The sequence below is a fragment of the Bordetella genomosp. 10 genome, from assembly GCF_002261225.1.
Lineage (GTDB): Bacteria > Pseudomonadota > Gammaproteobacteria > Burkholderiales > Burkholderiaceae_B > Bordetella_C.
Window position 1 is genome coordinate 740,213 of sequence record NZ_NEVM01000005.1, and the last position, 114,242, is coordinate 854,454.

The window sequence follows — 114,242 nt, forward strand, 5'->3', positions numbered from 1 at the left end:
AGGGGTACTCCCACTTGTCCGGCATGGAGATCACGTCGCCGTTGGCCAGGTGCCGCCAGTCCGCGTTGCGCCCGCGCTTGCGGCGCGCGGGCGGCGCGGGCTGCGCCGGATCGCCGTCCAGCCAGCGGCTGACGTCGAACTCGTAGTACTGCTTGGACCACAGCAGGCCGGCGAGGGCCTGTCGCTGCACCAGGCGCGCGTCGGGATCGGGCAAGGCCTGCTGCAGGCAGGCGTAGAAGGCGTCCGCCTCCGCGCGGCGCCCGGCGAACAAGGCGTCGACGTCGTAAGGCGGCGGGGCGTGCGGAAGGCCATGGGCGGCGGACGCGCCGTCCAGGGACGCGGCCGCCAGCGGCCGCCAGCGCAACGTCATCACCTTGCAGCCGCCCGGGTCCAGGCTCAGCTTGACGTGGGCCGCCGCGCGCGTGCCCGCATCGCGCCGCACGGCGTGCGCGTCGCCGTGCACCAGGTAGTCGTTGAAGCCGTCCTTGAACGGCCCCGCGCCTTCGCTGCCGAACAGGCGGCGCACGTTGGTCTCGTTCTCGCAGAACAGCCACTGGAGCGGCGAGGCCGGGTCGGCTTGCGCGGTGATCAGCAGCGGCTCGTGCGCCCCGTGGCGCGCCACCACTTCGTCGCCCGCCGCGCCGGCGCGGCGGCGCAGCGACGGCTTGTTGGTCTCGCCGTCCCAGGACCAGGTATTGCGCGCCCAGAACTGCGGCAGCAGATGCAGTTCGGCCGCCTCGTCCGCGCGATTGTGCACCGTGACGCGCATGGTGATGTCGTCGTACGCATGCTTGGCGTACTCCACGAAGACGTCGAAATAGCGCTGGTCGTCGAACACGCCGGTGTCGAGGATTTCGTATTCCACCTGGTCGGGGCCGCGCCGCGCGTTCTCCGCCACCAGGTCGGCGTAGGGGAATGCGGCCTGGGGATAGCGGTACATCATCCGCATGTAGGAATGCGTGGGCGTGGCGTCCAGGTGGAAGTACAGCTCCTTGACGTCCTCGCCGTGATTGCCTTCCTCGTTGTTCAGGCCGAACAGGCGTTCCTTGATGATGGGATCGCGGCCGTTCCACAAGGCCAGTCCCACGCACCAGCGCAGCTTCTCGTCGCCGAAGCCGGCGATGCCGTCCTCGCCCCAGCGATAGGCGCGGCTGCGCGCGTGATCGTGCGGGAAGTAGTCCCAGGCGGTGCCGTACTCGCTGTAGTCTTCACGCACCGTGCCCCATTGCCGGTCGCTCAGATACGGGCCCCAGCGGCGCCAGGGTATCTTGTCGGCGGCGTGCAGACGCTTGCCTTCGACGGTATCCAACAGACCGGGGGGCAGCTTGAACGGCATGGGGCGTTTCCAGTCGGCGATGCATGGGGTAACGTCGAATGTACCGCGTCAGCCTGACGTTGGCCCGACTGCCGCCTCGGCTGTTCCCCACCGCTCCCCCACATCGCCTCCGACGGCTCACCCTCTGCCCGCCCGACTGCTCACCCGGCTGTCCGCCCGATCGACTGGGCGGCGGAGGCCCCGCCCGTCGACCCGGCGGCGGGCGTCTCCAGCCACGCCATGATGCGCAGCAACTCGCCCAGCGACCAGGCCTGGAACGGCGCGCCGCCCCAGGCGTGCGGCGCGTCGCCGTCCACGACCTCGGCGACGTGGTCCAGGCCGCCCTCGTCCAGTTGGCGCAGCAGCGGGTCGAGAAAACGCCGGCGCGCGTCGTCGCGCGTGGCCGGGACGTCGCCGTGCACGCGCACCCATGCCTGCGCGAAAGGCCCCATCAGCCAGGGCCAGGCCGTGCCCTGGTGGTACGCGCCGTCGCGCTGCGCGGGGCCGCCCGCATAACGGCCGGCGTAGCCGGGCTCGCCCGGCGCCAGCGTGCGCAGGCCCAGCGGCGTCCACAGGTGCAGTTGGACGGTTTCCAGGACGTGGCGGGCGGCCATGCCCTCCAGCACGGGATAAGGCAGGCCGCCCACGGCGAATATCTGGTTCGGCCGGATGGAGGCGTCGACGCGGCCGGCCACGTGATCGGCGTCGATCACGTCGTACAGGCCGCCGCGCGGGCTGGGGAAACGCGCCTCGAACGCGCGCTGCGCGCGGTCCAGCCGCGGCGGCAGGCCGTCGTCCCACGCCGAGGCGATGCGCAGCGCGTTGATCCACAGGGCCTGCACCTCCACCGGCTTGCCGATGCGTGGCGTGACTTCGCGGCCGTCCACGCGCGCGTCCATCCAGGTGAGTTGCTGGCCCGCCTCGCCGGCGCGCAACAGCCCGTCGTCGTCGACGGCGATGCCGTAGCGGGCGCCCTGTATGTGGCCGCGCAGGATGGCGTCCACCGCCTCGCGCAGGCGCCGGCGGCGATCCGGGCCGGCCTGCCCGGCGGCCAGGTAATCGTGCACCGCGACGACGAACCACAACGAGGCGTCGACCGTGTTGTACTCGGGCGCGCCGCCGTCGTCGGGAAAGCGGTTGGGCAGCATGCCGTCGGAGACATAGCCGGTCCAGGCTTCGAGCAGATCGCCGGCCTCGGCGACGCGGCCGGTGGCCAGCAGCAGGCCGCGCAGCGCGATGAAGGTGTCGCGGCCCCAGTCCGTGAACCAGGGATAGCCCGCCAGCAGCGTCGGACCGTTCTCCCGCCGCACGAGGTAGGCGTCGGCCGAGCGGCGGATGCGGTCGGGAAAGACGGCGCGGCGCGCCCTTTCGGCGGCCATGATGGACTCGGCCTCGGCGACGGCGACGGCGATGGCTTCGGTGGTTGCCGGCGCGGGTGAGGCCCCGGACGCGGAGGGGGCGCCGGGTCCGTCCATCGCGCTGGCCTCCCCGCCAGACGCGGAACGCGGGGCGTCATCGCGGCCGCCGTCCGCCCGCTCATCGAGCAGCGCGGCCAATATCATCACGGCCGGGCCGGCGGCCAGGTCGAAGGTGAATATGCCCGGCGTGGCGAGATCCTCGCCGTCGTCCAGTCCCCGCTCGCGCTCGCGCGCGTAGCTGAAGCGGCGATACCAGTCCGGCTCGTGCCGGTAGGCGCCGTTGCCGCGCGCCTCGATCGCCGGCAACCCCGCATAGGGCCGCCAGCGCACGCGGCCGGGCTCGCAGGCCGCCGTGAAATCGAACGCGGGATTTTCATGATGCAGCGCGTGATAGTCGCGCCCCGAAAGCAGCGGCCTGACGCAAAGCCGCCAGGCTGTCGCGCCGGCGCCCGGTTCGCCGCTGGCCGCGGCCGCCGCGCCCAACCCGCCGCCGGCCGGCACAGCCGCGGCAGCACGCCGCGTCACGCCGTCGTCGGCGCGCCCGGGCTCATCGCCCTCGCCCGGCGCCCGCGCGCCGTCCCCGTCGTCCGTCCCGGCCATGACCAGCCGCCAGCGCAGCACCGTCCGGCCGCGGGCGCGCTCGACCAGGCACTCGGCCAGCAGGTCGCAGCGGTCGTCCACGCGCAGCCGCCAGGCCGGCCAGGGCTGCGTGCCGAAGCCGACGCAAGGCGCGGTGGCGGCCGGCGCCTCCACGTCCGGCAGGTAGCGCTGGCTGGTCAGCGGGACGCGGCGGCCATCGCCCTCCAGCCACGCCTCCACGCCGTTGACCAGGACGACGCGGCCGGCGGGCGGACGCGTCGCGCACAGCAGCAAGGCGTGATAGCGGCGGGTGCGCGGGCCCAGCACCGTCCCGCTGGCGTAGCCGCCGCGTCCGTCCGGCTCCAACCACTCATCGTCCCGCCGCGATACCGTATCCATCATTCCTCTCGTCCGCCTTCCGCGCCATTATGATGCACCGCACCATAAGGTCGCATTTCCTGGCGCATAAGGCGCCTTGGTTTACCTTTTTCGTCGGACTTGCTGCGCATTTGCAACCTGCATGAGCAAAGAACCCGATGGATGTTGCGACGCATCAAAATCCGGGTTTATGATGACCACGTCGTCCCCGTCCGTCGAAGCACCGGGAATCGCCGGCGATCGTCGCGCCGCGCTCCTTACCAGGACTTGAATCATGTCGTTCCATCGCATCGTCCTTACCGCCCTGCTGCGCGTCGATGCCGCCGTATGGCGCGGCGCCCGCCGCGCCGCCTGCTTTCTCGACCGCAACGTCGCCACCCCCGCCGCCTACTTCCTGTACGACTCGGTCGACGACGTGATCAATTTCACCGCCGACCTGATGGATTCCGCGCGCGAGGTCAACCGCGCCATGGATCGGGCCCGCGCCCGGCGGCCGTCCCTGCCGGCGCACCGGTTCTGAAGCGCGCACCGCTTCTGAAACGCACGCGGCGGTCCGGGTCTTCCTCCGGCCTCTGACGAGCGCCGGACGCCCGACGTCACGCTGGCACCATCCCGCTTGCGGGACGGCATCCCGCGCCGAAGCCGAAGCCGAAGAAGCCGAGGCAATCAATCAATCCGGCGTGCCCGACTCCTGCAGGTCGTGCAGGAAGCGATCGCGCCAATGCGAAAGGTTGTTGTCCTTCAGGCGCTGCAGCATGCTCTCGTAGCGCTCCCGGCGCTCCGGCAGCGACATGGTCAGCGCCCGGTGCAGCGTCTCCGCCATGCCGTCGGCGTCGTAGGGGTTGACCAGCAAGGCGCCGTCCTCCAGTTCCTCGGCGGCGCCGGCGAACTCCGACAGCACCAGCACGCCCGGATCGTCGGGCGGCTGCGCCGCCACGTACTCCTTGGCCACCAGGTTCATGCCGTCGCGCAGCGGCGTCACGTAGCCCACCTGCGAGGCGCGGAACAGCGACATCAGCAGCGAACGATCGTAGGACTTGTTGATGTACCGCAGCGGCGTCCAGGACAGATCCGAGAAGCGGCCGTTGATGCGGCCCGCCGCGCTTTCCAGTTGGCGCCGGATCTGCCGGTACTGCTCGACATCCGAACGCGACGGCGGCGCGATCTGGATGAAGCTCACCTGCCCGCGATGCTCCGACTTCGTCTCCAGCAGGCGCTCGAAGGCGGTGAAACGCTCGACCAGGCCCTTGCTGTAGTCCAGGCGGTCGACGCTCACCATCAGGCGCCGCTGCACCAGGCCCTGCTTGAGATTGGTGATCTGCCGCGAGCGGCTGTGCTTGAGCGACAGGCTCTGGATCTCGTCCGGATAGATGCCGATGGGGTACGCCCCCACCCCGATGCGCTTGCCGTCCAGCTCGATCGCCCGGTCCACCACCCGCGAGCCGCCCAGGCGGCGGCGCACGTAGTCGGTGAAGGCGCGGCGGTCGCCGTCGGTCTGGAAACCGAGCTGGTCGTACTCGCACATGGCCTCCACCAGGTCCTGGTGCGGCGGCACGGTGGCCATGACCTGTTCGGCCGGAAACGGGATGTGCAGGAAAAAACCGATGCGGTTGCGCAGCCCGGCGCGGCGGCAGGCCCGCGCGAAGGGCAGCAGGTGGTAATCGTGCACCCACAGGCGGTCTTCCGGCTTGATCAAGGGCTTGAGCCGCGCCGCCAGCCATTCGTTCACGCGCAGATAGCCGGCATATTCGCGCCGGTCGTAGCTGCTGAGATCGGGACGATAGTGGAAGACCGGCCACAGCGTGCCGTTGGAAAAGCCCCGGTAGTAAAGGTCGTAATCGCTGCGCGAGAGGGCCACGGTGGCGTAGGTGATGTTGTCGCGCGACTCCAGCCGCACGTCGTCCGGCGGCGTGGCGCCCTCGGCGATCTCGCCGTTCCAGCCGAACCAGATGCCGCCGGCCTGCTTGAGCGCGTCGAACACGCCCACCGCGAGGCCGCCCGCGGTGGGCTTGCCTTCGGCGATGGGGGCGACCCGATTCGATATGACGATCAATCTGCTCACGGCTGAACTCCTTGTATTCATTCCCGGACCTTGCGTGGCCCATCCGCCGGCCCATCGCACGGCGCATGCCTCGCGCAGCCGTCGCAAGGCGCTTTCCCGCACCGCGTGGCCGCCCGGTCGCCGGCCATCGCGTCCTGGCGCGGCGGCCGCCGGCGGCCCGTCAACACAGCAAGTCGAGCCAGGCCGCCAGGGCGGCCGGCGTCGGCATGCGCCACTGCGCGCGCGTCTCGCCGTCGCCGATCTTGATCGATACGCCGTCCATGCGGTGGATGGCTTCGAAGCCGGCCTCGTCGGTCAGGTCGTCGCCCGCGAACAGCGGCCGGCGGCCGGCGAAAGGCGGCATGTCCATCAACCTCGTGATGGCGCCGGCCTTGCTGGCGTGGCGCGGCTTGATCTCCAGCACCATCTTGCCTGGCTGGAGCACGAAACCATGGGTATGCGGAAGCAGGGCCGCGTTGACGGCCTCGCTGACCAGGCCTTGTAGATCCGGCGCGTTGCGGTAGTGCAGCGCCAAGGATAACCCCTTGTCTTCCAGTTGCAGGCCGGGGTGGGCCTGCGCCAGCGGCAGCAGCGCGCGCACCATGGCGGCGACCGCCTCGCTGTCGACGCCGAGCTGCGTCTGCCGCCCGTCCGGGCCGCGCAGTTGCGCGCCATGCAGGCCGCCCGCGCAATAGACCTCGGGGGCCAGCAGATGATCGATCTCGCTGATGGGCCGGCCGGAGACGATGGCCAGGGCGCCGCCACAGGCCTCGCGCAGTTTCTCCAGCGTCTCGCGCGTGGCGGCGGGCACGGCCGCCTGTTCCGGCGAAGCAGCGATGGGCGCCAGCGTCCCATCCATATCGAACAGAAAGGCGTAGCCGGTGATATTGTTCTTCGTGACCGGAAGGGGTTTGCTCTGCAAAATAATTCCCACCGGCGAGGGTGGGCAGGATTTTTCTGGATAATTTGTTATACCGCACGCGTTTGAGAGGATTACGATTCTGGAAGTTACAAAACGAGAGAAAACGCCGCGCGGTGGAGAGACCTGTCCATGCGTGTACTGCTAGTCGAAGACGACAAGATGATCGGCGAAAGCGTCCGCGACGGACTGCGCGCCGAGGCCTATGCGGTGGATTGGGAAAAGCATGCCCGCGGCGCCGACCTGGCCTTGCGGACTACGCCGTATGACGCCGTCCTGCTCGACCTGGGCCTGCCGGACGGCAACGGCCTGGCCCTGCTGCGCGACCTGCGCGCCCGCAACAACCGCGTTCCCGTCCTCATCGCCACCGCGCGCGACGCCGTCGCCGACCGCATCGCCGGACTGGATGCCGGCGCCGACGACTACGTGGTCAAGCCCTACGACCTGGACGAACTGCTGGCGCGCCTGCGCGCGCTCCTGCGCCGCAGCGCGGGCCGCGCCGAACCCGTCTTCGAGCACGAAGGCGTCACCATCGATCCGCGCACCCACACCGCCACCGTCAACGGCGAACCGGTCATGCTGACGGCGCGCGAGTGGGCGGTGCTGCAGCCGCTGATCGCGCGGCCCGGCATGATCTATTCGCGCGCCCAGTTGGAGGAAAAACTCTATAGCTGGCAGGACGAGATCAGCAGCAACGCGGTCGAGGTCTACATACACGGCTTGCGCAAGAAACTCGGCCAGCGCTTCATCCAGAACGTGCGCGGCGTCGGCTACGTCATCCCCAAATCATGAAACTTCCCCTGGGAAACTCCCTGCGCGCCCGCCTGCTGTTCTTCCTGCTGGCGGCCGTCCTGGTCGCGGCATTGGTGCAGGGCGTAATCGCCTATCGCAGCACGCTGCAGCAGACCGACCAGATCTTCGACGCCCAGTTGGTCAGCACCGCCACCTCGCTGACGGCCGGCGACGGCTTGCTCAGCGCCACGCCCATGCCCGCCATCGACGCCGCGCCGGCCGACGACCTGATCATCCAGATATGGACCGCCAGCGGCGCGCGCCTGTTCAAGTCGCGCACCGGCAAGCTGCTGCCGGATCCCGTCGTCCTCGGTTTCTCCGACGTGCGCGTGGACGCGTCGACCTACCGCGTGTACGCCGTGGCCACGCCGTTCCAGGTGACGCAGGTGGCGCAGGACATGAAGGTGCGCCGGGACACCGCGCGCGCCCTCGCGCTGCGCACCGTGGGCCCGATCGCCGCCGCGGCGCCCCTGCTGATGCTGGTGGTGTGGCTGGTCGTGGGCGCCTCGCTGCGGCCCTTGCGCCGCACCCGCGCGGAACTGGCGGCGCGCCAGCCCGAGGCGCTGGATCCGGTCGGCGAAAGCGGCCTGCCCGACGAAATCCTGCCGCTGGTGCGCGAACTGAACCTGCTGCTGGACCGCACGCGCCGCGCCTTCGACCTGCAAAAGCGTTTCGTCGGCGACGCCGCGCATGAACTGCGCTCGCCGCTGGCCGCGCTGCGCTTGCAGATGCAGGCCCTGCAACGGCCCGGCGACACCGAGGCGCACCGGGTCGCCCTGCAACGGCTGGGCAGCGGCATCGAACGCGCCAGCCGCCTGATCGAACAACTGCTTTCCATGGCGCGCCACGACGCCGCGGCCGACGCGCTGCCGGCGCAGCGGCTGGACCTGGGCGACGTGGCCCGCCAGGCCATCGCCGACGTCCTGCCCGAGGCCAACGCGCGCGGCATGGACATCGGCATGGACGGCGCCCCCCAGGCATGGGTGCGCGGCAACGGCGACGCCCTGGCGCTGCTGCTGCGCAACCTGCTGGATAACGCCATCAAGTACACGCCGCCGGGCGGCCGCATCGACGTGGTCCTGGCGTCCACGCCCGGCGGCGCGCGGCTGCTGGTCGACGACAGCGGGCCCGGCGTGCCGGAAGCGGAGCGCGAGCGGGTGTTCGACCGCTTCTACCGCCTGGCCAACCACGACGAGGTGGGCAGCGGCCTGGGCCTGTCCATCGTCCGCGCCATTGCCGAACGCCATGGCGCCACCGTGCGGCTGGACCAGGCTCCCGAACTGGGCGGCCTGCGCGTGGAGGTGGATTTCCCGGCGTTGTCCTGATTTTCGTTGCCCTGATTTTCGCTGTCCTCGGCCGTCGCCGCCCTGAAGTCCGCCCGCTCTAAGGCTTCCCGCCTGATGGCGCACGGCCGCGGGTCTCCCCGCCGCATCATCTTCGCTTTCCTCTCTTTCTTAAGTTTGGCCTAAGACTGCGGCCGCACCATGGCGCCGTGTTCCCAACCAGCCTGGAGGCAGCGACATGAAAACCAGCAATTTCCACCCCACCCGCCTGGCGCTGGCCCTGCTGGCCGCGGGCGCCATCGGCGGCGCCGGCATCAGCGCGGCGGTCGAGTCAGCGCATGCGCAAAGCGCGCCGCCGGCGATCCAGCAGCAGGCGCAGCCCGCGGTCGGCACCGTCACGCCGCCGAACTTCGCGCAGATCACCCGTGAATACGGCCCCGCGGTGGTCAACATCAGTGTCAGCGGCCTGCGCAAGGTCTCGGCCGACGACGATGACGACAATCCCCTGGCGCAGTTCTTCGGCGGCCAGTTCCCCGGCATGATGCCCTACGGCCCCAACGTCACGCGCGAAGTCCCCATCCGCGGCGAAGGATCGGGCTTCATCATCAGCCCCGACGGCGTCATCCTGACCAATGCCCATGTGGTCAAGGACGCCAAGGAAGTGGTCGTCAAGCTGACCGACCGCCGCGAATACCACGCCAAGGTGCTGGGCGCCGACCCGCAGACCGACGTGGCGGTGATCAAGATCGACGCCAAGAACCTGCCGGTAGTGCAGATCGGCGACGTCGGCGCGCTGTCGGTCGGCGACTGGGTGCTGGCCATCGGCTCGCCCTACGGCCTGGAAAACACCGCCACCGCCGGCATCGTCAGCGCCAAGGGCCGTTCGCTGCCGGACGACACCTCCGTGCCCTTCATCCAGACCGACGTCGCCGTCAACCCCGGCAACTCGGGCGGCCCGCTGTTCAACGACCGGGGCCAGGTGGTCGGCATCAATTCGCAGATCTACACCCGCACCGGCGGCTTCCAGGGCCTGTCCTTCTCCATCCCCATCGACGTCGCGTACAAGATCAAGGACCAGATCCTGGCGCACGGCAAGGTCGAACACGCCAAGCTGGGCGTGATGGCGCAGGAGGTCAACCAGGACCTGGCCGATTCCTTCAAGCTGGATACGCCCACCGGCGCGCTGATCGCCAACGTCGAAAAAGGCAGCGCCGCCGACAAGGCCGGCCTGAAGCCGGGCGACATCATCCGCGACATCGACGGCCGCGCCATCATCTCCTCCGGCGACCTGGCCTCGGTCATCAACCTGGCGTCGCCCGGACAGAAGGTGAAGCTGGACGTCTGGCGCGACGGCAAGCACGAGACGCTGACCGCCACCCTCGGCACCCTGGACAAGTCGGAGTCGGTGGCCAGCAACGGCGACCAGAGCGCCTCGCACGGCAAGCTGGGGCTGGCGCTGCGCCCCTTGACGCCGGACGAGCGCGAGCAGGCGGACACCGACGGCTTGCTGGTGCAGCAGGCCAGCGGACCGGCCGCCAAGGCCGGCATCCAGCGCGGCGACGTCATCCTCGCCGTCAACGGCGTGCCCGCGCACAGCGTGCAACAGGTGCGCGATGCGCTGAAGAAGGCCGGCAAGACGGTGGCCCTGCTGGTCCAGCGCGGCGACGACAAGATCTTCGTCCCCGTGCAGGTCGGCTGAGGCCCATCGGCGCAGCGGCCCCGCGGGCCGGCGGTCTACGCCGTCGGTCCGCGCCGGCGCGGCAGGCCGCTTCGCGCAGGCGTCGGCATTTCTTGGTACCCTTCGGACTCCCGGGGGCTTGCTGTCCCCGGTCCCAGCGATCCCAGGAATCCGACGCCTTCCAGTGCCTGTTTTCTCCGTATTCGACTTTCGCCTTCCCGCTTCGCGCGCCCCGCAACGCCCGTGGGCCGCGCGCCTGTCCGGCCTCGCCCTGGTGCTGCTGCTGGCCGCCTGCGCCTCGCAGGGCCCCGTCGGCCCCGGCTACTACCGCGTGCAGCCGGGCGACACGCTGACCCGCATCGCCCGCAGCCATGGCCGCAGCGTCAGCGAGCTGATGCGCTGGAACAACCTTTCCAGCGCCAATCGCATCGACAAGGGCCAGGTCCTGCGCGTCGATCCGCCCGGCGGCTCGGCCGCCAGCGGTTCGGGCGGCGCGTCCGTCAAGCGCGGGAGCGGCGGCGGCGGTGGCGGGAGCGGCGGCGAAACGGCGCCGCCCAAGCTGCCGCCCGGCGCACCCATCACCGACATCAAGCTGATCTGGCCCGCCCCCGGCACCGTCGCGCGCGGCTACGACGGCGGCCAGTCGCGCGGCCTGTCCATCGTCAACAAGGCCGGCACACCGGTCGTCGCGGCCGCCGCCGGCACCGTGGCCTACGCCAGCAACGGGCTGCGCGGCTACGGCAACCTGGTCATCGTGCGCCACGGGTCCACCTACCTGACCATCTACGCGCACAACCGCAAGCTGCTGGTCAAGCAGGGCCAGTCGGTCAAGCAGGGCCAGGCCATCGCCGAGATGGGCGACAGCGACAGCAAGCGCGTCGAGCTCTACTTCGAATTGCGCCGCGGCGGCAACGCCGTGGATCCCACCCGCGCCCTGCCGCCGCGATGACGCCCGCGCGTCCCGCCGTTCAACATGTGATATGTTGAACGGTTTTCCGCGCTCGCCTGCTTTCCGATGGCCCTGGTTCTGGCTCGTTTCGTTTTTGGTTTTTCGCTTTCCTGGATCGTGGCCGGCGTGCTGCTGCTGGCCACGCTGCTATGCATCCGGCTGGTGGGCATCGCCGTCGTCGCCTTCGACGACGAACGGCGCGGCAACGTGGCCGGGGCGATCGCCGTGGCCCTGCTGGTGGTCGGCGCGCTGGCGCTGATCTATTTCCTGGGCGACCGCCTGCACATGGCCCTGGGCGCCTCCATGCTGACCGACGGCGCCCCCAACTGGGTGGCCGGCGGCAATCATCTTTCCGCCGCCGCGGTGTTCGGCGCCATGAGCGGGGTGGCCGCGCTGGCCGCCATCCCGGCCTGGCTGAACCGGCCGCGCCTGTCGCCGGAGGAAAAGGCCGCGCGCGCCGAGGCCGTCCGCGCCCTGAAGGAAAAACAGCGGATGGAACGCGCCAAGGCCAGGGAGAAGGCGGAAAAGGAACAGGCCAAGGCGCAGAAGGCCGAAGCCAGGGCGGAAGCCGCCGCGGCCAGGGAGGCCAGGGCCGCCGCCAAGGAAAGCAAGGGCGCGGCGGCCGGCAAGCGCGCCAAGGCCCAGGCGCCGGCCCCGCGCGGCGCGCGCCGGGCCGGGCTGGGCTGGACCGCCCTGTTCCTGTCGCTGCTGGGCGCGGTCATGCTGGCCTTCGCCTTCAGCGTGGCGCCCCTGTGGGCGCCGCAGAATGCCAGCGCCGCCACGGTGACCTATTACCATAACCTCGCCGAGCGGGCCCGCCCCGTCTACGTGGCGGGCGGCGGGCTGCTGGGCTTGGGACTGCTGCTGTTGGTCGCGTGGCAGGTCTGGCGCCGGCCCGAGGAATAGGCCAGACTTAGTTGCCGGACCGGCGCACGATGCGCGGCCGCGCTTCGCTCAGCCAGCGCGTCCACGCGCCGGAGCGGCGTCCACAGGGCACGCGGTCCCCCGGCTCGATGCCGTCGCTTTCGACCCCCAGGCATCCGGGGCTCCACATGCTGGAGGCAGGCGGTTCGGCCGCATCGTCGCCGAACGCCATGCTGATTTCCCGCGCGGCCCGCTTCACCAACTGGATGATCTCCGGCAGCGCGATTTCATAGCCGTTCTTGTTGTCGTCGGGCCGGTAGCCGGCTTCCATCAAGAGGATGTGCGCCAGTTGTTCGGCGGCGAAACCGCGCGCGACGGGCTCGCAATGCGCGATCGTGTATTCGGGCGGAGGCACTTCCTCCTGCCCGCCCTCCCTTTCCAGGGGAGACCGCACGGAGCGAAGCAGCCACGCCTTTCCGGGCGTTTCGGGGCTGGTCACGACGTACAGGTATTGAGACATGAGCGGCTCCTGCGCGGCATACGGCTCGCCAACTGATAACGATTCTTAATATAATCAGCCGCGACTGATATCAAAGGAATCGGATCGGCATGGCTGCTTCACACAATTTCTGGTTTGTCTGGCGGATTCCCACCCTGCTGGGCCTGCTGACCGTCTTCGGATTGCTGGCGGCCCTGCTCGGCACCGGCCCCTGGCATTGGGCATCCTGGGTCGCCATGGCCTTGCCGCTGGTGGTGATCGCACTATGCCTCATCCGCCCGGCCAAACGCCAGCATACGTAAGATCTACATACGAAGGATTACTCAAGCCTACTTGCCTTGCAGTGGATTCGAGAGATCTGCCTCGGCGCCGCCAAAACCGCGGATTAATGGGCCTGTGAGTCCGCGGGGCGGGCGCATTCCCGCCCCCTTCCAGCAATAAACTGTTACTCGTTATGGAAGGGCCTCCGCCCGGAGCCAGCGCCGCCAGCCCGTCCCCTCCTCGACGGCAGCCTTCCCTTCCAGCGCCCAACAAACCCGGGCACATCGCATGCGCGCGTATGGGGCGCCATGCTCTTGAAACACGCCCCGGCGTCGCCATCTACCCCCCATACCAGAGAGGCATGCCATCATGAGATCCCGTGACTTGTCATCCTGGATGTGGGGTGACGCCCTGTCGATGCTGGAGCAGGCCGACCGCCTGCACCGGCAATTCTTCAAGGCGTGCGCCGCCGACCCGCAACGGTGGGAACCTCCCATCGACGTCATCGAGACCGCTGAAGCGATCATCGTGCACGTCGCCCTTCCGGGCGTTCCGGCCTCGGCGGTGACCGTCGGCTACGAACCCGGCGGCATCACGGTTGCCGGCGCGCGACGCCTGCCGGCAACGCAAGCCGCCCACATCCATCGCGTCGAAATCCCCTATGGCCGCTTCGAGCGGCGCATCGCCCTGCCTTTGCACGCGCTCGAGCCACAACCGCCCGTCATGACGGACGGCTGCCTCGTTCTCACCCTCGTCAAGAGAAAGGAAACGCCATGAAGTTCTGGCCCACGATGCAAGTGCGGTCCGGCGACGATGCGCCGCGGACCAGTGGCGGCGCCGCACCCGCCGACACGCAGGCGAACGCGAACAGCACGCTCAAGCGCCTGCCCCAGGATGCGATCATCCTCGTGCCCCTGCGCGAGGCCGTGCTGTTTCCCGGCGTCCTGTCGCCGGTGACCCTGCGCCGCCCGGCCACCGTGGCGGCGGTGCAGGAAGCCGTCAAGAGCGAACTGCCGGTCGGTTTCCTGCTGCAACGCGATCCGAAGAAGGACGACGTCGGTCCCGACGATCTCTATTGGGTCGGCACGCAAGGCCCGATCGTGCGCTACATCACCGGCCAGGACGACACCCACCACGTCGTGGTACAGGGCGAGTCGCGCTTTCGCGTGCTCGAATTCCTGGAAGGCTGGCCCTTCATGGTGGCGCGCGTCGCCACCATCGAGCAGCAGGAAGCCAAGACCGAAGGCATCGAAGCGCGCGCCCTGCAACTGAAGGAGCAGGCGGTCGAGGCCATCAAGCTGCTGCCGCACGTGCCGGACGAACTGGCCGCGGTGGTGCAAGGCATCGAATCGCCCGCCGTGCTGGCCGACATGGTCGCCAACCTGGTGGACGTGAAGGCCGACGAGAAGCAGGACATCCTAGAAACCTTCGATCTGTCGCGCCGCCTGGACAAGGTCATCGACCTGCTGGCCGCGCGCGTGCAGGTGCTCAAGCTGTCCCGCGAAATCGGCGAAAAGACCAAGGCGCAGTTCGACGAGCGCCAGCGCGAACACGTCCTGCGCGAACAATTGCGCCAGATCCAGAAGGAACTGGGCGAAGGCGACGACACGGCCGCCGAGGTCGAGGAACTGAAGGCCGCGATCGACAAGGCCGGCATGCCGGAGGACGTGCTCAAGCACGCGACCAAGGAGTTCAAGCGCCTGCAGCGCATGAGCGAGGGCGGCGGCGAATACGCCATGCTGCGCACCTACCTGGAATGGCTGACCGAACTGCCGTGGCAGCAGGCGCCGCAACCGCCGATCGACATCGCCGAGGCGCGCCGCGTGCTGGATGACGACCACTTCGGCCTGGACAAGGTCAAGCGCCGCATCCTGGAATACCTGGCCGTGCGCAAGCTCAATCCCACCGGCAAAAGCCCGGTGCTGTGCTTCGCCGGTCCGCCCGGGGTGGGCAAGACCTCGCTGGGGCAGTCCATCGCGCGCGCCACGGGACGCGAGTTCCAGCGCGTGGCCCTGGGCGGCGTCCATGACGAGGCGGAGATCCGCGGCCATCGGCGCACCTACCTGGGCGCGCTGCCGGGCAACATCATCCAGGCGATGCGCCGCGCCGGCACGACCAACGTGGTGCTGATGCTCGACGAGATCGACAAGCTGGGCGCCGGCGGTTTCCATGGCGATCCGGGCAGCGCGCTGCTGGAAGTGCTCGATCCCGAGCAGAACCACAAGTTCCGCGACAACTACCTGGGCGTGGACTTCGACCTGTCGCGGGTGATGTTCATCTGCACGGCCAACGTGCTGGACACCATCCCGGGGCCGCTGCGCGACCGCATGGAGATCATCCAGCTCCCGGGCTATACGGAGGAAGAGAAGATCCAGATCGCGCGCCGCTACCTGGTGCGCCGCCAACTGGAGGCCAACGGCCTGCAGGAAGGCCAGGCCATCCTCACCGATGCGGCCCTGGCCGCCATCGTGGGCGACTACACCCGCGAGGCCGGCGTGCGCGGCCTGGAACGCGAGATCGGATCGGTGATGCGCCACGTCGCGATGCAGATCGCGGAAGGCGCCGCGCCGCCGATCACGGTGGACGTCGCCGACCTGGCGGCCACGCTGGGCCCGCGCCGCTTCGAGAACGAAGTGAAGCTGCGCACCAGCGTGCCGGGCGTGGCCACCGGCCTGGCCTGGACGCCGGTGGGCGGCGACATTCTCTTCATCGAGGCCAGCAAGGTGCCGGGTTCGGGACGCCTGATCCTCACCGGGCAACTGGGTGACGTGATGAAGGAATCGGCGCAGGCCGCGCTGACGCTGGCCAAGACGTGGAGCGGCGACGCGATGGACAAGATCGACATCCACGTCCACGTGCCGGCCGGCGCCACGCCCAAGGACGGCCCCAGCGCGGGCGTGGCGATGTTCGTCGCCCTGGCCTCCCTGCTCAAGGGCCGGCCGGTGCGTTCGGACGTGGCCATGACCGGCGAGGTCAGCCTGCGCGGCCTGGTGCTGCCCATCGGCGGCGTGAAGGAAAAAACGCTGGCCGCCCTGCGCGCCGGCATCACCACCGTCATGCTGCCGCGGCGCAACGAAAAGGATCTGGAAGACGTGCCCAGGGAAGCGCGCGAGAAGCTGAAGTTCGTGCTGCTGGACAACGTCGAAGACGCCTTGAAATGCGCCCTGGAAGAAAACCCCGCCGCGCCCGGCATCGAGCCCGCGCTGGGCGAAGCGGCGGTGGCCTGACCGACGGATCCGGCGGCCCGGCGGGCAGCCCGGTCGCCTGAGCGGGCAATCCCGATCACACCCCAAGCGTGAAAACGCTTGGGGTGTTTTTTTGCCGTTGGCAAACCGGTTCGGCCGGCAATTGAGCGACATGCGCAGGGGCGGCGGCCGATGCCACCACGCCCGGCGGCCCGGCCGGGCGAAGGCCGTACAATGGCGGGCCGGCACGCCGCCATTCCCCATTTTCCCGATTCCGCCCTTGCGCCTTTCCCGCGCGAGGCGCGGCGCATTTGCCTTCATGACTGCTTCCTCTCCCGCCAGCGCCTGCGGCGTCGACTTCGGCACTTCCAATTCCACCGTCGGCTGGCTGCGTCCCGGCCAGCATTCGCTGCTGCTGCTGGAAGACGATCGCCCCACCCTGCCTTCGGCCATTTTCTTCCATGACGAGGACGAGACCGTCAGCTACGGCCGCGGCGCCCTGGCCGACTATCTCGCCGGCTACGAAGGCCGGCTGATGCGCGCCATGAAGAACCTGCTGGGCAGTCCGCTGATCGACGGCCACACGGAAATCCGCGGCCGCGGCGTGCCGTTCCGCGTGCTGCTCACGCGCTTCATCCAGCAACTGCGCGAGCGCGCGCAGCAGGCCGCCGGCCGCGAATTCACGTCGGTGGTCATGGGCCGCCCCGCCTTCTTCGTCGACGACGACGCGGACGCCGACAAGCTGGCCCAGGACACCCTGGGGGAAATCGCCGCGGCGGTCGGCTTCAAGCACGTCGAATTCCAGTTCGAGCCGCTGGCGGCGGCATTCGACTATGAATCGCAACTGGACCGCGAGGAACTGGTGCTGGTGGTCGACATCGGCGGCGGCACCTCGGACTTCTCGCTCATCCGCCTGGGGCCGGAACGCGCCCGGGCGCAGGACCGCCGCGCCGACATCCTGGCGCACGGCGGGGTGCACATCGGCGGCGGCGATTTCGACCGGCAGTTGAACCTGAAGACCGCCATGCCCCTGCTGGGCCTGGGCAGCCAGTTGCGCAGCGGCAAGGACGTGCCTTCCACCGTCTACGGCAACCTGGCCTCCTGGCACACCATCAATTTCGTCTATGCGCCCAAGGCGCGCGAGCAACTGGCCTACATCCGCGCCAATGCCGCCGAACGGGACAAGATCGATCTCCTGTTCCGCCTGATCGAGCAGCGCGAGGGCCATTGGCTGGCCTTGCAGATCGAAGAGGCCAAGATCGCGCTGTCGGACGCGCCGGAAACGCGGCTGGTGCTGGACCGCATCCAGGCCGGCCTGGACCTGGCCGTCGACCGCGCCGTGCTGGACGGCGCCACGGCGCCCCTGATCGCCCGCATCGAAACCACCGTCGCCGGTCTGCTGCGCGACGCCGGCGCGGCCGCCGGCAAGGTCGACACCGTGTTCTTCACCGGCGGTTCCAGCCGCCTGCCCCTGCTGCGCGAACGCGTCGCCGCCCTGCTGCCCGACGCGCGCGCCGTGGAGGGAGACCTGTTCGGCAGCATCGGCGCCGGCCTGGCCCTGGACGCCGCGCGACGCTTCGGCTGATTTCCTGGCTGATGGCGGGACGGACAATTGCGGCGTCCGGCGCCGCGGCGGCCGGGCGAAACAGCCGCGAATGTGAAAAGACCAAGGACTTTCGCGCCGCCGGCCCCGCGAAACAGGCGCAATTCAGGCACTGGCCGATACATTCCGGCACCCCCACGTCCGCCGGGCCAGACGCATGCCAGCCACCGCCGATTCCATCATTCCCCCCGCCGCGCAGTTCACCGGCGAGGAATGGCTGGTCCTGGGGCGCGCGCTGCAACGGGCCGGCCGCCATGCCGACGCGGTATCCGCCTTGCAGCAGGCGGCCTCCCGGCTGCCGCTGAACGCGGACGTCTACCTGGCGCTGGTCGTGTCGCTGGACGCCACCGGCCAGAAGGCCGACGCCGCCTCCGCCCGCATCGGCGCGGACGCCATCGGCCGGCGCCGCGCGATCGACATTTTCGAGATCGGCCGGGTCTACGCCAAGCACCGGCACTGGGAAGCGGCCGCCCACTGGCTGGAAAAAGCCCTGCTGGTCGATCCCCGGCTGGGCGCCGCCCACATCTGCCTGGCCTGGTCGCTGCGCCAGTTGGGGCGGCAGCAGCCGGACCCGCCCGCCTCGCCGGCCCCGCAACCCGGCGCGCCCGACCACGAAGAACGAACCGCGCCGTCTGGCCAGCCGGCTCCGCCTGCCCAAGCCGACGCGCGCCGCCGCAACCTGTACCTGACCTACCGCCGCCAGCCCGCCTTCCTCGCCGCCAAGGCCATGCGCCGCCGCACCGTGCTGGTCCTGTGCTCCAGCGAGCGCGCCAACCTGCCCTTCCGCCACCTCCTGCCGCCCGGCCTGAACCGCATGGTGCGCTGGGTCATGGACCTGGGCACGGTCGGCATCGCCTGGGGCCGGTCGCGCCGGCTGCCACGCTACGACGTCGTTTTCAACGTCATCGCCGACGCCGACCGCGCCGCCTCCTGCCGCGAGGAACAGGCGCGCTTCATGGCGACGGACCACGGTCCCGTCCTGAATCCGCCGGACCGCATCGAGCACACCCGCCGCGAGCGCACGGGCGCCCTGCTCGACGGCGTCGAGGACATCCTGGTGCCGGCCACCATGCGCTGGGACCGCCAATCCAATCCGGCGCCCGCCATCCACGCCGCGCTGGCGGTGGCCGGCATCGGCTACCCGGCCATCGTGCGCCCGGCGGGCGAGCATGGCGGCGAAGGCGTGGTGCTGCTGTCCTCCCCGGCCGACGCCACCGATCCGCCGGCGCTGGGCGAGATGTACCTGACCCGCTATCACGAGTACCGTTCACCGGACGGCCATTACCGGAAGTACCGCGTGATCTTCATCGACCGCGAGCCCTACCCTTACCACCTGGCGATCGGCAGCCAATGGCTGCTGCATTATTTCTCGGCCGACATGCTGTCGGCGCCATGGAAGCTGGAAGAGGAACGGCGCTTCCTGGACGATCCCGGGCAGGCGCTGGGCGCCCGGGCCTGGGCCGCCCTGCGCGCCATCGGCCGGCGCATGGACCTCGATTACTGCGGCATCGATTTCTCGCTGCTGTCCGACGGCCGCGTGCTGGTGTTCGAGACCAACGCGACCATGCTCGTGCACCCGGAGGCAGAGGAAGACGGCCTGCGCTTCAAGAACGTGTACATCGACCGGATCTTCGACGCCTTCGACGCGCTGCTGACGCGCCGAGCCGCGGAAGCGAACGCCTGGATGCCCGAACGCCCGAACGCCTGAACGCCTGAGCGCCCGATACCGCATCCGAGGGAATCGCGCGCATCAAATCGCGTCCCTCCGGGACACGGCGCTAACGCAGGGCCATCGTCGCCGCGATCATGCGGAACGTCGGCATGAGCTGGCGCCAGGCTTCCTTGCCCAGGCCGTCCGGCCGCAGGATGGCATCGGCGCGCAGCCGTCCGCCCAGGTCGGCGGCGCTGGCGTAGACGATGCTATTGGCCAGGTCCTCGTCGGCCACTTCGAGCAGCCCCGACGGAAACAGCGCCATGAGATCGTGCAGGCAGGGCGCGTAGTCCGGCGCCTGCCGATGCAGATTGGCGACCAGGATGCCCCGGTGCCGCAGGCAGCGGCGGCAGCCCTCGAAGAACTCGCGGCCGCGCAGGCGCGCGGGCAGCCCGTTGTCGTCGTAGCCATCGAGCAGCAGCACGTCGGCCGTCTGCGCATGCGCCCGGACGAAGTCGGCGCCATCGCCCTGGACCACGCGCAGGCGCGCATCGTCCGGCGGTATGCGGAAGGCGTCGCGCAAGGCGATGACGCGGGGATCGATTTCCACCACGGTGATGCGGGCGCGCGGCAGGTAGCGGTGGCAGAACTTGGCCAGCGATCCGCCGCCCAGGCCGATCTGCACGATGTGCGCGGGCTCCGGCTCGAACAGCAGGAAGCCCATCATCAGCCGCGTGTATTCCAGGTCCAGCGCATCGGGCTGGCGCAGGGACATGCGGCTCTGCACCGCCCCGCCCGGCCGCAGGCGCAGCGTCAGCCCCTCCGCGTCGCGCGCCAGGACCGGCGGCGTCGTCCCCGCCGCGGCGCCGGCCGCGTCCGCGCGCGACGCCCCCGCGGCATCGTCCACGCCGCCGGTCCGGCCGGCTTCGCCGGCATCGTCGCGCGGGTCTTCGTTCATGCCTTGCGCTCTTGGTTCATGCCTTCAACCGATACCCGGTCTTGAAGATCCAGCGCACCGCGATCATGCACAGGACCAGGAAGACCAGCGTCATGCCCACGCTGATGCCCACCGTCACGTCCGACACGCCATAGAAGCTCCAGCGAAAGCCGCTGACCAGGTAGACCACCGGGTTGAACAGGGTGACGGTGCGCCAGAACGGCGGCAGCATGTTGATCGAATAGAAGCTGCCGCCCAGGAAGGTCAGCGGCGTGACGATCATCAGCGGAATCACCTGCAGTTTCTCGAAACCGTCGGCCCAGATGCCGATGATGAAACCGAACAGGCTGAAGGTCACGCAGGTCAGCAGCAGGAATCCCACCATCCACACGGGATGCGCGACCTCGTACGGCACGAAGATGCGCGCCGTCAGCAGCATGATGGAGCCCAGGATGACCGACTTGGTCGCCGCCGCCCCCACGTACCCCAGCAGGATTTCCACATAGGAAATCGGCGCCGAATGGATCTCGTAGATGGTCCCCGTGAAACGCGGCATATAGATGCCGAAGGAGGCGTTGGAGATGCTCTGCGTCAGCAAGGCCAGCATCACCATGCCCGGCACGATGAAGGCCCCGTAGCTGACGCCGTCGATATCGACCATGTGCGAACCGATGGCCGACCCGAACACGACGAAATACAGGGAGGTGGAGATGACCGGCGAGGCGACGCTCTGCATGAGCGTGCGCCACATGCGGGCCATTTCGAACAGGTAGATGGCGCGGACGGCGTAGATATTCATGATTCATGCACCAGGCTGACGAAAATATCTTCCAGGGAGCTTTCCGACGTGCGGATGTCGGAGAACTCCACTCCCGCCTCGGCCAGTTGCCGCAGCAAGGTGGCGATATCGGCCCCGCCCTCCTGGTTGTTGTAGGTGTAGACGATCTGGTGGCCGTCGCCGTCCAGCGCCACGTCGTGGCCCGCCAGGACGCCCAGCGCGGGCAGCGCGGCCAGGGGCTGCTTCAGCGTCAGGATCAACTGGCGCTTGCCCAGCTTGCGCAGCAGGTCCGCGGTCTGCTCGACCAGGATGATGCGCCCCTTGCGGATCACGCCGATGCGATCGGCCATCTCCTGCGCTTCCTCGATGTAGTGCGTGGTCAGGATGATGGTGACGCCCCGCTCGCGCAGGCGCCGCACCATGTCCCACATGCCGCGGCGCAGCTCCACGTCGACGCCCGCGGTGGGTTCGTCCAGGAACAGGATGTCCGGTTCGTGCGACAGCGCCTTGGCGATCATCACGCGCCGCTTCATGCCGCCCGACAGGGCCATGATGCGGGAATCGCGCTTGTCCCACAGCGACAGGTCGCGCAACACCTGTTCGACGTAGGCGGGGTTGGCCGGCTTGCCGAAAAGGCCGCGGCTGAAGGTCACCGTGTTCCACACGCTTTCGAAGGCGTCGGTGTTCAGCTCCTGCGGCACCAGGCCGATCTTGCCGCGCGCCGCCCGGAAATCGGTGCGGATATCGTGGCCGTCGGCCAGCACCGTCCCGGCGCTGGCGTTGACGATGCCGCAGATGATGCTGATCAGGGTGGTCTTGCCGGCGCCATTGGGGCCGAGCAGGGCGAAGATTTCACCGCGCCGGATTTCCAGGTCGATACCTTGCAGCGCCTGGAAACCCGACGCATAGGTCTTGGATAAACCTTGGATCGAGATGACGCTATCCACACAAGCCTCTTATAGGTAGGAATCCGCCGATTCTACCGAAGGCCCGTGCGGCCGCCCCGCCGGGCGGCCCCAGTTACTGTTTCCGGCTGTGCCGAACAATCCCCGGTTTATACCGGCGGCAGCGCCGCGCGCTTGTCGTGGCGGGCCAGGCGCGTCAGCAGATGCTCGACCTCGGCGCGCGCGGTCGCCGACATCGGGCTGGCCGGGCGGCGCTGCGCGGCGGAGGTCAGGATGCCCCGGCGCATCATCACGTACTTGCGCACGGCCAGGCCGGCGCCCGGCTGCTGCTCGTAGCGCAGCAGCGGCAGGTGCGCGTCGAACAGGTCGTGCGCGGCCTCGCGCTCGCCCGCGGCATTCAGGCGCACCACGTCGCACAGCATGTCCGGGAAGCAGTAACCGGTATTGGCGCCGTCGGCGCCGCGCTCCACTTCGTAGTCCAGGAACAGGCCGTTGTTGCCGCACAGGATGGAGATGTGCCGCATGGAGCCGTCCTTCTCGAAGCCGCGCAGGGTGGAGATCTTCTCCAGGCCCGGCCAGTCCTCATGCTTGAGCATCACGCAAGACGGCAGTTCCTGCACGATGCGGCGGATCACGGCGGGCGTCATCTGCACCGAGAAGGTCAGCGGGTAGTCCTGCAGCACGAAGGGCACGTCCGCGCCGATCGCCTCCACCGCCTGGCGGTAGTAATTGACGATCTGGTCGTCGGTGCGCAGGGTATTGGGCGGGGCGATCATCACGCCGGCCGCGCCCTGCGCCATGACTTCATGCGTCAACGCGCGCATGGCGGCGAAACCCGGCGCCGACACGCCCACCACGACCGGCAGGCTGGCGGCGCGGCGGATGACCTGGCCGGCCACCGCCACGGATTCGGCGTGCTCCAGCTTGGGCGCCTCGCCCAGTTGCCCGAGCACGGTCAGGCCGGTCGAGCCGCAGGCCAGGTAGAAATCCGTCATGCGGTCGACGGACGCCTTGTCGATGGCGCCGTCATCGAAGAACGGCGTGGGGGCGATGGGAAAAACGCCTTTGGCGTCGGCGGTGAGCAACATGCTGCGACTCCCTGGAGAGGTGGTGGGAAGGGGCGGCCGCGCCCCGCGATGCGTTCGATCTTAACCGCAGCTTCCCGCTCCCGCCTTGTCGCAACGCAACATTCGACGCCGGCGGGCCCCGTCTCCGCCCCGGGGCGACGCCTCCCGCGCCGCGCCGCTCAGTGGCTGATCATCCAGGGCCTGCTGTCGGCGAACGTCTTGCCGCCGTCCGCCGTCTTGCGGGTCTTGCCCGGCAGCTTGCCGCCGCCGCAGCAGCCGCAATGCATGCCGTGGCCGCCGCGCGAACTGCGCGGTTCGTGGGCGCTGCGCTCGTTCATCGCGCGCGCCCGGTTCACCGCCGAGGACAGGGCGCCCAGCGCGGGGGCGCCGCCGACGATGCGCGGCGACTCCCCGCCGCACGCCGGGCAGGCGGCGGGATCGCGCCACGCCGCCAGCGGCCGCATGGCCGCGAATTCCCCGCACGCGGGGCAACGGTAGTCGTATAACGGCATGGCCGGTCTCCTGGCGGGCTCAGAGATCCGGCGAGAGGGGCATGTCGACCCCGCCGCTGACCGCCTTGACCGGCCCGCCGGCCGAAGGCTGGATGTCGAAATCGAAGATTTCGGTCGGCAGCCACAGCGTGGCGCACGCATTGGGAATATCCACCACGCCGCTGATATGGCCCTGCACCGGCGCCGTGCCCAGGATGGAATAGGCCTGGGCGCCGGAGTAGCCGAACTTCTTCAGGTATTCGATGGCGTTGAGGCAGGCCTGGCGGTAGGCGATGTGCACGTCGAGATAATGCTGGCTGCCCTTCTCATCGACGGAAATGCCTTCGAAGATCAGGTAATCCTTGTAATTCGGCGTAATCGGACTCGGCTTGAAGATGGGGTTGCGGATCGCATACTTCGCCATGCCGCCCTTGATCAGGTTGACCCGCATATGGATCCAGCCGGCCATTTCGATGGCGCCGCAGAACGTGATCTCGCCGTCCCCCTGCGAAAAGTGCAGGTCGCCCACCGACAGGCCGCCGCCCTTCACGTAGACGGGAAAGAAGACGCGCGAACCGCGCGACAGGTCCTTGATATCGCAATTGCCGCCGTGCTCGCGCGGCGGCACCGTGCGCGCGCCCTCGGCGGCTGCCTTGTCGCGCGCCGCGCCGGACAGCTTGCCCATGTGCGCCGTCTTCGGCGCGGGCGGATTGGCCAGCGGCGGCACGCGGCCGGGATCGGTGTCGATCAGCGCCTGCTCGCGCTTGTTCCAGTTCTCGAGCAGCGCCTGGTCGGGCAGGCAGCCGATCAGCCCCGGATGGATCAGGCCGGCGAAGTTCACGCCGGGAATATGACGCGAGCTGGTGTACATGCCATGGAAATCCCAGATGGATTTCTGCGCCTGGGGAAAATGCTCGGTCAGGAAGCCGCCGCCGTTCTTCTTGCTGAAGAAACCGTTGAAGCCCCACAAGCTGTCCGGCTTGGCGCCGATGTCGAGGAAATCGACCACCAGCAGATCGCCCGGTTCGGCGCCTTCCACGCCCACCGGACCGGACAGGAAATGCACGGTCGACAGGTCGACGTCGCGCACGTCGTCCGCGCTGTCGTCGTTCTTGATGGCGCCGCCCGTCCAGTCATAGGTTTCCAGCACGAAATCGTCGCCGGGCTTGACCCACACCGCGATGGGGATGTCGGGATGCCAGCGGTTATGGATGTTCTCGTTCTCGTAGGGCGACTGGGCCAGGTCGACTTTGATCAGGGTATCGGGCATGACATGCTCCTTGGGTGGATGAAGCGCTGGTGAAGAAACGGCGCCGGCGGGCGGATGGCGTCCGCATGCCCGCCGGGGTGGAGGGCATGGGCCGCGCCGGCCCCGGGCGTAGCTATACGGACAGGTAGCGGCTGATGGTCTGCTCGTCGACCTCGTCCCGCCTGTTCTCGTGCACGAAGCGTCCCTTGTCGATGACGATCAGGCGGTCGGCGATCTGCATGGTGAAACTGAGCACCTGCTCGGACACCACGATGGCCAGGTCCTTCAGCTTGCGGATTTCCAGCAGCGTGCGCGCGATGTCCTTGATGATGGACGGCTGGATGCCTTCGGTCGGCTCGTCCAGCATCAATACCTTGGGCCCGGTCACCAGGGCGCGGGCGATGGCCAGTTGCTGCTGCTGGCCGCCGGACAGGTCGCCGCCGCGCCGACGCCGCATCTCGTGCAGCACCGGGAACAGCGAGAAGATTTCCTCGGGCACCGGATCGCGCAAGGCGCGGCCGCGCAGGCCGGTGCGGATGTTCTCCTCCACCGTCAGCGTGGGAAAGATCATGCGGCCCTGCGGCACGTAGGCGACGCCGGCGCGCACCCGCTGGAAACTCTCCATGCGGGTGATGTCCTGGCCGTCGACCTCCACCTTGCCTCCCATCGCGGGCAGCACGCCCATCATGGTCTTGAACAGCGTGGTCTTGCCCATGCCGTTGCGGCCCATCACGGCCACGATCTCGCCCTTGGCGATGGCGAGGTCGACGCCGTGGATCACACGGCTCTGGCCATACCCGGATTGCAGTCCCGATACGGTGAACATGGCTTCTCTCCTGGAAAACGGACCGGCGGCCGCGAGCGCGAGGGCCCGCGGCCGGCGCCTCGTCAATGTCCCAAATACACTTCGATCACCCGCGGGTCGTTCTGCACCTTGTCCATCGACCCCTCGGCCAGGACCTTGCCCTGGTGCAGCACCGTCACCTTGTGCGCGATGTTCTTGACGAACTCCATGTCATGCTCGATGACGATCATGGAGCGGTCGCGGCTGATGCGGTTGAGCAGGTCGGCGGTCTTCTCGCGCTCGGAAACGCTCATCCCGGCCACGGGCTCGTCCAGCATCATCAGTTCCGGCTCCTGCATCAGCAGCATGCCGATCTCCAGCCACTGCTTCTGTCCGTGCGACAGCAGCTCCGCCGACTTGTCCAGCATGTCCTGGAGGAAGATTTCCTCGGCCACGCGCTCCACCCGCTCGATCACGTCGGCGGTCAGGCGAAACACCATCGCGCCGAACACGCCGCGCCCGCGCGGAAAGGACACCTCCAGGTTCTCCCGCACCGTCAGCGTTTCGTAGATGGAGGGCGTCTGGAACTTGCGGCCGACGCCGGCGCGCACGATCTGGTGCTCGGCCATCCTGGTCAATTCCACGTCCTTGAAACGGATCGAGCCCGAGGTGGCCTTGGTGCGTCCGCAGATCAGGTCCAGCACGGTGGTCTTGCCGGCGCCGTTGGGGCCGATGACGACCCGCAGTTCGCCCTTGTCCACATAGAGATTGAGGTCGTTGACGGCGGTGAACCCGTTGAAGGACACCGTCAGGCCTTCCACGTAGAGCGCGAACTCCTGCGCGGGAACGACCGTGTTGTCGAGAATGGGCGGCTTCATGCGGCCTCCGTATTGCCGGGAGCGGACTTGGCGGGGTTGGCCGGGGCGGCGGGCGCGACGACCGGGTCGAGGGCCGGGCCGGCCGCGGGACTGCCCTTCCCGGCCGCGGCGGCTTGCGCGCCAGGGCCCAGGCGCGGCTTTACCAGGCGCGGCTTCACGTATTGCGCGTAGAGGCCGGCCAGGCCGTTGGGAAAAGCCATCACCACGGCGATGAAGAGGCCGCCCATCAGGAACAGCCACAGTTGCGGGAAGCTTTCCGAGAAATAGCTCTTGCCGAAGTTCACCAGCAGGGTGCCGTAGACCGCGCCCAGCAGGGACAGCCGGCCGCCGACCGCGGCGAAGATCACCATTTCGATGGACGGCACGATGCCGACGAAGGACGGCGACATGAAACCCACCTGCAGCGTGAACATGGCCCCGCCGATGGCCGAGAACACCGCCGCCACGCAGAACACGAACACCTTGAAGCTGGACACGTCGTAGCCGGAGAAACGCACCCGCTCCTCCTTGTCGCGCATCGCCATCAGCAGCTTGCCCAGCTTGGAAGACAGCAGGAAACGGCCGAACAGGAGGCAGGCGAACAGCAGCGCCGCGTTGACGAAGTACAGGACGACGCGCGCCGAATCGCCGCGGATGTCCCAGCCCAGCAGCGTGCGCAGGTCCGTGATGCCGTTGACGCCGCCGGTGTAGCCCTGCTGGCCGATGATCAGCACCGACAGGATCAACGCCACGGCCTGGGTCACGATGGCGAAGTAGGTGTCCCCCACGCGCCGCTTGAACATGGCCGCGCCCAGCACCAGCGCCAGCAGCGCCGGCACGATGGGCACGGCGAACAGCGTGAAGACGAAGCTCTTGAACGGCGCCCAGAACCACGGCAGCGCCGTGACCTGGTTCCAGTCCATGAAGTCCGGAATGCCGGGCGTGGACTGGATCCTGGTGGCTTCCACGCTGGAGGCCTCCAGCTTGAGGAACATGGCCATGCAGTAGCCGCCCAGGCCGAAGAACACGCCCTGTCCCAGGCTGAGGATGCCGCCGTAGCCCCAGCACAGCACCAGCCCCAGGGCGACGAAAGCGTAGGTCAGGTACTTGCCGACCAGGTTGAGCCGGAAGCTGTCCAGCAGGAGCGGAAAGAGGACGAAGACCAGCGCCGCCAGGACGGCGATGCCGACCAGGCCTTCGCGGCCGCCGAGGACGTTCTTGTACAGGGTTTTCACGTTCGTACTCCCGCCGCCTACTTGCGGACCTTGATCGAGAACAAGCCTTGCGGACGCAGCATCAGGATGACGACCACCGCCGACAGGGTCAGCACCTTGGCCATGGAGCCGGTCAGGAAGAATTCCGACACGGATTGGGTCTGGGCGATGACGAAGGCCGAGGCGATGGTGCCGTACAGGCTGGCGGCGCCGCCGAACACGACGGTCAGGAAGGTATCGACGATGTACAGCGAACCACTGGTCGGGCCGGTGGACCCGATGGTGGTGAAGGCCGCGCCGGCGATGCCGGCGATGCCGCAGCCCAGGGCGAACGTCACGCGGTCCACCCGCTTGGTGTCGATGCCCACCGAGCCGCTCATCACGCGGTTCTGCACCGTGGCGCGCACGTGCAGGCCCCAGGTCGAGCGGAACAGGGCCAGCAGCAGGCCGCAGGTCAGGACCAGGGTGATGAGCATCACCGTCAGCCCGTTGACCGGGATATCGACGCCCGGCAAGGGCTGCACCGAGCCCATCAGCCATTCCGGCAACGCCGGACTGACTTCGCGCGGACCGAAGATGGAGCGCAGCGCCTGCTGCATCACCAATGACAGCCCCCAGGTCGCCAGCAGCGTGTCCAGCGGGCGGTGGTACAGGTGGCGGATCAACAGCCACTCCACCAGCCAGCCCAGGACGAAGGCGACGGCGAAGGCCGCCGCGATGGCGGCGAAGAAGTAGTAAGGCATGAGCGACGGCAGGTATTGCCGCGTCAGTTCCGAGAACAGGTAGGTGGTGTAGGCGCCGACGGCGAGGAATTCCCCGTGCGCCATGTTGATGACCCCCATCTGGCCGAAAATGATCGCCAGCCCCAGGGCCATGAGAAGCAGGACGCTGAAGACGGACAGGCCATTGAAGCCCTGCATCAGGAGAATGGCGCCCAGGTCCGAGAAGGATTCCATGGCAGGCCTCCAGGTTGGTTCGATGCCTTCGCCTCGGCGTCGGCGGTGATGGGACCGGGGGCGCGGCGCGCCGCGCCCCGCCCACGCTTACTGATAACCCTTGGGGAAGGGATCCGGCTTGATCAGGTCCTTGGTTTCGAAGACCACGTCGAACTGGCCGTCCTTGCGGATCTGGCCCACGCGCGTGCGGCTCCACAGGTGATGGTTGGGGTCGACCTTGACGTAGCCTTCCGGCGCTTCCTTGAACTCCTGGTTCGGCGCCGCCGCCACGACCTTGTCGACGTCGAAGCTGCCGGCCTTCTCGACCGCCATCTTCCACAGCCACGGCCCCAGGTAGGCGGCCTGCGTCACGTCGCCGATCACGGCGTTGGGGCCGTACTTGGCCTTGAACGCGGCGACGAACTTCTTGTTGTTCGGGTTGTCCAGGCTCTGGAAGTACTTCATGCAGGAATAGAAGCCCTCGGCGTTCTCGCCGCCGATGCCCAGCAGCTCGTCCTCGGTCACGGAAATCGTCAACAGCTTCTGCTTGTCCGAGGTGACGCCGGCGGCCTTCAACTGCTTGTAGAAGGACACGTTGCTGCCGCCCACCACGTCGGCGAACACCACGTCCGGCTTCTTCAGCTTGATCTTGTTGATCAGCGAACCGAATTGGGTGTGGCCCAACGGGTAGTATTCCTCGCCCACCACCTCGCCCTTGAGCACGTTCTCGATGTGCTTGCGCGCGATCTTGTTCGACGTGCGCGGCCAGATGTAGTCGGACCCGACCAGGTAGAAGGTCCGGGCCTTCTTTTCCTCGTGCAGCCAGTTCAGGCTGGCGAGGATCTGCTGGGTGGCCTCCTGGCCGGTATAGAAGACGTTCTTGGACTGCTCCAGCCCTTCGTAGAAGGTCGGGTAGTACAACAGGCCGTTTTCCTTTTCGAAGACCGGCAGCACCGCCTTGCGCGAGGCCGAGGTCCAGCAGCCGAACACGGTGGCGACCTTGTCGCTGACCAGCAGCTTGCGCGCCTTTTCGGCGAAGGTCGGCCAGTCCGACGCGCCGTCTTCCTGGATGATCCTGATCTGGCGGCCCAGGATGCCGCCGGCGGCGTTGATCTGCTCGATCGCCAGGCGCTCGGCCTGGATCGAGCCGGTCTCGCTGATGGCCATGGTCCCGGTGGCCGAGTGCAGTTGGCCCACGGTCACCTCGGTGTCGGTGACGGCCAGCCCCGTGGTATTGACGGCCGCCGTGGCCGGTCCGGCGGCGCGGCTGAAGGCGGGCACCCCCAGCAGCGGCAGCGAGGCCAGCGCCAGGGCCGCGCGCCGGCGCGAAGGCGACACGGGGTCGTTTTGGAAAGGGGGTTTGCGGGACATCGAACGCTCCTTGCGGATGAGGCGCTTCAGGGGAAACCCGATGCCGCGGCGGCGCTGGAAGGGACGCCGCGTCCGGGGGTTCGATGCCATACTAGGAACGCATGACGCAGCGCAACATACGTTGATTGACGTAGTGGCCGCCGCGCCCGCAGCGAGTAAAAAACCGGCATACGTCGATCGACGCATATCTGCCCACATGAACACGACAAGGGAACAACGCGTGGACGCCAGCGCAACCCAACGCATCGTCAAGGTCAGGCGCGACTACAACACGTGGGTCGCCAACGAGACCCTGGAGGACTACGCGCTGCGTTTCACGCCGCTGTCCTTCCGCAAGTGGTCCGAGCTCCGCGTCGCCAACACCGCCCTGGGCGCCGTCTCCTTCCTGGCGCTGGAGGCCATCGGCGGCGCGCTGGCCTTGAACTACGGCTTCATCAACGCCTTCTGGTCCATCATGGCGGTGTCGGTGCTGATCTTCCTGACGGGCCTGCCCATCGCCTACTACGCCGCCCGCCACGGCCTGGACATGGACCTGCTGACGCGCGGCGCCGGCTTCGGCTACATCGGCTCGACCATCACGTCGCTGATCTACGCGTCCTTCACCTTCATCTTCTTCGCGCTGGAGGCGGCCATCATGGCGCTGGCGCTGGAGCTGTGCACGGGACTGCCGTTATCGCTGGGCTACCTGGCCTGCGCGGTGGCCATCATCCCTTTCGTCACCTACGGCATCACGCTGATCAACCGCCTGCAGGCCTGGACGCAGCCGGTGTGGCTGCTGCTGCTGACGCTCCCGTATGTCTTCATCCTCGCCAAGGATCCCGGCGCCCTTGCCGGCCTGCTCGACTACGCCGGCCGCGGCGGCAACGGCGGCCACTTCGACCTGCTGATGTTCGGCGCCGGCGTGGCCGTGGGCGCGGCGCTGATCACGCAGATCGGCGAACAGGTCGACTTCCTGCGGTTCCTGCCCGCCCGGACGGCCACCAACCGCGGGCGCTGGTGGCTGGCCCTGCTGTGCGCCGGCCCGGGCTGGATCGTCCCGGGCGCGGCCAAGATGCTGGCCGGCGCCTTCCTGGCCTACCTGGCGCTGGGCCACGGGGTGCCGGCGGCCAAGGCGGCCGACCCGACCAAGATGTACCTGGTGGCCTTCCGCTACGTCTTCGACCATCCGGCCTGGGCGCTGGGCGCGATGACGCTGTTCGTGGTGGTGTCGCAGGTGAAGATCAACGTCACCAACGCCTACGCCGGCTCGCTGGCCTGGTCCAATTTCTTCGCCCGCATCACCCACAGCCACCCCGGCCGCGTGGTGTGGCTGGTGTTCAACGTGCTGATCGCCATCGGCCTGATGGAGATGGGCGTGTTCGACGCGCTCGAGCACGTGCTGGCCATCTTCGCGCACGTCGCCATCGCGTGGATAGGCGCGCTGGTGGCGGACCTGGTGATCAACAAGCCGCTAGGCCTGAGCCCGCGCGGCATCGAATTCCGGCGCGCCTATCTGTACGACATCAATCCGGTGGGCGTGGGCAGCATGCTGCTGGCCCTGATCCTGTCGCTGGTGGCCTACGCCGGCGCGTTCGGCGCGGTGGCCGAGGCCCTCTCGCCCTTCATCGCGCTGCTGGCGGCGTTCGTCACCGCGCCGGCGATCGCCCGCGCCACGCGCGGCCGCTACTATCTGGCGCGCCGGCCGCATGACTTCCCGGATGCCGCGCCCCGCTCGGAAACGTGCGGCAACCGCGCCGCCAGCGGCGCGGGCGCATCGCCGCGCGGCCTGCGCTGCGTCATCTGCGCCAACATCTTCGAAGCGCAGGACATGGCGCAATGCCCGGCCTACAGCGGCGCCATCTGCTCCCTGTGCTGCACGCTGGACGCCCGCTGCCAGGACCGCTGCAAGACCGGATCGCGCCTGCAGGACCAACTGGGCGCCGCGTTGCGCGGCATCCTGCCCGGCGCCGCCACGCCGCTGTTCCATACCCGCCTGGCGCACTACCTGGTGGCGATCGGCATGATAGGCGGGCTGCTCGCCGCCATCCTGTCGCTCATCTATTACCAGGAAGCCGTCACCTTCGCGCAGATCGGCGCCGACACCTCGGCGCTGCGCTCGACCTTCCTCAAATTGTTCGCCGCGCTGCTGCTGATCGGCGGCGTGGCCGCGTGGTGGCTGGTGCTGACCAACGAGAGCCGCCAGGTGGCGCAGGAGGAATCCGATCGCCAGACCAACCTGCTGCTGCGGGAAATCGAGGCCCACCGCCGGACCGACGCCCAGTTGCAAAAGGCCAAGGAGGCGGCCGAGGCCGCCAACCTCGCCAAGAGCCGCTTCATGGGCGGAATGAGCCATGAACTGCGCGCGCCGCTGAACAGCATCCTGGGCTACGCGCAGATCCTGCAGCGCGACGCCGCCATGCCGGCCGGCCGGCGCGAGGCCGTCGACGTCATCCACCGCAGCGGCAAGCATCTCATCGGCCTGATCGACGGCCTGCTGGACATCGCCCGCATCGAGGCCGGCAAGCTGCGCCTGGAAACCGCCGACCTGCGCCTGCCGGAATTCCTCGACCAGATCGTCAAGATGTTCCGGCCGCAGACCGCCCTGAAGGGACTGTCCTTCCACTACGAGACGGCCGCCAACCTGCCCAAGATCGTCCACATCGACGAGAAGCGCCTGCGCCAGATCCTCGTCAACCTGATGAGCAATGCCGTGAAGTTCACCCGCGCCGGCCACGTGGCCTTGCGCGTGCGCTATGCCTCCAACATGGTGCAGATGGAAGTGGAGGACAGCGGGGCCGGCATTCCGGCGCAGGACCTGGAGCGCATCTTCATGCCCTTCGAGCGCAGTTGGGCGGCCGACGAGCAGGCCGACACCGGCACCGGACTGGGCCTGACCATCTGCCGCATGCTGACCGGCATCATGGGCGGCGAGCTCACCGTGCGCAGCGAGGTCGGCCGGGGCAGCGCCTTCACCCTCAAGCTGTTCCTGCCGGAAGTGCGTTCGCCGCGCAGCGACCTGCGGCCCGGCGGCCTGGTGGTCGGCTACGCCGGGGAGCGGCGCGGCGTGCTGATCGTCGACGACCAGCCGTCGCAGCGCCGCCTGCTGCGCGAGATGCTGGAGCCGCTGGGCTTCGCCATCCACGAGGCGGCCAACGGCCAGGACTGCCTGGCCCGCGCGCACACGCTGCGGCCGGACCTGATCCTGATGGACATCTCCATGCCCGGCCTGCCGGGCTCGGAGGCATGCCGCCTGCTGCGCGACCAGGGGGTAGGCGTGCCGGTCATCATCGTATCGGCCAACGCCTATGGACTCGATCCCAAGGAAGCGATGGAATCGGGCCTGACCGACTGGCTGGTCAAGCCGGTCAACCTGGATGAGCTGCTCAACAAGATCGGCCTGCACCTGAAACTGGAGTGGGTGGCGCAGGCGCCGCCGCCCGAGCCCGACGCGCCCGACGAGGCGCGGCTGCGCACGGTGGCGCTGGCGCGCGCCGATGCCGAGTCCCTGCTGGAACTGGGCGCCATGGGCTACATCAAGGGCATATTCGCCCGCCTGGACGAGATCCGCGCGCGCGCCCCGCATACCGCGCCGCTGATCGACCATCTGGCCCTGCTGGCCAAGGATTTCCGGCTGGCCGAATACAACACCCTGTTGAAGGAATACGTACAGCGCCATGCCGCAAGCCTCCGATAAAAAGCTGGTGATGCTGGTCGACGACACGCCCGACAACCTGAAGATGCTGTCGGACGCGCTGGACGAGGCCGGCTATATCGTGGTCGTCGCCACGGACGGCGCGTCGGCGCTGGAGCGGCTGGACTTCGTGCTGCCGGACATCGTGCTGATGGACGCCCTCATGCCCGTGATGGACGGCTTCGAGGCCTGCCGCCGCATCAAGGCCCATCCTGCCGCGGGCCACGTGCCGGTGGTGTTCATGACCGGCCTCACCGAGCCCGAACACGTGGTGCGCGGTTTCCAGGCCGGCGGCATCGACTATGTGACCAAGCCCATCGACACGGAAGTCGTGCTGGCGCGCCTGGAAGCGCATCTGCGCAACGCGCGCATCATGTCGGTGGCGATGAATGCCATGGACGCGGTCGCCAACGCGGTGGTGGTGCTGGACGCGCAGGGCCAGGTGACGTGGAAAACCAGCAAGGCGCGGCTATGGCTGCGTGAATACTTCGGCCAGCCCGAGGATGCCGCGGGCCTCGCGCCGGCGCTGTCGGAATGGATCGTCCGGCAACTGCAACGGCCGCCGGGCCGGGAGCCCGCGGTATTCGCCGTGGCCTCGCCCGCAGTTGGCGACGCCGTCGGCCAGGCGCCTGGGGCCGCCCTCCCCGCCGGCCGCCGGGAATTGCGGCTGCGGCTGACGGCCTCGCGCAAGGCGGGCGAATACGTGCTGCTGATGGACGAGCGCGAATTGCCCGCCGACGCCGCCGATACGCTGGCGGCCGCCTACCAGTTGACCCTGCGCGAACGGGAAGTGCTGCTGTGGCTGGCCAAGGGCAAGACCAACCGGGACATCGGCGATATCCTGGGCATGGCCCCGCGCACGGTGAACAAGCATCTGGAACATGTCTACGTGAAGCTGGGCGTCGAGACGCGGGCCGCGGCGACGGCGCTGGTGCTGACGCACATGCACAGGGGCGGCAAGGACGCCGCCTAGGGGACAAACGTCGGGGACCCGGACCGCAGGGACCCGGACCGCAGGGACCCGGACCGCAGGGACCCGGCCCCGCGAGATGTCCACCGCCGGCCGCGCGACATACCGATGCGCGGCCGGCGCCCCTACCCTTACCCCGCCTTCGCCAGGCGCAGCGCCTCGCGGCGCGACTCATGGTCGAACTGCGCTTCCTCGGTCGAACCGTGCAGGGCCGTGGTCGACGAGCGGCCGCCTTCGATGGCCTGCGTCACCGCGTCGAAATAGCCGGTGCCGACCTCGCGCTGGTGGCGCACCGCGGAGAAGCCCAGCGTCGCCGCCGCGAACTCCTTCTCCTGCAGCTCGACGAAGGCGCTCATCTGCCGCCGCGCGTAGCCATGCGCCAGTTCGAACATGCCGTAGTTCAGGGAGTGGAAGCCCGCCAGCGTGATGAACTGGAACTTGTAGCCCATGGCGCCCAGCTCGCGCTGGAACTTGGCGATCACGGAATCGTCGAGGTTCTTCTTCCAGTTGAAGGACGGCGAGCAGTTGTAGGCCAGCATCTTGCCCGGATAGCGCTGGTGGATGGCCTCGGCGAAACGGCGCGCGTATTCGAGGTTGGGCGTGCCCGTCTCGCACCACACCAGGTCGGCGTAGGGCGCGTAGGCCAGTCCGCGCGAGATGGCCTGGTCCAGGCCGGCGCGGGTGCGGTAGAAACCCTCGACGGTGCGCTCGCCGGTGATGTAGGGCCGGTCGTTCTCGTCGACGTCGCTGGTGACCAAGTCCGCGGCGTCGGCGTCGGTGCGCGCCAGCAGCAGCGTGGGCACGCCCAGCACGTCGGCCGCCAGGCGCGCCGAGATCAGCTTGGACACCGCTTCGCGGGTCGGCACCAGCACCTTGCCGCCCATGTGGCCGCACTTCTTCACCGAGGCCAGTTGATCCTCGAAGTGCACGCCCGCCGCGCCCGCCTCGATCATGCCCTTCATCAGTTCGAAGGCGTTGAGCACGCCGCCGAAGCCGGCCTCCGCGTCGGCCACGATGGGCGCGAAGTAGTCGACGTAGCCGCACTGCCCCGGCTCCTTGCCTTCCATCCATTGGATCTGGTCGCAGCGCGTCAGCGTATTGTTGATGCGGCGCACGGCGGCGGGAACGGAATCGGAGGGGTACAGCGACTGGTCGGGATACATCTGCCCCGCCAGGTTGGCGTCGCCGGCGACCTGCCAGCCGGACAGGTAGATGGCCTTCAGGCCGGCCTTGACCTGCTGCATCGCCTGGTTGCCGGTCAGCGCGCCGAGCGAATTGACGAAAGGCTCCTCATGCAGCAATTGCCAGAGCCGCGTGGCGCCGTGCTGCGCCAGGCTGTATTCCGGCACGCGCGAGCCGCGCAGGCGCACCACCTCGGCGGCGTCGTAGCCGCGCTGGATGCCGCGCCAGCGCGGGTTCTCGGCCCAATCCTGCTGCAGGCGTTGGATTTCGGTTTCCCGGTTCGTCATGGTCTTGCTCCTCGAAGGTTTTGAGTGGAAATGCCGGACTGCGTGGCTGCCTGGACTGCCGGCGGCCGATTCACCGAATCGTTGCCGCGCGCCTGGGAGACAGCACTGCCCGGGCTTCCCGTGTTCGCGCAACCTTGATTCGTTGGGAAACAGTCTAGGTTTTTGCTGCGCGGCAAAATCACCCTCTGCCCTATGCAAGACGAAATTTTTAACTCAATAAAATCAATAAATTACAGACGCCATTTCGGATTGAGAAACGAAAACAGGCGCCTTGAAACGCGGCCATGCGGCGGCGCGGAACGATTTTTCATCCGGGCCGCTCAGCGTTTCGCAATGTGAAAAAACAGGCGTGTCCCATGGCTCGAAAAAGCACGATCCCGGGAACGTTGGGTCCAGGACGGTGACTGAGCTAATCCAAGGGCTTAAAATGACTAGAATAAATAGTCATTTTTCGCCTCAACCGTTCATTGTCAAAAGGGGGCGAGTCATGGAGCTGACCGTGTCGCACCGGTATATTTCGAAGACCCATTTCAAGGCGCACGCGCTGGAAATCTTCAGGCAGGTGGAAGCCAGCGGCGAAGCCGTGGTCATCACGGACCACGGGCATCCCACGCTGGAAATTCGCCCGTACCAGCCTGCCCAGGAGAACGCGCTCGACCTGCTGCGCTCGTCCGTGCTGCGCTACGACGACCCGTTCGCGCCGGTCGGCGAAGACGATTGGGAGGCCGCGCGGTGATTCTCCTGGACACGCACACGCTGGTCTGGTGGATCGCCGGGGACCGCGCCCTGGGCCATGGCGCGCGGGAACGCATCGAGGCGGAACAGGGCAAGGGCGCGCACGGCGAGATCCTCGTTTCCGCCATCTCCGCCTGGGAGGTCGCCATGCTCGCCAGGAGCGGCCGCCTGGCGCTGACCATGTCCGCCGGCGCCTGGCTCGACACGGTGGCGCACATACCCGCCGTGCGCTTCCTTCCCGTCGACGCGCGCATCGCCGCGGCCTCCGCCGAGCTGCCCGGCGACTTCCACAAGGATCCGGCGGACCGCATCATCGTGGCGACGGCGCGCGCCCATCGCGCGGCGCTCGCCACGGCCGACACGAAAATCCAGACGTATCCCCACGTGGAGACGGTCTGGTGAAGCGCCGGCCGCCGCCGCGGCCTAAAATTGCGGCCTGACTCGTTTTCCCGTATCGCCATGACTTTGCAAGACGCGCCCTTGGGCCACGAGGTCGCCTACCCCGACCGCTACGATCCCACGCTGCTGTTTCCCATCGACCGCGCGCCCAACCGCGCCGCGCTGGGCATTACGGCGGACAGCCTGCCCTTCGAGGCCGGCGTGGACATCTGGAATGCCTATGAGGTGTCCTGGCTGGATCCGCGCGGCAAGCCGCGGGTGGCGCTGGCGAGCTTCGGCGTGCCCGCCACGACGCCGCGCATCATCGAGTCCAAGTCCTTCAAGCTCTACCTGAATTCCTATAACCAGGAAAGGATGACGGATGCGGACGCGGTGGCCGCCCGCATGCGCCGGGACCTGAGCGCGGCGGCCGGCGGCGACGTCGGCGTGCGCCTGATCGCGCCGGACCAGTTCGACGCGCAACGGATCGCCGAACTGGATGGCGTCTGCCTGGACGACCTGGACGTGGAGATCGACACGTATACGCCGGCGCCGCAACTGCTGCGCACCGCCGGCGAGGCCGGCGTCGTCGAAGAAACGCTGATGTCCCGGCTGCTGAAATCGAATTGCCCGGTAACGGGGCAGCCGGACTGGGGCAGCGTGCAGGTGCGCTACCGCGGACCGCGCCTGGACCGCGCCGGCCTGCTGGCCTACATCGTGTCCTTCCGCCAGCACGCCGATTTCCACGAACACTGCGTCGAACGCATGTTCACGGACATCCTGCGGACCTGCCGCCCGGAGCGGCTATCGGTCTACGCGCGCTACACGCGGCGCGGAGGACTGGACATCAATCCCTGGCGCGCGACCCGTGACATGCCCACGCCGGTGGATGTCCGCACCGCGCGGCAATAGCGGGACCCATAGCGAGCGTAGTGGCAGCGGCAGTCGCGGCAGCGGCCACCGCTGTCGTCGCCGCGCCGCGCCGGCAAGCGGCGCCGTCCGCACCGCTCGAACGCCGCGATGTGGCAATCTCGAACTAGGATTTTCCCCTACGTTCAGGGCTTCCACGCCCTTCCCTCATGCCGTGTGACGCACGCTCGCCCGGCAACGCCATGCCGCGGACTTCCCAGGAGGAATGCTTCCGCGCGGCGCGAAACGCCTCCGCGCAATGCGCTGCCTTCTAATTAAGGCAACGGCTGATTGATCAAACTCTAATTGTTGTCTCGCAGCGTCGTCCCTAGAATTTCCACCACATGAGGGGCGACGGCTGATACGACACCCGGCCGCGCGGCGCATCGCCGCGCAAGGGCAAGCAAGCCCTTTCGCCCTCCCACAACATGGAGAGCAGGCGTCTCGCCGCGCCTGGAACTCCTACCTCCGACGAGGGGAAAATGCTTGCTTACACCTGTAGGCGTCTATTGATGACGCTACCGGTCATGCTGTTCGTCGCACTATTCGTGTTCGGCCTGCTTGACCTCGCTCCGGGCGATCCCGCCGCCCTGCTCGCCGGCGAAGACGCCACCCCCGAGGCCATCGAGAAAATCCGGGAAACGCTGGGGCTGAATCACTCTTTCCTGCATCGATTCGCCGACTGGATCCATGCCGCCGTCCACGGCGATCTCGGCACCTCGCTCTACACCGGCCTGCGGGTGTCGGACATGATCGCGCAGCGCATCGCGCCGACGTTCACGCTGATGGCCATGACGCTGCTCATATCGGTCGCGCTCGCCATTCCCATGGGCACGCTGGCCGCCTGGAAGCACAACCGCTGGCAAGACCGGGGAATCATGGTCTTCGCGGTCTTCATTTTCTCCGTTCCCGCCTTCGTGGTCGGCTATCTGCTGGCCTGGGTCTTCGGCCTGCAACTGCGCTGGTTTCCCGTGCAGGGCTACGTGCCCTTCTCCTCGGGCGTCTGGGCCTCGCTGCATACGCTGGTCCTGCCCGCGTTCGCCCTGGGCAGCGTCTACGTCGCGCTCATCACCCGGATCACGCGCGCCACGATGCTGGAGACGCTTTCGCAGGATTACATCCATACCGCGCGCGCCAAGGGCGTGGACAACCGGACCTTGCTGTTTCGCCATGCGTTGAAGAACGCCGCCGTCCCCATCGTGACCGTGGTGGGCATCGGCGTGGCGCTGCTGATCAGCGGAACGGTGGTCACCGAAACCGTCTTTTCCATTCCCGGGCTGGGCCGGCTCGTCGTGGACGCCATCCTGCGGCGCGACTATCCCGTCATCCAGGGCACCGTCCTTCTCTTAAGCTTCCTCTACGTCATCGTCAACCTGCTCGTCGACCTCCTCTATCGCGCTTTCGACCCCAGGATCAAGTTCTGATGAAAAGCCTCTTCGGCCTCTGCAGGAGGCAACCCACCATACTGGCGGGCCTGATACTTCTCGCCGTCATCGTCTTCCTGGCGGTCTTCGCGCCCTGGCTGGGCACCATCGATCCGACCGCCCTGTCGCCCATACACCGCACCCGCAATCCCGGCGCCGAATTCTGGTTCGGCACGGACCTGCTCGGACGCGACGTCTATTCCCGGGTGATCTACGGCGCCCGGGTGTCGCTCATCGTCGGCTTCTCGGTCGCCCTTCTGTCGACCGTCATCGGCGTGGCGATAGGCCTGGCCGCGGGTTTCGTGCGCTGGCTGGACGCCGTGGCGATGCGCATCATGGACGGCTTCATGTCGATTCCCACGATCCTGCTGGCCATCGCGCTGATCTCGGTCACCCGTCCCTCCATGAAGAACGTCATCCTGGCCATCACCGTGGCCGAGATTCCCCGGGTGGTGCGACTGATCCGGGGGCTGGTGCTGACCCTGCGCGAACAGCCCTACGTGGAAGCGGCGGCATCGTCCGGCGCCGGCACCTTGCGCATCGTGTGCAAGCACATTTTTCCCAACACCATCGCGGCGCTCACGGTCCAGGCCACCTATATCTGCGGCGTCGCCATCCTGGCCGAAGCGAGCCTGTCGTTCATCGGGGCCGGCGTCCCGCCGTCCGTTCCCTCATGGGGCAACATCATGGCCGAGGGCCGCACCCTGTGGCAGGTCAAGCCTTATCTGATCGCGTTTCCCGCGGTCTTCCTGTCGATCACCATCCTGGCCATCAACATGCTGGGCGACGGCCTGCGGGACGCGATCGACCCGCGCATGAACCGGAGGTCCGGCGAATGAATACGCCCATGTCCCAAGCCCCGGACGAACCCGTCCTCCAGATCCAGGATCTCTCCGTCGACTTCGGCCCCGGGCAGAAACCGGTCCACGCGGTCCGCGGGCTCGACCTGCGGGTCAATCGGGGAGAAACGCTCGCCATCGTCGGCGAGTCCGGATCCGGCAAATCCGTGACCTCCCTGGCCACGATGCGGCTGGTCGAGTTCGGCGGTGGAAGGATCACGTCCGGCAGCATCCGGTTCCAACGCGAACATGGCTACGTCGATCTGCTCAAGCTCTCCGAAGTGGAAATGCGGACGATCCGCGGCGGCGAGATCGCGATGATCTTCCAGGAACCGATGACGTCGCTGAATCCGGTGCTCACCGTCGGCCAGCAAATCACCGAAGCCATACGCCTGCACCAGAAATGCGATTCCCGCACCGCGCTGGAAGGCGCCCGCCGCATTCTGGACCAGGTGCGCATCCCGGACGCCCGCGGCATCCTGCAGCGATATCCCCATGAATTGTCGGGCGGCATGCGCCAGCGCGTGATGATCGCGATGGCGCTGTCGTGCAAGCCATCGCTGCTCATCGCCGACGAGCCCACGACGGCGCTGGACGTCACCATCCAGGCGCAGATCCTGCAATTGATTCGCGCGCTGCAGGAGGAAATGGACATGGGGGTCATCTTCATTACCCATGACATGGGCGTCGTGGCCGAAGTGGCCGATCGCGTCATGGTGATGCGCCATGGCGAAGTCGTCGAGGAAAACGAGGTCGAGCCGCTCTTCGCGCAACCCGCCCATCCCTATACCCGCGCTCTCCTGGCCGCGGTTCCGCGCCTGGGCGACATGCGGGGCACGTCGGCGCCGGCTCGCTTCAATCTCCTCGGAGAGCAAGAGACCGCCGGCGCCGCCGGGCCGGCGGCGCAGCCGTCCTCCCAGGGTGAAGGACAGACCATCCTGCGCGTCAAAGACCTGGTGACCCGCTTCGATCTCCGCAGCGGATTCCTGGCGCGCGTGCGCAAGCGCGTCCACGCCGTCGAACACCTCAGCTTCGAACTGAAGGCGGGCGAAACGCTGGCGCTCGTCGGCGAATCCGGCTGCGGCAAGACGACCACCGGCCGCTCGCTGATGCGCCTGGCGAAACCGTTGTCGGGGACGGTCGAATTCGACGGCCGCCGCATAGACGGCGGCGATCCGGCGTCGCTGGCGCATCTGCGCCGGAACATGCAATTCATCTTCCAGGATCCGTTCGCCTCCCTGAACCCCCGCATGCGCATCGGCGAGAGCATCAAGGAACCCATGCTCATACACGGACTGGCGCAAGGCCGCGAAGCCGACAGGCGCGTCGCCGCGCTGTTGGAGCGGGTCGGCCTGAGCAGCGCCATGGCCGGCCGCTGGCCGCATGAGTTTTCCGGCGGCCAGAGACAGCGCATCTGCATCGCGCGCGCCCTGGCCGTGAATCCCAAGGTGGTCATCGCCGACGAGTCCGTGTCGGCGCTGGACGTCTCGATCCAGGCCCAGATCGTGAACCTGCTGATCGACCTCCAGCGCGAATTCGGCATGGCCTATCTGTTCATTTCCCACGACATGGCCGTGGTCGAGCGCATCAGCCACCGCGTGGCGGTGATGTACCTGGGCCAGATCGTCGAGATCGGCCCCCGGCAGCGCATTTTCGAGAACCCGCAGCACCCGTACACCCGCAAGCTCATGCAGGCGGTGCCTATTGCCGACCCCACGCAGCGCCGGGGGAGAACCCTGGAAGTCAGCGAAATCCCGAGTCCCGTCCGGCCCATCGGCTACCAACCCGTCGTCGCGCCGCTGGCGAACGTCGGCCCCGGCCATTTCGTCGCGCGGCATGCGATCGGCGCATAGCGGCCCGGTCTCCCAACAACACAAGGAACATCGCCATGAATCGTAGAAGCTTCCTCCTGACACCGCTTGCCCTGGCTGTCGCGCAGACGCTGCCGGTTTCGGCATTCGCCCAGCCCAAGCCCAGGAACTTCCGCTGGGTGCCGCAAGCCGACCTCACGTTGCTCGATCCCATCTTCACGACGGCGCAGATCACGCAAAACCATGCGCAACTCGTCTTCGACACCCTGTACGGCCTGGACGAAAAGTTCCAGCCCCATCCGCAGATGGCCGAAGGCCACACCGTCAGCGACGACAAGCTGGTCTGGACGATAACGCTGCGCGACGGCCTCAAGTTCCACGACGGCTCGCCCGTGCGCGCCGCCGACGTGGTGGCGAGCATCAAGCGCTGGGGCGACAGGGACCTGATGGGCCGGACGTTGATGAAGGCCACCAAGTCCATTGAAACGATCGACGATCGCACGCTGCGCATCACGCTGTCCGAGCCCTTCCCGCTGATCCTGCACGCGCTGGGCCGCCAGACGACCAATATGGCCGCCATCATGCCGGAACGTCTGGCCAGGCTTCCGTCGAATCAGGCCATCAAGGAAATGGTCGGCAGCGGCCCCTTCCGTTTCCTGGCCGACAAATGGATTTCCGGCTCCAAGGTGGTGTACGAGCGCTTCGAGGGCTATGTTCCGCGCAAGGACACGATGGCGCCAAGCTTCGGCGCCGGTCCCAAGATCGCCCACATACCGGGCGTCGAATGGAACATCATTCCCGACAGCGCCACGGCGATCGCGGCGCTGCAGGCCGGCGAAATCGATGGCGTCGAACGGGTCAACAACGATTTCCTGGGCATGCTGAAGGAGATGCCCGACGTGCAGTTGGTCAAGATCGGCCTTCCGGGCATCAACATCCTGCGCTTCAACCATCTATACCCCCCGTTCAACAACGTCGAGATCCGGCGCGCCATTCTCTCCGTGGTCAACCAGACGGAGTACATGACGGCGGCGAACGGCTCCTCCTTCCCGGAATACTGGAACGACCACTGCGGGGTATTCGTTCCCGGCTGCCCCATGGACAGCAAGGCGGGCATGGAAAAACTCACCGGCAAGCGCGACATCGCCGCGGCGAAAGCCGCGATCGGTAAGGCCGGCTACAACAACGAGCGCGTCGTCCTGCTGGACCCCGTCGACTTCCCGTCGCATCACGCATCGGCCCTGGTCACCGCGGACCTGTTCAAGAAACTGGGCTTGAACGTGGACGTCCAGTCCGTCGACTGGGGCACGGCGGTTCAACGCCGCAACAGCCAGGCCTCGCCCGAGGAAGGCGGCTGGAGCGTGGCCTTCACCGGCCTGAGCGGCATGAACAACCTGGACCCCGCCGGTCATCTGGCATTGCGGGGCAACGGCAAGAACGCGTGGTTCGGCTGGCCCCAGAGCGCGCGCCTGGAAGAACTGCGCGATCAGTGGTTCAAGGCCCCGGACCTGGAGACGCAGAAGAAAATCTGCGCGGAAATCCAGGAGCAGGTCTTTATCGATGTTCCTTATATCCCGCTGGGCGCCACCTACCAGGTTTCGGCGCTCCGGTCCCAGTGGAAAGACTTCGAGCCGCTGATGCCGCTGTTCTACACCCTGCGTCACGCCTGACCGATCGAATCCGCCGCGAGACCGCGGCGACTACCGCTGGAGCAAAGAACATGCGCATCGCAGTCCTGCAATTCACCCATGAAACCGTCACGTTTCTGCCCAACGACACCACGCTCGACGACTTCGTCTACGCCGGGTCGCCGGCAAGCGGCGAGGCCCTGTTGCGGACGGACCCCAAGGGCTACATGGGCGGATTCGTCCAAGTGGCCCGCGAGTATGCCGACGTCGAACTGGTGGGCATTACCTCGCCGCTATTCCCCAAGACCGGCACCGGCTCGGGCTGGATAACCCGGGAAGCCTTCGAACACTTCACCCGCATCATGGTCGAGGAACTGGCGGAACAGGGGCCCTTCGACGGCGCATTCCTGGCGCTGCACGGCGCCAGCGCCGTGCGCGGCGTACCCCGGCCCGAGGCGGAACTGGCGCGGCGGGTCCGCGCCGTCATCGGCGAAGCCGCTTTCATCAGCGCTACGTTCGACCCCCACGGCAATGAGGACGAGCAGTTCCTCCAGAGCGCCGATATGGGTTTTTGCGTCAAGTACTTCCCGCACTACGACATGCACCTGCAAGGCGAACGCGCCGCGCGCATGCTGGTCCGCGCCATCCGCAAGGACTTCGTGCCCACGCACGCCGTCATCCGCGTGCCCATCATCGCGCCCACCGTGCTGATGTGGACCGGCGCCTCCCCCTGGTCGGACCTGGTCCAGCGCGCGCTCACCTGGGAAGCCCGCGAGCCCGATGTGTTCGTCAACGTGTTCTTCGGATTCCCGTGGGCGGACGTGCCGGACGCCGGCATGACGATCCAGGTGCTGACCAACGGCAAGCCCGACCTGGCCAGGTCCGTTGCCGAGGATATGGCCAACTGGGCCTGGCGCAAGCGCGAAGCCCTGCTGAACACGACCAGGATCCATGACATGCCGACCGGCGTGCGGCTGGCCGCCGAAGCCGTCGCCGCGGGCAAGTCGCCGGTAACGCTGGCCGACTGCAGCGACCGGTCCGGCTACGCGACCTGGCTTCTGCGCGAAGTCCTTGCCCAGGACCTGAAACGCGCGCTCATCGCCACCGTCGCTTCTCCCCGGACGATAAAGGCCCTGGAACAGGCAGGCGCCAAGGCGGGCGACGATTTCGACATGGAAGTGGGCGGACTCATCGATGAATCGGCCGGGCCCGCCATCCGCGTAAAAGGCAAGATACACAGCGTCGCCAAGGCCACGGCCGGGCGTTTCCGGGCGCAGGACTGGTATCTCGTTTCCTTCGGCGAAGGCAACATCCTGATATTGAGTCCCTATCTCGTACAGATCCAGGAGCCGCAAGACCTGTGGGACCTGGGCCTGCGGCCGGAGGACTTCGACGTCGTCGCCGTCAAGTCGCGCGTCCATTTCCGCCGCGGTTTCGACGACAGCGGCTATTCGCCCACCATCCTGATCGTCGAACCCGACGAGCCTTTCATGGGAACGGTGCGGCTGGAAGCCCTGGACTACCAGCATCTGAAACTTGCCGACTACTATCCCTACGGCAACCCGGTCTTCGACTGCAAGGTGCTGTAGAACGTGCTGTAGAACGTGCGGCGCAGCGGCGGGCGCGGCCATGCGGGCCGAGGGCCGCCCGCCGCCGCCCGTATACTGCTGTCTCCGTTCAGGTCCGCTGCGCCCGTCCTTTCGATGCTGAACACGGCTTTCCGCTATTTTCTCGAGGTTGTGGACTCCGGCTCCCTGACCGGCGCGGCATCGCGCCTGCACGTCGCGCCGTCCGCGGTCAGCAGGATGATCCGCAAGCTCGAGGACGAGTACAAGACGCTGCTGTTCGAGCGGCACGGACGCGGAATGGTGCTGACCGAGGCGGGCGAGATCCTGGCGACCAGCGCGCGGCGCGGCCAACTGGAGGCCGAACATGCCAGGATGGACATTTCCGACCTGCGCCGGGTCGGCAAGCGCCACATCCGCATTTCCGCCAACCAGGCGTTCGGCATGGAGCTGCTGCCGCGCTTGATGGCTCGCTTCCAGAAAACAGAGCCGGACGTGACTTTCCATCTGACGCTCGCACGCGCCACGGAAATCCACCGCAGGATACAGGACGGCGAGGACGACATCGGCCTCTACTACAGCCTGCGGCCCGCCGTCGACGTCAATCTCCAGTATTCGCGGCGCATGCGGGTGCTGGCGCTGGTCAAGGAGGATCACCCGCTCGCCAGGAAAGCGTCGATCTCGCTGAAGGACATCGAGTCCTACCCGGTCGGGCAGATGAGCCAGGGCACCACCATCCGGACCATCGTCGACCTGTGCTGCATGCAGGCGAACGTCGCGTTGACGACCGTGTTCGTCAGCAATAACGTCACGTCGCTGCAGAATTTCTGCCTGGAGCGGGAGGACGTGGTCGTCTTCTTTGGCGAGCTGACCGCCACGTCCGTCCTGCGGCAATGCGGCCTGGTCGCGCTCCTGATCAGCGACCCTCAACTCCATCAACGGCATCTGCAGATCATCACGATGGAAGGCCGCGAGATGCCCAATAGCGCGAAGCGGTTCCTGGAAATGACCATCGACCATATCGAGCACAAGCGGGACCAGCCATGGGACGACCCGGGCGACCGGGCATGAGGGACCGCCGCGCCGGGGTCTGACGGCGCGGTCCCGGCACAATTTGGAGAAAGGATGAATTTCCCGATGAGCACCGAATCCCCCGGGACGAAGCAGCCGCTTCCCCATGTCTGCGTGTTCGCGGTAGGCGGCACCATCGCCGGAAGCGCGGACAGCCGCACGAACACCACCGATTACAAGATCGGTTCGATCGGCGTCCGGGACCTGATTGCCGCCGTGCCGGAAATCGCGCGGATAGCGGAGGTGACCGGCGAGCAGATCGCCAACGTTCCCAGTTCGGACGTGGGCGGCGAGGTGCTCCTGCGGCTGGCCAAGGCCATCGCCGCCAGGCTCGAGGATCCCGAGGTCCACGGCGTCGTGGTGACCCATGGGACGGACACGCTCGCCGAGTCGGCCTTTTTTGTCGACATCACGGTGAAGAGTCCCAAGCCCGTGGTGTTCGTCGGGGCGATGCGCCCCGCATCGGCCATCAGCGCCGACGGACCGGGGAATCTGCTCAAGGCGGTGTCCCTGGCGGCTTCCGGGGATGCCGTGGGCCGGGGGACGCTGCTCGCGCTCAACGACCGGATCGCCTCGGCCTTCTATGCCAACAAGACCCACAGCACGGCCGTGGATACCTTTCGCGCCGAGGAACAAGGCTACCTGGGCGGCTTCGTCAACGCCCGCCCGCGGTTCTGGTACACCCCCGCCACGCCGGTCGGGAAACCCTGCTTCGATGTCCGCGCCATCGAGTCCCTGCCCAAGGTCGCCATCCTCTATGCCCACCAGGACCAGGACGACGCGCTTATCGACGCGGCCATCGCGAATGGCGCGCGGGGCATCGTCATCAACGCCTCGGGACATGGTTCGGTCGGCACCGCCACGAAGAAGCGCATCCGGGAACTGGACGCGCGGGGTTTTCCTGTCGTCAGGGCGACGCGCACGAACAACGGCATCGTGGCCGAAAAACCCGAGGGAATCGGCGCCGGCGTCCATACCGCGGCCAAGGCGCGATGGCTGCTGTGCCTGGCGCTGGCGCGAGGCGCCTCGAACGAGGAGATCCGCGCCTATTTCCGCGCCTGAGCCCGCCGTGCGCCGGCTTCGGCCATCCGCCCGCCCGGCCGCCCGGCCGCCGGCCCTACTTGCTCTTTTCCCGGATGGCGGGCCACGCGCGCTGCAGGTAGTACAGCATGGACCACACCGTCAGGATGGCGGCGATGAGGATCAGGATGTCGCCCAGCACGCGCAGGCTGATGCCGTGGATGGGCTGGTTGTAGAGCAGGCAGGGAATGGCGATCATCTGGGCCGCCGTCTTGAACTTGCCCAGCCGGTGCACCGCCACGCTGGCGCTGGCGCCGATCTTGGCCATCCATTCGCGCAGCGCCGAGATGGTGATCTCCCGCCCGATGATGATCAGCGAGATGAAGGCGTCGACGCGGCTCAGGTCCAGCAGGACGATGAGCGCGGCGCATACCATCAACTTGTCCGCGACGGGGTCGAGGAAGGCGCCGAAGGCGGAAGTCTGGTTCCAGCGGCGCGCCAGCCATCCGTCGAACCAGTCGGTAAGCGCGGCCACGATGAAGGCCGCCGCCGCAAGCAAGTCGCGGCTGCCTTCGTCAAGCCAACTGCCGGGAAGATAGAACAGGCCCACCACCAGGGGAATCATGGCGATGCGCAGCCAGGTCAGAATGATCGGTACGTTTAGGGGCATGATGGCGAGTATGCTACATCACCCCGGCCCCCATAATTCGTCATAGGGCCATTCCCGGCGAATTTGTCCTCGTTCGATGACAAGGACGCGCGCCGGATCGCGTTCGAATCGGCATCGGCTCGGGCTCCAGATCGGCTCGGATCGGCTCCGAACCGCACGATATCGGGAAAACCGCCGCCCCGATCGGTGCATGCCGCGCCACCATGGTGCCGCCTCGAAAACTCCATAATTTTTTTGCCCCGGGCTAGGGTTTTTCCCTGTTCACCCGCCTCGCCGTTAGCGGCAATCTGTCGACAGGTGACAGATTTGCGCTTTTCCTCGGAAACCCTCTGTCGCCCCGGAAATATCCATTATTTTCCATACGAATCAAGGGGTTGATATGTCAGCGGTGCAAATGGCCAAGTCCTCCCGGGCAAGCGGCAACGAGGCCGAATGGCAAGTGCGGCAGGATCTGGCGGCGGCCTACCGCCTGGTGGCGCTGTATGGCATGGATGACAGCATCTATACCCATATCTCGGCCCGCGTCCCCGGCACGAACGATCAGTTCCTGATCAATCCCTTCGGCATGCTGTTCCGCGACATCACCGCGTCCTCGCTGGTGAAGATCGACCTGGAAGGCCGCATCGTCGAGGACAGCGAATACGACGTGAACCCGGCCGGCTTCACCATCCACAGCGCCGTGCACATGGCGCGCCACGACGCGGCCTGTGTCCTGCACACGCATACCGTGGCCGGCGTCGCCGTGGCCTCCCTGGCGGGCGGCCTGCAGCCGTGCAACCAGTGGGCGCTGCAATTCCACAATCGCGTCGTCTACCACGACTACGAAGGCATCGCGCTGAACCACGAGGAGCGCGACCGCCTGGTCCGCGACCTGGGCCCCACCGCGCGCGCCATGATCCTGCGCAACCACGGCCTGCTTACCGTCGGACGCACCGTCGCCGAGGCGTTCATCCTGCACCTGAACCTGGAGCGCGCCTGCCGCGTGCAGATGGCGATCCAGGCCAGCGGCCAGCCCATCCATCCCGTGCCCGAAGAGATCTGCGAACTCACGGCCCGCCAGTACGCGAGCGGCGACTCCAACCGCCTGGCCGGCAGCGCCGACCCCAACGCGCGCGAGTGGCGCGCGCTGCTGCAACGGCTGGAACCCCCGTCCAGCGCTTCCTACCGGGACTGACCGGCGGCATCGCCCGTCCCCGGAGCCTGTCGCCTCGACCGCGCTCCGCCGCATGCACGCGCCCGCCTGCATGCCGGGGACGGCTTTGCCCGCCCTTTCCCTCCCTCCGCTCATCCAACCGAGGATCGCCAAGTCATGAACCGTCGTGAACTAATGAAGCTGGGCGCCGCAGGCCTGGGCCTTTCCATCGCGGGCGTCCCGCTGTCCGTGCTGGCGCAGGGCAAGAAAGGCGGCGCCATCAACGTCATCGTGCAGCCGGAGCCGCCCGGGCTGATGATAGGGATCACCCAGAACGGCCCCACCCAACTGGTCGCCGGCAATATCTACGAAGGCCTGCTGCGCTACGACGAGAAGCTGACGCCCCAGCCGCAACTGGCCGAGTCCTGGACCCGCAGCGACGACGGCCTGACCTACACCTTCAAGCTCCGCTCCAGCGTGACGTGGCACGACGGCAAGCCGTTCACCGCCGACGACGTGGTGTTCTCCGCCGACGTCTTCCTGCGCAAGACCAGCGCCCGCCTGCGCGCCGACCTGGAATCGGTCCAGTCCATCGCGGCGCTGGACCCGCTGACCGTGCAGTTCAAGCTCAAGCAACCGTTCGGCCCGTTCCTGGGCCTCTTCGAGACGGGCACCATGCCCATGGTGCCCAAGCATCTCTACGAGGGAACGAACTTCCTGAGCAATCCGGCCAACAACACGCCGGTCGGCACGGGCCCCTTCAAGTTCAAGGAATGGGCCAAGGGTTCCTACATCCACCTGGTGCGCAACGAGGCCTACTACCTCAAGGACGTGCCCGTCGTCGACGAGCTCTATTTCCACGTCATCCCGGACGCCGCCTCGCGCGCCGCGGCCTTCGAGTCGGGAAAGGTCGACGTGGTGCCCGGCGGCGCGGTGGAATTCTTCGACGTGACGCGGCTGTCCAAGCTGCCCGGCGCGGCCGTCACCACCAAGGGCTGGGAATTCTTCGCCCCGCACTCGTGGCTGTGGCTGAACAACCGCACGGCGCCCATGAACGACGTCAAGTTCCGCCAGGCGGTGATGTACGCGCTGAATCGCGAGCTGATGGCCAAGATCGCCTGGCAGGGCTACGCCAAGGTGGCCACCGGTCCCTTCAACAGCCACATCAAGGACTACAGCGACAACGTGCGCAAGTATCCCTGCGATCCGGCCAAGGCCAAGCAGTTGCTGGCCCAGACCGCCTACAAGGGCGAAACCCTGCGCCTGCTGCCCCTGCCCTACGGCGAGACCTGGCAGCGCCTGGCGGAGATCACGCGCCAGAACCTGGCGGCCATCGGCGTCAAGGTCGAGATGACGTCCACCGACGTCGCGGGCTGGAACCAGCGCATGAACGAATGGGACTACGACCTCGCGTTCACCTACGTCTACCAGTACGGCGATCCCGCCCTCGGCGTCTCGCGCAACTACACCACCGCCAATATCGCCAAGGGTTCGCCCTTCAACAACGTGGCGGGCTACAGCAATCCCAAGGTCGACCAGTTGTTCGAGGCCGCCGCCCACGAGGTCGATCCCCAGAAGCGCGCCGCCCTCGACCTCCAGGTGCAGCAACTGCTGCTGGAGGAAGTCCCCGTGGCGTGGCTGCACGAGATCAATTTCCCGACGCTGTACCGCACCAAGGTCAACAACCTGATCAGTTCCGCCATCGGCCTGAACGACAGCCTGGGCCGCGCCAGCCTCGGCTGATAGACCCACCCCCAACCCGCTTCGCGGGCCCCCTCAAGGGGGCGGCGTTGGCGGACCGGCGGAGCCGGATCCGCTACGCCCTGGATGGGCACCGAGGCTTGCGCCCGGCATTATTTGTCGGGCGCATCGGTACGAAGGAGCAGTTTTCCAATGAAACGCCTGCAATTCATGATTACGCGCCTGGCCCAGGGCTTCATCGCCCTGCTGGTCATCGCCATCGTCAACTTCCTGCTCATACGGGCCGCGCCCGGCGATCCCGTGTCCGTCATGGCCGGCGAGGCAGGCGCGTCCGATCCGCAATTCATCGCCCAGTTGCGCACGCAGTTCGGCCTGGACCAGCCGCTGGCGACCCAGTTGTTCAAGTACCTGGACCACATCCTGCACCTGGACCTGGGCTATTCCTACCGCCAGCAGCAGTCGGTCTTCCATCTCATCATGGAACGCCTGCCCGCGACGCTGCTGCTCACCGGCAGCGCCTTCGTGCTGGCGCTGCTGCTGGGCGTGGCCGCCGGCGCCCTGGCCAGCCGCCGCGCCGGCACCTGGCTGGACAGCGCCATCACCGTGGTCTCGCTGGTCTTCTACGCGACGCCGCTGTACTGGCTGGCGATGATGGCGGTGCTGCTGTTCACCGTGAAGCTGGGCGTGCTGCCCGGCTTCGGCTACGTCACGGTCGGCGCCGACCTGCACGGCCTGGCGCTGGCGGCGGACATCGCCACGCACCTCATCCTGCCCGTCGTGACGCTGGCCCTGTTCTACATGGCGGTCTATGCCCGCATGACCCGCGCCTCCATGCTGGAGGTGGCGCAGATGGACTTCGTGAAGACCGCGCGCGCCAAGGGCCTGCGGCCGGGGCGCATCCAGCGCGCGCACATCCTGCGCAATGCGCTGCTGCCGGTGGTCACGCTGGCCGGCATGCAGGCCGGCGGCATGATAGGCGGCGCCGTGCTGACCGAAACCGTATTCGCGTGGCCCGGCATCGGCCGGCTGATGTTCGACGCGCTGCTGCAGCGCGACTACAACCTGCTGCTGGGCTGCTTCCTGGTGGCCGCCGCCATGGCCGTGCTGTTCAACCTGCTGACCGACCTGGTCTACACCATCGTCGATCCGCGCATCCAACTGAATTGAACGCGGGTCCGCCGCCGCGCGGACCGGACCCGCACGCAAGGGGAAGGCAAGATGAGCAAGGGCTCGAACAACGGATTCTGGCGGCGCTTCCGCCGCAACAAGGGCGCCATGGCAGGCATGGTGGTCCTGGTCCTGGCCGCCGGGCTGGCGCTGTTCGGCCCGCTGCTGGCGCCGGACAATCCCTGGGACATGGTGCAGATGCCCTTCATGGCGCCGGGCTCGGCCCCGGGCGTGGTGATGGGCACGGACACGCTGGGCCGCGACATCCTGTCCGGCGTGATCTACGGCGCCCGCATCTCGCTGCTGATCGGCGTGGTGTCGACCGTGGTGTCGCTGCTGATCGGCGTGACCATCGGCGCCATCGCGGGCTACTTCGGCCGCTGGGTCGACGCCACGCTGATGCGCTTCACCGAACTGTTCCAGTGCGTTCCGAACTTCGCCCTGGCCATCGTGCTGGTCGCCATCTTCCAGCCCTCGGTGAAGTCCATCATCATCGCCATCGCGGTGGTCTCCTGGCCGCCGGTGGCGCGGCTGGTGCGCGGCGAGTTCCTGACGCTGCGCCAGCGCGACTTCGTCTCGGCCGCGCAACTGGCCGGCGAGTCCACGCCGCGCATCATCCTTACCCAGATCCTGCCCAACGCCACCTCGCCCATCGTGGTCATGGCCTCGCTGATGGTGGCCACCGCCATCCTGCTCGAATCCAGCCTGAGCTTCATGGGGCTGGGCGACCCCAACGAGATGAGCTGGGGCTATATGGTGGGCGCGGCGCGCACCGTCATGCAGCAGGCCTGGTGGATGGCGGTCTTTCCCGGCATGGCGGTGCTGTTGACGGTGCTCGCCCTGAACCTGGTCGGCGAAGGCCTGAACGACGGCCTGAACGCGCGGCTGGACGGGAGGAACCGATGAACGCCGGCAATTCGACGACGATAACGGCAACGGGGGCGCCCGCCAAGCCGGTGCTGGAAGTCAGGAATCTCAGCATCCGCCTGCCCGCGGGCGGCGACCGCGAACTGGCGGTGCGCGACGTGTCCTTCACCCTGATGCCGGGCCAGACCCTGTGCGTGGTCGGGGAATCGGGCTCCGGCAAGTCCATGATCGCCAACGCGGTGATGGGCCTGCTGCCGCGCCCCAACGTGGAGCCGGTGGCCGGCGAAATCCGCTTCGACGGCCAGGACCTGCTGGGCCTGACCGAAAGCCAGTTGCGCGAGCTGCGCGGCCGGCGCATCGGCATGGTGTTCCAGGAACCGATGTCCGCCCTGAACCCGGTCATGCGCATCGGCGTGCAACTGGGCGAATTGCTGGACGCGCACGTGAAGCTGCCGGCCGCGGAGAAACGCCGGCGCATCCTGGACGCCCTGGCCGACGTCGGCCTGCCGGAGCCGGCGGCCCTGATCGACAGCTATCCCTTCCGCCTGTCCGGCGGCCAGCGCCAGCGCGTCATGATCGCCTGCGCCCTGCTGCTGGAGCCCGCGCTGCTGATCGCCGACGAACCGACCACGGCGCTGGACGTGACCACCCAGGCGCAGATCCTGGTGCTGATGCGGGAATTGCAGCGGCGCCGCGGGACGGCGGTGCTGTTCATCACCCACGACTTCGGCGTGGTCTCGGAAATCGCCGACGACGTCGTCGTCATGCAAAGCGGCAACCTGGTGGAAGCCGGCCCCGCCGCGCGGGTGCTGACGCAGCCCGGCCATGAATACACCCGCAAACTGATCGCCGCCATTCCGCGCGGCGCCATGCGGGAATCCGGGGCCGAGCCCGATCCGCTGCACGTGCTGCAGATCCAGGATCTGCAGAAGACCTACACGACCGGCGGCGGCCTGTTCCATCACGGCCGCAAGGTCCAGGCCGCCAAGGACGTCAATCTCGTCCTGCGGCGCGGCCAGACGCTGGGCGTGGTGGGCGAATCCGGCTCCGGCAAGTCCACGCTGGGCCGCTGCATCGCCGGGCTGCTGCCCTACGACGGCGGCCGCATCTTCTTCAAGGGCCAGCACCTGCTCTCCGGCCGGCGCTTCCGCGAGCTGTCGCGCGGCAAGATACAGATGGTCTTCCAGGATCCCTATGCCTCGCTGAACCCGCGCCATCGCGTCGGCGCGGCCATCGCATCGGGCCCCATCGCCCAGGGGCTGTCCAAGGCGCAGGCCTGGGCCCGCGCCATCGAACTGCTGGGCCTGGTCGGCCTGGGAGCGGACGCGGCGGACCGCTATCCGCACGAGTTCTCGGGCGGCCAGCGCCAGCGCATCGGCATCGCCCGTGCCCTGGCCATGGAACCGGAATTGCTGGTGGCCGACGAACCCGTGTCGGCGCTGGACGTATCGGTGCAGGCCCAGGTCCTGGACCTGTTCGCACAGGTCCGCGAACGCTTCCGGCTGTCCATGGTCTTCATCACCCACGACCTGCGCGTGGCCGGCGAAATGTGCGACGAGATCGCCGTCATGCAGCGCGGGGAAATCGTCGAGTACGGCAAGACGGCCCAGGTCCTCGGCGATCCCCGCCATCCCTACACCCGCAAGCTCATCGACGCCGTGCCCAAGCTGGCGCGCGATGAACAGACGCAACGCCATATCGCATGAGCAGCACCCTGCCCTCCTCTCCCGGCGCCGCCGCGGCGCGCCCCCGCATCGCCCTGTTGAGCAGCAAGATCGACATGGCGTATCTGGTCCCGGCGTTCGCCGAGGTCTACCCGCAGGCCGAGCTGGTGCTGGATCCCGGCCCCGGCGACCGCGAAAGCATCGTCGCGGCGGTATGCTGGGCGCCGCGCCACGGCGAACTGGCCGCCCTGCCCAATCTCAGGCTGATCCAGTCCATCGGCGCCGGCATCGACCACATCGCCAGCGATCCCGACCTGCCGGACGTCCCCTTGTGCCGCATCGTCGACGACGACATGGGCGCGGGCATGGCCGCCTACGTCTGCTGGGCCGTCACGCATCGCCAGCGCCACATGCAGGACTATGCGGACAGCGCCGCGGCCGGCCGCTGGGAAGAACAGCCCATCGTCTCGCCGCGCGACCATCGCGTCGGCATCGCCGGCATGGGCGAACTGGGCGCGCGCTGCGCCCTGGCCCTGCGCGCCATCGGCTATGCCGTGCGCGGCTGGAGCCGCGGGCCGAAGACCGGCCTGCCCGCGGACATCGCGCTATTCCACGGCGACGCCCAACGCGGGGACTTCCTGGCGGGATGCGATACGCTCGTGTGCCTGCTGCCCGCCACGCCCGAGACCTTCGGCATGTTCGACGCGCGCCTGTTCGCGCGGTTGCCGCGCGGCGCGCATTTCGTCAACGTGGGCCGCGGCGCCCACGTGGTGGAAGACGACCTGCTGCGGGCGCTGGACGACGGCGCGCTGGGCTACGCCACGCTGGACACCTTCATCCAAGAGCCCTTGCCCCCCGATCACCGCTTCTGGCGCCACCCGCGCGTGCGGGTGACGCCGCACATCGCCACGCGCACGTCGGCCACGGCGATCGCGCGCCAGACCCGCGATAATCTGGAAGCAGTGTTGCAAGGCCGGGCGGGCGACGTCGCGGTCACACCAGGAAAGGGCTATTGATCATGACCGCAATCGCAACCATGCAAACGGACGCCCCGGCGGCGGCATGGGACTTCACGGCCATTTCGTCGACGCACCTGGTCGACGAGGTGGAGGCGCAACTCATCCACGCCATCGCCGCCGGCATCATCCCGCCCGGCGGACGCATCGTCGAGGCCGAGCTGGCGCGCCGCATGGGCATCAGCCGCGCGCCGGTGCGCGAGGCCGCGCGGCGGTTGGAGCGCCAGGGCATCGTGGTGGCGCGGCCGCGCCGGGGCTTCGTCGTGCGCACCATCAGCGCCAAGGAGATCGACGATCTCTACCAGGTGCGGCTGCACATGGAGATCCAGGCCATCGAACTGGCGTGCGACCGGGCCGACGAAGCCGGCATGCAGCGCCTGCAGGACGCGCTGGGCCGCATGGTGGCCGAGGCCGGCACCGCGCCGCAGACCCAGCGCGTCATGCGCGACCTGGAGTTCCACACGCTGATCTGCGAACTTTCGGGCAACAGCTACCTGCTCAAGCTGTTCATCAATATGCGCACCGAGCTGCTGATGATCATGGCCCTGATCGAACTGGCCTACCAGGATCCCCAGCTCGTCGCCGAGACCCACCAGCCCATCGTCGATTGCATCCGCAACCGCAATGCCCGCGCCGCCGTCGCCGCGATGCGCGTGCACCTGGAGGACGCGCGCAAGCACGTGCGCGCGCTCTATGCCGAAAAGCACGGCGAGAAAACCGTGCGCCAGTCCCGCAGGTCCACCCAACGCACAGGAACGCCATGAAGGTTGTCTACAGCGATCGCCACCAAGGACACGACCCGCAGCAATTCATCGTGCGCGGCCGCATGAAACGCAGCAACGAGCAGCCCGAACGCGCCCTGCGCCTGCTGGAGGCCGCGCGCGGCCAGGGCCACGACGTCGTCGAACCCGACGACTACGGCGCCGCGCCGCGCGCGGCCATCCATACGCCGCAGTTCCTGCGCTTCCTGGAAACCGCGTGGCAGCGCTGGCGGGAACTGCCCGACGCCTCCGAGGAAGTCACGCCCAACATCTACCCCTTCCCGGGCCAGCCCTGCACCTACCCCGACAGCGTGGTCGGCCAGGCCGGCTACCACATGGGCGACAACGCCTGCAGCATCGGCCCGCACACCTGGGAAGCCGCCACGGCGTCGGCCCATGCCGCCACGCATGCCGCGCACCTGGTCATGGAGGGCGAGCGCGTGGCGTACGCGCTATGCCGGCCGCCCGGGCATCACGCCTATGCCGACCGCGCCAATGGGTTCTGCTACCTGAACAACGTGGCCATCGCCGCCCAATACCTGCGCCAACGCCACGCGCGCGTCGCGGTGCTGGACATCGACGTCCACCACGGCAACGGCACCCAGGGCATCTTCTGGCGGCGTCCGGACGTGCTGACGATCTCGCTGCACGGCGACCCGCGCGTCTTCACGCCCTTCTTCGTCGGCCACGCGCACGAGCGCGGCGAAGGCGACGGCCTGGGCTGCAACATCAACTATCCGCTGGCGCGCGGCACCCGCCTGCCGGCCTATATGCAAGCACTGGAAGACGCCTGCCTGAACATCCAGGCCTATGCGCCCGGCGCGCTGGTGGTGGCGCTGGGCCTGGACGCCCACGAAAAGGATCCCTACCAGGCCCTGGCGATCTCCACCGAGGGCTTTGCCGACATCCTCGGCCGCATCGCGCGCCTGAACCTGCCGACGGTGCTGGTGCAGGAGGGCGGCTACCTGTCGGAAGACCTCGGCCCCAACCTGGCGAGCGCCTTGCGCGGCTACACCCAGGCCCTCTGAGCCCTCCAGGACGCCCGCCATGCCGCCTTCCGATTTTCCAGTGCCGCCCGCCATCGGCATTCTCGCCGCGCAAGCGCGCCCGGTGCCGCTTTCCTGGGCGCGCGACCTGGCCGTCGAGGCCTATGGCCTGGACGCGGAACTGACGCCGCTCTCCGGCGAGCGCGACGCCAATTTCTTCGCGCGCGCGAGCGACGGCCAGGACTATATGCTGAAGATCTCGCATCCGTCCGAGCCGGAGGTCGCCTCCGACTTCCAGACGCAGGCGCTGCTGCACATCGCCCGCGCCGATCCCGGCCTGCCCGTGCAGCGCATCGTGCCGGCCCTGGACCGGTCTGCCTCGCTGCGCAGGCCGGCGCCCGACGGGCTGCCGCGCGTGGTGCGCCTGATCCGCTACCTGCCCGGGCTGCCGATGCCGAAGACCGCGCGCACCGCCAGCCAGCGCGCGGCCGTCGCCGCCATGCTGGCGCGCACCGACCTCGCCCTCGCGGGCCTGCGCCATCCGGCGCGCGAGCTGCAACTGCCCTGGGACCTGCAACGCGCCGACGCCGTGGCGGAGCTGCTGGACCACGTGCCGGACGCCGGCCGGCGCGCGCTGGCGCGAGACGCCCTGCGCGACTACGTCCGCGACGCCCAGCCCGGCCTGGCCGGCCTGCGGCGGCAGCCCATCCACAACGATTTCAATCTCTACAACCTGCTGGTCGACGAGGCGGACCACGACCGGATCGTCGGCATACTGGACTTCGGCGACATGATGCACGCGCCCATGGTCAACGACCTCGCCGTCGCCGCCTCCTACCAGGTCGACGAAAGCGGCGACGCCCTGGCCGCCATCGTGGGCTTCGCGGCGGCCTACCATGCCGTGCTGCCGCTGACGCCCGCGGAAATCGACGTCCTCTATCCGCTGATCCGCGCGCGCCTGGCCATGGTGGTGGCCATCAGCGGCTGGCGCGCGGCCCGCAACCCGGCGAACGCCGATTACCTGCTGCGCAACAACGCGATTTCCTGGGCCCGTCTGGCCCGTTGCGCCACGCTGCCGCCCGCGCGGGTCCGCGACGCGCTGCGCGACGCCCTGCCGGGACGATCCCAACCCCTGACGGAGCCGCAATGACCGCCGCCCCATCCACGACCGCCAGCCTGCTCGCGCGCCGGGCGCGCGTGCTCGGCCCCGCCTACCGCCTGTTCTACGACGACCCCGTGCACCTGGTGCGCGGCGAAGGCGTATGGCTGCACGACGCCGACGGCAAGCGCTACCTGGACGCCTACAACAATGTCGCCTGCGTGGGCCACGCGCATCCCCGCGTCGTGCAGGCCATCGCGCGGCAGGCCGCCGTGCTCAACACGCACACCCGCTATCTGCACGAGGGCGTGGTGGACTATGCCGAACGCCTGCTGCGCACGGCGCCGGGCATGGACCACGCCATGTTCACCTGCACCGGCAGCGAGGCCAACGACCTGGCGCTGCGCATCGCGCGCGCGCATACGCAGGCCCAGGGCTTGATCGTGACCGACAACGCCTACCACGGCGTGACCGCCGCCATCGCGGAAGCCTCGCCCTCGCTGGGCCGCTATATCAAGCTGGGGCCGGCCGTCAGGACGGTGGCCCCGCCCGACACCCGCCATGGCGATGCGGCCGCGGTCGGCGCGCGCTTCGCCCAATCCGTGCGGGAAGCGGCCGCCGACCTGCGCGCCCACGGCCTGGCGCCGGCCGCGCTGCTGGTCGACACCATATTCTCTACCGACGGCATCCACGCCGACCCGGCCGGCTTCCTGGCGCCGGCGGTGCAAGCCATCCATGAGGAAGGCGGCCTGTTCATCGCCGACGAGGTCCAACCGGGCTTCGGCCGCGGCGGCGACACCTTCTGGGGCTATCAGCGCCATGGCGTGGCGCCCGACCTCGTCACCATGGGCAAGCCCATGGGCAACGGCCATCCGGTGGCGGGGCTGATGACCCGCGCCGACGTGCTCGCCGCCTTCGGGCGCGAGTGCCGGTATTTCAACACCTTCGGCGGCAACCCCGTCTCCATGGCCGCCGCCGGCGCCGTGCTGGACGTCATCGAGGACGAGGGCCTGCGGGAGAACGCGCGCGTCGTGGGGGACTATCTGCGCGCGCGCCTGCGCGAGCTGTCGGCGCGCCATCCGGTCGTCGCCGATGTGCGTGGCGCGGGCCTGTTCGTGGGGCTGGAACTGAGCGAAGAACGGAGCGAGGGCCCGGACCGCGCGCCCGCCACCGACCTGGCCGCCCGCGTGGTCAACGGCCTGCGCCGGCAGGGGATACTTCTCAGCGCCACCGGGGCGGCCGGCAACGTGCTCAAGATACGGCCGCCGCTGGTCTTCCAGCGCGAGCACGCGGACCTGCTGGCCGACGGCATCGGCGCGGCGCTGGCGGCCTGCGGGGCCTGACCCGCGCCGCCGCCGGCCGCGGCCCATGCCGCTGCCCGCCCTTCAATGCAGGGCGTCGTAGATGCGTTCCGCCAGGTCCTGCGAAATACCGTCGACGGAGGCCAGGTCCTCGATGCTGGCCCGGGACACGCCGGAGAAGCCGCCGAACCGCGCCAGCAGCCGCTGCCGCCGCCGCGCGCCGACGCCCTCGATTTCCTCCAGCCGGGACACGTTGCGCGCCTTGGCCCGCCGCGCCCGCATGCCGGTAATGGCGAAACGGTGCGCCTCGTCCCGCACCTGGGCGATCAGCATCAGCGCCGCCGACTCCGCGCCCAGCGCCACCGGCGGCCGCTCGTCGGCGAAGATGAGCGTCTCCAGCCCCACCTTGCGCCCTTCCCCCTTGGCCACGCCGACCAGCACGTGGATATCCAGCCCCAGTTCGGCGAAGACCTGCCGCGCCACTTCCACCTGCCCCTTGCCTCCATCGATCAGCACCAGGCCGGGCAATTCGGCCTCGCCGTCGGCGACCTTGGCGAAACGGCGCGTCAGCACCTGGCGCATCGCCGCATAGTCGTCGCCCGGGGTGATGCCGGCGATGTTGTAGCGGCGGTAAAGCGAGGGCTGCATCTCGTGATGCTCGAACACCACGCAGGACGCCTGCGTCGCCTCGCCCGCCGTGTGGCTGATGTCGAAGCATTCGACGCGCAAGGCATCCAGCGCGGCCTCGTCGGTGTCCAGGTCCAGCGCCTCGGCCAGCGCCAGGGTGCGCGCGGCGCGGGCGCCGGATTCGGTGAGCGCGCGCGCCAGGGCCATCTCCGCGTTGCGTACCGCCTGTTCCAGCCAGGACCGCCGCACGCCTTGCGGCCGGGTCAGCACGCGGACGCGGGCGCCGGACTGCTCGGCCAACAGGTCGACCAGCTCCGCATCCGGCAAGGCGTGCGAACAGACCAGCACCGGCGGCAGCTTGTTGTCCGTGTAATGCTGGCCGACGAAGGCCTCCAGGACGTCGGCCGCCGCCTCGCCTTCGGCATGGGTGGGGAAAAAGGGCTTGTCGCCCAGGTGGCGGCCGCCGCGCACCATGGCCAGGTTGACGCACACGCGCCCGCCGGCCACCGCCACGGCGATGATGTCGCTGTCCTCTCCCCCCGCGTCTTCCATGGTCTGCTGGTGCAGCACGCGCGCCAGCGAGCCCATCTGGTCGCGCAGGACGGCGGCCCGCTCGAACTCCAGCGCCTCGGAGGCCCGCAGCATGCGCGCCTCGATCTCGTCCATCACTTCCTTGGCCTGGCCATTGAGGAAGCGTCCCGCGCGATCGACGTCCCGCGCGTACTCCTCGGCCGGCACCGCGTCCACACAGGGCGCCGAGCAGCGGCCGATCTGGTTCAGCAGGCAGGGGCGCGAGCGGTTGGCGAAGACCGTGTCCTCGCAGGTGCGCAGGCGGAACACCTTCTGCAGGATCTGTATGGTCTCGCGCACGGCCCAGGCGTTCGGGAAAGGGCCGAAGAACTGGCCGCGCTTGTTGGTCGCGCCGCGGTAATAGGCGATGCGCGGCCATTGGTGTCCCGTGATCCACAGATAGGGATAGGACTTGTCGTCGCGGAACAGGATGTTGTAGCGCGGCCGCAGGCTCTTGATGAGATTGTTTTCCAGCAGCAGCGCCTCGGCCTCGGAACGGGTCACCGTCACCTCGACCAGCGCGACCTTGGACACCATCTGCGCGATGCGCGGGCTGCTCAGCGTCTTCTGGAAATAGGACGAGACGCGCTTCTTGAGGTCGCGCGCCTTGCCGACGTACATGACCTGGCCGTCCGCGTCGATGTGCCGGTACACGCCCGGCAGATGCGGCAGATCAGCCAGAAACGATTTCAGATTGAAGGCTGCTTCGGGCATGCTGGTAACGGCGTTCGGCTTGCAGGGCGTCCCAACGCGGGGCGCGGAAACGGGGCATGAGGTGGCGGATGCGTTCGACGGACCGCTCATCGGGCTCCCACGACAGGCGCTCCAGCAGTTCGTCGGCCAGGTCGGGCCGGTTGCAGACCAGGACCATATCGCAGCCGGCGTGCAGCGCGGCCTCGGCGCGCGCCAGGATATCGCCGGCCACCGACGCGCCTTCCATGGTCAGGTCGTCGGAAAACACCACGCCATCGTAATGCAGGCGGTCGCGCAGGATCTCGCCGACCCAGCGGCGTGAAAAACCGGCGGGATGCTTGTCCACCTTGGGGTAGATGACGTGCGCCGGCATCACCGAGCTCAGCACGTTGTCGCCCAGCCAGCCGTAGGGCGCGGCGTCCTCGTGCAGGATGCGTTCCAGGCTGCGCGGATCGACCGGGATGTCGTGGTGCGAATCGGCGCTGACGAAACCGTGGCCCGGGAAGTGCTTGCCGCAGGACGCCATGCCGGCCAGGCCCAGGCCCTGGATCAGCGCGCGCGACAGCATGGCCACCACGCGCGGATCGCGATGGAAGGCGCGGTCGCCGATCACCTTGCTGATGCCGTAGTCCAGGTCCAGCACCGGCGTGAAGCTGAGATCCACGCCGCAGGCGCGCAGTTCGGCGGCCAGGACATAGCCGACGTCGGACGCCGCCCGCATGGCCACCAGCGGATCGCGGTTCCAGATCTCGCCCAGGCGGCGCATGGGCGGCAGCGCCGTGAAGCCGTCGCTGCGGAAGCGCTGCACCCGGCCGCCCTCGTGGTCTACCGCGATCAGCAGCGGTTCGTCGCGCGCCTCGTGGATGGCCTCGGTCAGCTCGCACAGCGCGCGGCGGTCCTGGAAATTGCGGGCGAACAGGATGACGCCGCCCACCAGCGGATGGCGCAGGCGTTTCTTCTCCTGCTTGGTCAGCGTGGCGCCGGCGACGTCGACCATGACGGGACCGGGCGGCAGCGATTTCTTTTTCTTGCGGGACATGATGAATAGAACTCCGGTAAGCGGCGGAAGGCGGCTCAGCGCCGTGTTTCCACCACGACGTAGGCGGCCGCCATGTCGGACTCGTCCGTCAGCGAAACGTGGGCGGCGCCGAAGCGCTCGTCGTACCACGCCTGCAATTCCGGCGCGAGCACCAGGACAGGCCTGCCGCTGGGCGCGTTCAGCGTCTGCACGCGGCGCCAGGCCATGGGCATGCGCATGCCCAGCCCGATCGCCTTGGAAAACGCTTCCTTGACGGCGAAGCGGGTGGCCAGGAACAGCACGCCGCGCCGGGCGTCGCGCCGGCGCCGGGCATGGAATTTCTGCATTTCCTGCGCGCCGAGGATTTTTTCGGCGAAACGGTCGCCATGGCGCTCCAGCGCGCGGGCAATGCGGTCGACACGGATGAGGTCCATGCCGATGCCCGCGATGGCCGCGGCCGGCGCGCCGGCAGCCGGCCCGGCGGGCGGGACGGAAAGCGCGGACAAGGATGGGGACGGCGTACTCATGAAGGCTTCCAGGGCTGCGCGGCGCGGCCGCAGCCGTCCATCATACCGTCAGGCGGGCGTAAAAACCTTGCCGCGCGCGGCTTCCACCCGCGCCCGCACCATCAGGGCCTTCATGTCGCGCACGGCCTTCTCCCAGCCGTCGAAGACCGCCTGGGCGACGATGGCGTGCCCGATGTTCAGCTCGGCCAGCCCGTCCAGCGCCGCCACCGGCTGCACGTTGCCGTAGTGCAGGCCGTGGCCGGCATTGACGCGCAGCCCATGGCGCAGGCCTTCGGCGATGGCGGCCTTGATGCGGGCCAGCTCGGCGACGGCCCGCTCGCCCTGCGCTTCGGCATAGGCGCCGGTATGCAGCTCGATGACCGTGGCGCCGGCGCGGGCGGCGGCCTCGATCTGCGCCGCCTCGGGATCGATGAACAGCGACACCCGGATGCCCGCCTCGCGCAATTGCGCGACGGCGGCGCCGACCGCCGCCTGCCCGCCGATCACGTCCAGCCCGCCCTCGGTGGTCAGCTCGGCGCGCTTTTCCGGCACCAGGCAGACGTCGTCCGGGCGCACCTGGCAGGCGATGTCCAGCATCTCGGCCGTGACGGCGCATTCCAGGTTCATGCGGGTACGCAGCCTGGGACGCAGCGCATGCACGTCGGCGTCCTGGATGTGGCGCCGGTCTTCCCGCAGGTGCAGGGTGATGAGATCGGCGCCGGCATCCTCGGCGCGCAGCGCCGCGGCGATGGGGTCGGGATAACCGGCGTGGCGCTGCTGCCGCAGCGTGGCCACGTGGTCGATGTTTACACCTAGTTCTATCATTGCGCCGCCGTCCTGGTCATGGTCCTGGTCTTTTCCACGTGGCGCGCATGCGATGGCAAGGGTTTTTCGCGGCGCGCCACCGGCATATTATCGCGCGCGCCGGCCCGGCCCGGGGCGGCGCGGATGCCGGCGCCGCCGGCCGCCGCGCCGGACCATCGTTCAACCTTCCTCGTGCGCCACCAGCGTCCCGGCGAAGACGTAACCCAGCCGGTGCACCGTGTGCAGGGGCAGGCGCTGGCCCGAGGACAGGACTTTTTTACGCAGGCGGCTGATCACCACGTTCATGGAACGCAGATTCGCTTCCGACATGAAACGGCACAGGTCCTTGCGCGAAAGCTCGCGCTGCGGGCTGGCCAGCATGCAGTTGAAGCAACTGCGCTCCAGGCCCGTCAACGGGATGCGGATACCGTTGGGCGCCACCAGCACCCAGCCCTGGTACATGAGCGTCCAGGGCGTCGCGCCGGACGCCGGCGCGGCCGCGACGCGCAAGGGAGGAAGAATGCCCGGGTAGCGCACCGCGCGGCGCGGCGGCGGCACGGCCGAGGCGCGCGCCATCGCGCCGCGGCCGGAGACCAGCCCTGCCCGGCGGGCCTGGGCGCGCAGCAACGCGGCGAACTCGGGACCGTCGTAATGGCGGTCCAGGCACAGGTGGGCGCCCGCGCCCAGCACGCGCACGCGCAGGTCGGCGGCCGCGCCGGGCATCTGCACCACTACCCCGGCCGCGTGCTCGGCCTCCAGGCGCGGCAGCAGGGTGTCGGTCAGCAGGGCTTGCGGCGTGCCGGCCCCCAGCACGACCAGTTGCGCGGGATGGCGGTTGAGCCAGCGAAACAAGGTGTCCGCATCATGCACGCCATGTACATGAAAGCCGGAGGGCCGGAGCAGATTCAGCAATTGCGTGCGGGCCGGGGCCTCCGGCTCGTACAGCACGACGGAAATCGGATGGGATGGGTTGTGGGGTTTGACGGTGTGCGGCGCTTCCATGACAGTCCATAGAGGTTCGTATCAGGGAGCAAACTAACACTGCCATCGGGCTTGTGAGCACCGCGGCCAAAGAATCAGACTGATCCGACGTAAAAATCCGTTTAGCCCGTGAATAACTTCTGGCGAACCCTACAAGCGCGGGCCATCGGAACGGGCAGAATTCCCCGGACACGCAGGAACCGCGCCGGGGTATCGGCGACGAATCGATCGGGAATTTGATAAAGCGTCAATACGGCGTCAATCCGGCGTCAACCCGACGCCGGTACGGTACGGCGCTAGCCGAGCAGCAGCGCGTCGTCGGACAGGTTCTCGCCGCGCACCTGTTCGAACATGGCGAGCAGGTCGCGCACTTGCAGGCCCTTGCGTTCCTCGCCCGCCACGTCCAGCACCACGCGCCCCTCGTGCAGCATGACCGTGCGGTCGCCCACTTCCAGCGCCTGGCGCATGCTGTGGGTCACCATCATGGTGGTCAGCTCGTGTTCGGCGACGATGCGCGCCGTCAACGCCAGCACGAACGCCGCCGTGCGCGGATCGAGGGCGGCGGTATGTTCGTCCAGCAGCAGGATGCGCGAAGGCTGCAAGGCCGCCATCAGCAGGCTGACCGCCTGGCGCTGGCCGCCGGACAGCAAGCCGATGCGGTCGCCCAGGCGGTCTTCCAGCCCCAGGCCCAGCCCGGCCAGGCGCTCGCGAAAGCGTTCGCGCAAGCCGTCGTTCAGCGCGCGCCCCAGGCCCCGGCGCACGCCGCGCGACTGGGCCAGCGCCATGTTTTCCTCGATGCTGAGGTCCTCGCAGGTACCCGCCAGGGGATCCTGGAACACCCGCGCCACGCGTTGCGCGCGCGCCCACGAGGACAGGCGCGAGACGTCGATGCCGTCGATATCGATGCGCCCGCCGTCGATGGCGACCTCGCCCGCGACGGTGTTCAGCAGCGTGGACTTGCCCGCGCCGTTCGAGCCGATCACGGTGACGAACTGGCCGCTGGGAATTTCCAGCGACAGGCCGCGCAAGGCGTGCGTCTCCACCGGCGAACCGGCGTTGAAGGTCACTTGCAGATTCTCCGCGCGCAACATGTCAGCCTCCCTTGCCGGCGCGGCGCCGCTTCAACCGGGGCAGCACCAGGGCGAAGGTCACCAGCACCGCGGTAACCAGGTTCAGATCCTGCGCCTGCAGGCCGATGAAATCGCTGTTCAGGGCCAGGGCGATGAAGAAGCGATAGATCACCGCGCCCAGGATCACCGCCAGCGTGGCCAGCGCCAGCCGCCGCGACGGCAGGATGCTTTCGCCGACGATGACCGCGGCCAGGCCGATGACGATGGTGCCCAGGCCCATGGAGATGTCCGCCCCGCCCTGCGCCTGCGCGAACAGCGCGCCGGCCAGCGCCACCAGGGCGTTGGACAGGGCCATCCCGCCCAGCACCAGGCGGCCGGTGTTCACGCCTTGCGCGCGCGCCATGCGCGGGTTGGCGCCGCTGGCGCGCAGGGCCAGGCCGGTGCGGGTGGCGAGGAACCAGTCGAGCAGGCCCTTGCAGACGGCCACCACGATCAACAGCAGCAGGGGCCGCATCAGGTAATCGCTGACGTTCGCCGGCTGCAGCATGGTGAACACGGTGGGCTCGGTGATCAGGGGCACGTTGGGGCGGCCCATGATGCGCAGGTTGACCGAGTACAGCCCTATCATCACCAGGATGCTGGCCAGCAGGTCCATGATGCGCAGCCGCACGTGCAGCCAGGCGGTCAGCAGTCCCGCCAGGGCGCCCGCCGCGACGGCGGCCGCGGTCGCCAGGAAAGGATTGCAGCCGGCCGAGATCAGCGTCGCCGCCACCGCCGCGCCCAGCGGAAAACTGCCGTCGACCGTCAGGTCGGGAAAGCGCAGCAGGCGAAAGGAAATCATCACCCCCAGCGCCACCAGGCCGAAAACCAGCCCGATCTCCAGCGCGCCCATCAAGGAAAACAAGGACATCGCCGCCGCCCCGTCAATGAACGACCTGGGCGGCCGACTTCAGCAGCGCGTCCGACAAGGTGACGCCCTGCTTCTGCGCCGCCGTCGAATTGACGTACAGCATCAGCTTGCCCGCGCTTTCCGGCGCGATGGCGCCGGGCTTTTCTCCCTTCAGGATGCGCACCACCATGCGGCCGGCCTGCACGCCCATGTCGTGGTAATTGACGCCCAGCGCGGCGACGGCGCCGCGGTTGACGCTCTCGGTATCGGAGGCCACCAGCGGAATCCTGGCGTCGTTGCTGACCTTGGCCAGGGACTCGAAGGCCGCCACCACGTTGTTGTCGGTGCTGGCGTAGATGACGTCGGCCTTGCCTATCAGGCTGCGCGCGGCCGATCCGACGTCCACCGTGCGCGGCGCGGCCGCCTCGATCAGGCTCAGGCCGGATTTCGGCAGCAGGTCCTGCAACTGCTTGACCACCACCACGGAATTCGCCTCGCCGGGGTTGTATACCATGCCGATGCGCTTGGCGTTGGGCACGATCTTCCTGATCAGGTCGATCTGGCGGTCCAGCGGCAAGGCATCGCTGACGCCGGTGACGTTGGTGCCGCTGTTGGCGTTGGCGGCGACGGCGGTGCCGCCGGCGTTGGCGGTGTTTGCGGCGTTGGCGGCCTTGGCGGCGGCGGCCCGGGAGGATTTAACGGCCCTGGCGGGAGCGGCGGCGGGCTGTGGCGGCGGCGCCTCGGCGGCCGGCGGGGCGGCGATCAATTGCGCGGCCACCGGATCGGTCACCGCCGCATAGACCAGCGGCACGTCCTTGGTGGCGGCCGCCACGGCCTGGGCCGCGGGAGTCGAGATGGCGACGATGGCGTCGGGCCGGTCGCCGACGAATTTGCGGGCAATCTGCGCGGCCGTGGCGTTATTGCCTTGCGCGCTCTGGAATTGCCACTTCAGGTTCTTGGCCGGGTCGTAGCCGGCCGCCTTCAGCGCCTCGCGCACGCCGTCGCGCACGGCGTCCAGCGCGGGATGGTCGACGATGGCGATCACCGCCACCGACTTGGGCGCCGGCCCCGCCGCGCGGGCCGGCGGCGCCGCCAGCATGGCGGCCGGGACCAGCAGGCCCAGCACGGCGGCGCGGACGGCGCGGCCCAGCCACGGCCTCTCGGCGCCGGCGAGCGGCGCGCGGGCGGCCGTGCCGGCAGGACGGGATACTTTCACCATGATTTGGCTATCCTTTTGTATGAAATCCGGGTCGGGTATCTTTTGAATACCGTACGCGGGAATACCGCAAGCGGACGCGCGCCGGCGAGGGTCCGGCACCGCTGGCTGCCTCGGTCCGCCAGGCATAGTCTAACGGACCGCCCCTGCGGGCCGGAAGCGGATGAGCACGGGAAATCCCTGACGCCGCGCGACTATCGTCCGAATACGTCTGACGGTCGATATACTTGCCCAGGATAGGCCCGAAAAACCATAAAAGGCACATCAGCTTCGATGTCCCACACGTAGCAGAGGCACACCATGCAATTACGCCAACTCGGCCGCTCCGGCCTCACCGTCCCTCCCCTGGCCTTCGGCGGCAACGTATTCGGCTGGACCGTCGGCGAGGCCGATGCGTTTTCACTGCTGGACGCCATGGTCGACGCCGGCTTGAACTTCATCGACACGGCCGACGTCTATTCACGCTGGGCGCCGGGCAACCGCGGCGGCGAATCGGAAGTCATCATCGGCAAATGGCTGGCCAGGAGCGGCAAGCGCGACAAGGTCGTCATCGCCACCAAGGTCGGCATGGAAATGGGCCCCGGGGCCGTGGGCCTGGCGCCCAGCTATATCGCGCGCGCCGTCGAGGACTCGCTGGCCCGCCTGCAGACCGACTACATCGATCTCTACCAATCGCACCGCGACGATCCCGATACGCCGCTGACCGACACGCTGGGCGCCTACGGCAAGCTGCGCGACCAGGGCAAGGTGCGCGCCATCGGCGCCTCCAACTACACCGCGCAGCGCCTGTCCGAAGCGCTGATCCTCAGCGAGCGCAACAACCTGCCGCGCTACGAGAGCATCCAGCCCGAATACAACCTGTACGCGCGCGAGCCCTACGAAAGCGGCCTGCAGGCCGTGGCCGTGGCGCAGGGCGTGGGCACGATCAACTACTACGCGCTGGCCAGCGGCTTCCTGTCCGGCAAGTACCGGTCGGCGGCCGATGCCGCCAAGAGCGTGCGCGGCCGCAAGATCGTCGACACCTATCTGAACGACCGCGGCCGGCGCATCCTGGCCGCGCTGGACGAGGCCGTCGAAACGACGGGCGCCACCCATACCCAGGTGGCGCTGGCGTGGACCATGGCCCAGCCCGGCATCACCTCGCCCATCGCCAGCGCCACGTCGCTGCAGCAACTGGACGATCTCGTCGCGGCCACCCGCCTGACCCTGCCCGCCGAGGTCCTGCGCAAGCTCGACGAAGCCAGCGCGTGGAAGATCTCGCCGAGGTAAGCGCGCATCCGCGTCCTCATACGCATCGTTCCCCATCGCCCCTGCCGCGCGCGGCGTCCTCCTTCAACGGGAGGACGCCGCGCATGCTTTTGCCCATCCGCATGCGGTAGGCAAAATCGTAATCTGTTGACAATCTTCAAAATTGCTCCTAGCCTTGATTGCCAGAATCAGAAGTGAGCCACCGGGAGTCATAAAAGAACCGGCCACTTAAAGGAGGCTTGGGTGTCTTTCCTCGAATTGGACGGACTGACCAAGAGCTATGGCTCGTTGGCGGTCGTCAAGGGCGTGAACCTCTCCGTCGACAAGGGCCAGTTGGTCTGTCTGCTCGGCCCTTCCGGATGCGGCAAGACGACGACGCTGCGGCTCATCGCCGGCTTCGGCAAGGCCAGCGGCGGCGAGATCCGGGTGGGCGGGCAGACCGTGTCTTCCGTGCAGGCCACGGTGCCGCCGGAAGCGCGGAACATGTCGATGATTTTCCAGAGCTACGCGCTGTGGCCGCACATGACGGTGTTCGACAACGTCGCCTACGGCCTGAAGCTGCGCCGCCTGCCCGTGCGCGACGTCGCCGAAAGGGTGCGCGCCATCCTCGCCTCCACCCAGCTCACGGCGCTGGAGGACCGCTACCCCGGCGAACTCTCCGGCGGCCAGCAGCAACGCGTTTCCCTGGCCCGCGCGCTGGTCGTCGAGCCGGAGATCCTGCTGCTGGACGAGCCGCTGTCGAACCTGGACGCCAACCTGCGCGAGGAGATGCGCTTCGAGATCCGCCGCCTGCACGACCATTTCCGCTACACCACCGTCTACGTCACGCACGACCAGGCCGAGGCGATGACCACGGCCGACACCATCGTCGTCATGAACGAAGGCCGCATCGAACAGGCCGGCTCGCCCGAAGACATCTACGAACGTCCGCAAACCGAGTTCGTGGCCCGCTTCATCGGCGGCACCAACATACTGAAGGGCGCGCGCGAAGGCGAGGACGCCGTGCGCTGCGCGGGCGATCTCGTCCTGCGCTGCGCCCACGGCGCCTTCGCCGCCGACGGCGATACCGCGGTTTCCGTGCGCCACCATGACATCCGGCTCTCCCGGACCAAGCCCGACGACGCCGCCACGAATTGGGCCACCGGCGTCGTCCAGCGCCAGATCTATCTCGGCTCGCACCGCGATTACCTGGTGACGCTGCGCGGTGGCGCAACGGTGCGCACGATCGCGCCGGTCGACGTCGCGATACCGGCCGGGGAGGAAGTCAGCCTGTACTTCGCGCCGGAGAACTGCCGCGCCCTCGCGCATTGACCCTGGCGCACCAGCCCTGGCGCACTAGCCCTGGGCACTAAAGGAGGCAACAGACATGAAGACGACAGACATGTGGAACAGGAAAACCCTCATCGCCCTGCTGGCCGCGGCCGGCATGGGCGCCGCGGCGGGGGCCATGGCCGCCGCGCCCGCCCCGTACAGCATCACCCCGGAACTGGTCGCCGCCGCCACGGCGGAGAAAAAGGTCGTCTTCTACACCTCCACCGACGTCGCGGTCGCCCAGGGCCTGGCCCAGCAATTCCAGAAGGAATATCCGGGCATCACCGTGCAGGTGGAACGCTCCGGCTCCGAGCGCGTGTTCCAGCGCCTGGGCCAGGAATATTCGACCGGCATCCACAACGCCGACGTCATCGAGACCTCCGACGCCGTGAACTTCGTGTACTTCAAGCAGCAGGGCTGGCTGCAGCCCATGGTGCCGAAGATCGTGGCGGACAAGTGGCCCGCCTCCGCGCGCGACCCGGATGGCTATTACGCCGCCTATCGCGCGCATCTTTCCGTCATGGCCTACAACACGACGCTGATGAAGGACGCCGACGCGCCCAAGACCTGGACCGACCTGCTGGACCCCCGCTACAAGGGCAAGATGGTCAAGGCGCATCCCGGCTACAGCGGCACGGTCATGACGGCGACCTACGTGCTCAGCCAGATGCTGGGCTGGGGGTATTTCGAAAAGCTCGGCAAGCAGGACATCATGCAGGTGCAGTCCTCGACCGAACCGCCCAAGAAACTGGCGGAAAAGGAAAGGGCGCTGGAAGTCGACGGCAACGAATACAACGTCTTCCGCCTGCAGGACCAGGGCGTGCCGCTGAAGATCGTCTATCCGCCCGAGGGCACGCCGATCGCCATCGGCAACGCGGGCGTCTTGAAGAACGCGCCCCACCCCAACGCCGCCCGGCTGTTCTACGCCTACATCTTTTCCACCGAGGCCCAGCAGATCAACAGCGACGCCGGCGGCCTGCGCTCCTTCAACCCGGACGTCAAGGAAAAGCCCAACCGCACCCCGCTGTCGCAGATCAAGGTGCTGACCGCCGATCCGACGAAGGTGCTGCCGCTCATCCAGACCATCAAGTCCAACTACGAAAAATACTTCGGCACCTGATGCCGCCATCGACACAGGAAACCGGCCCCAGGCCCGACCGATAGGGAACCCACGGCATGGAAACCATGACCACCGCTCCGCTTGCCTGTAAGCCGCCCGCGCGCCGGATCGACTTCTCGGTCCCCGTCTTCGTCCTGCTCGCGGTCGTGCTGGGCGTGCTGGTCATCCTGCCCCTGTTCTGGCTGTTCTATTACGCCTTCCGCGGCGACGACGGCGCGTTCACCTGGGAGAACCTGGCGGCCCTGTTCACCGACGCCAGCCTGCTGGAGGCCTACCGGCGAACCCTGGTCATGGCGCTGGGCGTGGCCGTGCTGACCTGTCTCGTCGCCACGCCCATGGCCTGGCTGGTGGCGCGCACCGACCTGCCGCTGCGGCGCTACGTCCGCATGCTGGTGACGGCGTCCTTCGTCACCCCGCCCTTCCTCGGCGCCATCGCCTACGAGATCCTGGCCGCGCCGAACAGCGGCCTGGTCAACGTCGTCTATCGCGCCCTGTTCGGCCTGGAGCGCGCCGACCGGCTGGTGAATATCTACACCTTCTCCGGCCTGGTCTTCGTCATCGCCTGCTTCACCTTTCCCTACGTCTTCACGCTGGTGGCCAACGCCCTGGACAAGGTGCCCTCCGACCTGGAGGACGCCTCGTCCATGCTGGGAGGAAAGTCGCTGACGACGCTGCGCAAGGTGACCTTTCCGCTGGTGCTGCCGGCCATGCTCGCGGGCATGCTGATCGCCATCCTGCAATCGCTGACGATGTTCGGCTCGCCCGCCATCCTCGCGCTGCCGGCCGGGTTTCACGTCGTCACGACCAAGATATGGAGCTACTTCCAGTTTCCGCCGCGGCTGGGCATGGCGGCGGCCGCCTCCCTCCCCCTGCTGCTCGTCACCGTGGCCCTGCTGCGCGCGCAGAAGGCGATCCTGGGGCGCAGGGGCTATACCGTCCTCGGCGGCAAGAGCGGCACGCCGCGCGTCACCGAACTGGGCCGCTGGAAATGGGTGGCCGTCGCCTTCGTCCTCGCGGTCCTCTGCCTGACCATCTTCATGCCCTACGCGGCCCTGCTGAAGACATCCCTGACCCGGGCCGTCGGCGATCCCGTCAACTTCAGCACGCTGACCCTGCACCACTGGCGCTTCGTGCTGTTCGAGCTGTCGGCGACACGGCTGGCGTTGACCAATACCCTGATACTCGGCCTGTCCAGCGCCACCGTGGTCACCCTCCTGGCGCTGGTGGTGTCCTACCTGGCCGGCCGCCGCGCGCTGGGCGGCGCCTCCCTGCTGGGGGTGCTGGCCACCGCGCCCGTCGCCATCCCGGGCATCGTGCTGGGCGTGGGGCTTTTCCTCAGCTACGCCAACCCCACGTTCCGGCTGTACGGCACGCTGTGGATACTGCTCATCGCCTTCGTCACCATCGAACTGCCGGCCGGCTACCAGCAGATATCGTCGGCGTTCTCCGGCGTGCATCCCGAACTGGAGGAAGCCAGCCGCATCCTGGGCGCCTCGCGCATGCGGGCCTTGTGGCAGATCACCGCCCCGCTGCTGCGCACCAGCGTGGTCGCCACCTGGTGCTTCGTCTTCGTGGGCACGATCCGCGAATTGTCGGCCACCATCCTGCTGACGACGGCCAATACGAAATTGGTATCGGTTATCATTTATGACCTGAATGAGAGCGGCGATCTCGGTGCCATCTGCGTACTGGGCATCATTCTGCTGGTGGTTTCGTTCGCCGTCGTTTCCGTCGCCAACGCCGTTCCCATCCTTGGCGGCCCCGCCACGGGCCACCGCAGTTGAACAGGGAGCGCGCCGTGAGAACCGCGCGGACCGCGGGCCGATACGCAACGCCAGCCGCCGCGTCGGCCAACTCACCACGTCACACGATGCCGGATACCCCGAATCAACCCACCAGCTTCTCCGCAATCGATTTCCTGCGCACCAAGTCGCTGGCCAACGTGGTGCAGGCCGAAATCGAGCGGATGATCATCGACGGCGAGTTCCAGCCCAACGAGCGCGTCAACGAGAACGGCCTGTCGCAGCGGCTCGGCGTCAGCCGCGGCCCTATCCGCGAAGCGTGCAGCGCGCTGGCCGCGATGGGACTCATCGAGATCATTCCCAACCGCGGATTCTTCATCCGCTCGCTGTCGAGCGAGGAGTCCCAGGACCTGTCGGAAGCGCGCGCCGGCATCTTCGGCTGCATGACGATGATGCTCGCCGAACGCATCACGGCGGCGCAGGTCGCCACCCTGCGCGCGCTGCTGGCGCGCATGGACGAAATCGCCGACCTCGGCGAGGTGCACACCTACTATCCGGTCAATCTCGAATTCCACAAGCAGATCGCGTCGATGGCCGGCAACGGCCGGCTCAACGCCATCTACCAGAGCTTCGTGCGCGAGCTGCACATCCAGCGCTACCGCGCGCTGTCCAGTCCCGACGTCCTCCACATTTCCAATTCGGAGCATCGCGAGATCGTCGACGCGGTGGAAGCGCGCGACCCCGTGCGCGCGCTGATCGCCGGGCGCGCCCACATCCTCAACGGCATGGTGCGCGCGAAAAAGGCGCAACCGGCGGGCGAGGCGAAAGCCGAGGAAGGCGTTGCGCCACGCAAGACGCGGCGCGCGGCCGGCGCCAACCCCGCGGCGACCGCAAGCAGCCCCTCCACCGCGGGGCGCGCGGGCAGCGCAAGCCCTGCAACCGCCGTAGCCGCCCCCACCGCGGCCGCAGCCGCTCCGGCAAGCACCGGCACGGCCGCCCGCGCCGCCAGGAAACCTCGCGGCACGCGCGCCGCGGGCTGAACCATGATCCCCGGGCAAGCCCCGGTTTACCGAAAATAGTCGACAATTTACAGTTATCAAAATCATCATCCGGCGCCGGCCTGGCGCACCGATCCAGGAGGAAGACATGCAAAAACCCGAATCGCCCGACATCGAATTGACCCGATACGTTGCGGAGTTCGTGTCGCGGACCTCGGCGGACGACCTGCCCGCCGAGCTCGTCGAACTGGGCAGGAAATCCATTCTCGACGGCCTGGGCCTGGCCTTGTCCGGTTCGGTATCCAGGACCGGCGAACTGGTGCGCCGCCATCTGGACGACCTGAACCTCGGCGCGGGCGCCGCCACCGTCATCGGCGGCGGACGCAAGGTCGCGCCGCGTTTCGCGGCCTTCGCCAACGGCGTCGGCATCCATGCGGACGACTACGACGACACGCAGCTCGCCGTGGCCAAGGATCGCGTGTACGGCCTGCTCACGCACCCCACCGCGCCCGCCCTGCCGGCGGCGCTGGCCATCGCCGAGCTGCGCCAGGCGCCGGGCCGCGATTTCATGCTGGCCTATCAACTGGGCGTGGAGGTGGAGTGCAAGATCGCCGAGGCGATCGCGCCGCGCCACTACCAGACCGGCTTCCACGCGACCGCCACCTGCGGCACCTTCGCCGCCGCCACCGCGGCCGCCAAGCTGCTGGGCCTGGACGTCGCCGCCACGCGGCGCGCCTTGTCCATCGCCGGCAGCCAGTCCGCCGGCCTGCGCGAAAACTTCGGCACCATGACCAAGCCCTTCCATGCCGGCCGCGCTTCCGAAAGCGGCGTGGCGGCCGCGCAATTCGCCTCCTACGGCTGGACGGCCGCGCCGCGCATCCTGGAAGCGCCGCGCGGCTTCTTCTCGGCCGCCGGCGGCGGCTACGACCCCGACGCGATATACGGCAAGCTGGGCGCGCCGTGGACCTTCATCGATCCCGGCGTCTCCATCAAGCCGCATCCGTCCGGTTCGCTCACCCATCCCGGCATGACCGAGATGCTGCGCCTCATCCGCGCCAACGACATCCGCCCCGAACAGGTCAGGCACGTGCGCGTCGGCACCAACCACAACATGCCCAACGCCTTGATCCACCATCGCCCCAAGGACGAACTGCAGGCGAAGTTCTCGATGGAATTCTGCATGGCCATCCTGCTGCTGGACGGCCGCGCCGGCCTGAACGAATTCACCGACGCCGCCGTCGAGCGCGAGGACGTCAAGGCGATGATAGAGAAAGTGGATTTCGTGGTGGACGAGGTCGCCGAGGCGGCGGGCTACCACCTGATGACCACGCTCATCGACATCGACCTGGCCGATGGGCGCCGCATCTCCGGACGCGCGGATTTCGGCAAGGGCAGCCCCGCGATGCCCATGAGCTACGACGAGGTGGCGGGCAAGTTCCAGGAAAACGCCGAGTTCGCCGGCCTGGACAGGCACGCCGCCGCCGACATCGTGGAACTGGTGAGCAAGGTGGAGACGCTGGCGTCGATGGACGAACTGACGCGCCGCCTGATCCGGATCGGATGAAATCGCGCCGCATGCCTGCCGGCGGCCAACGCCGCCGGCAGGCGATCAAACCTCGATTCGCGCCGGCTCGCGCCCGCCGAAGAATTCCCAGAACGCCCGGTAGACGAGGTCCGGGCGCTGTTCCGCCGGGTAGTGCCCCGTGGGAATCGCCCAGCCGCGCAGGTCGGGCGCCCAGGGCCGCCACGCCTCCACGGGCTGGAAATGCCGTCCGCAATGGCTGTTGGAGCCCCACAGCACCAGCACCGGACAGGCGATCGTCTTCTTGCCGAAATCGGCCGTGTCCATGGCGAGGTCCACGCTGACCGTGGCCCGGTAGTCCTCGCAGATCGCGTGTATCTGCTCGGGCGTGGTGCAGCGCTTGTACTCGGCCATCGCCTCCGGACTGAATATCTTCAAGCCCACGCCCTTCTTGTTCAGCTTGTAGTCCATGTAGTAGTCGAGGTCGGCGGTCAGCAGCTTCTCCGGGAACGGCGCCTTCTGCGCCATGAAGAACCAGTGGTAGGACTCCAGGCCCCAGCCCAGCGTGATATTGGTCAGCACGTTATGGGTGGGAACGATGTCCAGGGCGGCCAGCCGTTCGACCCTTCCGGGGAAATCCAGGGCCATGCGGAAGGCGACGCGGGCGCCGCGATCGTGGCCGGCGACGGGGAAGCGCTCGAAGCCGAAGTGCGACATCACGGCGGCGTTGTCCTCGGCCATGGCGCGGAACGAATAGCCGGCATGGTCCGCGCCGCCGTCCGGCTTGCTGCTGTCGCCATAGCCCCGCAGGTCGGGCGCGACGACCGTATGGCTTTGCGCCAGCGTGGGCGCGATGCGATGCCAACTGACGTGCGTCAGCGGGTTGCCGTGCAGCAGCAGCAAGGGCGGCCCCTCGCCGCCGATGGCCACGTTGATCTCCGCGCCCGCCGTGCGCACCTTTTCGTAGCGGAAGCCGTGCATCAGGCCGCCCTTGTATTCGGGCAGCGGCGGCATTTCCGGCAAGGGCGCGGCGGCCTCGCGCGCCGCGTCCGCGCCTTGCGTCTCCTGTGCCTCTTGCGCCATTACCTTCCTCCAGGTTTCGTGCTATCGTGGTCCGGCACATGTAAATTGTCAACAGTTTTTAGTTTACAAATCCATGAACGCAAAGCCATGAACGCGAACCCTGCCCTGCCCGTCATCGCCCTCACTCCCGGAGACTGTACCGGCATCGGCCCGGAACAGCTTGCGCGCATCCTCCATGACCGCCGCCTCGCGAACACCGCCCGTATCGTCGTCGTCGGCGATGCCCGGGTCCTGGACCTGGGCATGCGGCAAGCCGGCGTGTCGTTCGACTACCGGCGCTACGACTCGCCGGCCTCGGTGGACTGGTCCGACGGCGCGGTGCCCCTGGTCGACCTCGCCAATACCGACCCCGCCCTGTATCCGCCCGGCGTTGGCAGCGCCGAGTCCGGGCGGGTGACGGGCGAAACCCTGGCGCAGGCCATCGCCTTCGCCAAGGCGGGCGAAGTCGACGCCATCAGCTTCGCGCCGCTGAACAAGCGCGCCATGTTCGACGGCGGCTGGAAATTCCCGGACGAGCACAAGATGTTTGCCCACTTGCTCGGGCATGAGGGCCATTTCGGCGAAATGAATGTGCTCGGCAACCAGTGGATGTCGCGCGTGACCTCGCACATCGCGCTGCGCCAGGCGCTGGACCAGATCACGCGCGAGGCCATCGAGGACGCCATCGAGCTGTCCGACGCCATGATGAAGAAGGCCGGCATCGCGCGGCCGCGCATCGCGGTCGCCGCGCTCAATCCGCATGGCGGGGAGAACGGCCTGTTCGGCACCGAGGAAATAGAGATCATCCGTCCCGCGGTCGCCGCCATGGCCGCGCGGGGCATCGCCTGTGCCGGGCCCTTCCCCTCCGACACCGTCTACCTCAAGGCCTTCGCCGGCGACTATGACGGCGTGGTGTCCATGTATCACGACCAGGGCCAGATCGCCACGAAAATGCAGGGCTTCAACCGCGGCGTCACCATCACGGCCGGCCTGGACACGGTCTTCACCACGCCCGCGCACGGCACCGCCTTCGACATCGTCGGCAAGGGCGTCGCCAAGACGGGCGCCATCGAGGCGGCGATCGGCCTGGCGAGCAGGCTGGCCGCCCGCGCATAGACGCTATCGCGCCAGCGCTTCCCGGTGCGCCTGCGCCAGCGCCGCCATGCTGTTGAAGTGGAAGTCGACGTGGGGCGTGCCGGGCGGCGGCATGGTCGCGCCCCAGCCCGCCTGGTCGTGGCGCCGGTCTATCCAGGCGGAAGCCAGGCCGAAGGCATTGGCCGACGCATGGTCGTGGAACAGGCTTTGCGCCGTGTGCAGGACGTCGGTTTTCTCGAAGCCGAAGTCCGCGCGCAGATGCGCCAGCATGTAGTCGAAATTCCGGCGGCTCGGCTTGTAGGCGCCGATGTCCTGGGCGCAATAGATCGCGTCGAACGCGACCTTGAGGCGCTGCTGGCTGGCGCGGAAGGAAATGCGGTCCACGTTCGACAGGATGACCAGCTTGTAATGCTGCTTCAGGTAGGCCAGCGCTTCGGCCGAGTCGGGAAACTCGGGCCAGTCCGGCACCGAGGCGCCGAAGATATTGGCCTCGGCCCGGGTCACGGGGATGCCCCATTCGTTGGCCAGGCGCTTGTAGACCACCGACAGCAACTGGGAATACGGCATGTCCGGCGTCCTTTCCTGCTGGTCGGACTCGTGGCGGGCGAAGACCTCCAGCGCCTGGTCCTTGGTCAGCTTGGTCGCATGCCGGGCCAGCAAGGGCTGCAAGGCGTCGTGGATGCCGGTTTCCCAGTCGATCAGGGTGCCGTAGCAATCGAAGGTCAATACTTTGAAGTCGGTGAGTTTCATCAGGGGCTCCGTCTGCCTGCAATCATGCGCTCCGCCCCGGCGGCGGAAGGTCGTGCATGGGAAGAAGCATAGGCGCGGGGCGGGTGCGGCGGCTATGGCGGACTCGTAGGAGGAATGACGGAGCAAGCCCTGCTTTATGTAGGAAGCTGTCCGGAGGAAGGACCTGGTCGGAGGAACCTATTCGATCAGGCGCTTCCAGGCCACCGCCACCTGCAACTCGAACCGCAAGCCCTGGTCCTCCAGCGAAACGCCCAGCAGGGATTCGATGCGCGCCAGCCGATACCGCAGCGTGCTGATATGCACGCCCAGGCGCCGGCTGGAGACCGCCAGTTGAAACCCCTCCTGGCACAGGACCTCCAGCGTCTCCAGCAAGGCCTCCGACTTCTCCCCGTGCAGCGGACCCAGGCGCTTTTCGAGCAGCATCGTCCGCGCCGCGGCGTCGCCCAGCAAGGCCCGCGCGAACAGCACTTCGTCGAAATGATGGATGCGGCCGGGCTTGAGCAGGGGAACCAGCGACTGCGCGTCCGCGCCGCTCACGGCCATGCCGCCGGCGCCCCGCTGGACGCGGCCGACGGCCAGGGCCGCGCCCTTGCCGCCCAGGGCCTGCCACAAGGGCGCGGGATCGTGCGATTCGGCCAGCAGGAATACGATCTGGTTGAGCGACACGAACAGCAGCGCCGGCTGTCCGATGCGCGCCAGGTAATCGCGCAGGCGCTGCACCAGCCGCTCCTGGCGCAACAGGCCGACGCGCGACAACGGCAAGGGCTCGTCGAGCAGGATCAGGCAAGCGCGGTAGGCGCCGTCCGGGTCCCAGCCGTTGATCGCCGCGCGATTGCGCATCGCCGGCGTATCGTCGAAGCGCCCTTCCAGCAGCGCGCCGACGAAGGCGTAGCCCAGGCGTTCTTCCTGGCCATGCAGGGCGCGTTGATGCGAGATGTGCAGGGCCGCGATGAGCACGGCGTGCTCCATGGCCAGCGCGTCCAGTTCGGTCAGGGGCGCGTCGCCCTCGTCCAGCCAGAGGATGGCGACCAGGCCGCCGGCGATGCGCACCGGGCACCCCAGCCGCTGCCCGCCGTCCATGTCGGGAACGGGCGCGATGAGCACCGGCCCGGCGCTATCCTGGATGCGCTTCAGCCCCCCGGTCTTGTGCAGGGCGAGGACGTAGTTTCTTTCATGGGCGCGGTCTTCGTCCGGCTCGCCGGCGCCGCCCAGCAACACGCCCTCCTGGTCGACGAAAGCGGCCTTGCGCCCGAGCAGCGCCGACAGGGCGCCGGCGAGATCGGCCAGGCTGTGCGCCGCCACGGCCGCATTGGTCAGGGCGACGCGGATCTCCTTGAGGCGCGCCAGCGCCGCGCCAGGGTCGGCCGGCACGGTCTTCCTGGCCGTCATGGCAGCGCCGGGCCGCGGCGGTCGGCGGCGCCCAGGACGGCGTCGGCGAACGCGCGCATGTCGGGATACGTGAAATCGGGATGCGCGACCACGGACGGCGTCGCGCCCAGGCCCGGCTTGCCCTGCCTGCGATGGATCCAGGCGGTCGCCAGCCCCAACTGCCGGGCGGGAACGTGGTCATGGAACAGGCTCTCGGACACGTGCAGCACCTCCTCGCGCCGGACGCCCATCGAGCCCAGCGCCAGGCGGAAGTTGTTGAGCGAGGGCTTGTAGCTGCGGGCCTGCTCGGCGGTGACGATGTAGTCGAAGTCCACGCGCAGGTGCCGGTTCGACATGGCGAAATGCTCGTCGTCGCAATTCGTGATGACCGCCAGCTTGAAATGGGGCTGCAGGCGCAGCAAGGCCTCGCGGGAATCCTCGAAGGCGGGCCAGTCCCCCACCGATTCCGAGAACGCCCGCAATTCGTCCTCGCCGGGCTCGAAGCCCAGGTCGCGGCCGATGCGTCTGAGCGTTTCGGCCAGGACGTCGCGATACGGCAGGTAGTCGCCCGCCCCCACCTGCGCCTCGTGCCGCGCGAAGCGCTGCAACGCCTCGCTCTCGGCCAGGCGAACGCCATGGGCGCGGAATACGCCCTGCAGCGCCTGGTTGAGCCCGGTCTCCCAGTCGATCAGCGTGCCGTACACGTCGAATGAGAGAACCTTGATGCCGCGCAGGCGATCTTCCAGCTTGCCCATCCCCACCATCCTTTCCACCACGGGGCCACGCCCCGACAACACGCCCCGATAGTACTTTAGGACTTCAGGCGAGGGGCGCGGCGGCATGCGGGGCGGGCAGCCCCCCTCAATCCAGCGTCACCCCCGCGTCCTTCACCACCTTGGCCCAGCGCACGATCTCGCTGTCGACGAAGGCGCCGAAGGCCGGCCCGCTGAGGTCCGGCGTGTCGGAGCCGTTGCTGGCCCATTGCTCCTTCAGCTTGGGCGTGTTCAAGGCCACCTTCACTTCACGGATCATGCGGTCTATGGCCGGCTGCGGCGTTCCCCGCGGCGCCCACAAGGCATACCAGGTGGAGACCTCGAAGTGCTGCACGCCCGCCTCGGCCGCCGTGGGAATGTCCTTGAAACTGGGCGAGCGCTGCGCCGAGGCCACCGCCAGCGGCCTGATGGCGCCGGCGCGGATCTGCTGGGCCGAAGAGCCCAATCCGTCGAAGGCCAGGTCCACCTGCCCGCCCATCAGCGCCGACATCATGGGGCCGGCGCCCTGGTAAGGCACGTCCACCAGGGTAATGCCGGTCTGCATGGCGAACAGCTCGCCGGCCAGGTGGTGCGTGCTGCCCTTGCCCGCCGTGCCGTAGTTGATCTGGCCCGGGCGCGCCTTGGCGTAGGCGATGAACTCCTGCAGGGTCTTGACGGGCAGCTTGCCCGGGTTGACGACGACCACCTGCGGCGGTTGCGCCAGCAGCGCCACCGGCACGAAGTCCTTCTGGATGTCGTAGCTGAGCTGCTTGTACAAGGACGGCGCCAGGGCGTGGTGCGCGCCGCCCATGAAGAAGGTGTAGCCGTCGGGCTTGGCCTTGGCCGCCACGCCCGCGCCCACCGTGCCGCCGGCGCCCCCCTTGTTGTCGATGACCACCGCCTGGCCCAGTTGCTGCGTCAGTTGCGCCGACAAGGGCCGCGCGAAGGTGTCGGTGCCGCCGCCCGCCGGGAACGGCACGATGATGGTGACGGGGCGTTCAGGCCAGTCCGCCCGCGCGGGCGCGGACGCGCCCAAGGCGGCAAGGGCCATGACGGCCGCGGCCATGCCGGCGCGGGCCGCGATGCTGTTTCGAAGCTTCATGTCTCTCCTCCCGGTGCTGCGTAGGATGGGCCGGGCCCATCGGTTATGGCGGCGCCACGCGGCGCCGTCGTTTTTCCTGTTCTTACGCAAATCGCCCTGGCGGCGATGCCGCCCTGGCGGCTCCTCCCCCCCGCAAGGCCCTCCTAGCCCTGCCCGTACGTCTCGCGCAACACGTTCTTCTGCACCTTGCCCATGGTGTTGCGGGGCAGTTGATCCGTCACGTGGATGCGCTTGGGCACCTTGAAATTGGCGATGCGGGCCTTCAGCTCGTTCTGCATGGCGGCCGGATCCACGCTGGCGCCGGCGCGCGGCACCACCACCGCGACCACGGCCTCGCCGAAGTCCGCGTGCGGCACCCCGATGACGGCGGACTCCGCCACCCCCGGCATTTCATCGATGATCGTCTCGATTTCCTTGGGGTAGACGTTGAAGCCGCCGGAAATGATCAGGTCCTTGCTGCGCCCGACGATGGACAGGTAGTCGACCGGAATCGGATGCCCGGCCGCCTCGCCGCCCCAGCGGCCGACGTCGCCCGTCTTGAACCAGCCGTCCTCGGTGAACTCCTCGCGCGTCTTCTCCGGCATGCGCCAGTAGCCCGAGAACACGTTGGGGCCGCGCACCTGCACGTTGCCGATCTCGCCCGGCGGCAGCGCCACGCCCTTGTCGTTGACCACCCGCACTTCCACGCCGGGCAGGGCGGGCCCCACCGTGCCGCCCACGCGAGGCCCCAGCACCGCGTCGTAGGGATTGGAGGTCAGCATGACGGTTTCGCTCATGCCGTAGCGTTCGAGTATGGTGTGGCCGGTGCGCGCCTGGAACTCGTTGAACGTCTCGGTGAGCAGCGGCGCCGAACCGCTGATGAACAGCCGCATGCGGCCGCAGACCTCGCGCGTGAAGCGCGGGTCGGCCAGCAGCCGCACGTAGTAGGTGGGCACGCCCATCATCACCGTGCTCTCGGGCAGGTAGCGCAGGGCCTGCTCGATGTCCAGCTTGGGCAGCCAGATCATCTTCGCGCCGGCCAGCAGCGCGCCGTGCGAGGCCACGAACAGGCCGTGCACGTGGAAGATGGGCAGCATGTGCAGCAGCACGTCGTCGCTGCGCCAGCCCCAGTACTCGTTGAGCACGCGCGCGTTCGCCGCCAGGTTGCCGTGCGACAGCATGGCGCCCTTGCTGCGGCCGGTGGTGCCGGAGGTGTACAGGATGGCGGCCAGGTCGCCGGCCTCGCGCTGGACGGTGCGGAAGGTCTGCGGCTGGGTCGCGGCCGCCTGCAGCAGCGTGCCCGTGCGATCGTCGTCCAGCGTGAAGACGTGCGCGGTGCCGGCCTTCTCCGCCAGCTTGCGCACCCAGCCCTCGTTGGCGCTGGAGCACACCACCACGGCGGGCTCGGCATTGCCGAGGAAGTAGTCGATCTCCGCCTCGCGGTAGGCGGTGTTCAGCGGCAGATAGACCAGGCCGGCGCGCAGCGTGGCCAGGTAGAGCAGCAGCGCCTCGGGGGATTTCTCCACCTGCACCGCCACGCGGGCGTCCTTGGGCAGGTCCAGCGATTTCAACAGATTGGCCAGGCAGGCGCTGGCGCGGTCGATGTCGTCCCAGGTGTAACGCAGCTCGGGCGTCTCCAGGGCCACTTTGCTGCGGTCTTGCGGGAAGCCCGCTTCCAGCACGGCATACAGGTTGGCATTGCTCACCGTCTTCAGTCTCCGGAAAAGGTCGGTTCTTCTCCCGCCAGGAAGGCGCGCACGCCCTCCTGGTGGTCATGGCTGTCGGCGTAGGAAAAAAAGCCGGGATATTCTTCGTCTTCCAAGGGATGGCCGCGTTCCAACCGGCGCAGCGTCCGCTTGTTGATGCGCGCCGCCAGCGGCGCGCCGCGCAGGATGCGGGCGGCGCACTTGCGCGTCTCGGCGGCCAGTTCCGCGTCGGGCACCACCCGGGTCAGCAAGCCCCTGGCGCTGGCCTCGGCGGCATCCAGGATACGGCCCTCCAGCAGCAGTTCCAAGGTCGCCGCGCGGCCGGCCAGCGCCAGCAGGCCCTGCATTTCGTCCGGCGCCATGGGAAAGCCCAGCCGGTTGATCGGCACGCCGAAGCGCGCCGAGGCGGCGGCGATGCGCAGGTCGCACTGGCTGGCGATTTCCAGGCCGCCGCCTATGCAGACGCCCTCGATGCTGGCCACCACCGGATGGGGGCAGTCGGCGATCGCGCGCAGGGCCGGCGCCAGGGTGTTGCGGTGATAGTCCTGCACCGCGGAACGGTCGCGCCGCTCGCGCGGGAATTCGCGGATGTCGGCGCCCGCGGCGAAATGGCCGCCCGCCCCCGCCACGACGATGCAGCGCACCGACAGGTCGGCCGACAGGGCGGCGAAGGTCTGCGCCAGTTGCCGCCACATGGCCACCGTGATGGCGTTCATCCGCCCGGGATGATCCAGCGTGACGAAGACCAGGCCGCCTTCGCGTTGGTAAAGCACCTGCCCGGGCGGCGGGCCTGCGGACGGATCTGCCGGCATGGGGTCTCCTCGATCAGGACATGCGCGCGATGGCGCGGCTGGCGGCGGGCTTGCCCTCGCCCAGCCGGGTCAGATTGTCATCCAAGGCGTCCAATTCGTACAGATAATTCACCATCAGCGCGGCGGATTGCGCCAATCCCTTGGGCGACCGGTCGGCGCCCCAGTTCAGGCGCTCGATGCGCGCGCCATTGCCCAGGTGGAAGCGCGCCACGGGGTCCAGGGGCTGGCCGTTCCTGATGGTCTGCAGGTAATGCGCCGCCAGCTTCAGGCCCGCCCGCCGCAAGGTCTCCGAGCCGGCGCCCGCGCCGGCCCGGGCCAGGCGCGCCACCCAGCGCGCGCCATCGGGCACGCGCTGGCGGCTGCGTTCCCGCGTCTTCTCGCGCACGATGGCCTCCACCGCGTCGGCGTCCAGCTTGCCCAGCCAGTCGTTGAAGCCGGGAATGGGCGACAGGGTGGCGAAGGACTTCAGCTTGGGCAGGTCCTCCAGCAGGGCGTCGATCACCCGCTTGAGCAGGAAATTGCCGAAACTGATGCCGCGCAGGCCGGGCTGCGTGTTGGAAATGGAATAGAAGATCGCCCAGCGCGCCTTGTCCAGGTTCTGCGCCGGCTGGCGCGCGTCCAGCAAGGCCTGCACGTTGTCCGCCATCTGCGTGGCGAACGCCACCTCGACGAAGATCAGCGGGGTGTCCGGCATCTGCGGATGGAAATAGGCATAGCAGCGGCGGTCCTCGGCGACGCGGCGCTTGAGGTCGTCCCAGGACTGGATCTCGTGCACCGCCTCATAGATGATGAGCTTCTCCAGCAGGGAGGCGGGGCTGTCCCAGGTCAGCCGGCGCAGTTCCAGCAGCCCGACGTCGAACCAGGCCGACAACAGGCCTTCCAGGGTCTTGTCCAGGGCCGGCAGGCCGCTGACCTGCTTGCGCCAGCGCAGCATGTCGGCGCGCAGGCTCACCAGGAAGCGCAGGCCGTCGGGCTGGTTGTTGAAGCGGCGGAACAGGCGCGCGGCCGGCTGCCCGTCGGCCTGCTGGGCGGCCTCGCAGGCGGCCAGCATGGTCAACATGGCACGCCGCCCCTTGGCGTCGGCCGCCGTATAGGCCTGGCACCAGGCCGCCGCCAGGCGATTGGCGGCGACGTCGGTCGAGCGCGCGGCGAACAGCGGCAGCAAGGCGTCCGTGCTGGGGAAACGGTCGCGTTCCCAGAGCCGGACCAGGCGCGCCATCAGGCCGGCCTCCGCCCCGCCCGCTTCGGCGTCGCCGTCGTTCCGCGCCGCGGCGACCGGGGTCGCGCCGCTCGCGGCGGCGATCGCGCTGTCAGAGGTGCGCGCGGCGCGCGCGGGGGCTTGCAGTTGCGGATGGTTCATGAGCGGGCTCCGGAGGATCGGGGTTCGGGGCGGGGGTTGGCCCAGGATTCGGGCTAGGGGTCGGGCCAGGATTCGGGGCGGCAGCCGGGTGGGCGGCCGGCGCCAGGCCCGGCGCGAGGATGGTCCGGGGTTGCCGGGCGTCCAGTATCCGCAGCGCGTCCAGTTGGCGCAGCAGATGGCCGCGCGCCAGCGCCTCGGCGCCTTCGGCGTCGTGGGCGGCGATGGCGGCGTAGATGGCCATGTGCTCCGCGCACGAGGCCTGTATGCGGCCCGGCAGCGCCAGGCTCTTGTGGCGGGACAGGCTCAGCACCTTGCGCAGGTTGCCGATCATGTCGGACAGCCAGCGGTTGTCGGCCAGGGCCTGGATCGCCTCGTGGATGACGTAGTTCGCGTCGTAGTAGGCGTCGATATCGCCGGCGGCGGCGTGCGCCTGCAGGGTGTCGTGCAGCCCGCGCAGGCGCGCCAGGTCGTCCGGCCCGGCCTTGCGCGCGGCCTCGTAGGCGCAGCGCCCTTCCAGCATGGCCATGAGCGGAAAGATCTCGTCCAGGTCGCGCCGCGACAACTCGTTGACGAAGCAGCCGCGGCGCGGCTCCAGCCGCACCAGGCCTTCGCTGGCCAGCAGCTTGAGCGCCTCGCGCAGCGGCGTGCGGGAAATGCCCAACTGCGCCGCCAGCCGCAACTCGTCCACCCACTCCCCGGCCGCCAGCACGCGCGAACGGATCATTCCGCGCAGCCGCTCGGCGGCTTCCAGATACAGGGCCTGACGGACGATGGGCGCGGTCATGGTCATCTGTAATTCATAATTATGAAGACCTTCATGGTAGCCAAACCGCCAGCCAATGCAAGCCGCCCGATGGCTGAGTTTCGCGGGTCCTGCCGGGCAGGAAAGGAGGGAGTGCGGGTAAACACCGAGGCGGAAGCAGGCATTCCCTCCCGCCCCCTCCCCCGTAACTAATTGGCCTCAGCCTTTCGGCATGGCCCGACGCAGTTCCCCCATCCTCGGCGCCTGGGCTACTTCCTGCCGGCCTGCGCTTCGTAGCGCGCCTGGTTTTCCGCGTTCATGGGATAGAGCCCGGTCAAAGGCGCGCCCTTGCGCACCTCGTCCAGGATCCAGGCCTCCGACCGCTCCTGTTCCAGCGCGGTCTCCAGCACCGCATCCAGCAGCGCCGCGGGAATGACCACGGCGCCGTCCTCGTCGGCGACGATGACGTCGTTGGGCATGATGGCCACGCCCCCGCAACCGATGGGCTCCTGCCAGCCGACGAACGCCATCTGGCTCACGGCCGGGGGAGCGGCGACCCCGCTGCACCATACGGGAAGCTCGGCGACGAGGATGCCGGCGCGGTCGCGCACCGCGCCGGCGGTCACCAGGCCGGCGACGCCGCGCTGGCGCATGCGCGCGCAAAGAATGTCGCCGAAGATGCCGCTATCGGCGATGCCGGCGGTATCGGCGACCGCGACGCAGCCGGCCGGCATGGCTTCCACCGCCGCGCGCGTGGAGGTGGGCGAAGACCATGCGGCCGGCGACGTGATGTCCTCGCGTTGCGGAATGAAACGCAGGGTGAAGGCCGGCCCGACGATGCGCTTCTGCCCAGCGGCCAGCGGCGCGGTGCCGCGCAGCCAGGCATTGCGCAAGCCTTTCTTGAAAAGAATCGTCGTCAGCGTTGCGGTCGTCACCTGGGAAAGCGTTGCGACGACGTGAAGATCGAGGTTGATGGTGTCCATGATCAAAAGGAAGAAGGGGAAGAAGGGAAAGAAGGAAAAGGAATAGGCCAGGAAATCGGCGGAGGAATCCGCTCGGGGAAGCCGGCGGGAAAATCGGCTGGGCAGGCGGGCCGGCGCGCTATGCGACGCGCCGCCCCGGCATGCGCGAGCCACGCGCCCGCGATCCGGCCATCGCGCGATGGCCTTACGCTAAGATGCGGGACACATTCCCTTTCCTGCCGGCCAACGCGCCGCGGCGCTCGCGCATGATCACGCTGAAACAACTGGAGGCCTTTTTCTGGGCCGCGGAACTCGGAGGCCTCGACCCCGCCGCGCAGCGTTTGAACACGACCCAATCGGCGATCTCCAAGCGTCTGCAGGAACTGGAGGGCGTGCTCGGCATCAGCCTGTTCGACCGCAGCCGCCGCCGCGCGCGGATCACGCCGCAAGGCGACCGCCTGCTCGCGCTGGCGCGCGACATGCTGGCCGGCCGCGACCGCATCATGGACCTGGGCACGGCGCTGTCGCCCACCGTGCGCACGCTGCGGCTGGGCGTCACCGAACTGACGGCCATGACCTGGCTGCCCGCGCTGGTGCATCGGATACGCGGCAGCCATCCACGCGTGACCCTGGCGCCGGAAGTCGACACCAGCGTCCATCTGATGGAAAAGGTGCGCGCAGGCGAGCTGGACCTGGCCATCGTCCCCGATGCGTTCCGCGAAACGCGCTTCGAAATCGTCCCCCTGGACTCGGTCGATTATGCGTGGATGTGCAGTCCCGCCTATCTCGACGGGGTCAGCCACCTGCCGCTGCGCGACCTGGCGGCCTATACCATCATCGTGCAATTGCACGCCTCGGGGCTCGGCGACATGGTGGGACGCTGGCTCCAGGAACACAAGGTCCGGATCGAGGATTCGCTGTCCAGCAGCAGCCTGACCGCGCTTGCTTCCCTGACGCTGTCGGGCCTGGGCATCAGCTACCTGCCGCGGCGCATGTTCGAACCGCTGATCGCGTCCGGCCAACTGCGGGTCATCCAGAGCACGCCGGCGCTGCCCCGCGTGCCCTATGCGATGCTTTACGACCGCTCCACGGCGGATGACTTCATCCGATTCGTCGGCGCATTGGCGGTGGACACCTGCGACTTCACCCGCGCGCTCTCGGCCTTCGTCCCTCCGCGTTGAACGTGTTGGCAGGCCGGCCGGCGGCACTCCTTCCATCGCCATCCACCGGCCGCGATCAGTCGGCCACGATATGCTGCGACGTCGCGAGCCGGCGCCACCCGTCGAGTTCGTCCACCACCTGCTTGCGGTATTCCTCCGGCGTGTTGCCGATGGCCTCGGTATCGAGCTTGTCCAGGCGCGCCTTGACCTCCGGCGTCTCCAATGCCTTCTTCACCGCCGTGTAGAGACGATCGACGACTTTGGGATCCATTCTCGCCGGCCCGACCAGGCCGTACCAGGCGCGCGTGCTCACCGTCGGCAAGCCGGCCTCGGCGAACGTCGGCACCTGCGGCAGCGCGGGCAGGCGATGTTCGCCCGACACCGCCAGCGCATGGATGCGCCCCGATTGCAGATAAGGCTGCGAAGAAGCCAGCGCGTCGAAGATCAGGTCCACCTGCCCGCCGGCCACGTCGTTCAGCGCGGGGTTGGCGCCGCGATAGGGAATGTGCGCCAGCGTGACCCCGCTGGCCAGTTCGAAGCGCACGCCCATCAGATGGGCGACGCCGCCCGTGCCGCCCGACGCGAAGGAAAGCCGGCCGGGCTTCTGCTTCGCCTGCTCGATCACCGCGCTCAAATTGGCCGACCCGAGCGAGGGACCCGCCGCGAGCAGCATGGGCATGCCGGCGATATTGCTGATGTAGGAAAAATCCTTGGCCGGGTCGTACAGCGGCTTGGGCGCCGTGGCCGGCGCGGTGCCGTGCGTGCCCACGGTCGCGATGCCTATCGTGTAGCCGTCGGCCGGCGCCCGGGCGATTTCCATGGTGCCGACGCTGCCGCCCGCGCCGCCCGGCCGGTTCTCGACAACCAGCGCCACGCCCAGGTCCTGGGACATCTTGTCCGAGACGACGCGCGCGACGATGTCGGCGGTGCCGCCGGGCGGAAAAGGAACGATGATTCTTATCGGCTTGGACGGAAAGTCCTGCGCCATTGCCGTGGAACTGGCCAGGGCGAACGCCGCCGCCAGGCTCCCGAGAACTCGCCATTGCATTTTTCTTGTCTCCCACACGGATGCCGGCAGATGCCGGACCGGTAAGCAGGCTAAGCCGCATGGGGACTAGCGACAAGCGATATTAATTCGCCCGACTCATGAAAAATTTTCCAATGCGCATCAATACGCGATCACGCCGCCCTTGGCTTCGCCCGCCAGCGAACGGGCCCAGCGGCGGGCCGGCAGGCCGTAGAGCGATTCGACCACCTCCGCGCGGGCCAGCAGGTCGGCCGCCGGGATCGCGATGGGGGGGCCGGAGAACGCCAGCACGATGCGGTTGCCGGCGTCGATCTCGGGCAGCAAGGCCAGGCGGCCGTTGAACGCCGCCTCCAGGTTGTCGATGTTGCGCGGAAAGCTGGCGTGGTCGCCGAACAGGTTGACGGCCAGGATGCCGACCTCGCCCAGCACGCGGCGGCAGTCGCGGTAGAACTTCACCGAATCGCGCACGGGGCCGCGCGCCTGGGCGTCGTACAGGTCCACCATCAGCACCGGGCAGCGGCCGGCGTTGGCCGGGTCGGCCACCCACGCGCCCGCGTCCTCGTGCTCGATCTGCAGGCGCGACGTGCCGGGCAGGCGGAAGAACATGTGGCAGGCGCCGGTCACCTGCGGATTCCATTCCACCGCCACCACCGGGCTGCGCGTGCGCTTCAGGCAGAAGCGCGCGAGCGAGCCGGCGCCCAGCCCGAGCAGGCCGATGGCCTCCTCGCGCGGCGGATCGAGGAACAGCAGCCAGGCCATCATCTGCGCCGTGTATTCGAGCACCAGCTCGGCGGGATCGGCCAGGCGCATGGCGCCCTGGATCCACTCGGTATTGAAGTGCAGATAGCGCACGCCGTCCGATTCGGAGATGGTCGGCTGGTCCATCTCGGACGGCCGCGCGCTTCTGGTCAGGCTACGGCCCGGCATCGTGCGTATCAAAGCCTCTCGAAAATCGCGGCGATGCCCTGGCCGCCGCCGATGCACATGGTCACCAGGGCATAGCGGCCCTGGATCCGCTGCAACTCGTACAGCGCCTTGACGGTGATGATGGCTCCCGTCGCGCCCACCGGATGGCCCAGCGAGATGCCGCTGCCGTTCGGATTCACGCGCGCCGGATCCATGCCCAGCTCGCGCGTCACCGCGCAGGCCTGGGCGGCGAAGGCCTCGTTGGCCTCGATCACGTCCATCTGGTCTATCTTCAGCCCGGCTTTCTTGAGCGCCGCGGTGGTGGCCGGCACGGGGCCGATGCCCATGTACTTCGGATCGACGCCGGCATGGCCGTACGCCACCAGGCGCGCCAGCGGACGCACGCCGCGGCGTTGCGCCGCGTCCGCCGTCATCATCACCACGGCGGCGGCGCCGTCGTTGATGCCCGAGGCGTTGCCGGCGGTGACGGTGCCGTTTTCCTTCTGGAACACCGGCTTCAGCCCGCCCAGGGACTCCAGCGTGGCGTCGCGGCGCACGTGCTCGTCCTGGTCGAAGCGGACCTCGCCCTTGCGGGTCTTGATGACCACCGGGACGATCTGCTCCTTGAAGCGGCCGGCGTCGATGGCGGCGGCCGCGCGGCGATGCGATTCCAGCGCCAGCGCGTCCTGGTCGGCGCGGCTCACGCCGTACTTGGCTGCGACGTTTTCCGCGGTCACGCCCATGTGGATGCGGTCGAAGGGATCGGTCAGCGCGCCGGTCATCATGTCGGAGAACGTGCTGTCGCCCATGCGGGCGCCCCAGCGCAGCGCCGGCGCGATGTAGGGACTGCGGCTCATCGCCTCGGCGCCCGCGCCGACGGCGATCTCCGCGTCGCCCAGCATCAGCGTCTGGGCCGCCGACACGATGGCCTGCAGGCCGGAGCCGCACAGGCGGTTGACGTTGAAGGCGGGCGTGGCATGGCTGATTCCCGCATTGACGGCCGCCACGCGCGCCAGGTACATGTCGCGGGTTTCGGTGTTGATGACGTGGCCGACCGCCACGTGCCCGACTTCGTCGCCCGCCACGCCGGCGCGTTCCAGCGCGGCGCGGATGGCGGTGGCGCCCAGGTCGATGGGCGGCACGTCCTTGAGGGCGCCGCCGAAGGTGCCGACCGCGGTGCGCGCGCCGGCTGCGATGATGACTTCTTTCATGGTTTGTCTCCCTGCACGGCGACGCGCCGCCCGGCCGGATGACCGCGACGGCGCGCCAATCTCGCTATGATAGCTTTCAACGCCCGGTGGACTTGGCGCTGGCCCCGTTGGCCATGCCCATGTCGGTGTTCGGCACGTCCTGCAGCACCACCCGCACGTTCGCGCCGTCGATGCCCAGCGCGCTGCCCGCGGCCTGCGTCAGCGCCGTGAACAAGGCCTGTTTCTGCGCCTCGGTCCGCCCGACGATCAAATGCACGTGGAACACCACCGAGTCGTTCCCGGTTTCGCCGCCCACCATGATGTGTTCGCGCGCCACTTCGTGCAGCATCAGGCGGACGCTGCTCAACGGCGCGCCCAGGCTGTCGACCACGGCCTGCGAGGCCGTGCGCATGAAGGCCGTCTTCTGCTGGGCCGACGGGCCGGCGGTGATATGGGCGTGAATGATAGGCATGTCTGCTCCCCCCGGAATCTCCGGTGCGATGGGTGAAAAAGTTCAGGCCTTGGGCGCGTACATGTAGTCGCGGCGCCACGGGTAGGCCAAATCGGATGGCAGGTCCAGTTCGTCGCTGCGGCCGGTGGCCAGGTGCTGGGCGACGATCTGGTGCAAGGCGATCCAGCCATGCTCGAACGCCATGGCGCAGCCCGCCAGGTACAGGCGGTAGGCGCGCAGCGAACGCTCGCCCTTCTCGCCGCCCAGGAGCCTGGAGGCCTCGTCCAGGCGCGCTTCCAGCGTATCGCTCCATGCCCACAGCGTGCGGGCATAGTGCGGCCGCAGGTTTTCCACGTCCGTCGCTTCCAGCCCGCCCAGGGCCATCGCTTCCTGCACGTGGCTGACGTGCGTCAGCTCGCCGCCCGGAAAGATGTATTTCTCGATGAACTCGCCCATGCCGTTGCCCAACTGGGCATTGTGCACGCCGCCGGCGGTGATGCCATGGTTCATCACCAGGCCGCCCGGCCGCAACAGGCGGCGCAGCTTGGCGAAATATTCCGGCAGTTGCGCGCGGCCCACGTGCTCGAACATGCCGACCGAGGAAATCTTGTCGTAGGGGCGCGTCTCGTCGAGCTTGCGGTAGTCCAGCAGCTCCATGCGCACCCGGCCTTGCAGGCCCTTTTCCTGGATCAGGCGGTTGACGTAGGCGTGCTGGTTGCGCGACAGGGTGATGCCGGTGGCGTCGACGCCGTAGTTCTCGGCGGCCCACAGCAGCAGCCCGCCCCAGCCGGCGCCCACGTCGAGGAAGCGCTCGCCTTCGTGCAGGCGCAGCTTGCGGCAGATGTGGTCCAGCTTGGCTTCCTGCGCCTGGGCCAGATTCATCTCCGGCGTGCGGTAGTAGGCGCAGGAATAGACCCGGCGCGGGTCCAGCCACAGCGCGTAGAAATCGTCGGAAAGGTCGTAATGGAATTCGATCTGCTTGGCGTCGCGCTCGACGGAGTGCCGCCACACCGAGACGACGCGGCGCACCAGCTCGGTAAGCCAGCCGCTGCGCGCGGCGTCGACCGGCGAGCCCGGCAGCATCTCGGCCGCCGCGCGCATCACGTCATGCATATTGCCCTGGATGTCGACGCGACCCTCGACATAGTCCTGTCCCAGCACCCCCACCTCGCCGGCGGCCAGGTGCGCCAGCGCGCCCTTGTCGCGGGCGACGAACCGCACACGGGGATCGGCGGCGCCGACCTTCGTGCCGTCCGGCATCTCCAGTTGAACAGGTACGGAAACGGCCTCGAGCTTGCTTCCTATCGCGGACAACAAAGGATTCACGACTATCAACCTCTGTAGAAATGACTGGAGGACTTTATCGGAATTTGTTTCCGTTTTGAACCGCGTTTTTACGTGATACATTTGCCCGCTTGGTGTTGCGAAAATTGACCCTGTGTTCCAAGCGGCTTTCAGAGTCATTTCAGGCAAGGTCTGATTCACGCATCACGCCCTCCCCCTCTTCCCCCGCCCATGCCCGCCTCGCTACCGATACGCAGCTTTCCCGGATGGTTGATCCTGATGGGGGCGCTGACGGCGATCGGCCCGTTCTCCATCGACCTCTACCTGCCCGCCTTCCCCGCCATCGCGGCCGGCCTGAACGTTTCGCAAGGCGACGTCGAACGCACCATGGCCGCCTACCTGATCGGCCTGGCGGGCGCGCAGATTTTCTACGGCCCCCTGGCGGACCGCTACGGCCGCAAGCCGCCGCTGCTGGTCGGCCTTTCGATCTACGTCGTGGCCTCGCTGGGCTGCGCGCTGTCCACCAGCATCGCCGGCCTGACCCTCTGGCGTGCGGTGCAGGCGCTGGGCAGCGCCGCCGGCATCGTGATCCCGCGCGCGGTGATCCGCGACCACTACGAAACGCAGGAAGCGGCGCGCGCCATGTCGCTGCTGCTGCTGATCATGGGCCTGGCCCCCATCCTGGCGCCGCTGATCGGCGGGCAGTTGCTGCTGATCACCGGCTGGCGCGGCGTCTTCGGCATGATGCTGGCCACGGGCGTCATCCTGATGGCGGCGATTCTCCTGAACATGCGCGAATCGCTGGCGCCCGAACGGGTGATCCCGCTGCACTGGCGCATCATCGCCGGGAACTATCGCGCCCTGGCGGTCCACCGCGGCTTCATGGCGCACAGCCTGGCCGGCGGCTTCGGGCAGGCGGGCATGTTCGCCTACATCGTCGGCTCGCCGCGCGTGTTCATCGACATCTATCACGTCGACCCCCAGCACTACGGCCTGCTGTTCGGCCTGAACGCCGCGGGGCTGATCATCGGCTCGCAGGTCAGCGCCCGGCTGCTGCGCCGCCTGGCGCCCGCGACGCTGCAGCGGCGCGCGCTGCGCTCCCTGGCGCTGGCCAGCCTGGCGGCGCTGCTGATCACCCTGGCCGGATGGATGACGCTGCCGCTGCTCATGGCCTGCCTTATCGGCTACATGAGCAGCCAGGGCTTCGTCAATCCGAATTCGGCGGCCCTGGCGCTGTCCGAGCAGCGCAAGCGCCTGGGCGCCGCCTCGGCCCTGATGGGCACGTTGCAGTTGTCCTGCGGCGCGCTGGCCGGCCTGTGCGTCAGCCTGTGGCAGAGCGATACGCCCCTGCCCCTGACCGCCGTGCTGGCCGCCTGCGCCTGCCTGTCCTGGCTGTCCGGCCAGGTCGCCCGCCGGGCGGATATGGCCGCAGCCGGCAACGCTTGACCTGGATCCCGCTTCCGTACTAGAATCGCGGTCTTATCGCAGTTTTACCCGTGCCTGCTACTATGCTTTGTAGCCGGGCACTCCGACCCCCGCTGGCTGCTTGATACGGCTAGGGACCACGAAAAAACGATATTTTTCGTTGTCCGACGGCGCAGGGGATCGGCGGGCACAAGCACTTGGCGATCGAATCCGGACTGGCCTGGCGGCAACGCCGAGACAGCAGGGAAACGGCGCCGACATCCCCGACGGGATGGCCAGCGCAAGGCTGGCGGCTTGAATCCCGTCCATCCCCTTCCGCCCTGCGCTGTTCATGCGGCAAGCATAGAACCAAAAGGTACGAATCATGGCACGTAAATGCCAAGTGACGGGCAAGGGCCCGATGGTGGGCAACAACGTTTCCCACGCCAACAACAAGACGAAGCGCCGCTTCCTGCCCAACCTGCAATCGCGCCGGTTCTGGGTCGAAAGCGAAAACCGCTGGGTGCGCCTGCGCGTGACGACCAAGGCGCTGCGCACCATCGACAAGAACGGCATCGACGCCGTCCTGGCCGACATGCGCGCCCGCGGCGAACGCGTCTAATCGACTGCTTCCCGCGTCTGATCCCACTACATCTTCCAGGAGCGCGACATGGCCAAAGGCATCCGCGAAAAAATCAAGCTCGAGTCGACCGCCGGCACGGGCCACTTCTACACCACCACGAAAAACAAGCGCAACATGCCGGAAAAAATGCTGATCAAGAAATTTGATCCGGTTGCCCGCAAGCACGTGGAATACAAGGAAACCAAGCTCAAGTAATCGAGCCTGGGAATCCCCGGAACGGGCCGGCGCAGACGATGCGCCGGCCCGTTTTGTTTTGGCGCGCCGGCCGGGCGGTTTCCCTCACCTGGCTTTCAGGCAAGGCCGGGTTTCGAAAGCATTTCCCCCCTTTTATCCCCCGCAAACCGGCGATCCCGTTGCTTGCGCGGGACACTTGGATTTTTCGGAGAGACAAAGCCGATTCCTGGCGCCAAGATGGCGCCAACCCGATGCACGCCGACGCCAGCCACGGCGCGGCGGCGCGGGTTCGATTGAATCGATCATGACAGAACTCTCCCTACCCTCCGGCGCCGATCATGGGCGCGCGCGCACGCTGGCCGGCACGCAAGCATTCCGGCTATCGCTGTTATTGGCCATCCAGGGCCTCGTCTGGATCGTCGGCTCGTGGATCTATCGCTCCAATCTCGATCCGGCCGCCGACATGCTGGAGAACTACGTCTGGGGCATCGAATGGCAGGCCGGCTACTACAAGCACCCGCCCGCCTTCGCGTGGATCGCCGCCGCCTGGTTCCAGGTCTTTCCCCGCACCGACCTGGCCTATTTCGCCCTGTCCAGCGTCAACGCCATGATCGGCATCTGCGGCATCGTGGCGCTGGCGCGCCGCTTTCTGCCCCTGCGCGACGCCCTCCTCGTCGGACTGGCGATGGCGGTCACGCCGATCTACACGACGCTGGCCATCAAGTTCAACGCCAATACGGTCCTGCTGTCGCTGTGGCCGTGGACCGCCTATTTCTTCGTGCGCTACGCGCAGACGGGCGCCTGGAAATCGGCGCTCGCGCTGGGCGCGGCGGCGGCCCTGGCGATGCTCGGCAAGTATTTCTCCGTCACGCTGCTGGCGGGCCTGGGCCTGGCCGGCCTGGTCCGGCCCGCCTGGCGCGCGCAATTGCTGCGTCCCCGCACGCTGCTGGCCGTGGCGGCCGGCGCCGTAGTCCTGGGCCCGCACCTGGCATGGCTGGTCAGGAATCACTTCCCGACCTTCGCCTACGCGGACGAACGCATCCAGGAAATCGCCCGTCCTTTCCATCAATTGCTGCTGGGCAAGGCCGGGTATGCGCTGATCCAGTTGGCCTACCTGCTGCCGGCGGCGGCCTTTTTCGCGCTGCTGACGCGCCGCCGCCTCGCCGCGGCCGGCCTGATGCTGCGGTCCATCGCGCGGCCGTCGATGGACCCCGACCTGTGGTGGCTGTCGTTCGGCACGTTCTTCGCCATCTGCGCCGCTTCCTTCGGCACCGGAACGACGCTGTCCGCGCTATGGGGCAACACGCAATGGTTCGCGATCGCCGTTTTCTGGCTCGTCGTGCTGAAACGGCACGGCTTCGAGCCGGACACCCGGCACGTCGTGCGCGGCATGGCGGTCTACTGGGTGCTGGTGCTGGCGTTGTCGGGGGTGGCCGGCTACGCGGAGGCGGCGCGCCACCAGCGCATGGCGATCGAGCCGCGCGCGGAACTCGCCCATGCCGCGCGCGAACTCTGGCGCGAACGCGTCGGCCTGCCGCTACCCATCGTGACCGGCAGCGACAAGGAAGCCAAGGCCATTGCCTTCTACGGCCGCGACCGCACGCACTACTGGGACATGTACGAGCCGGCCAACACGCCGTGGATTACCCGGGCCGACGTGATGCGCGAAGGCGCGCTGTTCGTCTGCCAGCGCGGCGACGGCGGCTGTATCCAGACCGCGTCCGCCGTCGCCGGGGCGCATCCCGTGTCCGTGACCGTGCACAAAAAGGCCTGGGGATTCACGCTGCCCGACTACGGCTATACGCTTTTCCTGTTGCCGCCGGCGGGCTGGCATCCGGCGGTCCCGAATACCGCCGGGGGGAAAAACGCCTGGTGACGCGCGCGCGTGACGGTCATGCGCATGGGAAATACAAATCGAGGGGGACAGGCGCGCCATGACACCCTCGGCGCATTCCCGCCGCCGGACGCAAGCGCGACGATCACGGTTATAGTAGGCCGCGTTTCGCGCGCCCCTCCGGGGCTGCCGCCGCTACGTGCCACTCCCGACCGGTCATCCAGCCATGATGTTTTTTTCCTCGCCGCGCCTGCGTTGGCTGGCGGCGCTCTGCCTGTTCTGCTGCGCGGCCGGCGCCTACGCCGCGCCCTCGCACGCCAGGCCGGCCCAGGCCAAGCCCGGTAAAACCACGGCCGTACCCGCGCCCGCGCCGCGCCTGCGCATCGGGGAAATCAACACCTACAGGAAGCAGCCGGATTTCGCCCTGCCCTATCGCCGCGGCTGGGAACTGGCGCTGGCGCAGATCAACGCCGACGGCGGCCTGCTGGGACAGAAGGTGGAGGTCCTGTCGCGCGACGACCAGGGCGTGGTCGACGACGCGGTCAAGGCGGCCCAGGCGCTGGTGGACCAGGACAAGGTCAGTGCGCTCTTCGGCGGCTATTCGTCCGAGGTCGGCCTGGGGCTGGCCCATTACGCCGTCGAGAACAAGGTTTTCTACCTGGCGGTGGCGCCCCTGACGCAACGCCTGACCTGGCAGGAAGGCAATCGCTACACCTGGCGCTTGCGGCCGGCCGCCTGGATGCAGGCCGCCGCCGTGGCGCCCAAGGCGCTGGGCCAGCGCAAGCCGCGCTGGGCGCTGGTGTACCGCGACGACGAATCGGACCGCGCCACGGCCGACGCCTTCAAGTCGCTGATGAAGACCTTCCAGCCCAAGGTCGAATTCGTCTACGACACGCCGCAGCCCAAGGACAAATTCGACGCGGAAGCCGTCGCGACCGCGGTTGCGCAGGCCAAGCCGGACGCGATCTTCAACATGCTCACCGGCGATGCCCTGCGGCTGTTCGTGGGCGCCGGCAATGCGCAACAATTGTTCGAACAGCGGCCCGTCGTCTCGCTGTTCACCGGCGACCCGGAGAATCTGCAGGCGCTGGGCGACCTGGCGCCGGCCGACTGGATCGTCACCGGTTATCCGCGCGATGCCATCGACACGCCGGTCAACCGGGATTTCGTCAAGGCCTATACCGACAAATACGGCAGCCCGCCGCAGACGGCCTCGGTGCTCGGCTACACGGCGCTGATGTCGCTGGCCGCCGGCATCAAGCGAGCCGGCTCGGCCGACGCCGACAAGTTGACGGCCGCCTTCGCCAAGCTGCACGTGGCCACGCCTTTCGGGGACATCGAATACCGCGCTATCGACCACCAGTCCACCCTGGGCACGTGGCTGGGCTACACCAGCCGCGTCGACGGGGTGAACGGCATGGACCGGTATGTCTACCTGGCCGGCGCGCGCCTGCAGCCGCCGGATGAAAACATCCGGCGATTGCGGCCGGACACGGGCGAACGCTGGCCGCGGCAGGCGGGCGAGACGGCCGGCGCGGCCAATAATGTGCCGTCAAGCACGGCCAACGCGCCAATGGGCGGCGCAAGCGTGCCCGCCCCGGGCAATCACCTCGCGCCGCGCCGGCGGCTGGACACCAACAATGGCAGCGACGGCGATGAGGACGAAGCGTCCGAAGCGCCGGCAGGCATCGCCGGCGGCGAATCGAACGCCGCCGCGCGAAAGCCCGCGGCCCCCGCCACCCTCACCCCGCCGTCCGGCATGACCCGCGAGCACGCCCCCGCCGCCCTGCCCGCATGGCCCGGCCGCCTGGCCGACAAGCAATCGCAACTGCTGCCGCCGGTGCGCTGAAAAGCCGCTGCGCGGCAGCCGGAAACGTCAGGACGCCAGCAGGCGGCGGCGCAGGGTATTCAGGGTCTTGATCATCTCGCCGGCCTCTTGCAGGCTGCATTGCGCCGCCTCGCCGACGCCCGCCGGGACCGCGGCCGCTTTCTGCTTCAAGGCGCGTCCCGCCTCGGTCAGCGACACGATGACCTGCCGCTCGTCGGCGGCCGCGCGCACCCGCGCGATCAAGCCCGCCGCTTCCAGCCGCTTCAACAGCGGCGTCAGCGTGGCCGAATCCAGGAACAGGCGCTCGCCGATGGCCGACACGGTCACGCCGTCCTGCTCCCACAGCACCAGCATCACCAGATATTGCGGATACGTCAGGCCCATATCCGCCAGCAGGCGGCGATACACCTTGCTCATCGCCAACTGCGTCGAATACAGGGAAAAGCAAAGCTGGTTGTCCAGCAACAGCGCCGCGGCGCTGTCCAGCTTGGGGAAGGAAGAATGAGCCATGGAGCGATAGTAAATCGCGCGCGATGGAGGCGCCAGGGCACACGCCCTGGCGCACGCCCCCCCGACGCCTTAAACGACGGTCAGCGTCACGTCGATGTTGCCGCGCGTGGCGTTCGAGTACGGGCAGACGGTATGCGCCTTCTCCACCAGTTCGCGTGCCTTGGCGGGATCCACGCCCGGCAGCGAGACCTTCAGCTCCACTTCGATGCCGAAGCCGCCCGGGATCTGTCCGATGCCCACTTCGCCGGTAATGCTGGCGTCGGCCGGCAGCGGGAATTTCTCCTGGCTGGCGACGAACTTCAGCGCGCCGATGAAGCAGGCCGAATAACCGGCCGCGAACAACTGCTCGGGATTGGTGCCGTTGCCGCCGGCGCCGCCCAGCTCGCGCGGCGTGGTCAATTTCACGTCCAGCGCGTTGTCCGACGAAACGGCGCGGCCGTCCCGGCCGCCGGTGGCGGTAGCTTGAGCGCGATACAGAACTTTTTCGATCGACATGGAAGACTCCGTTTTTCAGTGGGTTGAGGATCGCTCGACGGTCGCGCCGGGCCGGCCTGCCCGCCCCGGTCCGCGCCCTCTCGCGCATCCATGGAAGGCATATTAAATAGCGCGCTATTCTTTTGCAAGCGATTTTTTAATGCAAAAGGAAGCGCGGCCGCGAAATCGCTTTCGCGGCCGCGTTGCGCGGGACCGGACTCAACGATCCTCCTGCTCCTCGGCTTCTTCCGGCGCGGCCGGGCCGGGAACGCCCGCATTCCCCTCGGCCTTGGCGTTTTCGGCCGCCTCGGCCCCATTCTGCTCGTTGCGGGCCGCGTGCCGCTTGGCCGCGGCCGCGCGCGCCTCCTGGGAATTGAATCGATGGGCCTTGCCCAACCGGTGGGCGGCACGGCCGCCCTGGGCGGCGATTTCCCGCTGGAATTCGGGTCCCATGGCGGCAAATCCTCGTGGCTTGCGCGGCGCTTTTTGCTCGGTGTTGTCGGTCATGTCTGTGCCCCTATAGGTGTCTCTCGCCGAGTTGCGGTGACTGCAGCGTCCCGGCCGTTCCGGTTGGCGCGCCCCGTTCGGAGGCCGGGACGCCCTAAGGATCAGCAAGGCTTACGCCGTCATGTAGGGCTTACCGCAATGCGATAAGTCCCCGCCAGGTATTCCGACGGCACTTGCATCGGCCTGCTCCGAAGCCGCGCCTTGTCCGCCTCGCCCCCTTCTACGCAAGTGCCTTGCCCGGCCTCTTCGCGGAGAAGCCGAGGCCGACGCCGCCCCGTCCGCCGGTTGACACCATCCCATCGAAGATTTATCTTCACGTCAAAATACTTTATATCGAAATATATTCGCGCATCGATCGGTTTCGCCTTCGAGCCGGACGCCTCTTCCTTCTTGCCGCCATGACGCATCCCTCGCCTCCCCCGTCCCCCGATACGACGGACTACGTCGACCACATCCTGTCGCAATGGCGCGCGGCCCGGCCCGACCTGCCGATCGCCCCGATGGCCATCTTCAGCCGCCTGTTCCGCCTGCAGGCCGTGGCCTCGCGCGACATCGACCGCAGCCTGCGTCCGCTGGGCGTCAATCCGGGCGAATTCGACGTCATCGCCACCCTGACCCGCCACGGGCCGCCCCACGCCCTGAGTCCGCAGCAACTGGCCGAATCGATGCTGCTGTCCTCCGGCGCGATGACCAATCGCCTGGACCGCCTGGAGCAGGCCGGCCTGGTGGCGCGCCAGCCGAATCCCGACGACCGGCGCGGCGTCATCGTGACCCTGACCCCGCTGGGGCGCCAGACCGCCGACGCGGTGCTGCGCACCTACCTGGACATCCTCGACCGCATGCTGGCGCCGCTGGCGCCCGACCGGCGCGACCTCCTCGCCGGCCTGCTGCGCGACTTGCTGCTGGCCCATGACCGCCATGCGCCCGGCGGCATCAGGCCCTGATATTCACGGCCCGATCCCATGGCCTGATCCCGCGGCCCCGGCCAGCGCCGTCCGCTTCCCCGGTTTTCACGCTTCGTTTTTTCCATGTCTCACAATCACGTTTCTCCCCCTCCTCTCCTGACGCAGGCCATGGTGCTGCTGATGGCCGTCGCCACCGGCCTGATCGTCGCCAGCAACTACTACGCGCAGCCGCTGTTGCACGCCATCGGCAGCGAGTACGGCCTGGGCTCGGCCGGCGCCGCCGTCGTGACGGTGGCGCAAGGCAGCTACGCCGTGGGCCTGATGCTGCTGGTGCCGCTGGGCGACCGCATCGAACGGCGCGCGCTGATCACCGCCATGACCCTGGTCGCGGCCGCCGGCCAGGCCCTGGTCGCCTACGGCCCCGGCATGGCCAGCGTGCTGGCGGGCACCGCCATCACCGGCGCCACGTCGGTGGTCGCCCAGGTTCTGGTGCCCTTCGCCGCCACCCTGGCGGCGCCCCAGGAGCGCGGCCGCGTCGTCGGCGCCATCATGAGCGGCCTGCTGCTGGGCGTGCTGCTGGGTCGCACCGTGGCGGGCCTGCTGGCCGACCTGGGCGACTGGCGCACGGTCTACCGGGTCGCCGCCGTCCTGCTGGTCTTCGTCGCCGCCAGCCTCTGGCGGGTGCTGCCCCGCCACGCGGGCACGTCGACGATGCGCTATCCCGCGCTGGTGCGTTCGGTCGGCACGCTGTTCTTCCAGGAGCCCCTGTTCCGCGCGCGCAGCCTGATCGGCGCGCTCTCCTTCGCCCAGTTCAGCGTGCTGTGGACCTCGCTGACCTTCCTCCTGGCCAATCCCCCTTATGGCTATTCGAACAGCACCATCGGCCTGTTCGGGCTGGCCGGCGCCATCGGCGCGGCGGCGGCGCGGGTTTTCGGCCGCATGGCGGACAACGGCCACGCCAACCGCAGCACCCGCTTCGGCCTGTGGCTGCTGGCCCTCTCCTGGCCCCTGCTGGGCCTGGGCGGCGGCTCCGTGCTGACCCTGCTGGCCGGCATCCTGCTGCTGGACCTGGCGGTGCAGGCCTTGCAGGTCACCAACCAGGCCTGCATCTACCGCCTGCGGCCGGAAGCCCGCAGCCGCCTGACGGCCGGTTACATGACGGCCTATTTCATCGGCGGCGCGCTCGGCTCGCTGGCCTCCGCCGCCGCGTATGCCCACGGCGGCTGGCTGGGCGTCTGCGCCCTGGGGCTGGGCCTGAGCGTCGTATCGCTGCTGTACGGCAGCCTGGCGCCCAACGCGCGCGCCCCCGAAATGGCCGCCCGCCCTAAGACGGCGTAGCAGAACCTATAATCGAGGGTTTTGATCGTCCGCCGCTCGGGCCCGGTCCCGGGCGGCCCCTTTTTTCCGGTCCATGGAACCCATGCAGGAACGCTACCTCCCCAACGCCGTTGAAGCCGCCGCCCACCAAGCCTGGCAGGCGCGTGATGCCTACCGCGTCGTCGAACACGCGACCGATGCCAACGGCGCCGAAAAGCCCAAGTTCTATGCGTGCTCGATGCTGCCCTACCCCAGCGGCAAGCTGCATATGGGACACGTGCGCAACTACACCATCAACGACATGATGGCGCGCCAGTTGCGCATGCGCGGCTACAACGTGCTGATGCCCATGGGCTGGGACGCCTTCGGCATGCCGGCGGAAAACGCCGCCATCAAGTCCAAGGTGCCGCCGGCCAAGTGGACCTACGACAACATCGCCTACATGAAGAAGCAGATGCAGGCGATGGGGCTGGCCATCGACTGGTCGCGCGAAATGTGCGCCTGCGATCCCGCCTACTACAAGTGGAACCAGTGGCTGTTCCTGAAGATGCTGGAAAAAGGCATCGCCTACCGCAAGACCCAGGTCGTCAACTGGGACCCGGTGGACAACACCGTGCTGGCCAACGAGCAGGTCATCGACGGCCGCGGCTGGCGTTCCGGCGCGCTGGTGGAAAAGCGCGAGATCCCCGGCTACTACCTGCGCATCACCGACTACGCCGAAGAACTGCTGGACCAGGTCAAGACCGGCCTGCCCGGCTGGCCCGAGCGCGTGCGCGTCATGCAGGAGAACTGGATAGGCAAGAGCGAGGGCCTGCGCTTCGCCTTCACCCATGATATCCGCGGCGCCGACGGCGCCCCGATCCAGGACGGCCGCCTCTACGTCTTCACCACCCGCGCCGACACCATCATGGGCGTCACCTTCTGCGCCGTGGCGCCGGAGCACCCCCTGGCGTCGCACGCCGCCGCCGGCAACCCGGAACTGGCCGCCTTCATCGAGCAGTGCAAGCTGGGCGGCACCACCGAGGCCGAGATGGCCACGCGCGAGAAGGAAGGCATGAAGACCGGCCTGACGGTCACGCATCCCATCACCGGCGCGCAGGTCGACGTCTGGGTCGGCAACTACGTGCTCATGAGCTACGGCGACGGCGCCGTCATGGGCGTGCCCGCGCACGACGAGCGCGACTTCGCCTTCGCCAAGAAATACGGCCTGCCCATCCGCCAGGTCATCGACGTGCAGGGCAAGGCCTACAGCACCGACGCGTGGCAGGAATGGTACGCCGACAAGCAGAACGGCCGCACCGTCCATTCCGGCAAGTACGACGGCCTGGACTACAAGGCCGCCGTGGACGCCATCGCGGCCGACCTGGCGCCGCGCGGCCTGGGCGAGAAGCAGACCACCTGGCGCCTGCGCGACTGGGGCATCTCGCGCCAGCGCTACTGGGGCACCCCCATCCCCATCATCCACTGCCCGGACTGCGGCCCCGTGCCGGTGCCGGAAAAAGACCTGCCGGTGGTGCTGCCGGAAGACCTCATCCCGGACGGCAGCGGCAACCCGCTGGCCAAGAACGAGGCCTTCCTGTCCTGCGCCTGCCCCAAGTGCGGCAAGCCGGCGCGGCGCGAAACGGACACCATGGACACCTTCGTCGATTCGTCCTGGTATTTCATGCGCTATACCTCGCCCGGCAACGACCAGGCCATGGTGGACGCCCGCAACGACTACTGGATGCCGATGGACCAGTACATCGGCGGCATCGAGCACGCCGTGCTGCACCTGCTGTACGCGCGCTTCTGGACCAAGGTCATGCGCGACCTGGGCATGCTCAAGTTCGACGAGCCCTTCACGCGCCTGCTGTGCCAGGGCATGGTGCTGAACCACATCTATTCGCGCAAGACGCCGCAGGGCGGCATCGAATACTTCTGGCCCGAGGAAGTCGAGAACGTCTATGACGCCAAGGGCGCCATCGTCGGCGCGCGCCGCAAGTCCGACGGCAGCGAGATCGCCTACGGCGGCGTGGGCACCATGTCCAAGTCGAAGAACAACGGCGTCGACCCGCAATCGCTGATCGACACGCTGGGCGCCGACACGGCGCGCCTGTTCGTCATGTTCGCCAGCCCGCCCGAGCAGACCCTGGAGTGGTCGGATTCCGGCGTCGAGGGTTCGAACCGCTTCCTGCGCCGCCTCTGGTCCTATGCCCATTCGCAGCGCGAGACCGTGGCCGCCGGCCTGGCCGCTTCGGTCGACTGGCAGGCCGCGCCGGCGCCGGTCAAGGACCTGCGCCGCGAGGTCTACAACCTGCTCAAGCAGGCCGACTACGACTACCAGCGCATCCAGTACAACACCGTGGTGTCGGCCTGCATGAAGATGCTCAACGCCATCGAAAGCGCCGACCTGCCGGCCGGCGCGCCGGCCGACGCCGCGCGCGCCGAGACCATCGGCGTGCTGCTGCGCGTGCTGTATCCGGTGGTGCCGCACATCACTTGGAACCTGTGGAAGGACCTGGGCTACGAGACCCTCTACGGCGACCTGCTCGACGCGCCCTGGCCCCAGGTCGACGAAGCCGCGCTGGTGGCCGATGAAATCGAGCTGATGCTGCAGGTCAACGGCAAGCTGCGCGGTTCGCTGCGCGTGCCGGCGGCCGCCGCCAAGAGCGACATCGAGGCGCAGGCCGCCGCCCACGAGGCGGTGGCGCGATTCCTGGAAGGCCGTCCGGCAAAACGGGTTATCGTTGTGCCCGGCAAGCTGGTCAACGTCGTCGGCTGACCGGCGTGGGGATTTTTTCGCATGAATTGGGGTTACGCATGAATTTCGGCGGGTTCTCGGTCAAGGGCGCGGCCCAGGGTGTTGCGCGCAGGGTAGCCCCCCTGCGCCGGCCGGCGCGCGCCGCCGGCCTGGGCATGCTGCTGCTGCTGTCCGCGTGCGGTTTTCATATGCGCGGGGAAACGCCGCTGCCGTTCGACACCTTCTACATCGGGCTGGGCGACAACACCCGCTTCGGCGCGGAGGTGAAGCGCGCGCTGGCGGCCGCCTCGCCGAACACGCGCCTGGTCGACAGTCCCAAGGACGCGGAAGCGCAATTGCAGCAGGTCGCCAATACCCGCAGCATGCGCGAGGTGTCGCTGAACTCGCAGGGCCGGGTCGAGGAATACGAACTGGGCCTGAGCTTCACCTTCCGCGTCATCGACGCCAAGGGCCGCGCCATCGTGCCGGATACCACGCTGGAAGCCTTCCGCGAAATGCCGTACGACGACACCGTGGTGCAGGCCAAGGAAGGCCAGGCCGAGCAGTTGTACCGCAGCATGCAGACCAGCCTGGTCAGCCGGCTGCTGCGCCGCCTGACCTCGGACGACGTGCGCCAGGCCGCCGAGAAGCTGGCCCAGTCCAAGCCGGGCGACGAGGAAGTGCCGGTCTACAGCACGACGCCGCCGGAGCCCCCGGCCAACCAGCCGACGCGCCCGCCGGGCATCATCAACGGCCCGTCGTCGCCCAACGACTACGACAACTGAGCGGCGCGGGCATGGCGCAGACGCTGGACGCCGACCGCTTCCCGGACTACCTGCAACGGGCGGGCGGCCGGCTGGCACCGCTGTACACGATCAGCGGCGACGAGCCCCTGCTCGTCACGGAAACCATGGACGCCCTGCGCGCGGCGGCGCGCGCGGCCGGCTATACCGACCGCACCACCATGGTCATGGACGCGCGCAGCGACTGGAGCGCGGTCATGGCCGCCACGCAGAGCGTGTCGCTGTTCGGCGACCGCCGCATCCTGGAACTGAAGATACCCACCGGCAAGCCGGGCAAGGCCGGCTCCGACACCCTGGTCAAGCTGGCCGGGCAGGCGCAGGACCAGGCCGACCCGGACACCGTGCTGGTGATCGGCCTGCCGCGGCTGGACAAGGCCACGCGCGATAGCCGCTGGGCCCTGGCGCTGGCGGCCGGCGTCACGGTGGACGTGGGAGCGGTGGACCGCAACCGCCTGCCGGCCTGGATCGGCGCCCGGCTGGCGCGCCAGAAGCAGCAGACGGACAACGCCACGCTGCAATGGATGGCCGACAAGGTCGAAGGCAACCTGCTGGCGGCGCACCAGGAAATCCTCAAGCTGGGCCTGCTGTATCCCGAGGGCGCCCTGGCCGCCGAGGACGTCGAGCGCGCGGTGCTCAACGTGGCCCGCTACGACGTCTTCGGCCTGCGCGACGCCATGCTGGCCGGCGACGTCGGCCGCACCGTCCGCATGCTGGACGGCCTGCGCGCCGAAGGCGAGGCCCTGCCCCTGGTGCTGTGGGCCGTGGGCGAGGAAATCCGCATCCTGGCCCGCGTGGCCGAGGCGCGCGCCAACGGCGGCGACACCGGCGCCGCGATGCGGCGGCTGCGCATCTTCGGCGCGCATGAAAAGCTGGCGCTGCAGGCGCTGGGCCGGGTGCCCGCGCGCGCCTGGCCGGCCGCCGTGCAGCACGCCCACGAGGTCGACCGCATCATCAAGGGCCTGCCCGTGCCCGGCCGCCTGGCCGACCCCTGGGAAGAAATGACCCGCCTGGCCCTGCGCGTGGCCGCCGCCGGCCGGCGCGGCGCCTAGCAAGGCCGCCGCCCCCTCTGTCCGGCGGTCCTCCTGATCGGCCGCCCCTTCCGCCCTCCACGGCCCGCGGTCCTCTCGCGGCCCGGCCGCGTCGCCGCGGATGCGGCGCCACGGATACAGATACACTTACGCTTTACGCACGTATTACACGGGCGCCGTGCGCCCCGCCTTCCATGTCGACGCAAACCGTAGAACAAGCCATGCTCACCCTGGGCGAGAACGCCCGCCAGGCCTCGCGCGAACTGATGCGCGCGCCGGGCTCGGCCAAGACCCGGGCCCTGCTGGCGATGGCCGACGCCATCGCGGACCGCCGCAAGACGCTGCAGGAAGCCAACCGCCAGGACGTCGAGGCCGCGCGCGCCAACGCCCTGGACGCCGCCATGCTGGACCGCCTGACCCTGTCCGAGCGCAGCCTGGACCTGATGATCGAAGGCCTGCGCCAGGTCGCCGCCCTGCCCGACCCGGTCGGCAGCCTGGGCCCGACCGCGATCCGTCCGAACGGCATGCGGGTGGCGCAGATGCGCGTGCCGCTGGGCGTCATCGGCATCATCTACGAATCGCGTCCCAACGTCACCATCGATGCCGCGGCGCTCTGTCTGAAGTCGGGCAACGCCGCCATCCTGCGCGGCGGCAGCGAAGCCCTGCGCTCGAACCTGGCGCTGGCCGAAGTCGTGCGCGACGGCCTGCGCGCCGCCGGCCTGCCCGAACACGCGGTGCAGGTGGTCGAGACCGCCGACCGCGCCGCCGTCGGCAAGCTGATCACCATGACCGAGCACATCGACGTCATCGTGCCGCGCGGCGGCAAGGGCCTGATCAGCCGCATGGCGGCCGAAGCGCGCGTGCCCCTGATCAAGCATCTCGACGGCAATTGCCACGTCTATATCGACGCCGCCGCGGATCCGGAAAAAGCCCATGGCATCGCGTACAACGCCAAGACCTATCGCTACGGCGTGTGCGGCTCGATGGAAACGCTGCTGGTCAACGCCGCCGTGGCCGTCTCCATCCTGCCCAGGCTGGCCGCCGCGCTGCTGGCGCACGGCGTGGAGCTGCGCGGCTGCGAACGCACGCGCGAGCTCGTGCCGCAGGCGCGGCCGGCGACCGAGGAAGACTGGGCCACCGAATACCTCGGCCCCATCCTCGCCGTGCGCGTGGTCGACACGCTGGACGAGGCCATCGCGCACATCGCGCGCTGGGGCTCGGGCCACACCGACGCCATCGTCACCGAGGACCTGGGCGCGGCGCAGCGCTTCCAGCGGGAAGTGGACTCCGCTTCCGTGTACGTCAACCTGCCCACGGTGTTCGCCGACGGCTACGAATACGGCCTGGGCTCGGAAATCGGCATTTCCACCAACCGGCTGCACGCGCGCGGGCCGGTGGGGCTGGAGGGATTGACCACCTATAAATGGGTGCTCACCGGCGACGGACAACTGCGCGGCTGAACCCGCGCGTCCCGACGTTTTCTTTTTCAACGCCATCGCCGAGGAGCCTCCATGCCCTGGATCGCCATGCCCTGGATCAAGACGCTGCACATCGTATTCGTGGCGGCCTGGTTCGCGGGGCTGTTCTACCTGCCGCGCATCTTCGTCAACCTGGCGAGCCATCCCGAGCCGGCGGTGCAGACCGTGCTGCTGGGCATGGCGCGGCGCCTGTTCCGCTTCACGACCATGCTGGCCGTGGTCGCCGTCGTCTTCGGCCTGCTGCTCTACGTGGGCTACGGCATCGGCCGCGGGCCCGGCAACGGCTGGATGCACGCCAAGCTGTTCTTCGTGCTGCTGATCATCGGCTACCATCACGCCTGTGGCGTCATGCTGCGCAAGTTCGAACAGGACCGCAACACGCGCTCGCACAAGTTCTACCGCTGGTTCAACGAAATCCCGGTCCTGTTCCTGTTCATCGTCGTCGCCCTGGTGGTCGTCAAGCCCTTCTGACCGTCGCGCCCGGTCCGACGGACCACAGAATCGCCGGAACGTCGAAACACCGGATTCGAGGGCGAGCAGGCGCCGAGGCGTCTTTCCCGCCGGCCCAAGCCGGAACGCGCGCATTGCGCCTGTGTATCTCCACCCCGTTTTTTGCTCCGCCCCACCATGACCGCCGATGACCCGGACCGCCCCCGCAAGACCCTTTCCCTGAAGAAATCGCCGCGCCCGGCCGAGGCCGGCGAGTCGGGCCCGCCGCGCAAGCGCAGCGGCGCCCGCGCCCGCGCGGCCGCCCAGATCGAACGCGCGCGCGATAAACAGGAACGGCTGTCCGCGGCATCGGGCGACCGTGACGCGTCCGAGGACACCGGCGGCCGCGGCGCCGACCGCGCGCTACGCGAGACGAGCGAGACGCGGCGCGGCGACGGACGTAGAGATCGACGCGGCAGCGAACGAAGCAATGAACGTGGCGGCGAACGTGGTCGCGAACGCCCGCGCCATGATGGCCGCGCCGCTCGCGACCACTACAGCGATGACGACGTCCGCAACGTCGACGACGCCTACGACGCGCGCGCCGATGCCGACGCGGGCGGCGACGACGCGCACGGCGGCCGCCGCGGCGGAGATTTCCATGGCGCGGATGACGACCGCCGCGACGGCCAGCGCCGTAATGACCAGCGCCGCGACGATCAACGCCGCGACGACCGGTATCGCGACGACCATCGCCGCGACGGGCGCCACGCCGCGCGCCGCTACGACCGCAACGAGACCTACACCGTCTTCACGCCCTGCCCGCAGGGCATCGAGGAAGCCCTGACCGCGGAACTGCAGGCGCTGGGCTTCGACGACGCCGAGCCCGGCCGCGCCGGCGCGCGCTTCACCACCGACTGGCACGGCGTGCAACGCGCCAATCTCTACTCGCGTCTGGCCACGCGCGTGCTGGTGCAGGTGGCCCACGGCCCCGTGCAGCACGAGGACGACCTGCTCGAACTGGCCTACGCGACGCCCTGGGAGCGCTGGTTCGGCGCGGAACATACGCTGCGGGTCGACACCTCGGCGATCAAGAGCCCCATGCGCAGCCTGCAATACTGCAACCTGCGCGTGAAGGACGGCATCTGCGACCGCCTGATGGACCGCGAGGGCGCGCGGCCCGACATCGATACCGTGCGCCCCGACGCCCGGGTGTTCTCCTTCCTCACCCACGACACCGCCACGCTCTACCTGGACACCTCCGGCGAATCGCTGTTCAAGCGCGGCTGGCGCCTGGACAAGGGAGAGGCCCCGCTGCGCGAAAACCTGGCCGCCGGCATGCTGGCCCTGGCGGGATGGGATCCGGCCGAACCCTTGCTCGACCCCTTCTGCGGCAGCGGCACCATCCTCATCGAAGCGGCCTGGATCGCGCTGGGCGTGCCCCCCGGCATCGCCCGCCCCTTCGGCTTCGAGCGCATGCGCGACTTCGACAGCCGGCGCTGGCGCGACCTCAAGGAAGACGCTCGCGCCCACATCCGGCCGCAGCTCGACACGCCGCTCTACGGCTGCGACCTCAATCCGGAAGCCATCGCCTTCGCGCGCAACAACGCCGAGCGCGCCTGGCTGACCGAGGAAACCATCCAATTCGAAGTCGCCGACGCGCGCACGCTGCGGGCGCCGGCGAAGTCCGGCTGGATCGTCACCAACCCGCCTTATGGCGAACGGCTGGAGGCGGGCGCCGAGACCGACCTGTGGCGCGACTGGGCAAGCTGCCTGAAAAAACAGTTCGGCGGCTGGCAGTTGCACGTGATCTCCAGCGACATGACGCTGCCGCAGCAACTGCGCCTGAAGCCCGCGCGCCGCACGCCGCTGTACAACGGCGCGCTCGACTGCCGCCTGTTCAGCTTCGAACTCGTCGAAGCCGGCTATCGCGACGCCGACCGCGCCCAACGGCGCACGACGCGCGCGCAGGACGCGGACGACGGGCATGACGGCAGCGATGCGCAGGACGGCAACGACGCCTGAAGAAGCATTGCCGCGGGAAGGCGAGAAAAAGGGCCACGACGAATGTCGTGGCCCTTTTGTTCTTGCCCGCGCAGATCCCTCTTATTCTTCCCGCGCGCCATCGCCATGCGACGCGTCCGCCGCCGGCGACATGGCCGCGCGCACCCGCTCGCGCAAGGCCGCCAGCTCGGCGGCTTGCGCCAGGTAGAGCGCCTGCGCCTCCTCCATCTCGACGATGGCGAAGCGCAGCGCCGCGCCCGGCAGCGCCTGGGCCAGCACCGGCAGGTCGACCGTGGCGACGTAGGCGATCTTGGGATAGCCGCCGGCGCTTTGCCGGTCCGCCATCAGCACGATGGGATTGCCGTCCGGCGGCACCTGCACCGTCCCGAAAGCGGTCGCCTCCGAAATCATCTCCAGCGGCTGCTCCAGTTTCAACACCTCGCCGCGCAGGCGATAGCCCATGCGGTCCGATTGCGTATCCACCGTGAACGGCGTGGACGTGAACGCCGCGCGCGCGTCTTCCGTAAAGGCCTGCCACTGCGGACCGCGCATCGCGCGCACCGCCTCCGGGGTCTCCCGCGGCGGCAGGTCGAACAGGGCCGCGGACACGAAAGGCGTCCCGCTTTGCACCAGCAGGCGGCGAGCCCGTGGATAGCCGGGATCCGCGGCGCGCAGGGGCAGGCGGTCGCCCTTGGCCAGCGCCCGGCCCACGAAGCCGCCGAAACCGCCGCGCGCGAAGGTGCTGGCGCTGCCCATCACGGGCTCGACGTCGAAACCGCCTCGCACGGCCAGGTACAGCCGGGCGCCGCGCCGGCACTCGCCGAACGCCAGGACCGCGCCGCGCCGCACCAGCAGGGGCTCGTTCAGCGGCGCCGGCAGGCCGTCCAGGCTGGCGCGCATATCCGCGCCGCACAGCGCGATCAGGCGCTCCTCGCGGAACTCCAGCACGGGCCCGGCCAGGGTGCATTCCAGCGTCGCCACGGTCTCGTCGTTGCCGACCAGGATGTTGGCCACCCGGTGCGCCCACTCGTCCATGACGCCGTTGACCGGCACGCCATAGCGCTGGTAACCGTAGCGCCCCAGGTCCTGCAGTTGCGTCAACGCGCCGGGCTTGAGAACTCGTATCATGAGCGCGCCTCGTACAGACGGTCGAATTGGGCGGGCGTGATCGGCACGAAACGCAGGCGGTCGCCGAGCTGCAGGCGCACCGGCGGGTCCTGCTTGATGTTGAACATGCTCAAGGGCGTGCGGCCGATCAGGTTCCAGCCGCCGGGCATGGCCAGTTGATAGACCGTGGTCAGGTTGTTGGCGATGGCCACCGCGCCGGCCGGCACCTGCGTGCGCGGCGTCTGCCGGCGGGGCACCGACAGCCGTGGGTCCAGCCCGCCCGCGAAGGGATTGCCCGGCGCGAAATAGAAGGTGTAGACGACGAAGGGCGATTCGCCGTGCAGGCGGATCACCTCGTCCGTGCTCAAGCCGCAGCGCCGCGCCACGTCTTCCAGGTCCGGGCCGTGTTCGCCGCCGTAGCAGCAGGGGATCTCCACCGTGCGGCCGCCCAGTTCGACGGGGGGTATCCCCTTCGTCAACACCTCCCGCACCCGCTGCGCCAATTGCGCATAGGGCGCGACGGCGGACCCGTCCTGCGCGTAAGCCTCCGGCTGGTAGTGCAGCGCCACCGTGGTGAAGCTGGGAACCACGTCGACCACCCCGGGCAAGGGATGGTCCAGCAGCCACGCGCTGAAAGACAGCACCGTGCGGTTGACCTCCGCGTCCACGCGATCGCCGAACGCGACCAGCAGGCACCGGTCGCCGACCGGCTCGATGCGCCACGACGAACTGGCGGAAGCGTCTGCACTTGAGTTCATGCCGATGATTCTACGATGCGTCCCCCTCTATGCGCCGCAGTCATCTGCATCCGGCGCGGGCCGATTCCGTGACGCCACATGAACTGTTGTAAATGTGCAGCTTGCATTATCTAGGGTTAACCCCTAAAATTGGGGTTATCCCGTAGTCAAGCAGCCGTAGTAAGGCCGCGTCAGCGTTTGAAGAAATATGGAACGACGTGCTTGGCTATGCTACTCATAGATATTATTGTGAACGACCATAACACCGTGTTTTTGACTGACGAACTGGAACGTCAATTGATGCGCCAGGCGATCGAAGAACAATTCCGTCCCCGTCCGCTCCGTGCGCTGGGCAAGCTGCTGAGCAAGATGGCCCAAGCCGTCCGCTCGCCGGTCCAACGTCACAGCGGTGAAACCGCCAACGCCTAAAAAGAAGATAACGGCGTCAGCTTCTGTACCGAT

General features: G+C 68.3%; 101 protein-coding genes (1 of these 101 cut by a window edge). 55 read left to right on the plus strand and 46 right to left on the minus strand.

What is annotated here, in order from left to right:
* A protein-coding gene (locus tag CAL29_RS19570) for an MGH1-like glycoside hydrolase domain-containing protein (RefSeq protein WP_256977592.1) crosses the window boundary here: on the minus strand, positions 1-1,336 show its 5' portion. It extends 1,424 nt beyond the left edge of the window; only the first 1,336 of its 2,760 coding nucleotides appear in the window; the start codon lies at positions 1,334-1,336; its stop codon lies off the left edge, out of view.
* A 140-nt stretch (positions 1,337-1,476) separates the two neighbouring features.
* Positions 1,477-3,711: an amylo-alpha-1,6-glucosidase gene (locus CAL29_RS19575; RefSeq protein WP_373559827.1), complete on the minus strand. Its 2,235-nt coding sequence runs from the start codon at positions 3,709-3,711 to the stop codon at positions 1,477-1,479.
* Positions 3,712-3,964: 253 nt separating this feature from the next.
* Between CAL29_RS19575 and CAL29_RS31650 the strand changes: the two genes are divergently transcribed.
* Entirely contained in the window at positions 3,965-4,210 is a 246-nt protein-coding gene (locus tag CAL29_RS31650) for a hypothetical protein (protein ID WP_094854712.1), read from the plus strand.
* 150 nt (positions 4,211-4,360) lie between these two features.
* Here CAL29_RS31650 and otsA read toward each other — a convergent pair whose 3' ends face one another.
* Both otsA and otsB read right to left on the minus strand, forming a co-directional pair.
* Positions 4,361-5,752 carry an alpha,alpha-trehalose-phosphate synthase (UDP-forming) gene (otsA, locus tag CAL29_RS19590; protein ID WP_094854713.1) on the minus strand — a complete coding sequence of 464 codons (1,392 nt, stop codon included), beginning with the start codon at positions 5,750-5,752 and terminating at the stop codon, positions 4,361-4,363.
* A gap of 160 nt (positions 5,753-5,912) precedes the next feature.
* Positions 5,913-6,653, minus strand: coding sequence for a trehalose-phosphatase (gene otsB, locus CAL29_RS19595; RefSeq protein ID WP_094854714.1), 741 nt, complete (start codon positions 6,651-6,653; stop codon positions 5,913-5,915).
* A gap of 129 nt (positions 6,654-6,782) precedes the next feature.
* Here otsB and CAL29_RS19600 point away from each other — a divergent pair, with 129 nt between their 5' ends.
* The 5 genes from CAL29_RS19600 to CAL29_RS19620 all read left to right on the plus strand — a co-directional run bounded on the left by CAL29_RS19600 (position 6,783) and on the right by CAL29_RS19620 (position 12,258).
* Complete coding sequence (locus CAL29_RS19600; RefSeq protein ID WP_094854715.1) at positions 6,783-7,442, plus strand: response regulator; 660 nt, start codon at positions 6,783-6,785, stop codon at positions 7,440-7,442.
* Positions 7,439-8,767, plus strand: coding sequence for an ATP-binding protein (locus tag CAL29_RS19605; protein ID WP_094854716.1), 1,329 nt, complete (start codon positions 7,439-7,441; stop codon positions 8,765-8,767). Before CAL29_RS19600 ends, CAL29_RS19605 begins: the two co-directional genes overlap by 4 nt.
* Before the next feature lie 196 nt (positions 8,768-8,963).
* On the plus strand, positions 8,964-10,424 hold the full coding sequence (locus tag CAL29_RS19610; RefSeq protein WP_094854717.1) for a DegQ family serine endoprotease: 1,461 nt from the start codon (positions 8,964-8,966) through the stop codon (positions 10,422-10,424).
* Positions 10,425-10,587: 163 nt separating this feature from the next.
* Complete coding sequence (locus CAL29_RS19615) at positions 10,588-11,352, plus strand: M23 family metallopeptidase (RefSeq protein WP_094854718.1); 765 nt, start codon at positions 10,588-10,590, stop codon at positions 11,350-11,352.
* Between the two features lie 66 nt (positions 11,353-11,418).
* Positions 11,419-12,258, plus strand: a complete 840-nt coding sequence (locus CAL29_RS19620) for a hypothetical protein (RefSeq protein ID WP_094854719.1) — start codon at positions 11,419-11,421, stop codon at positions 12,256-12,258.
* Positions 12,259-12,265: 7 nt separating this feature from the next.
* Here the strand turns inward: CAL29_RS19620 and CAL29_RS19625 are convergent, their stop codons facing one another.
* Positions 12,266-12,736: a GIY-YIG nuclease family protein gene (locus CAL29_RS19625; protein ID WP_094854720.1), complete on the minus strand. Its 471-nt coding sequence runs from the start codon at positions 12,734-12,736 to the stop codon at positions 12,266-12,268.
* Between the two features lie 89 nt (positions 12,737-12,825).
* Between CAL29_RS19625 and CAL29_RS19630 the strand changes: the two genes are divergently transcribed.
* The 5 genes from CAL29_RS19630 to CAL29_RS19650 all read left to right on the plus strand — a co-directional run bounded on the left by CAL29_RS19630 (position 12,826) and on the right by CAL29_RS19650 (position 19,472).
* Positions 12,826-13,017: a hypothetical protein gene (locus CAL29_RS19630; protein WP_094854721.1), complete on the plus strand. Its 192-nt coding sequence runs from the start codon at positions 12,826-12,828 to the stop codon at positions 13,015-13,017.
* 328 nt (positions 13,018-13,345) lie between these two features.
* Positions 13,346-13,753: an Hsp20/alpha crystallin family protein gene (locus tag CAL29_RS19635; RefSeq protein WP_094854722.1), complete on the plus strand. Its 408-nt coding sequence runs from the start codon at positions 13,346-13,348 to the stop codon at positions 13,751-13,753.
* Positions 13,750-16,203, plus strand: coding sequence for an endopeptidase La (gene lon, locus CAL29_RS19640; protein WP_256977595.1), 2,454 nt, complete (start codon positions 13,750-13,752; stop codon positions 16,201-16,203). The genes CAL29_RS19635 and lon overlap by 4 nt, the downstream gene beginning before the upstream one ends.
* Before the next feature lie 277 nt (positions 16,204-16,480).
* Positions 16,481-17,746: an Hsp70 family protein gene (locus tag CAL29_RS19645; RefSeq protein ID WP_094854723.1), complete on the plus strand. Its 1,266-nt coding sequence runs from the start codon at positions 16,481-16,483 to the stop codon at positions 17,744-17,746.
* Between the two features lie 175 nt (positions 17,747-17,921).
* Entirely contained in the window at positions 17,922-19,472 is a 1,551-nt protein-coding gene (locus CAL29_RS19650; RefSeq protein WP_094854724.1) for a tetratricopeptide repeat protein, read from the plus strand.
* A gap of 70 nt (positions 19,473-19,542) precedes the next feature.
* On the opposite strand, the gene CAL29_RS19655 is transcribed toward CAL29_RS19650, so the two are convergent.
* The 11 genes from CAL29_RS19655 to urtA form a co-directional block, all read right to left on the minus strand.
* Complete coding sequence (locus CAL29_RS19655; RefSeq protein ID WP_094854725.1) at positions 19,543-20,373, minus strand: fused MFS/spermidine synthase; 831 nt, start codon at positions 20,371-20,373, stop codon at positions 19,543-19,545.
* Between the two features lie 16 nt (positions 20,374-20,389).
* On the minus strand, positions 20,390-21,151 hold the full coding sequence (locus CAL29_RS19660; protein WP_094854726.1) for an ABC transporter permease: 762 nt from the start codon (positions 21,149-21,151) through the stop codon (positions 20,390-20,392).
* Positions 21,148-22,077: an ABC transporter ATP-binding protein gene (locus CAL29_RS19665; protein WP_094854727.1), complete on the minus strand. Its 930-nt coding sequence runs from the start codon at positions 22,075-22,077 to the stop codon at positions 21,148-21,150. The genes CAL29_RS19660 and CAL29_RS19665 overlap by 4 nt, the downstream gene beginning before the upstream one ends.
* Positions 22,078-22,184: 107 nt before the next feature.
* Positions 22,185-23,123 carry a dihydrodipicolinate synthase family protein gene (locus CAL29_RS19670; protein WP_094854728.1) on the minus strand — a complete coding sequence of 313 codons (939 nt, stop codon included), beginning with the start codon at positions 23,121-23,123 and terminating at the stop codon, positions 22,185-22,187.
* Between the two features lie 158 nt (positions 23,124-23,281).
* Positions 23,282-23,614: an FmdB family zinc ribbon protein gene (locus CAL29_RS19675; RefSeq protein ID WP_094854729.1), complete on the minus strand. Its 333-nt coding sequence runs from the start codon at positions 23,612-23,614 to the stop codon at positions 23,282-23,284.
* A gap of 19 nt (positions 23,615-23,633) precedes the next feature.
* Complete coding sequence (gene fmdA / locus CAL29_RS19680; RefSeq protein ID WP_094854730.1) at positions 23,634-24,863, minus strand: formamidase; 1,230 nt, start codon at positions 24,861-24,863, stop codon at positions 23,634-23,636.
* Between the two features lie 112 nt (positions 24,864-24,975).
* Positions 24,976-25,668, minus strand: a complete 693-nt coding sequence (gene urtE, locus CAL29_RS19685; protein ID WP_094854731.1) for an urea ABC transporter ATP-binding subunit UrtE — start codon at positions 25,666-25,668, stop codon at positions 24,976-24,978.
* A gap of 62 nt (positions 25,669-25,730) precedes the next feature.
* The gene (gene urtD / locus CAL29_RS19690; RefSeq protein WP_094854732.1) at positions 25,731-26,504 is read right to left on the minus strand and encodes an urea ABC transporter ATP-binding protein UrtD; all 774 of its coding nucleotides are present in this window, start codon (positions 26,502-26,504) and stop codon (positions 25,731-25,733) included.
* Positions 26,501-27,718, minus strand: coding sequence for an urea ABC transporter permease subunit UrtC (urtC, locus tag CAL29_RS19695; RefSeq protein ID WP_094854733.1), 1,218 nt, complete (start codon positions 27,716-27,718; stop codon positions 26,501-26,503). Before urtC ends, urtD begins: the two co-directional genes overlap by 4 nt.
* A gap of 17 nt (positions 27,719-27,735) precedes the next feature.
* On the minus strand, positions 27,736-28,653 hold the full coding sequence (gene urtB, locus CAL29_RS19700) for an urea ABC transporter permease subunit UrtB (protein ID WP_094854734.1): 918 nt from the start codon (positions 28,651-28,653) through the stop codon (positions 27,736-27,738).
* Positions 28,654-28,740: 87 nt separating this feature from the next.
* Entirely contained in the window at positions 28,741-30,003 is a 1,263-nt protein-coding gene (urtA, locus tag CAL29_RS19705) for an urea ABC transporter substrate-binding protein (RefSeq protein WP_094856763.1), read from the minus strand.
* Between the two features lie 196 nt (positions 30,004-30,199).
* Here urtA and CAL29_RS19710 point away from each other — a divergent pair, with 196 nt between their 5' ends.
* Together CAL29_RS19710 and CAL29_RS19715 are read left to right on the plus strand one after the other, a co-directional pair.
* Positions 30,200-33,676 (plus strand): ATP-binding protein, encoded by a 3,477-nt coding sequence (locus CAL29_RS19710; protein ID WP_256977598.1) that lies wholly within the window; start codon positions 30,200-30,202, stop codon positions 33,674-33,676.
* A complete protein-coding gene (locus CAL29_RS19715) occupies positions 33,657-34,646 on the plus strand; it encodes a response regulator transcription factor (protein WP_094854736.1) in 990 nt (329 codons plus the stop codon). Before CAL29_RS19710 ends, CAL29_RS19715 begins: the two co-directional genes overlap by 20 nt.
* A 128-nt stretch (positions 34,647-34,774) precedes the next feature.
* On the opposite strand, the gene aceA is transcribed toward CAL29_RS19715, so the two are convergent.
* The gene (gene aceA, locus CAL29_RS19720) at positions 34,775-36,112 is read right to left on the minus strand and encodes an isocitrate lyase (protein ID WP_094854737.1); all 1,338 of its coding nucleotides are present in this window, start codon (positions 36,110-36,112) and stop codon (positions 34,775-34,777) included.
* Between the two features lie 487 nt (positions 36,113-36,599).
* On the opposite strand from aceA, the gene CAL29_RS19725 reads away from it, so the two are divergent.
* The 10 genes from CAL29_RS19725 to CAL29_RS19770 all read left to right on the plus strand — a co-directional run bounded on the left by CAL29_RS19725 (position 36,600) and on the right by CAL29_RS19770 (position 47,534).
* Positions 36,600-36,848 carry a type II toxin-antitoxin system Phd/YefM family antitoxin gene (locus CAL29_RS19725; RefSeq protein ID WP_094854738.1) on the plus strand — a complete coding sequence of 83 codons (249 nt, stop codon included), beginning with the start codon at positions 36,600-36,602 and terminating at the stop codon, positions 36,846-36,848.
* The gene (locus tag CAL29_RS19730) at positions 36,845-37,249 is read left to right on the plus strand and encodes a type II toxin-antitoxin system VapC family toxin (protein WP_094856764.1); all 405 of its coding nucleotides are present in this window, start codon (positions 36,845-36,847) and stop codon (positions 37,247-37,249) included. The genes CAL29_RS19725 and CAL29_RS19730 overlap by 4 nt, the downstream gene beginning before the upstream one ends.
* 57 nt (positions 37,250-37,306) lie before the next feature.
* Positions 37,307-38,137: an NADPH-dependent 7-cyano-7-deazaguanine reductase QueF gene (queF, locus tag CAL29_RS19735; RefSeq protein WP_094854739.1), complete on the plus strand. Its 831-nt coding sequence runs from the start codon at positions 37,307-37,309 to the stop codon at positions 38,135-38,137.
* Positions 38,138-38,616: 479 nt separating this feature from the next.
* Positions 38,617-39,558, plus strand: coding sequence for an ABC transporter permease (locus tag CAL29_RS19740; RefSeq protein WP_094854740.1), 942 nt, complete (start codon positions 38,617-38,619; stop codon positions 39,556-39,558).
* The gene (locus tag CAL29_RS19745) at positions 39,558-40,397 is read left to right on the plus strand and encodes an ABC transporter permease (RefSeq protein ID WP_094854741.1); all 840 of its coding nucleotides are present in this window, start codon (positions 39,558-39,560) and stop codon (positions 40,395-40,397) included. Before CAL29_RS19740 ends, CAL29_RS19745 begins: the two co-directional genes overlap by 1 nt.
* A complete protein-coding gene (locus CAL29_RS19750; protein WP_094854742.1) occupies positions 40,394-42,250 on the plus strand; it encodes a dipeptide ABC transporter ATP-binding protein in 1,857 nt (618 codons plus the stop codon). Before CAL29_RS19745 ends, CAL29_RS19750 begins: the two co-directional genes overlap by 4 nt.
* 35 nt (positions 42,251-42,285) lie before the next feature.
* A complete protein-coding gene (locus CAL29_RS19755; RefSeq protein ID WP_094854743.1) occupies positions 42,286-43,878 on the plus strand; it encodes an ABC transporter substrate-binding protein in 1,593 nt (530 codons plus the stop codon).
* Between the two features lie 50 nt (positions 43,879-43,928).
* Positions 43,929-45,425: a M81 family metallopeptidase gene (locus tag CAL29_RS19760; protein WP_094854744.1), complete on the plus strand. Its 1,497-nt coding sequence runs from the start codon at positions 43,929-43,931 to the stop codon at positions 45,423-45,425.
* Positions 45,426-45,539: 114 nt separating this feature from the next.
* A complete protein-coding gene (locus tag CAL29_RS19765) occupies positions 45,540-46,472 on the plus strand; it encodes a LysR family transcriptional regulator (RefSeq protein ID WP_094854745.1) in 933 nt (310 codons plus the stop codon).
* Positions 46,473-46,538: 66 nt separating this feature from the next.
* Positions 46,539-47,534 (plus strand): asparaginase, encoded by a 996-nt coding sequence (locus CAL29_RS19770; protein ID WP_179284112.1) that lies wholly within the window; start codon positions 46,539-46,541, stop codon positions 47,532-47,534.
* 55 nt (positions 47,535-47,589) lie between these two features.
* Here the strand turns inward: CAL29_RS19770 and pgsA are convergent, their stop codons facing one another.
* Positions 47,590-48,162 (minus strand): CDP-diacylglycerol--glycerol-3-phosphate 3-phosphatidyltransferase, encoded by a 573-nt coding sequence (pgsA, locus tag CAL29_RS19775; protein WP_094854747.1) that lies wholly within the window; start codon positions 48,160-48,162, stop codon positions 47,590-47,592.
* Between the two features lie 394 nt (positions 48,163-48,556).
* Here pgsA and CAL29_RS19780 point away from each other — a divergent pair, with 394 nt between their 5' ends.
* From CAL29_RS19780 to CAL29_RS19825, 10 genes are all read left to right on the plus strand, one after another.
* Positions 48,557-49,336 (plus strand): class II aldolase/adducin family protein, encoded by a 780-nt coding sequence (locus tag CAL29_RS19780; RefSeq protein WP_179284113.1) that lies wholly within the window; start codon positions 48,557-48,559, stop codon positions 49,334-49,336.
* A gap of 135 nt (positions 49,337-49,471) precedes the next feature.
* Entirely contained in the window at positions 49,472-51,037 is a 1,566-nt protein-coding gene (locus CAL29_RS19785) for an ABC transporter substrate-binding protein (RefSeq protein WP_094854749.1), read from the plus strand.
* 150 nt (positions 51,038-51,187) lie between these two features.
* Complete coding sequence (locus CAL29_RS19790) at positions 51,188-52,162, plus strand: ABC transporter permease (protein WP_094854750.1); 975 nt, start codon at positions 51,188-51,190, stop codon at positions 52,160-52,162.
* 51 nt (positions 52,163-52,213) lie between these two features.
* Positions 52,214-53,068: an ABC transporter permease gene (locus CAL29_RS19795; protein ID WP_094854751.1), complete on the plus strand. Its 855-nt coding sequence runs from the start codon at positions 52,214-52,216 to the stop codon at positions 53,066-53,068.
* Positions 53,065-54,735, plus strand: a complete 1,671-nt coding sequence (locus CAL29_RS19800; RefSeq protein ID WP_094854752.1) for an ABC transporter ATP-binding protein — start codon at positions 53,065-53,067, stop codon at positions 54,733-54,735. The genes CAL29_RS19795 and CAL29_RS19800 overlap by 4 nt, the downstream gene beginning before the upstream one ends.
* Positions 54,732-55,709 (plus strand): 2-hydroxyacid dehydrogenase, encoded by a 978-nt coding sequence (locus CAL29_RS19805; protein ID WP_094854753.1) that lies wholly within the window; start codon positions 54,732-54,734, stop codon positions 55,707-55,709. Before CAL29_RS19800 ends, CAL29_RS19805 begins: the two co-directional genes overlap by 4 nt.
* Positions 55,710-55,711: 2 nt before the next feature.
* Positions 55,712-56,473, plus strand: coding sequence for a GntR family transcriptional regulator (locus tag CAL29_RS19810; protein ID WP_094856765.1), 762 nt, complete (start codon positions 55,712-55,714; stop codon positions 56,471-56,473).
* Positions 56,470-57,498 (plus strand): histone deacetylase family protein, encoded by a 1,029-nt coding sequence (locus CAL29_RS19815; RefSeq protein ID WP_094854754.1) that lies wholly within the window; start codon positions 56,470-56,472, stop codon positions 57,496-57,498. The genes CAL29_RS19810 and CAL29_RS19815 overlap by 4 nt, the downstream gene beginning before the upstream one ends.
* A gap of 19 nt (positions 57,499-57,517) precedes the next feature.
* Positions 57,518-58,606 carry a phosphotransferase gene (locus CAL29_RS19820; protein WP_094854755.1) on the plus strand — a complete coding sequence of 363 codons (1,089 nt, stop codon included), beginning with the start codon at positions 57,518-57,520 and terminating at the stop codon, positions 58,604-58,606.
* Positions 58,603-59,898, plus strand: a complete 1,296-nt coding sequence (locus CAL29_RS19825; protein ID WP_094854756.1) for an aspartate aminotransferase family protein — start codon at positions 58,603-58,605, stop codon at positions 59,896-59,898. Before CAL29_RS19820 ends, CAL29_RS19825 begins: the two co-directional genes overlap by 4 nt.
* A 42-nt stretch (positions 59,899-59,940) precedes the next feature.
* Here CAL29_RS19825 and uvrC read toward each other — a convergent pair whose 3' ends face one another.
* The 8 genes from uvrC to CAL29_RS19865 all read right to left on the minus strand — a co-directional run bounded on the left by uvrC (position 59,941) and on the right by CAL29_RS19865 (position 68,113).
* Positions 59,941-61,767 carry an excinuclease ABC subunit UvrC gene (uvrC, locus tag CAL29_RS19830; protein ID WP_094854757.1) on the minus strand — a complete coding sequence of 609 codons (1,827 nt, stop codon included), beginning with the start codon at positions 61,765-61,767 and terminating at the stop codon, positions 59,941-59,943.
* Positions 61,727-62,785, minus strand: a complete 1,059-nt coding sequence (gene nagZ / locus CAL29_RS19835) for a beta-N-acetylhexosaminidase (protein WP_094854758.1) — start codon at positions 62,783-62,785, stop codon at positions 61,727-61,729. The genes uvrC and nagZ overlap by 41 nt, the downstream gene beginning before the upstream one ends.
* Positions 62,786-62,820: 35 nt before the next feature.
* Positions 62,821-63,291 carry a holo-ACP synthase gene (gene acpS / locus CAL29_RS19840; RefSeq protein WP_094854759.1) on the minus strand — a complete coding sequence of 157 codons (471 nt, stop codon included), beginning with the start codon at positions 63,289-63,291 and terminating at the stop codon, positions 62,821-62,823.
* A 48-nt stretch (positions 63,292-63,339) separates the two neighbouring features.
* Complete coding sequence (locus CAL29_RS19845; protein ID WP_094854760.1) at positions 63,340-64,095, minus strand: pyridoxine 5'-phosphate synthase; 756 nt, start codon at positions 64,093-64,095, stop codon at positions 63,340-63,342.
* A gap of 159 nt (positions 64,096-64,254) precedes the next feature.
* Positions 64,255-65,076, minus strand: a complete 822-nt coding sequence (locus tag CAL29_RS32095; RefSeq protein ID WP_256977602.1) for a winged helix-turn-helix domain-containing protein — start codon at positions 65,074-65,076, stop codon at positions 64,255-64,257.
* A 275-nt stretch (positions 65,077-65,351) separates the two neighbouring features.
* Positions 65,352-66,146, minus strand: a complete 795-nt coding sequence (locus CAL29_RS19855) for an ABC transporter ATP-binding protein (protein WP_094854761.1) — start codon at positions 66,144-66,146, stop codon at positions 65,352-65,354.
* Between the two features lies 1 nt (position 66,147).
* Positions 66,148-67,035, minus strand: coding sequence for an ABC transporter permease (locus CAL29_RS19860; protein ID WP_094854762.1), 888 nt, complete (start codon positions 67,033-67,035; stop codon positions 66,148-66,150).
* Between the two features lie 13 nt (positions 67,036-67,048).
* The gene (locus CAL29_RS19865) at positions 67,049-68,113 is read right to left on the minus strand and encodes an ABC transporter substrate-binding protein (RefSeq protein ID WP_094856767.1); all 1,065 of its coding nucleotides are present in this window, start codon (positions 68,111-68,113) and stop codon (positions 67,049-67,051) included.
* 417 nt (positions 68,114-68,530) lie between these two features.
* Between CAL29_RS19865 and CAL29_RS19870 the strand changes: the two genes are divergently transcribed.
* From CAL29_RS19870 to CAL29_RS19895, 6 genes are all read left to right on the plus strand, one after another.
* Positions 68,531-69,499, plus strand: coding sequence for an aldo/keto reductase (locus CAL29_RS19870; RefSeq protein WP_094854763.1), 969 nt, complete (start codon positions 68,531-68,533; stop codon positions 69,497-69,499).
* Positions 69,500-69,721: 222 nt separating this feature from the next.
* Positions 69,722-70,789, plus strand: coding sequence for an ABC transporter ATP-binding protein (locus CAL29_RS19875; protein ID WP_094854764.1), 1,068 nt, complete (start codon positions 69,722-69,724; stop codon positions 70,787-70,789).
* A 55-nt stretch (positions 70,790-70,844) separates the two neighbouring features.
* On the plus strand, positions 70,845-71,909 hold the full coding sequence (locus CAL29_RS19880; RefSeq protein WP_256977603.1) for an ABC transporter substrate-binding protein: 1,065 nt from the start codon (positions 70,845-70,847) through the stop codon (positions 71,907-71,909).
* A gap of 65 nt (positions 71,910-71,974) precedes the next feature.
* On the plus strand, positions 71,975-73,693 hold the full coding sequence (locus tag CAL29_RS19885; RefSeq protein WP_094856769.1) for an ABC transporter permease: 1,719 nt from the start codon (positions 71,975-71,977) through the stop codon (positions 73,691-73,693).
* Between the two features lie 86 nt (positions 73,694-73,779).
* Positions 73,780-74,691: an FCD domain-containing protein gene (locus CAL29_RS19890; RefSeq protein ID WP_094854765.1), complete on the plus strand. Its 912-nt coding sequence runs from the start codon at positions 73,780-73,782 to the stop codon at positions 74,689-74,691.
* A gap of 106 nt (positions 74,692-74,797) precedes the next feature.
* Positions 74,798-76,213, plus strand: coding sequence for an MmgE/PrpD family protein (locus tag CAL29_RS19895; protein WP_094854766.1), 1,416 nt, complete (start codon positions 74,798-74,800; stop codon positions 76,211-76,213).
* 45 nt (positions 76,214-76,258) lie between these two features.
* On the opposite strand, the gene CAL29_RS19900 is transcribed toward CAL29_RS19895, so the two are convergent.
* Positions 76,259-77,254: an alpha/beta fold hydrolase gene (locus CAL29_RS19900; RefSeq protein ID WP_256977604.1), complete on the minus strand. Its 996-nt coding sequence runs from the start codon at positions 77,252-77,254 to the stop codon at positions 76,259-76,261.
* Between the two features lie 87 nt (positions 77,255-77,341).
* Here CAL29_RS19900 and CAL29_RS19905 point away from each other — a divergent pair, with 87 nt between their 5' ends.
* Positions 77,342-78,349, plus strand: a complete 1,008-nt coding sequence (locus CAL29_RS19905) for a PdxA family dehydrogenase (protein ID WP_094854767.1) — start codon at positions 77,342-77,344, stop codon at positions 78,347-78,349.
* Between the two features lie 3 nt (positions 78,350-78,352).
* Here the strand turns inward: CAL29_RS19905 and CAL29_RS19910 are convergent, their stop codons facing one another.
* The 9 genes from CAL29_RS19910 to CAL29_RS19950 form a co-directional block, all read right to left on the minus strand.
* Positions 78,353-79,078: a haloacid dehalogenase type II gene (locus CAL29_RS19910; RefSeq protein WP_094854768.1), complete on the minus strand. Its 726-nt coding sequence runs from the start codon at positions 79,076-79,078 to the stop codon at positions 78,353-78,355.
* 177 nt (positions 79,079-79,255) lie between these two features.
* Complete coding sequence (locus CAL29_RS19915; RefSeq protein WP_094854769.1) at positions 79,256-80,467, minus strand: PucR family transcriptional regulator; 1,212 nt, start codon at positions 80,465-80,467, stop codon at positions 79,256-79,258.
* On the minus strand, positions 80,464-81,201 hold the full coding sequence (locus CAL29_RS19920) for a haloacid dehalogenase type II (RefSeq protein ID WP_256977606.1): 738 nt from the start codon (positions 81,199-81,201) through the stop codon (positions 80,464-80,466). Before CAL29_RS19920 ends, CAL29_RS19915 begins: the two co-directional genes overlap by 4 nt.
* A 106-nt stretch (positions 81,202-81,307) precedes the next feature.
* Positions 81,308-82,300, minus strand: a complete 993-nt coding sequence (locus CAL29_RS19925; protein WP_179284114.1) for a Bug family tripartite tricarboxylate transporter substrate binding protein — start codon at positions 82,298-82,300, stop codon at positions 81,308-81,310.
* Positions 82,301-82,443: 143 nt separating this feature from the next.
* Positions 82,444-83,985 (minus strand): malonate--CoA ligase, encoded by a 1,542-nt coding sequence (locus CAL29_RS19930; protein ID WP_094854770.1) that lies wholly within the window; start codon positions 83,983-83,985, stop codon positions 82,444-82,446.
* Between the two features lie 5 nt (positions 83,986-83,990).
* Positions 83,991-84,797 carry an enoyl-CoA hydratase/isomerase family protein gene (locus tag CAL29_RS19935; protein WP_094854771.1) on the minus strand — a complete coding sequence of 269 codons (807 nt, stop codon included), beginning with the start codon at positions 84,795-84,797 and terminating at the stop codon, positions 83,991-83,993.
* A 13-nt stretch (positions 84,798-84,810) separates the two neighbouring features.
* Entirely contained in the window at positions 84,811-86,157 is a 1,347-nt protein-coding gene (locus CAL29_RS19940) for a malonyl-CoA decarboxylase domain-containing protein (protein WP_179284115.1), read from the minus strand.
* Entirely contained in the window at positions 86,108-86,941 is an 834-nt protein-coding gene (locus tag CAL29_RS19945; RefSeq protein ID WP_256977860.1) for a GntR family transcriptional regulator, read from the minus strand. Before CAL29_RS19945 ends, CAL29_RS19940 begins: the two co-directional genes overlap by 50 nt.
* A 227-nt stretch (positions 86,942-87,168) precedes the next feature.
* A complete protein-coding gene (locus tag CAL29_RS19950) occupies positions 87,169-87,882 on the minus strand; it encodes a ribonuclease activity regulator RraA (RefSeq protein WP_094854772.1) in 714 nt (237 codons plus the stop codon).
* 245 nt (positions 87,883-88,127) lie between these two features.
* Between CAL29_RS19950 and CAL29_RS19955 the strand changes: the two genes are divergently transcribed.
* The gene (locus CAL29_RS19955) at positions 88,128-89,042 is read left to right on the plus strand and encodes a LysR family transcriptional regulator (protein WP_179284116.1); all 915 of its coding nucleotides are present in this window, start codon (positions 88,128-88,130) and stop codon (positions 89,040-89,042) included.
* Between the two features lie 55 nt (positions 89,043-89,097).
* Here the strand turns inward: CAL29_RS19955 and CAL29_RS19960 are convergent, their stop codons facing one another.
* The 5 genes from CAL29_RS19960 to CAL29_RS19980 all read right to left on the minus strand — a co-directional run bounded on the left by CAL29_RS19960 (position 89,098) and on the right by CAL29_RS19980 (position 93,921).
* Entirely contained in the window at positions 89,098-90,069 is a 972-nt protein-coding gene (locus tag CAL29_RS19960; protein ID WP_094854774.1) for a Bug family tripartite tricarboxylate transporter substrate binding protein, read from the minus strand.
* A gap of 120 nt (positions 90,070-90,189) precedes the next feature.
* Complete coding sequence (locus CAL29_RS19965; protein WP_094854775.1) at positions 90,190-90,975, minus strand: spermidine synthase; 786 nt, start codon at positions 90,973-90,975, stop codon at positions 90,190-90,192.
* A gap of 8 nt (positions 90,976-90,983) precedes the next feature.
* Complete coding sequence (locus CAL29_RS19970) at positions 90,984-92,165, minus strand: acetyl-CoA C-acyltransferase family protein (protein ID WP_094854776.1); 1,182 nt, start codon at positions 92,163-92,165, stop codon at positions 90,984-90,986.
* Between the two features lie 76 nt (positions 92,166-92,241).
* The gene (locus CAL29_RS19975) at positions 92,242-92,616 is read right to left on the minus strand and encodes a tautomerase family protein (protein WP_094854777.1); all 375 of its coding nucleotides are present in this window, start codon (positions 92,614-92,616) and stop codon (positions 92,242-92,244) included.
* 42 nt (positions 92,617-92,658) lie between these two features.
* Positions 92,659-93,921, minus strand: a complete 1,263-nt coding sequence (locus CAL29_RS19980) for a class I SAM-dependent methyltransferase (protein ID WP_094854778.1) — start codon at positions 93,919-93,921, stop codon at positions 92,659-92,661.
* A 237-nt stretch (positions 93,922-94,158) separates the two neighbouring features.
* Between CAL29_RS19980 and CAL29_RS19985 the strand changes: the two genes are divergently transcribed.
* The 5 genes from CAL29_RS19985 (at position 94,159) to CAL29_RS20005 (ending at position 99,783) form a co-directional block, all read left to right on the plus strand.
* Positions 94,159-95,325 carry a multidrug effflux MFS transporter gene (locus CAL29_RS19985; RefSeq protein WP_094856774.1) on the plus strand — a complete coding sequence of 389 codons (1,167 nt, stop codon included), beginning with the start codon at positions 94,159-94,161 and terminating at the stop codon, positions 95,323-95,325.
* A 343-nt stretch (positions 95,326-95,668) separates the two neighbouring features.
* The gene (gene rpmB / locus CAL29_RS19990; protein ID WP_094854779.1) at positions 95,669-95,905 is read left to right on the plus strand and encodes a 50S ribosomal protein L28; all 237 of its coding nucleotides are present in this window, start codon (positions 95,669-95,671) and stop codon (positions 95,903-95,905) included.
* Between the two features lie 48 nt (positions 95,906-95,953).
* On the plus strand, positions 95,954-96,121 hold the full coding sequence (gene rpmG, locus CAL29_RS19995) for a 50S ribosomal protein L33 (RefSeq protein WP_094854780.1): 168 nt from the start codon (positions 95,954-95,956) through the stop codon (positions 96,119-96,121).
* A gap of 283 nt (positions 96,122-96,404) precedes the next feature.
* Positions 96,405-97,976, plus strand: a complete 1,572-nt coding sequence (locus tag CAL29_RS20000; RefSeq protein WP_094854781.1) for a glycosyltransferase family 39 protein — start codon at positions 96,405-96,407, stop codon at positions 97,974-97,976.
* A gap of 184 nt (positions 97,977-98,160) precedes the next feature.
* Positions 98,161-99,783 carry an ABC transporter substrate-binding protein gene (locus tag CAL29_RS20005; RefSeq protein ID WP_256977611.1) on the plus strand — a complete coding sequence of 541 codons (1,623 nt, stop codon included), beginning with the start codon at positions 98,161-98,163 and terminating at the stop codon, positions 99,781-99,783.
* Between the two features lie 27 nt (positions 99,784-99,810).
* Here the strand turns inward: CAL29_RS20005 and CAL29_RS20010 are convergent, their stop codons facing one another.
* The 3 genes from CAL29_RS20010 to CAL29_RS20020 form a co-directional block, all read right to left on the minus strand.
* Positions 99,811-100,272: a MarR family winged helix-turn-helix transcriptional regulator gene (locus CAL29_RS20010; protein ID WP_094854782.1), complete on the minus strand. Its 462-nt coding sequence runs from the start codon at positions 100,270-100,272 to the stop codon at positions 99,811-99,813.
* Between the two features lie 69 nt (positions 100,273-100,341).
* A complete protein-coding gene (locus tag CAL29_RS20015; RefSeq protein ID WP_094854783.1) occupies positions 100,342-100,767 on the minus strand; it encodes an organic hydroperoxide resistance protein in 426 nt (141 codons plus the stop codon).
* 198 nt (positions 100,768-100,965) lie between these two features.
* The gene (locus CAL29_RS20020; protein WP_094854784.1) at positions 100,966-101,253 is read right to left on the minus strand and encodes a KGG domain-containing protein; all 288 of its coding nucleotides are present in this window, start codon (positions 101,251-101,253) and stop codon (positions 100,966-100,968) included.
* Between the two features lie 398 nt (positions 101,254-101,651).
* Between CAL29_RS20020 and CAL29_RS20025 the strand changes: the two genes are divergently transcribed.
* The 8 genes from CAL29_RS20025 (at position 101,652) to CAL29_RS20060 (ending at position 111,957) form a co-directional block, all read left to right on the plus strand.
* Positions 101,652-102,197 carry a MarR family winged helix-turn-helix transcriptional regulator gene (locus tag CAL29_RS20025; RefSeq protein WP_094854785.1) on the plus strand — a complete coding sequence of 182 codons (546 nt, stop codon included), beginning with the start codon at positions 101,652-101,654 and terminating at the stop codon, positions 102,195-102,197.
* Between the two features lie 84 nt (positions 102,198-102,281).
* Positions 102,282-103,496 carry an MFS transporter gene (locus CAL29_RS20030; protein ID WP_256977612.1) on the plus strand — a complete coding sequence of 405 codons (1,215 nt, stop codon included), beginning with the start codon at positions 102,282-102,284 and terminating at the stop codon, positions 103,494-103,496.
* Between the two features lie 82 nt (positions 103,497-103,578).
* Complete coding sequence (gene leuS, locus CAL29_RS20035; protein WP_094854786.1) at positions 103,579-106,236, plus strand: leucine--tRNA ligase; 2,658 nt, start codon at positions 103,579-103,581, stop codon at positions 106,234-106,236.
* A 38-nt stretch (positions 106,237-106,274) separates the two neighbouring features.
* Positions 106,275-106,979: an LPS-assembly lipoprotein LptE gene (locus CAL29_RS20040; RefSeq protein ID WP_094854787.1), complete on the plus strand. Its 705-nt coding sequence runs from the start codon at positions 106,275-106,277 to the stop codon at positions 106,977-106,979.
* A gap of 11 nt (positions 106,980-106,990) precedes the next feature.
* Positions 106,991-108,046 carry a DNA polymerase III subunit delta gene (holA, locus tag CAL29_RS20045; protein ID WP_094854788.1) on the plus strand — a complete coding sequence of 352 codons (1,056 nt, stop codon included), beginning with the start codon at positions 106,991-106,993 and terminating at the stop codon, positions 108,044-108,046.
* Between the two features lie 173 nt (positions 108,047-108,219).
* A complete protein-coding gene (locus CAL29_RS20050; protein ID WP_094854789.1) occupies positions 108,220-109,485 on the plus strand; it encodes a glutamate-5-semialdehyde dehydrogenase in 1,266 nt (421 codons plus the stop codon).
* 66 nt (positions 109,486-109,551) lie between these two features.
* The gene (locus CAL29_RS20055) at positions 109,552-109,974 is read left to right on the plus strand and encodes a CopD family protein (RefSeq protein ID WP_094856777.1); all 423 of its coding nucleotides are present in this window, start codon (positions 109,552-109,554) and stop codon (positions 109,972-109,974) included.
* A gap of 156 nt (positions 109,975-110,130) precedes the next feature.
* The gene (locus tag CAL29_RS20060; RefSeq protein WP_094854790.1) at positions 110,131-111,957 is read left to right on the plus strand and encodes a THUMP domain-containing class I SAM-dependent RNA methyltransferase; all 1,827 of its coding nucleotides are present in this window, start codon (positions 110,131-110,133) and stop codon (positions 111,955-111,957) included.
* A gap of 81 nt (positions 111,958-112,038) precedes the next feature.
* Here the strand turns inward: CAL29_RS20060 and CAL29_RS20065 are convergent, their stop codons facing one another.
* Together CAL29_RS20065 and pxpB are read right to left on the minus strand one after the other, a co-directional pair.
* On the minus strand, positions 112,039-113,064 hold the full coding sequence (locus CAL29_RS20065; RefSeq protein WP_094854791.1) for a 5-oxoprolinase subunit C family protein: 1,026 nt from the start codon (positions 113,062-113,064) through the stop codon (positions 112,039-112,041).
* Positions 113,061-113,801 (minus strand): 5-oxoprolinase subunit PxpB, encoded by a 741-nt coding sequence (gene pxpB, locus CAL29_RS20070; RefSeq protein ID WP_094854792.1) that lies wholly within the window; start codon positions 113,799-113,801, stop codon positions 113,061-113,063. Before pxpB ends, CAL29_RS20065 begins: the two co-directional genes overlap by 4 nt.
* A gap of 207 nt (positions 113,802-114,008) precedes the next feature.
* Between pxpB and CAL29_RS20075 the strand changes: the two genes are divergently transcribed.
* Positions 114,009-114,209, plus strand: a complete 201-nt coding sequence (locus CAL29_RS20075) for a hypothetical protein (protein WP_179284244.1) — start codon at positions 114,009-114,011, stop codon at positions 114,207-114,209.
* The last annotated feature ends 33 nt before the right edge of the window (positions 114,210-114,242 follow it).

What these genes read in the sequence shown, in the direction of transcription:
- rpmG (WP_094854780.1), top strand. Translation starts at nt 95,954, where the DNA reads ATGGCCAAAGGCATCCGCGAAAAAATCAAGCTCGAGTCGACCGCCGGC.
- CAL29_RS19780 (WP_179284113.1), top strand. Translation starts at nt 48,557, where the DNA reads ATGGCCAAGTCCTCCCGGGCAAGCGGCAACGAGGCCGAATGGCAAGTG.
- CAL29_RS19725 (WP_094854738.1), top strand. Translation starts at nt 36,600, where the DNA reads ATGGAGCTGACCGTGTCGCACCGGTATATTTCGAAGACCCATTTCAAG.
- CAL29_RS19975 (WP_094854777.1), bottom strand. Translation starts at nt 92,616, where the DNA reads ATGCCTATCATTCACGCCCATATCACCGCCGGCCCGTCGGCCCAGCAG.
- CAL29_RS19635 (WP_094854722.1), top strand. Translation starts at nt 13,346, where the DNA reads ATGAGATCCCGTGACTTGTCATCCTGGATGTGGGGTGACGCCCTGTCG.
- holA (WP_094854788.1), top strand. Translation starts at nt 106,991, where the DNA reads ATGGCGCAGACGCTGGACGCCGACCGCTTCCCGGACTACCTGCAACGG.
- CAL29_RS20050 (WP_094854789.1), top strand. Translation starts at nt 108,220, where the DNA reads ATGTCGACGCAAACCGTAGAACAAGCCATGCTCACCCTGGGCGAGAAC.
- CAL29_RS19770 (WP_179284112.1), top strand. Translation starts at nt 46,539, where the DNA reads ATGAGCACCGAATCCCCCGGGACGAAGCAGCCGCTTCCCCATGTCTGC.
- urtE (WP_094854731.1), bottom strand. Translation starts at nt 25,668, where the DNA reads ATGTTCACCGTATCGGGACTGCAATCCGGGTATGGCCAGAGCCGTGTG.
- CAL29_RS19600 (WP_094854715.1), top strand. Translation starts at nt 6,783, where the DNA reads ATGCGTGTACTGCTAGTCGAAGACGACAAGATGATCGGCGAAAGCGTC.
- rpmB (WP_094854779.1), top strand. Translation starts at nt 95,669, where the DNA reads ATGGCACGTAAATGCCAAGTGACGGGCAAGGGCCCGATGGTGGGCAAC.
- CAL29_RS19575 (WP_373559827.1), bottom strand. Translation starts at nt 3,711, where the DNA reads ATGGATACGGTATCGCGGCGGGACGATGAGTGGTTGGAGCCGGACGGA.
- CAL29_RS31650 (WP_094854712.1), top strand. Translation starts at nt 3,965, where the DNA reads ATGTCGTTCCATCGCATCGTCCTTACCGCCCTGCTGCGCGTCGATGCC.
- CAL29_RS19950 (WP_094854772.1), bottom strand. Translation starts at nt 87,882, where the DNA reads ATGGACACCATCAACCTCGATCTTCACGTCGTCGCAACGCTTTCCCAG.
- CAL29_RS19960 (WP_094854774.1), bottom strand. Translation starts at nt 90,069, where the DNA reads ATGCAATGGCGAGTTCTCGGGAGCCTGGCGGCGGCGTTCGCCCTGGCC.
- CAL29_RS20000 (WP_094854781.1), top strand. Translation starts at nt 96,405, where the DNA reads ATGACAGAACTCTCCCTACCCTCCGGCGCCGATCATGGGCGCGCGCGC.
- CAL29_RS20005 (WP_256977611.1), top strand. Translation starts at nt 98,161, where the DNA reads ATGATGTTTTTTTCCTCGCCGCGCCTGCGTTGGCTGGCGGCGCTCTGC.
- CAL29_RS19925 (WP_179284114.1), bottom strand. Translation starts at nt 82,300, where the DNA reads ATGAAGCTTCGAAACAGCATCGCGGCCCGCGCCGGCATGGCCGCGGCC.
- CAL29_RS19910 (WP_094854768.1), bottom strand. Translation starts at nt 79,078, where the DNA reads ATGAAACTCACCGACTTCAAAGTATTGACCTTCGATTGCTACGGCACC.
- lon (WP_256977595.1), top strand. Translation starts at nt 13,750, where the DNA reads ATGAAGTTCTGGCCCACGATGCAAGTGCGGTCCGGCGACGATGCGCCG.
- CAL29_RS19820 (WP_094854755.1), top strand. Translation starts at nt 57,518, where the DNA reads ATGCCGCCTTCCGATTTTCCAGTGCCGCCCGCCATCGGCATTCTCGCC.
- urtA (WP_094856763.1), bottom strand. Translation starts at nt 30,003, where the DNA reads ATGTCCCGCAAACCCCCTTTCCAAAACGACCCCGTGTCGCCTTCGCGC.
- CAL29_RS20040 (WP_094854787.1), top strand. Translation starts at nt 106,275, where the DNA reads ATGAATTTCGGCGGGTTCTCGGTCAAGGGCGCGGCCCAGGGTGTTGCG.
- CAL29_RS19940 (WP_179284115.1), bottom strand. Translation starts at nt 86,157, where the DNA reads ATGAACCATCCGCAACTGCAAGCCCCCGCGCGCGCCGCGCGCACCTCT.
- CAL29_RS19765 (WP_094854745.1), top strand. Translation starts at nt 45,540, where the DNA reads ATGCTGAACACGGCTTTCCGCTATTTTCTCGAGGTTGTGGACTCCGGC.
- CAL29_RS19985 (WP_094856774.1), top strand. Translation starts at nt 94,159, where the DNA reads ATGGGGGCGCTGACGGCGATCGGCCCGTTCTCCATCGACCTCTACCTG.
- CAL29_RS19810 (WP_094856765.1), top strand. Translation starts at nt 55,712, where the DNA reads ATGACCGCAATCGCAACCATGCAAACGGACGCCCCGGCGGCGGCATGG.
- CAL29_RS19935 (WP_094854771.1), bottom strand. Translation starts at nt 84,797, where the DNA reads ATGCCGGCAGATCCGTCCGCAGGCCCGCCGCCCGGGCAGGTGCTTTAC.
- fmdA (WP_094854730.1), bottom strand. Translation starts at nt 24,863, where the DNA reads ATGCCCGATACCCTGATCAAAGTCGACCTGGCCCAGTCGCCCTACGAG.
- CAL29_RS20065 (WP_094854791.1), bottom strand. Translation starts at nt 113,064, where the DNA reads ATGATACGAGTTCTCAAGCCCGGCGCGTTGACGCAACTGCAGGACCTG.
- CAL29_RS32095 (WP_256977602.1), bottom strand. Translation starts at nt 65,076, where the DNA reads ATGGAAGCGCCGCACACCGTCAAACCCCACAACCCATCCCATCCGATT.
- CAL29_RS19675 (WP_094854729.1), bottom strand. Translation starts at nt 23,614, where the DNA reads ATGCCGTTATACGACTACCGTTGCCCCGCGTGCGGGGAATTCGCGGCC.
- CAL29_RS19760 (WP_094854744.1), top strand. Translation starts at nt 43,929, where the DNA reads ATGCGCATCGCAGTCCTGCAATTCACCCATGAAACCGTCACGTTTCTG.
- aceA (WP_094854737.1), bottom strand. Translation starts at nt 36,112, where the DNA reads ATGACGAACCGGGAAACCGAAATCCAACGCCTGCAGCAGGATTGGGCC.
- CAL29_RS19790 (WP_094854750.1), top strand. Translation starts at nt 51,188, where the DNA reads ATGAAACGCCTGCAATTCATGATTACGCGCCTGGCCCAGGGCTTCATC.
- CAL29_RS20030 (WP_256977612.1), top strand. Translation starts at nt 102,282, where the DNA reads ATGTCTCACAATCACGTTTCTCCCCCTCCTCTCCTGACGCAGGCCATG.
- CAL29_RS19630 (WP_094854721.1), top strand. Translation starts at nt 12,826, where the DNA reads ATGGCTGCTTCACACAATTTCTGGTTTGTCTGGCGGATTCCCACCCTG.
- CAL29_RS19670 (WP_094854728.1), bottom strand. Translation starts at nt 23,123, where the DNA reads ATGTTGCTCACCGCCGACGCCAAAGGCGTTTTTCCCATCGCCCCCACG.
- CAL29_RS20015 (WP_094854783.1), bottom strand. Translation starts at nt 100,767, where the DNA reads ATGTCGATCGAAAAAGTTCTGTATCGCGCTCAAGCTACCGCCACCGGC.
- urtD (WP_094854732.1), bottom strand. Translation starts at nt 26,504, where the DNA reads ATGAAGCCGCCCATTCTCGACAACACGGTCGTTCCCGCGCAGGAGTTC.
- CAL29_RS19895 (WP_094854766.1), top strand. Translation starts at nt 74,798, where the DNA reads ATGCAAAAACCCGAATCGCCCGACATCGAATTGACCCGATACGTTGCG.
- CAL29_RS19625 (WP_094854720.1), bottom strand. Translation starts at nt 12,736, where the DNA reads ATGTCTCAATACCTGTACGTCGTGACCAGCCCCGAAACGCCCGGAAAG.
- CAL29_RS20055 (WP_094856777.1), top strand. Translation starts at nt 109,552, where the DNA reads ATGCCCTGGATCAAGACGCTGCACATCGTATTCGTGGCGGCCTGGTTC.
- CAL29_RS19800 (WP_094854752.1), top strand. Translation starts at nt 53,065, where the DNA reads ATGAACGCCGGCAATTCGACGACGATAACGGCAACGGGGGCGCCCGCC.
- CAL29_RS19805 (WP_094854753.1), top strand. Translation starts at nt 54,732, where the DNA reads ATGAGCAGCACCCTGCCCTCCTCTCCCGGCGCCGCCGCGGCGCGCCCC.
- queF (WP_094854739.1), top strand. Translation starts at nt 37,307, where the DNA reads ATGACTTTGCAAGACGCGCCCTTGGGCCACGAGGTCGCCTACCCCGAC.
- CAL29_RS19860 (WP_094854762.1), bottom strand. Translation starts at nt 67,035, where the DNA reads ATGTCCTTGTTTTCCTTGATGGGCGCGCTGGAGATCGGGCTGGTTTTC.
- CAL29_RS19710 (WP_256977598.1), top strand. Translation starts at nt 30,200, where the DNA reads ATGAACACGACAAGGGAACAACGCGTGGACGCCAGCGCAACCCAACGC.
- leuS (WP_094854786.1), top strand. Translation starts at nt 103,579, where the DNA reads ATGCAGGAACGCTACCTCCCCAACGCCGTTGAAGCCGCCGCCCACCAA.
- CAL29_RS19945 (WP_256977860.1), bottom strand. Translation starts at nt 86,941, where the DNA reads ATGACCGCGCCCATCGTCCGTCAGGCCCTGTATCTGGAAGCCGCCGAG.
- CAL29_RS19825 (WP_094854756.1), top strand. Translation starts at nt 58,603, where the DNA reads ATGACCGCCGCCCCATCCACGACCGCCAGCCTGCTCGCGCGCCGGGCG.
- CAL29_RS19715 (WP_094854736.1), top strand. Translation starts at nt 33,657, where the DNA reads ATGCCGCAAGCCTCCGATAAAAAGCTGGTGATGCTGGTCGACGACACG.
- CAL29_RS19870 (WP_094854763.1), top strand. Translation starts at nt 68,531, where the DNA reads ATGCAATTACGCCAACTCGGCCGCTCCGGCCTCACCGTCCCTCCCCTG.
- pxpB (WP_094854792.1), bottom strand. Translation starts at nt 113,801, where the DNA reads ATGAACTCAAGTGCAGACGCTTCCGCCAGTTCGTCGTGGCGCATCGAG.
- CAL29_RS19655 (WP_094854725.1), bottom strand. Translation starts at nt 20,373, where the DNA reads ATGAACGAAGACCCGCGCGACGATGCCGGCGAAGCCGGCCGGACCGGC.
- CAL29_RS19880 (WP_256977603.1), top strand. Translation starts at nt 70,845, where the DNA reads ATGAAGACGACAGACATGTGGAACAGGAAAACCCTCATCGCCCTGCTG.
- CAL29_RS19645 (WP_094854723.1), top strand. Translation starts at nt 16,481, where the DNA reads ATGACTGCTTCCTCTCCCGCCAGCGCCTGCGGCGTCGACTTCGGCACT.
- CAL29_RS19845 (WP_094854760.1), bottom strand. Translation starts at nt 64,095, where the DNA reads ATGATAGAACTAGGTGTAAACATCGACCACGTGGCCACGCTGCGGCAG.
- CAL29_RS20010 (WP_094854782.1), bottom strand. Translation starts at nt 100,272, where the DNA reads ATGGCTCATTCTTCCTTCCCCAAGCTGGACAGCGCCGCGGCGCTGTTG.
- CAL29_RS20060 (WP_094854790.1), top strand. Translation starts at nt 110,131, where the DNA reads ATGACCGCCGATGACCCGGACCGCCCCCGCAAGACCCTTTCCCTGAAG.
- CAL29_RS19915 (WP_094854769.1), bottom strand. Translation starts at nt 80,467, where the DNA reads ATGACGGCCAGGAAGACCGTGCCGGCCGACCCTGGCGCGGCGCTGGCG.
- CAL29_RS19815 (WP_094854754.1), top strand. Translation starts at nt 56,470, where the DNA reads ATGAAGGTTGTCTACAGCGATCGCCACCAAGGACACGACCCGCAGCAA.
- CAL29_RS19740 (WP_094854740.1), top strand. Translation starts at nt 38,617, where the DNA reads ATGCTTGCTTACACCTGTAGGCGTCTATTGATGACGCTACCGGTCATG.
- CAL29_RS19955 (WP_179284116.1), top strand. Translation starts at nt 88,128, where the DNA reads ATGATCACGCTGAAACAACTGGAGGCCTTTTTCTGGGCCGCGGAACTC.
- CAL29_RS19785 (WP_094854749.1), top strand. Translation starts at nt 49,472, where the DNA reads ATGAACCGTCGTGAACTAATGAAGCTGGGCGCCGCAGGCCTGGGCCTT.
- CAL29_RS19620 (WP_094854719.1), top strand. Translation starts at nt 11,419, where the DNA reads ATGGCCCTGGTTCTGGCTCGTTTCGTTTTTGGTTTTTCGCTTTCCTGG.
- CAL29_RS20025 (WP_094854785.1), top strand. Translation starts at nt 101,652, where the DNA reads ATGACGCATCCCTCGCCTCCCCCGTCCCCCGATACGACGGACTACGTC.
- CAL29_RS19745 (WP_094854741.1), top strand. Translation starts at nt 39,558, where the DNA reads ATGAAAAGCCTCTTCGGCCTCTGCAGGAGGCAACCCACCATACTGGCG.
- CAL29_RS19795 (WP_094854751.1), top strand. Translation starts at nt 52,214, where the DNA reads ATGAGCAAGGGCTCGAACAACGGATTCTGGCGGCGCTTCCGCCGCAAC.
- CAL29_RS19965 (WP_094854775.1), bottom strand. Translation starts at nt 90,975, where the DNA reads ATGCCGGGCCGTAGCCTGACCAGAAGCGCGCGGCCGTCCGAGATGGAC.
- CAL29_RS20075 (WP_179284244.1), top strand. Translation starts at nt 114,009, where the DNA reads ATGCTACTCATAGATATTATTGTGAACGACCATAACACCGTGTTTTTG.
- acpS (WP_094854759.1), bottom strand. Translation starts at nt 63,291, where the DNA reads ATGAGTACGCCGTCCCCATCCTTGTCCGCGCTTTCCGTCCCGCCCGCC.
- CAL29_RS19865 (WP_094856767.1), bottom strand. Translation starts at nt 68,113, where the DNA reads ATGCTGGCGGCGCCGCCGGCCCGCGCGGCGGGGCCGGCGCCCAAGTCG.
- pgsA (WP_094854747.1), bottom strand. Translation starts at nt 48,162, where the DNA reads ATGCCCCTAAACGTACCGATCATTCTGACCTGGCTGCGCATCGCCATG.
- CAL29_RS19885 (WP_094856769.1), top strand. Translation starts at nt 71,975, where the DNA reads ATGACCACCGCTCCGCTTGCCTGTAAGCCGCCCGCGCGCCGGATCGAC.
- CAL29_RS19605 (WP_094854716.1), top strand. Translation starts at nt 7,439, where the DNA reads ATGAAACTTCCCCTGGGAAACTCCCTGCGCGCCCGCCTGCTGTTCTTC.
- CAL29_RS19855 (WP_094854761.1), bottom strand. Translation starts at nt 66,146, where the DNA reads ATGTTGCGCGCGGAGAATCTGCAAGTGACCTTCAACGCCGGTTCGCCG.
- CAL29_RS19900 (WP_256977604.1), bottom strand. Translation starts at nt 77,254, where the DNA reads ATGGCGCAAGAGGCACAGGAGACGCAAGGCGCGGACGCGGCGCGCGAG.
- CAL29_RS19755 (WP_094854743.1), top strand. Translation starts at nt 42,286, where the DNA reads ATGAATCGTAGAAGCTTCCTCCTGACACCGCTTGCCCTGGCTGTCGCG.
- CAL29_RS19660 (WP_094854726.1), bottom strand. Translation starts at nt 21,151, where the DNA reads ATGAATATCTACGCCGTCCGCGCCATCTACCTGTTCGAAATGGCCCGC.
- nagZ (WP_094854758.1), bottom strand. Translation starts at nt 62,785, where the DNA reads ATGTCCCGCAAGAAAAAGAAATCGCTGCCGCCCGGTCCCGTCATGGTC.
- CAL29_RS19890 (WP_094854765.1), top strand. Translation starts at nt 73,780, where the DNA reads ATGCCGGATACCCCGAATCAACCCACCAGCTTCTCCGCAATCGATTTC.
- uvrC (WP_094854757.1), bottom strand. Translation starts at nt 61,767, where the DNA reads ATGCCCGAAGCAGCCTTCAATCTGAAATCGTTTCTGGCTGATCTGCCG.
- CAL29_RS19650 (WP_094854724.1), top strand. Translation starts at nt 17,922, where the DNA reads ATGCCAGCCACCGCCGATTCCATCATTCCCCCCGCCGCGCAGTTCACC.
- CAL29_RS19610 (WP_094854717.1), top strand. Translation starts at nt 8,964, where the DNA reads ATGAAAACCAGCAATTTCCACCCCACCCGCCTGGCGCTGGCCCTGCTG.
- CAL29_RS20020 (WP_094854784.1), bottom strand. Translation starts at nt 101,253, where the DNA reads ATGACCGACAACACCGAGCAAAAAGCGCCGCGCAAGCCACGAGGATTT.
- CAL29_RS19920 (WP_256977606.1), bottom strand. Translation starts at nt 81,201, where the DNA reads ATGGGCAAGCTGGAAGATCGCCTGCGCGGCATCAAGGTTCTCTCATTC.
- CAL29_RS19750 (WP_094854742.1), top strand. Translation starts at nt 40,394, where the DNA reads ATGAATACGCCCATGTCCCAAGCCCCGGACGAACCCGTCCTCCAGATC.
- CAL29_RS19905 (WP_094854767.1), top strand. Translation starts at nt 77,342, where the DNA reads ATGAACGCGAACCCTGCCCTGCCCGTCATCGCCCTCACTCCCGGAGAC.
- CAL29_RS19970 (WP_094854776.1), bottom strand. Translation starts at nt 92,165, where the DNA reads ATGAAAGAAGTCATCATCGCAGCCGGCGCGCGCACCGCGGTCGGCACC.
- urtB (WP_094854734.1), bottom strand. Translation starts at nt 28,653, where the DNA reads ATGGAATCCTTCTCGGACCTGGGCGCCATTCTCCTGATGCAGGGCTTC.